A 115,343-nucleotide genomic window follows, 5' to 3' on the forward strand; every position below is an offset into this window, starting at 1 on the left:
CTACGGATTCGCACCCGCCCTGCACGACCTGTAGCCCGGACAAGGTGCGTAGCACCGCCTCCGGGGAAAACCCTGCCATACCCGCCCCATTATCTTCATTCAAAGCAACATAAAACCCCGTCATGGTAATCCCTTCATCATAATCTACTTTTTCCTTGCCCCTGCGCTGGCGTTAATCGCGAAAACCACTCTTACGAAAAAAAATGTGAATACAGTCACATATAAAGATATAACAATTATATAACATTTAGTTCACTAACTAATTTGTCTACGTGACGTGGTACGCCCGACAAGACAGATTGCAGTCTTTGCTGGAGCAATATAACAATGACAGAAAGTAGCATTACCGAACGGGGCGCGCCGGATCAGGCCGATACCCGTCGTCGTATTTGGGCAATAGTTGGCGCTTCCTCGGGGAATCTGGTTGAGTGGTTTGATTTTTACGTTTATTCATTCTGCTCGCTCTATTTCGCCCATATCTTTTTTCCATCTGGCAATACCACCACCCAACTGCTGCAGACGGCAGGCGTATTTGCCGCCGGATTCCTGATGCGTCCCATCGGCGGATGGCTGTTTGGTCGAATCGCCGACCGCCGCGGACGTAAAGCCTCTATGCTTATCTCGGTGTGCATGATGTGCTTTGGCTCACTGGTGATTGCCTGTCTGCCGGGTTATGCGGTCATCGGCACCTGGGCCCCGGCGCTGCTGCTGCTGGCGCGTCTGTTCCAGGGGCTGTCTGTTGGCGGAGAATACGGCACCAGTGCGACCTATATGAGTGAAGTCGCGGTGGAAGGTAAGAAAGGCTTCTATGCCTCCTTCCAGTACGTTACGCTGATTGGCGGTCAACTGCTGGCGGTATTAGTGGTTGTCGCGCTCCAGCAGGTGCTCAGCGATGAAGATCTCCATGCCTGGGGATGGCGTATTCCTTTTGCTCTTGGGGCGGTACTGGCTATCGTCGCGCTGTGGCTGCGTCGCCAGCTGGACGAAACCTCAAAGCAGGAGACCCGGGCGCTGAAAGAGGCTGGATCATTTAAAGGGTTGTGGCGCAATCGCCGGGCCTTCGTGATGGTGTTGGGCTTTACCGCCGCCGGATCGCTGACCTTCTACACCTTTACTACCTATATGCAAAAGTATCTGGTCAACACGGCGGGCATGACGGCTAGCACCGCCAGCGTGATCATGACCGCGGCGCTATTCGTTTATATGCTGGTTCAGCCGCTGTTCGGCGCCTTTTCGGATAAAGTTGGCCGTCGCACCTCCATGCTATGCTTTGGCGTGCTGGCGACGTTATTTACCGTGCCTATTCTCAGTGCTCTGCAGAAGGTGAGCTCACCGTATGCCGCCTTCGGACTGGTGATCTGCGCCTTGCTGATCGTCAGTTTCTATACCTCTATCAGCGGCATCCTGAAAGCAGAGATGTTCCCGGCTCAGGTCCGCGCGCTTGGGGTAGGGCTTTCCTATGCCGTCGCGAACGCGCTGTTCGGCGGCTCTGCGGAGTATGTCGCGCTGTCACTTAAGTCGGCGGGGATAGAGCACGCGTTCTACTGGTATGTGACGGTGATGGCGGCCATCGCCTTCCTGGTTTCCCTGATGCTGCATCGCAAGGGAAAAGGCCTGCGCCTGTAACGCTTACTGGTGCACCAGTTGCCACACAGCATAGCCGGTGGTCGCGCCGGCGACATCCCAGGCGAAATCTTTCCAGCTCCAGCCGCTCCCTGCCGGGCGGCTGTCCCAAAGCTCTTTTGACGCGCCAAGACTGATGGAAAACATCAGGCCAATGGCGGCGCTGCGGTCCCGGCTGTAACCCTGATGTTGCGCATACTCATTGCCGGCGGCAGACAGCATCGCCGAGGCCAGAAAATGCTGGGCTTTGTCCTGACCGGACCATGCATCATTTGCCATGTGGCTGCAGCCCGTTAACAGCAGCGATGTCATCACTATTATCGAACGCATAGCGCTTCCAGAAAAAAGCCCCGTCGACGCGGGGCTGATAGTCAGAGAATACGGCTGATCAACCGGTCAATGCGGATCCGTCGCAGGCGGCGGATCAGTTTTCGCACTTTCACCGGATAGTCGGCGATACTTTGCAGATCCCGATAATGTTTCACTACCGTGGTGTGGGTGCGGATGAGCTTCAGCTCTTTTTCCCGCATGGCCCCCAGCTGCCGCTTTGGATCGTGGATCAGAATGGCGTTTTCCAGATCGAGCCGCCAGGCGCGTGGGTTAAGGTTGTTGCCAGTGAGCAGCATCCACTCATCGTCAACCCACATGCCTTTCAGATGGTAGCTGTTATCGTCATCCTTCCACAGGCGAACGATCAGCTGATCGGTATTGACATAATATTGCAGTCGGCTGAGGAAACGCCGCAGGTTGATCTCATACAGATAGGGAAGCGCACCGATAATTTTAAACGGTTGATCTTCCGGAATGTAGAAATCGTTAGCGGTTTTATCGCCGACAATAATCTCCACCTGTTTACCGTCCCGCAGCAGCTGGATGATATTTCTCACCAGTACGGCAGGGAGGTTGAAGTAGGGGGTACAGATCGTCAGCTTGTGCTCGGCACAAGGCATCAGGTGAAAAATAGTTTTGTTCAGCAGGCTGGATTTCCCCAGTCCTACCAGCGGGGTGACGGAGAGTTCTTCGTCACCAGCGGTGCCGACAAAATGGTAGCTGCGGTCGCGGAGCTCCTGACGGTACTGGCGAATGTCGTTTTTGATTTCCGGGCTTTTTGGCCGATCCGGTCTGTCGAGACGATTAACGCCGCGCCCCTGAACCAGATTATTGTCGACCCAGTCGAACATGACGTCCGCCATTTTGCCGTTACGGATGCACTGATAGCGGTCATAACGGTACTTGTCGTGCTGATGCAGATAAACATCGTTCAGGCTGGCGCCGCTGTAGAGGACGCTGTCATCGATAATAAAGCCTTTGAAATGGAGAACGCCGAGCGCCTCCCGGGTATTAATCGGCACGCCGTAAACGGGGATATCCACACCTGGGTTTTCATCGGCCATCCGGCAATACCAGTCGGCATTGGTGTTGGAGGCGGCGGCGCCGATACGACCACGTTGAGCACGGTGCCAGTCTACCAGAACGCGGACATCCAGTTCCGGACGCTGGCGTTTGGCGTCGTAGAGAGCCTGCAAAATTCCTTTTCCGCCATCATCTTGCTCCAGGTAGAGCGCAATAATGCATATACGCTGAGTGGCGTGGGCAATCCGGGTCAGTAACGCTTCCCTGAAATCCGCAGGGGCGTAAAAGAACTCTACATCATCAACTGACTGAGAAAGCTTAGGGAGTTGGGCAAGGTGTTGTTGATGTTTATTACGCTTAAATTTTGACAACATCACAGTGCGTTTCTTCTCTGTTTATTGAAGGGTCTTCTGTACCATGCAGACGACGTAAGCGGGCAATAATACCATTAGTACCCGCTAATGTGGTCAACAATTGCGGTCAGCGTGGCGCGATTATCCCTGATTCAGGGGCAGCGATAGACTGACAATCCCATCTTCCAGCTGAATATCAACGGTGAATCCCAGCTTTCTGGCCAGGCCGATCATGCCTCTGTTATTCGGCATCGTAATGCCATTAAGGCGTTGCAGGCCATGGCTTTGCGTATAGGCGATCAGCTTTTCCAGCAGCCTTCGCCCCAGGCCTAACCCTTTTAAATCTGAACGGACCAGAACGGCAAACTCGGCGTCAATATTGTCGGGATCGGAGATCGCCCGCGTCACGCCGAGAATTTCGCTTTTCTCTGCGGTGGTCCTGACGGCAACAAACGCCATTTCACGATCGTAGTCGATCTGCGTCATATTGGCTAAATCGTCGTGGGTAAATTCGTTGATCTCACTAAAATAGCGATAATAGAGATCTTCTTTGGTGACCTGAGCGATAAACGCGAGCAGCTGCGGCTCATCTTCCGGAAGGATCGGCCGAAACAGGCAGCGATCGCCATTTTTCATTACCACCCACTCCTCCTGCTGGTGCGGATAGGGACGAATCGCAAGGCGGCTTTCACTGTCGCCGTCAAAGGGGGCCAGGCCTAGCGTGACGTCCAGCGCCGTAAACTCGTTGCCGGAGGCGAGCAGGGGATGAATGTCCAGGCGCTGGATCTCCGGGCAGTCGACGATCAGATTCGATACCTGAACCAGCAGCTGGCTCAGGCCCGCGATATCCAGCGGGCGCAATGCGCTGCGACCGCGGATCTTTTTATTTTTGATCGCCTGGATCACCAGATAACGCGCCAGGTTCATATTCAACGGCGGCAGCGCCACCGCGGCCTGATCCTCGGCCCGCCACTCCACGCCGCCTTCGCCCAGCATAATCAACGGGCCGAAGACGGGATCGTGTTCAACCACCACTCTCAGCTCCTGGGCGCCGGCGCGATTAGCCATACTCTGCACCAGCAGACCATGGATGCGCGCCTGGGGCCAGGCCAGTCTGACGCGATCGATCATCGCATCTGCCGCCTGCTGCACCTCGGCGGCGGTACGCAGATAGAGCATGACCCCCTGTACTTCCGATTTGTGCGGGATATCCGGAGAACGCAGCTTCAGCGCGACCGGATAGCCTATCTGCTCAGCGATATGCACTGCTTCTGCGCTGTCAGCGGCAATCCATGTCGGCAGAGTATGGATGCCATAGGTCCGGAGCACCGGGCTGACCTCATGGGTATCCAGCGTGGTGGCGCCGTCATCTATCGCTTGCTGCAGCAGAGCATGCGCTTCGCTGGTATTGGTGGTTAACGAATCCGGTAGCACCGGCGTCTCGCGCAGTTGTTTCTGGTTGCGACGGTATTCCACCATATGCATAAAAGCGGTGATCGTGCCCTCTGGCGTACGGTAGGTTGGGAGGCCGGCATCGCTGAATAAACGTCGCGCTTCCTGCGAGGAAAATTCGCCGCACCAGTTGGTCAGCACGGTGACATATTTACCGCGCGGATGATGCTTCAGGGCATCAATCAGGGCCAGCGCACTCTCCGTGCCCGGCGCGGCCGCGCTGGGCGAGTGGATCACCAGCAGCGCGTCATAGTCCTGACTGTTGAGCAAAATATTCACGGCCTGCTGATAATGTTCGCTGCTGGCATCATCGCGCAGATCTAATGGGTTGGCGATCTCGACGCCAACCGGCAACGCCTGGCGCAGGGCGTCGCGGGTCTCCTCGCTGAGGACCGCCAGTTTGCCATTCCGCAGCCAGAGTTCATCCAGCGCCAGCGCCGCCGGAGCCGCGCCATTGCTGACGATCATCAGCTTTTCACCGCGTAGCGGGCGCATATGGCTGAGCGTTTCCACGGCGGAGAACAGCTCATGGGTGTCCTGCACCCGCAGCAGGCCAGCACGCTGTATGGCTGCATCCCATGCCGGATCCATCCCGGAGTTGACGTGCAACAGCTTTTGCGCCGCGGGGCTACGGCCGCTTTTAATCACCAGGATAGGCTTGTTTCGCGAAGCGCTGCGCGCAGCGGAGACAAATCGGCGCGCATCGCTTAGATGCTCGAGGTAAAGCAAAATGGCGCTGGTCTTGCTGTCGCGGGCCAGAAAGTCCAGCAGGTCATCGACATCAATGTCCAGGCTATCGCCCAGCGCGATGAAGTAGGAAAAGCCCATCTCGCGCTGCTGCGCCCAGTCAAGGATGGTATTAGAGACGGCGGCCGACTGCGAGATAAAGGCCAGTTTACCGCGGTGGATCGCGACCGGCGAGAAGCTGGCGTTCAGGCCTTGCCACGGCGCCAGCAGTCCCAGGCTGTTTGGGCCGAGCAGGCGCATCTGATAGCGCGCGGCGCATTCGAGCAGCGCCGGATACTGTTCCGGCTGCGAAGAGAGAATGATGCAGGTTTTACACCCTTTCTGCCCTAAGGCTTCGAGCAATTCGATATTACGCCGGGCGTTAGTACAGAGCACCGCCAGATCCGGCGTAAACGGCAGGCTCTCAATCGTGGGCCATGCCAGCACCCCGAGCACCGCCTTCCAGGCGGGGGTCACCGGCAGTACCGGGCCATTGAAACCGCCGGCTAACAGGTTGCGCATCATGAGATAGCCAGCGCGCTGCGGCTTCATTGATGCGCCAATAACGGCGATGGACTTTGGTCGCAGCAGTGCTTCCAGGCCTCGTTGGCTCATACCGGTCTCCTTTCATCCCAGTGACCGAATGATTTTAAACGTTTTCCACCTGGTCCGCTGTGATACTCCCCTTATGCTGGGTTTTTCCCGCCAGATAGCGGGTCCGGAAGCGGGTGAAGTGCTCGCCAAGCGCAGCGGCGGCCGGGGCATCTCCCGCCAGATCCAGCAGGGCGATGGCCACTTCCGCGGTACAGTATTGTCCGTCGGCGTGCGCCTCGCGCAGATGATAGGCAGAGATGCGTGACAGATCGACGGAGATTATTGGCAGCGCGTCAAGATAAGGGCTCTTGCGGAACATTTTGCGCGCTTCGGTCCAGGTGCCGTCGAGCATAATAAACAGTGGCGGCTTGCCGGACGGCGGCGCGCTCAGGATCTGGCGCTCCGGCCCGGCATAGGAGGCAGGGAAAACCACCATCGGTTGATAATCAGGATGCGCGACCAGATCGAGCAGCGCCTGCGGCGGCTCGGTTCTCGACCATTGAAAAGCCTCGGTATCAGGCAGAATATCGGCGATGAGCCGGCCGGTGTTGCTGGGCTTCATCGGTTCTGTATCAAACATCACCAGGCAGAAGCGGCTGGTGGCCTGCGCTGGCACTAATGTTGCGCACAGGCACTGCTTGAGCGGCAGCAGGCAGCGCTGACAGCGGCGGATGCGGTTGCCGCGAGCAAGGAAAGGCCGGGTAGCACGCGCGAGGCGTTCAGCGCGCAGGCGAAGGACTGCGTTTTCAATCATGGGAGTCGCTAGAGAAAAACGCTATTGTCGCAGAGGTGAAAACGGGGCACAAGCGGTGCCCCGGAAGGATTACTGTTGGCCGGCTTCGTTCAGCCAGCTATCAAATGGCGCTTTTGGCACCGCGCCATTGAGCATGTCGATCACTTCGCCATTTTTGAACATCATAATGGTCGGGATGCTGCGGATACGAAACCGGGCGCTAAGCTCACGTTCCGCTTCGGTGTTGACTTTCACAAAACGCATCTTCCCGCTACGCTCTTCCGCGACATCTTCAAAGATCGGCGCGAAGCTACGGCAGGGGCCGCACCATGGCGCCCAGAAATCGACAACGACCGGCAGATCGTCCTTTAAGAGTTTATCCAGCGTTGCCCCGGTCGCGTTGATGACGTCGCCGTCAAAAAGATCGTGACCGCAGCGTCCGCACTTTGCGCCATCCGCGCTACGATCGTCCGGGAGGCGGTTCAGAGCCTGACAACTGGCACAAACGGTATTCATAACTAACCTCTGGTTATGGGTTGCAACGTGGCACGTGGCCGATATGTTTCTGTGATGTTACATATTATCGATTAAGTGTTATTTAAGGACAATGCGTTTTGTTCGATGAGTGCAATAGAGGCCGGCTTTTAAACGAAATCATGGCGAAGCGATGACACATCGGGTAATCTGCGCGCTTCGCGCAGCGCAGGTGGAGAAAATTGATGAGCGACGAACTGAAAAATAAAAGCGGCAAGGTCAAAGTGATGTATGTCCGCAGTGATGATGATTCTGACAAACGCACCCATAACCCACGTACCGGGAAAGGGGGAGGTCGTCCAGGAAAATCTCGTGTTGACGGCCGCAGCCGCCCTGCGCGTGACGAACGAAACAGCCGCGGCGACGATCGCAAACGTGACGACCGTAAGCGTGACGATCGCAAGCGCGATGATTTTCATCGTGACGATGCGTCTCCGTGGCGTACCGTTTCCCGTGCTCCTGGCGATGAGACGCCGGTAAAAGAAGATCACGGCGGGATCAGCGGGAAGAGCTTTATCGATCCGGAAGTGCTGCGTCGTCAGCGTGCGGAAGAGACCCGCGTGTATGGCGAAAACGCCTGCCAGGCGCTGTTCCAGAGCCGTCCGGAAGCTATCGTTCGCGCCTGGTTTATTCAGAGCGTCACGCCCCGCTTTAAAGAGGCGCTGCGCTGGATGGCGGCCAACCGTAAAGCCTATCATGTGGTGGACGAAGCCGAGCTGGCGAAAGCTTCCGGCACCGAGCACCACGGCGGGGTCTGCTTCCTGATCAAAAAACGCCACGGCACCTCTGTTGCCCAGTGGGTCGCGAAGGCGGCAGAAGAAGATTGCGTTCTGGCGCTGGAAGACGTGGGTAACCCGCACAACCTCGGGGCGATCATGCGCAGCTGCGCGCACTTCGGCGTGAAGGGCGTGGTGGTTCAGGATGCTGGCGTGCTGGAGTCCGGGGCGGCGATCCGTACGGCGGAGGGCGGGGCGGAGCATGTTGAACCGATCACCGGCGACAGCTTTATCGATACCCTGGATCAGTTCCGCAAAGCGGGCTACGCGATTGTCTCAACGTCCAGCCATAATGGTACGCCGCTGTTTAAAGCCGAGCTGCCGAAGAAAATGGTGCTGGTGTTAGGCCAGGAGCGTGATGGTCTGTCCGATGCGGCGATTTCCAGCTCCGATCTCAGCGTTGCCATCAACGGTACCGGCAATGTCGAAAGCCTGAACGTCTCTGTGGCGACCGGCGTCCTGCTGGCAGAATGGTGGCGTCAGAACAAGGCGTAATTCGCCTGTCTGAATGCGAAAAAGCCAGCTGATGCTGGCTTTTTTTATGGCTGTCGATCACTCGCTTTCGGCGGGGAGGACCGGCATCCAGTCGATCGGCGCTTCGCCGCGGTCAGCCAGCCACTGGTTGGTCTGTACGAAATGGTTGCTGCCAAAGAAGCCGCGATGCGCAGAGAGCGGCGATGGGTGCGGCGCCTTCAGCACGCAGTGGCGCTGACGATCGATAATCGCGCCTTTCTTCTGCGCATGAGAACCCCACAGCAGGAATACCACCCCCTCGCAATGCTCATTGATTAACGCGATAACCTTATCGGTAAAGGTCTCCCAGCCGAGGCTGGCGTGCGAGTGCGCCTGCCCGGCGCGGACGGTCAGGACCGTATTAAGCAGAAGTACGCCCTGACGCGCCCAGCTTTCGAGATAACCGTGAGTGGGGCGAGTAAAGCCGGGGATCGTGGCCTCCAGCTCTTTGTACATGTTCAAGAGCGAGGGCGGGATCGCGACGCCCGGGCGAACCGAGAATGCCAGACCGTGGGCCTGACCCGGGCCGTGATAGGGATCCTGGCCGAGAATGACGACTTTGACGTCGCCCAGCTCGGTAAAGCGAAACGCATTGAAGACGTCTTTTTGCGGTGGGTAGATGGTGATCCCGGACTGGCGCTCTTCGGCGACGGTCTTCAGTGTATTGAGAAAATAGGGTTGTTGCTTTTCATCCGCCAGCACGTCATGCCAGGTTAAAGGGGTGGTCATCTTGCTCTCCTGCAAAGGGTCATCGCTATAGCTTAACGGCTTCTTTCTACAGAACAAAATCGGCACGGCTTGATGTGGGCTTTTATGCAAAAAAAATTGAAAATTTACAAAATTATTTATGGGACCCCATGGCCTAACTTGATGTAAAACAATAAAATCCCCCTATACCCACTTTGTGTGAGTGGTTTTTATTGATTTATATCAAGGAATGCCGAGGGTGCGGCTGATATATATACACTCATACAACAATGGTTTTACCAATTGGCCGTGAAGAGGCCAAAATCGAATAAACACTGCCTGGGAGGCATCAAATGATTACTGGTATCCAAATTACTAAAGCGGCAAACGACGACCTGCTCAACTCTTTCTGGCTGCTGGACAGCGAAAAAGGCGAAGCGCGCTGCCTGTGTGCCAAAGGTGGTTTTGCGGAAGACGACGTGGTGGCGGTGAGCAAACTGGGTGAAATCGAATACCGTGAAATTCCGGTAGACGTGAAACCAGAAGTTCGCGTGGAAGGCGGTCAGCACCTGAACGTGAACGTGCTGCGTCGCGAAACTCTGCTGGACGCGGTTGAGCACCCGGAAAAATACCCGCAGCTGACCATTCGTGTTTCCGGCTATGCGGTACGCTTCAACTCCCTGACTCCGGAACAGCAGCGCGACGTTATCGCCCGTACCTTTACCGAAAGCCTGTAAGGCTGAAGCCAGATGTGAAAACGCCGGGATGTCCCGGCGTTTTTTTTACTCTTCAGTGGACGTTGATGGCGTCCCGGCCGCGCTTGGCTTACGGCGCTTACCGATATTTTTGGTGTCGCGGTGGCGTTTCTTCACCCGCGGTTTCTCTTTTTCTTTCTCTTTTTTCTCGGCGCGCTTCGCCAATACTTTCTTCGACGGTTTACCGGTTAACTTCTCGCTCGGCGCGCGGGTTTTCGGTCGCAATTCATCAATCACGCGGGCTTTCAGCGGTTCTTCAACGTAGCGGCCGATCTTGCCCAGCAGCAGGTGGTCATGCGCTTCAACCAGCGAAATGGCGATGCCTTTTTTACCGGCGCGGCCGGTACGACCGATACGGTGCAAATAGATATCGGCGGTGCGCGGCATGTCGAAGTTAAACACGTGGCTGACATCCGGGATATCAATACCGCGTGCGGCGACGTCGGTGGCGATCAGCACGTTCACGCGACCATCGGTCAGGCGTTTAATCGCTTCGTTGCGCTTAATCTGCACCATCTCGCCCTCCAGCCAGCAGGTGTTAATCCCTGCTTCGTGCAGCTTAGCGGCGAGTTCGTGAACGCGCTCGCGCTTACGCACGAAGACGATGGAGCGGGTTGCTTCCGGCTGCTTCAGCAAATGAATCAGCAGCGCGGTTTTATGCTCGATATCGTCGGCGCGATAGTACCACTGATGAATTTTTTTACGTTCGCGGGTCGATGGGGTAGCGGAGACTTCAACCGGCTCTTCCAGCAGGCGTTCGGCAAAATCTTTGATCGCATCGCCTTCCAGCGTGGCGGAGAACAGCATGGTCTGCTTGCGCCAGCGGGTTTCACCGGCGATGGTTTCGATATCCTGAGCAAAGCCCATGTCCAGCATGCGGTCGGCTTCATCGAGGATCAGGGTCTCGACGGCGCGGCAGTCAAAGTTCTCTTCTTTAATATACTGCAGCAGGCGACCGGTGGTAGCGACCACGATATCCTGGTTTTCGCTGAACACTTCCGCGTGGTTCATGTACGCTACGCCGCCGGTAATGGTGGCGATATCCAGATGGGTATGCTTCGCCAGCTCGCGGGCGTGGTCAGCCACCTGCATCGCCAGCTCACGGGTCGGCGTCAGGATAAGAATGCGCGGCGGCCCGGATTTCTTACGCGGGAAATCGAGCAGGTGCTGCAACGCTGGCAGCAGATACGCCGCCGTTTTACCGGTGCCGGTCGGCGCTGAACCGAGAATGTCACGGCCATCGAGCGCAGGCGGAATAGCGGCGGCCTGAATGGCTGTCGGGCGAGTGAAACCTTTATCCTGGAGGGCTTCCAGCAGGTTTTCGTCGAGTTCAAGTTCGGAAAAAGTCGTTACAGTCATGTTCTACCTCTGAGTGGGCCGCCGATTATAGACGTTACTGACGTAATGTTCATCTGTTTGTAAGGCTATCTGTTCTCCGGTATTGTGCATAGCCTTACGTTCAGGAGTTTTGTCGGCAAGGTTATTGAGGATGTCTCAGTCGAAGTTTGCGCTGCCGCGCAATGGTTTTACCTTCAAACAGTTCTTTGTCGCCCACGATCGTTGCGCGATGAAGGTGGGCACTGATGGCATTTTGCTTGGCGCCTGGGCGCCGATTGCCGGGGTGAAGCATGTGCTGGATATTGGCGCGGGCAGCGGCCTGCTGGCGCTAATGCTCGCCCAGCGTACCGGTCACGATGTGCAAGTCGATGCGGTCGAACTGGACGAGGAGGCAGCCGCTCAGGCGCGGGAAAATGCCCTCGCGTCACCGTGGTCTTCGCGCATAGAAGTCTGCCAGGCCGATATCCATCAGTGGCAGCCGTCGCAAACCCGACGCTATGAACTGATAATCAGTAACCCGCCTTTTTTTGCCGAAGGCGTGCCATGCGCTACCTCGCAGCGGGAGCAGGCGCGGTATACCACGACGCTCGATCACGCCTCCCTGCTGACCTGTGCCGCAGAGCATATCACCGAAGAAGGTTTTTTTTGCGTGGTGCTGCCGGTGGATATCGGTAATGCGTTTATCGAGCGGGCAACGGCGATGGGGTGGCATTTGCGACTGCGCACTGACGTGGCGGAGACCGAACTGCGGCCGCCGCACCGGGTGCTGCTGGCGTTCTCCCCGACGGCAGGAGAGTGTTTCTGCGACAGACTGGCGATCCGCGGGCCAGAGCAGCAGTACTCTGAAGGGTTTACTGCTCTGACCGGGGATTTTTATCTCTTTATGTGAGCCAGGGGCGACAGTATCGACGGGCCGCTGTTCGGCAGCGGCTGCGGATAGTCGAGGGTATAGTGCAGCCCGCGGCTCTCCTTACGTAACATCGCGCAGCGTACGATAAGCTCCGCCACCTGCACCAGATTGCGCAGCTCCAGCAGATTATTCGAGACGCGGAAGCGGGCGTAATACTCATCCAGCTCCTGCTGGAGCATGGTAATGCGCCGCAGGGCGCGCTCCAGTCTGCGCGTCGTGCGCACAATGCCGACATAATCCCACATCAGCAGGCGCAGCTCGTGCCAGTTATGCTGGATAACCACCAGTTCATCCGGGATCTCCACCTGGCTTTCATCCCACGCCGGCAGGGTGGTGACCTTCTGAGCCAGCGGCAGGCGCCGGGCGATATCCTCCGCGGCGGACCAGCCGTAGACCAGACACTCCAGCAGCGAGTTCGAGGCCATGCGGTTGGCGCCGTGCAGCCCGGTATAGCTGACTTCGCCGATGGCGTATAAGCCATCGACGTCAGTACGGCCATTATCATCCACCATCACGCCGCCGCAGGTGTAATGCGCGGCGGGGACGACCGGCACCGGATCTTTGGTTAAATCAATTCCCAGACCGAGCAGCTTTTCGTAAATCATTGGGAAGTGCTGGCGAACAAACGCTTCGGGTTTATGGCTGATATCAAGGAACATACAGTCAACGCCCAGGCGCTTCATTTCATGGTCGATGGCGCGGGCGACGATATCGCGCGGGGCCAGCTCGCCGCGCTCGTCAAAGTCCGGCATAAAGCGGGTGCCGTCCGGGCGTTTAAGGTGGGCGCCTTCGCCGCGCAGCGCTTCAGTAAGCAGGAAATTGCGTGCCTGTGGATGATACAGCGCGGTGGGGTGGAACTGGTTGAATTCGAGATTCGCTACCCGGCAGCCCGCCCGCCAGGCCATCGCAATGCCGTCTCCGGAAGAGACGTCAGGGTTAGTGGTATATTGATAAACCTTGGCGGCCCCGCCGGTCGCAAGCACCACCGCCTTCGCGCTGCAGGTTTCTACCCGCTCTTTATTGCGGTTCCAGATCCAGGCCCCGACCACCCGGCGCGTGCCCGGCAGGCCAATCTTGTCCGAGACGATCAAATCAACGGCATTGCTGCGCTCAATGATGCGGATATTCGGATGAGCAAGGGCTTTATCGACCAGCGTTGTCTCTACCGCTTTGCCGGTAGCGTCGGCGGCGTGAAGAATGCGTCGATGGCTGTGCCCCCCTTCGCGAGTGAGATGGTAACTCTCTTCGCCATTGGCCTGGACCTGGGTGTCAAACAGCACGCCCTGATCGATAAGCCATTGTACGCACGGTCTGGCGTTGCTGGCGACGAAGGTGACCGCATGGCGATCGCAGAGTCCCGCGCCGGCGATCAGCGTATCTTCAACATGGGATTCGATACTGTCCGTCTCATCGAAGACGGCGGCAATCCCGCCCTGCGCATAGAACGTCGAACCTTCGCTGATCGGCCCTTTACTCAGCACCGTCACCGAACTGTGCTCCGCCAGGCGCAGCGCGAGGGAGAGACCGGCAGCGCCGCTGCCGATAATCAACACATCACAAGAGAAGTCAGGAGTGGTATTCATCGTCTTTGTTTAATTTACTAAACACATTTAGCTCACAATAGCACCAGCGCGTGAGGAATCGTACATATTTTTTTGCCTGGTGTTGTGACGGCTAAACAGAAGGGGCCGGGAAAAGGGGCGTTGTGCGGTAAAAAAGAGAAGTGGAGCAGGTTGTTAGCATTGGATTTTATAGTGAAATAAACACTGTGTTACGATACCCTTCAGTCGGGCCTGCGCTTTTTCTTATTGACTAACCTGTTGTTTAGCAACCTGGGCATATAATGATTGATAACGATCTGCCGCCGTTGCCAGACAAAAAACAAAAGCGTAACGGAACTTTATTGTTTTCATGCACTCCAACAGTCAGCTTGCTCATAATGCAGATTTTGGGTGGTGTTTTGAAGACGCATGGGAATTGGGTTTGGGGAGACATTACCTCGGATGAGCGAGCAGTTAACGGATCAGGTCCTTGTTGAACGGGTCCAGAAAGGAGATCAGAAAGCGTTTAATTTGCTGGTGGTGCGCTATCAGCATAAGGTCGCGAGTCTGGTTTCCCGCTATGTACCGCCGGGCGATATCGCTGACGTTGTTCAGGAATCGTTCGTTAAGGCATGGCGTGCGCTGGACTCTTTCCGGGGAGATAGCGCTTTTTACACCTGGTTATACCGTATCGCCGTCAACACGGCGAAGAATTATCTGGTTGCTCAGGGACGCCGTCCGCCGTCCAGCGATGTTGACGCCAACGAGGCGGAAAACTTCGAAAGCGGCGGGGCGTTGAAAGAAATTTCGAACCCTGAGAACTTAATGTTGTCAGAAGAACTGAGACAAATAGTTTTTCGTACCATTGAATCGCTCCCGGAAGATTTACGCATGGCAATTACGTTACGGGAGCTGGATGGCCTGAGCTATGAAGAGATAGCCGCTATCATGGATTGTCCGGTTGGGACGGTGCGTTCGCGTATCTTCCGGGCGCGAGAAGCTATTGATAATAAAGTTCAACCGCTTATCAGGCGTTGACGATAGCGGAATACTGGAAAAGGGTATCAGGCATGCAGAAAGAACAACTTTCGGCTTTAATGGATGGTGAAACGCTGGATAAAGAACTGCTCAACGAGCTGAGCCGTTCCTCTGAGATGCAAAAAACCTGGGAGAGCTATCACCTCATTCGCGATACGCTGCGTGGCGATACCGCAGAGGTGCTGCAATTCGATATCTCCGCCCGGGTGATGGCCGCCATTGAAAATGAGCCCGTTCGTCAGACGGCGCCGCTTATTCCTGAATCTCAGCCCGCACCCCACCAGTGGCGGCAGATGCCGTTCTGGAACAAAGTGCGTCCATGGGCCAGCTCACTCACCCAAATGGGCGTTGCCGCCTGCGTATCGCTTGCGGTTATCGTCGGCGTCCAGCACTATAATGGGCAATCTGATGCGACTCAGCAGCCAGAGGCGCCAGTGTTCAATACCCTGCCGATGATGGGTAAAGCGAGCCCGGTAAGCCTTGGCGTGCCGGCTGACGCATCAGCGGGTAGCGGCCAGCAGGCGCAAGTCCAGGAACAGCGCCGCCGGATTAACGCCATGTTGCAGGACTATGAACTGCAGCGCCGCCTGCACGCTGAGCAGCTGCAGTTTGGCCAGGCCCAGACTCAGCAGGCAGCAGTCCAGGTGCCGGGTTATCAAACTTTAGGAACGCAATCGCAGTAATGAAGCAACTTTGGTGTGCCATGTCGCTCATGGCAGGCAGCCTGTTGTTCTCTGTCAACGCCTCGGCTGATACATCGTCCGGGGCGTTGTTGCAGCAGATGAACCTGGCCAGCCAGTCCCTCAATTATGAGCTGTCTTTCGTCAGCATCAATAAACAAGGCGTTGAGTCGCTGCGCTATCGTCATGCGCGACTGAACAATCAACCGCTGGCGCAACTGCTGCAGCTGGACGGTCCGCGCCGGGAAGTGGTCCTGCGCGGCACGGAAATCAGCTATTTTGAACCCGGTCTCGATCCTTTCACCCTCAACGGCGACTACATCGTCGATTCGCTGCCATCGTTGGTTTATAGCGATTTCAAACGCCTCTCCGCTGCGTATGATTTTATCTCCGTTGGCCGTACCCGTATCGCTGACCGCCTCTGCGACGTGATCCGCGTCGTAGCTCGCGACGGTACGCGCTATAGCTTTATCGCCTGGCTGGACGCCGAGACCAAACTGCCGCTGCGCGTCGATTTGCTCGACCGCGACGGTGAAACGCTGGAGCAGTTCCGGGTTGTCTCCTTCAACGTTAGCGATAACGTCAGCGCCAGCATGGAGACGCTGGCAAAAGCGAATCTACCGCCGCAGCTGTCCGTCCCTGAAGGGGGCGACAAAGCCAACTTCAACTGGGCGCCAACATGGCTTCCCCAGGGGATGGCTGAAGTTTCCAGCAGTCAGCGCCGTCTGCCCACTTTTGACGGTCCAGTCGAATCACGTCTCTATTCCGACGGCTTGTTCAGCTTCTCGATCAATATCAACCGCGCCACGGCGGCCAGCAGCGACCAGCTGTTGCGCACCGGTCGACGTACCGTCAGCACGACGGTACGCGATAACGCGGAGATCACCGTGGTGGGCGAACTGCCGCCGCAGACGGCGAAGCGTATCTCTGACAGTATTAAATTCAAGGCAGTACAATGATTAAAGAGTGGGCCACCGTGGTTTCCTGGCATAACGGCGTGGCGCAGGTGCACTGCGACGTTAAAGCCTCCTGCAGCAGCTGCGCTTCCCGTGCCGGCTGCGGTAGCCGGGTGTTAAACAAGCTGGGGCCGCAGACCAGCCATACCATTAGCGTGCCCTGCGAGCAGCCATTGGCCGCGGGGCAAAAAGTGGAGCTGGGGATCGCTGAAAGTAGCCTGCTGGGCTCAGCGCTGCTCGTCTATATGGCGCCGTTGGTGGGGCTGTTTGTGATGGCGTCCATTTTCCAGGTGCTGTTTGCCAGCGATATCGCGTCACTTTGCGGCGCGCTGTTGGGCGGCGTCGGCGGCTTCCTGGTGGCGCGCGGTCTGTCGCCGCAGCTGGCTGCTCGCCAGTCATGGCAGCCGGTGATTTTAAGCGTCGGTTTGCCGCCGGATCTGCTGCGTGTTGATACGCCCTCCTCTGAAATGGGGCAGTGATTTCACTGCCCCTCATCTTTATTTACTCTTCCTGTAACAACGCCACAATTTCTGCCGTTATGCTGGATCTAACAGCATTTCCTGGTTTCACGGATGTAGTGTAGAATGCGGCGTTTTCGGATTAAAAAACGTCAGGCACAGTACAGCGGCCTCATGATACTCGTAAGGCATAATTAACTCTAAATATGAAGAATATACGTAACTTTTCGATCATCGCTCACATCGACCACGGTAAGTCGACGCTGTCTGACCGTATCATCCAGATTTGCGGTGGCCTTTCTGATCGCGAAATGGCGGCCCAGGTTCTGGACTCCATGGACCTTGAACGTGAGCGCGGGATTACCATCAAGGCGCAGAGCGTCACCCTGGACTATAAAGCCAGCGATGGTGAAACTTATCAGCTCAACTTTATCGACACCCCGGGCCACGTTGACTTCTCCTATGAAGTATCGCGCTCCCTGGCGGCGTGCGAAGGCGCGCTGCTGGTGGTTGACGCCGGGCAGGGCGTAGAAGCCCAGACCCTGGCGAACTGCTATACCGCCATGGAAATGGACCTCGAAGTCGTTCCGGTGCTCAACAAGATCGACCTGCCTGCGGCCGATCCGGAGCGCGTAGCGGACGAGATTGAAGATATTGTCGGTATTGATGCTCACGACGCGGTTCGCTGCTCGGCGAAAACCGGCGTTGGCGTGCCGGACGTGCTGGAACGTCTGGTGCGCGATATTCCGCCGCCGGAAGGCGATCCGGACGCGCCGCTGCAGGCGCTGATCATCGACTCCTGGTTCGATAACTACTTAGGCGTCGTGTCGCTGGTGCGTATTAAAAACGGCACCATGCGCAAGGGCGATAAAATTAAGGTGATGAGCACCGGCCAGGTCTATAACGCCGACCGTCTGGGCATCTTCACCCCGAAACAGGTCGACCGTACCGAGCTGAAATGCGGCGAGGTAGGCTGGCTGGTCTGCGCGATCAAAGACATCCTCGGCGCGCCGGTGGGCGATACCCTGACCGCGGCGCGTAATCCAGCGGATAAAGCGCTGCCGGGCTTCAAAAAAGTGAAGCCGCAGGTCTATGCCGGTCTGTTCCCGGTGAGCTCTGATGACTATGAAAACTTCCGTGATGCGCTGGGTAAACTGAGTCTGAACGATGCTTCATTGTTCTATGAGCCGGAAAGCTCAACGGCGCTGGGCTTCGGCTTCCGCTGCGGCTTCCTCGGCCTGTTGCACATGGAAATCATTCAGGAGCGTCTGGAGCGTGAGTACGATCTTGACCTGATTACCACGGCGCCGACGGTAGTCTATGAAGTGGAAACGACCTCCAAAGAAGTTATCTACGTCGATAGCCCGTCCAAGCTGCCGCCGCTGAATAATATTCAGGAGCTGCGTGAGCCTATCGCCGAGTGTCACATGCTGTTGCCGCAGGAGTTCCTCGGCAACGTGATCACCCTGTGTATCGAGAAGCGTGGTGTGCAGACCAACATGGTTTACCACGGTAAACAGGTGGCGCTGACCTACGAAATCCCGATGGCGGAAGTGGTTCTCGACTTCTTCGACCGTCTGAAGTCTACCTCCCGTGGCTATGCGTCGCTGGATTATAACTTCAAACGCTTCCAGGCCTCGAACATGGTGCGCGTTGACGTGCTGATCAACGGCGAGCGTGTCGATGCGCTGGCGCTGATCACCCACAACGACAACGCCCCTTATCGTGGTCGCGAACTGGTCGAGAAGATGAAAGAGCTGATCCCGCGTCAGCAGTTCGATATCGCCATTCAGGCGGCTATCGGCAACCACATCATCGCGCGCTCTACTGTGAAACAGCTGCGTAAAAACGTCCTGGCGAAATGCTACGGCGGCGACGTCAGCCGTAAGAAAAAGCTGCTGCAGAAGCAGAAAGAAGGTAAGAAGCGTATGAAGCAGGTCGGTAACGTTGAACTGCCGCAGGAAGCGTTCCTCGCCATTCTGCACGTTGGTAAAGACGGCAAATAATTAAGGAGTTGGCATGGCGAACATGTTTGCCCTGATTTTGGTCATTGCGACCCTTGTGACAGGGCTGTTGTGGTGTCTGGATAAGTTCATCTTCGCACCAAAACGTCGTGAGCGTCAGGCCGCTGCTCAGGCAGCGACCGGCGAGCAACTGGACAAGAAAACGCTGAAGAAAGTGGGCCCGAAACCGGGCTGGCTGGAAACTGGCGCCTCGGTCTTCCCGGTGCTGGCGATTGTGCTGATTGTGCGTTCGTTTATCTATGAACCTTTCCAGATCCCGTCAGGTTCGATGATGCCGACCCTGCTGATTGGCGATTTCATCCTGGTGGAGAAATTCGCTTACGGCATTAAAGATCCGATCTACCAGAAAACGCTGATCGAAACGGGTCATCCAAAGCGCGGCGACATCGTGGTGTTTAAATATCCGGAAGATCCGCGTCTCGACTACATTAAGCGCGCGGTGGGATTACCGGGCGATAAAGTCACCTACGATCCGGTTGCCAAGCAGGTCACTATTCAGCCGGGCTGCAGCTCCGGACAGGCCTGCGGCAACGCGCTGCCGGTGACCTATTCCAATGTTGAGCCGAGCGATTTCGTTCAGACCTTCTCCCGCAGCAACGGCGGCGAAGCGTCCAGCGGTTTCTGGCAGTTGCCGAAGGGCGAAACCAAAGCGGACGGCATTCGTCTGACCGAGCGTCAGGAGACGCTGGGCGACGTCACGCACCGTATTCTGATGGTGCCGATTGCCCAGGATCAGGTTGGGATGTACTACCATCAGTCCGGCCTGCCGCTGGCCACCTGGATTGTACCGCCCGGTCAGTATTTTATGATGGGTGACAACCGGGATAACAGCGCCGACAGCCGCTACTGGGGCTTTGTGCCGGAAGCGAACCTGGTCGGAAAAGCGACCGCTATCTGGATGAGTTTTGAAAAACAGGAAGGTGAATGGCCGACCGGCGTGCGGTTATCGCGCATTGGTGGAATTCATTAATTTCCCCTGTTGAATTCACGTCGCTGCGATAACCGCAGCGACGTGAATTATTTAATATTTAAATCCATTCAAACTAACGACATCACGTGTCGTTGCGTATAGAATATCCCCCCGAAGTTTTTGGTTGTCGCTCTGCCGGGTGACACTGCACACGAAAGCGTATTGGACTGTTTCAACTTGCTGTATGAAGCGTATGCTCAGGTCGGTTTCGTGTGCTGCATCTTTGACGCATTCATTTATTGGTAACGCATGAACCCCATCGTAATTAATCGGCTTCAACGAAAGCTGGGCTACACTTTTCATCATCAGGAGCTGTTGCAACAGGCATTAACTCACCGCAGTGCCAGCAGCAAACATAATGAGCGCCTGGAGTTTTTAGGTGACTCCATTTTAAGTTTTGTGATCGCGAATGCGCTCTATCATCGTTTTCCTCGCGTAGACGAAGGCGATATGAGCCGCATGCGCGCGACGCTGGTGCGTGGCAACACGCTGGCGGAGATCGCTCGCGAGTTTGAACTGGGTGAGTGTCTGCGCCTCGGGCCGGGCGAACTGAAAAGCGGCGGTTTCCGTCGCGAATCCATTCTCGCGGACACCGTTGAAGCGTTAATTGGCGGGGTTTTCCTCGACAGCGATATTCAGAACGTTGAACGCTTAATCCTCTCCTGGTACCAGACCCGTCTGGACGAAATCAGTCCGGGCGATAAGCAAAAGGATCCGAAGACGCGTCTGCAGGAGTATCTGCAGGGACGTCATCTGCCGCTGCCGTCCTACCTGGTGGTCCAGGTGCGTGGCGAAGCGCACGATCAGGAATTTACTATCCACTGCCAGGTCAGTGGCCTGAGTGAACCGGTGGTTGGCACAGGTTCCAGCCGTCGCAAGGCGGAGCAGGCTGCCGCCGAACAGGCGCTGAAAAAACTGGAGCTGGAATGAGCGAAGAAAAAAGTTATTGCGGATTTGTCGCCATCGTTGGTCGTCCAAACGTTGGCAAATCCACGCTGTTGAATAAGCTGCTTGGGCAGAAGATTTCGATCACTTCCCGAAAAGCGCAAACGACGCGTCACCGCATCGTCGGTATCCATACCGAAGGGCCGTATCAGGCGATTTACGTCGATACCCCGGGCCTGCATATGGAAGAGAAGCGTGCCATTAACCGCTTAATGAACAAAGCGGCCAGCAGCTCAATTGGCGATGTTGAACTGGTCATTTTCGTGGTGGAAGGCACTCGCTGGACGCAAGACGACGAGATGGTGCTCAACAAGCTGCGTGACGCGAAAGCGCCAGTGATCCTCGCGGTCAATAAGGTGGATAACGTGCAGGACAAAGCGGAGCTATTGCCGCACCTGCAGTTCCTCGCCAGCCAGATGAACTTCCTCGACATTGTGCCGATCTCTGCGGAAACCGGCACCAACGTCGATACTATCGCGGCGATCGTGCGTAAGCATCTGCCGGAAGCGATCCATCACTTCCCGGAAGATTATATTACCGATCGTTCCCAGCGCTTTATGGCCTCCGAGATCATCCGTGAAAAACTGATGCGTTTTCTCGGTGCTGAGCTGCCGTACTCCGTCACTGTGGAAATCGAACGTTTCGTAACCAATGAGCGCGGCGGCTATGATATCAACGGCCTGATCCTCGTCGAGCGCGAAGGGCAGAAGAAGATGGTGATTGGCAATAAAGGCGCCAAAATTAAAACCATCGGTATCGAAGCGCGTAAGGACATGCAGGACATGTTTGAAGCGCCGGTACACCTCGAGCTGTGGGTCAAAGTGAAATCCGGCTGGGCCGATGACGAGCGCGCCCTGCGCAGTCTCGGTTACGTTGACGACCTCTGAGTTAACGCAACGTGGATGGATGGCAGCGCGCCTTTGTCCTGCATAGCCGACCGTGGAGCGAAACCAGCCTGATGCTGGACGTCTTCACGGAAGAATCGGGTCGTGTGCGCCTGGTGGCCAAAGGCGCACGCTCCAAACGCTCTAATCTCAAAGGCGCTTTACAGCCCTTTACCCCCTTACTGGTTCGCTTCGGCGGCCGCGGCGAAGTCAAAACCCTGCGCAGCGCGGAAGCCGTCTCGCTGGCGCTGCCGCTCAGTGGTATCACGCTCTACAGCGGTCTCTATGTGAACGAGCTTATCTCCCGCGTGCTGGAGCACGAAACACGCTTCTCCGAACTCTTTTTTGACTATCTGCACTGCATTCAGGCGCTTGCCGGAACCAGCGGCTCGCCGGAGCCCGCGTTGCGGCGTTTTGAGCTGGCGCTGCTCGGGCACCTTGGCTATGGCGTGGATTTTCTTCACTGCGCGGGCAGCGGTGAGCCGGTGGATGACACCATGACCTATCGCTATCGCGAAGAAAAGGGCTTTATTGCCAGCCTGGTGATTGATAACAACACGTTTACCGGGCACCATTTGAAAGCGTTGGCGAGTCGCGAATTTCCAGATGTTGATACGCTGCGCGCCGCGAAGCGCTTTACCCGTATCGCCCTGAAGCCCTATCTTGGCGGCAAACCGCTTAAGAGTCGGGAATTGTTTCGCCAGTTTATGCCCTCGCGAAAGGCGCGGGCGGATAATACGAATAATGATTAACGAGGATTGTCATGGCTGAATTACTGTTAGGGGTCAATATTGACCATATCGCGACCTTGCGTAACGCGCGCGGCACCGCCTATCCGGATCCGGTTCAGGCAGCGTTCATTGCCGAGCAGGCCGGCGCCGACGGCATCACCGTGCATCTGCGCGAAGACCGTCGCCATATTACCGATCGCGATGTGCGTATCCTGCGCGAGACGCTGCACACCCGGATGAATCTTGAAATGGCGGTCACCGAAGAGATGCTGACGATCGCCTGCGAAACCAAACCACACTTCTGCTGCTTGGTGCCGGAGAAACGTCAGGAAGTCACTACCGAAGGCGGACTGGACGTGGCCGGGCAGCGCGACAAGATGCGCGATGCCTGCCAACGCCTGGCGGATGCCGGTATCCTGGTGTCCCTGTTTATCGATGCGGATAACGAGCAGATCAAAGCGGCGGCAGACGTTGGCGCGCCCTATATCGAAATTCACACCGGCTGCTATGCCGATGCCAAAACCGACGCCGGGCAGGCGAAGGAGCTGGAACGTATTGCCAAAGCGGCCACCTATGCCGCCAGCCTTGGCCTGAAGGTGAATGCCGGCCACGGTCTGACCTATCACAACGTGAAAGCGATTGCTGCGCTGCCGGAAATGCATGAGCTGAATATCGGCCATGCGATTATCGGTCGCGCAGTGATGAGTGGCCTGAAAGAGGCGGTCGCGGAAATGAAGCGTCTGATGCTGGAAGCGCGCGGCTAATGGCCATTCTCGGGCTGGGTACCGACATCGTCGAGATCGCCCGCATCGAAGCGGTGATCGCCCGCAGCGGCGATCGCCTTGCCCGCCGGGTGCTGAGCGACCATGAATGGAGCATCTGGGAGCAGCATCAGCAGCCGGTGCGTTTCCTGGCGAAACGCTTTGCGGTCAAGGAAGCGGCGGCGAAAGCGCTGGGAACCGGGATCCGTAACGGACTGGCGTTTAATCAGTTCGAGGTATACAACGACGAGCTGGGCAAGCCGAAGCTGCGGCTATGGGGCGAAGCAAAGCTTTTGGCGGAACGAATGGGGGTAAGGGCTATTCATGTCACCCTCGCCGATGAACGCCACTACGCCTGCGCCACGGTGATTGTCGAAAGCTAGCCAGGATGGCGGTTAAATTTTATCCGCGTGGTGCATCAGCACGAATTTGTCCCACAGCTGTTCTTCACTCTCGACGTGTGCCGGATCTTTCAGGATCGTATTCGGGATCGGGCACACTTTCTGGCAGGTTGGCGTGTCGTAATGACCCACGCACTCGGTGCAGCGGTCGCTGTTAATTTCATAAATGCTATCACCCATCGAAATGGCCTCATTCGGGCACTCCGGTTCGCACATATCGCAGTTGATGCATTTTTTGGTAATTAACAGCGCCATCAGGAAAGTCTCAGAAACAACACAAACAGGGCGGGCATTATACGCCCATTTTCTGCTCAGACCAGCTTTTTCACCAGCGCTTCGCTATGGCGAATGCGCTCCGGCGCCCGCTCCAGATCCTGCTGCACCAGCCCCATAAACAGCAGGTCGGTGAGCATCATTTGCGCGCTGGTGGAGGAGATGGCCGCGCTGCGCGTCGCCTGCTCTTCGGCAATGGTATACAGGCAGTGGGTTGCCTGCTGCTGCAGGGCGTTAGGGCTAAAGCCGGTGATCGCCAGGATCTTGCAGCCCACGCGCAGCGCTTCACCTGCCGCCATATTGATCTCCCGGCGCTCACCGGAGTAAGAGATCGCCAGCAGCAGATCGTCGCTGGACATGGCCTGCACTGTCGCCAGCAGGGCGTGCATATCCTGCTCAGAAACCGCGTTGATGCCGATCTTCATCAGCTTCCAGCTAAAGTTACGCGCCACCAGACCGGACGCGCCGATGCCGGTGACGATCACCCGGCGGGCGTTGCGCAGCAGCGTGACGGCTTCCCGCAGCGTCTCTTCAGTATTGACGTCCAGCGAGGCATGCATGGCGGCGACATTGTCTTTAATGAGTTTCTCGCCGACCAGACGCAGCGGGTCGTCACCGCGAATGTGGTTATGTACCGGAACCGAGTGCGGATCCGGGCTGCTGGCCAGCGCTTCACTCAGCGCCAGCTTCAGCGCCGGAAAGCCTTTGAACCCCAGTTTCTGGGCAAATTTAACCACGCTGGACTGACTCACGCCGGCTTCCGCCGCCAGCTGCTGCGAGCTGAGGTGCCGGGTCTCATCGGGCTGGCTCAGAATATAATCGGCCAACTTTTTGTCGCTCGCCGCCAGGGTGGGATAGCGCTGACGAATACGCGTTAAACAGTTCATTGGAGCTCCGCTGGAGCCGTCCGGCTCGTGACTGACAGAATTTTTATTCGATTATAAGGGGTATACCACGAATTAAAAATTCTTGAGCCACAATTTTTCCTTCGCCTGCTAATTTAATTGTTCCTTAACGGCAGGGGATGTTTTCCCTCTTCGCGGCGTAAGGCTGTTAAGCTTAACCTAACGAGAAGCGAGTCCTGACATAAGGAGGCAGTTTGCAGCACAATGAACGGAAAGTGGTGTTTTTCGATCTGGACGGAACCTTGCATCAGCAGGATATGTTCGGCAGTTTCCTGCGCTACCTGCTGCGTAATCTGCCGCTAAACCTGCTGCTGGTGGTGGCGATGGGGCCGGCGATCCTTGCCGGGCTGGCGGTGTGTGGGCGGGCGGCGCGCTGGCCAATGAGCCTCCTGCTGTGGGCGTCAACCTTTGGCCGTCGCGAGGCGGTACTGAAGCGGCTGGAAGCGGAATTTGTCGGCTGGTTTCGCCATCATGTGACGGCGTTTCCGGTGGTTCATGCGCGGCTCACGGCCTACCTGACCAGTACCGATGCCGACGTCTGGTTAATCACCGGCTCGCCGCAGTCGCTGGTGGAGCAGGTCTATCGCGATACTCTCTGGCTGCCGCGGGTGAATCTGATAGCCAGCCGCACCGCGCGCCGCTGGGGCGGCTGGGTATTGACCCTGCGCTGCCTGGGGCATGAAAAAGTGGTGCAGCTGGAGAAAAAGATTGGCGCGCCGCTGCGGCTGTACAGCGGCTATAGCGACAGCGAGCAGGACAACCCGTTGCTCGGCTTTTGCCAGCATCGCTGGCGGGTAACGCCTCAGGGAGAGCTCCAGCAGCTGGAGTAATAGTGTGTAATTGATAGCGCCCATGTATAATGCGCCCCGCTTTTTCTGCTGGAGTGGCCGCTGTGTCTGACCTCGAACTCAATGATGAATACTGGATGCGTCATGCCCTGACGCTGGCAAAGCGCGCCTGGGAAGAGGGCGAGGTGCCGGTGGGCGCGGTGCTGGTGTATAACAACCAGGTCATCGGCGAGGGCTGGAACCGGCCGATCGGCCGTCACGACCCCACCGCTCACGCGGAAATTATGGCTTTACGCCAGGGCGGGCTGGTGCTGCAAAACTATCGCCTGATCGACGCCACGCTGTACGTGACCCTGGAGCCTTGCGTCATGTGTGCTGGCGCCATGGTGCACAGCCGTATCGCCCGCCTGGTCTTTGGCGCCAGGGATGCCAAGACCGGCGCCGCTGGCTCGCTAATAGATGTCCTGCACCATCCGGGAATGAATCATCGGGTTGAAATAAGCGAAGGCGTGCTGGCGGAGTCCTGCTCTACCATGCTGAGCGACTTCTTTCGCTGGCGGCGGGAAGAGAAAAAAGCGCTGAAGAAAGCCCGGGAGCAGACCGGAGAAGGTTAATACAGGTGGCCGGGGAGTTTTAACCGGGCATTATCCATCTGCTTATCGGCGCGAAACTTGAAAAAGGGCAGGGTGGTCTCCTGCGGCTGTTCGAGTTCATTCGGGAGCACGGCCGGGTAATCCTCCGCCAGGGCCAGCGTTTGCTGTTGCTGGCGCTCCTTCTCTGACAAATAGCCGACAAGGCTTATCTGATATTTGCGGATGTTTTCCACATAGGCGTAGGCCTCATGGCCGCGCGCGTAGCCGTATTTAAGTTTGCTGTAATAGGGCTTCTGGCTCAACAGGGGTAAACGCAGCTTAACGTCTGCCCAGCTGTTGGGATTGCCTTTTTGTTTGCGGGTGAGCGCCATGGCGTCCAGCATATGGGCATAGCCCATATTGTAAGCAGCCAGCGCAAACCAGATGCGTTCGTCTTTCGGAATCGAATCCGGCACTTTATCCATCATATCCTGCAGATAGCGCATGCCGCCGTCGATACTCTGCGCCGCATCGGTCCGGTCAGTCAGTCCCAGACTTTGCGCGGTGTTGCGCGTCAGCATCATCATGCCGCGCACGCCGGTGGGGGAAGTGGCCTGCGGATCCCAGTGGGATTCCTGCCAGGCGATCGCGGCCAGCAGGCGCCAGTCAATCTCGCGGGCGTACTTTTCAAATAGTGGCTGCACGTCCGGGAGAATATTTTCCACTGCACGGAGGAAGGTGCGGGTGTCGACATAATCGAAGTCGTTGCCGTGGCCGAGGTATTTCTCCTCCAGGCGCGCCAGCGTCCCGTCTTCATTAATGTTATTGAAGAAATCAAGCATTGCGGCCGACAGCGAATTATCTTCGCCCCGGGCGCTAAACCAGGTGACCGGCTGTTCGTCGGTGATATCCAGGGCCACCGCCAGCTCCGGATGGACGCGCTGAAACAGGCTGACGGCCACCGAATCGGCGACGGTGTAATCGAGTTTGCCGTCAATCACCGCCTGCATCAGCGCCGTGGTACCGCGCTTCTCGTCCACGCGCCAGGTAAGATCCGGATATTTCTCCGCTTTTAAGGCCTGCAGGTCGTTGATCGCCACGTGGCCCGGAGCGATAGTGAGTTGCTCGGCGGTTAGCGACGCGAGAGTGCGCGGCCGGATATTACCGACACGATAGACCAGCTGTTGGGAAACAGAATAGTAGGTGGGGCCAGCCTGGTAGTTTTTCACCCGCTCCTGGTTATAAACCAGACCGGCAGCCAGCATATCGGCCTGACCGTCGTCGAGGTCGTCAAACAGCTGGCTGATATTCTGCCGGACGGTTATCTTAAGCGTCACGCCCAGATAGTCAGCAAACTGCTTCGCCAGTTCATAATCCAGACCGAACGTTTTATCGTTCATGGTGGCGAAGGTCATCGGCGAGTTGATGGTGCTGATGCGCAGCTCGCCGCGAGCGATAATACCCGCCACCCGGTTCTCGGGTTTACTGGACCAGGGGATTGACGGCCACAGGGCCGCCGCCAGCAAAAGGGTGACAATGCCGATCAGCAGATAATTAATCTTTAATTTTTTCAGAGCGTTAATCTTCTGCAGCTTCAGGTTCCTCAGCAGGCGATGTCCGGAAAAAACGCAAGGTTGTCGTCGAATGTGCGGCATTCTGCTTAAGAATGCGCCAGTTGGCAACTTATTCGCGATGGTCGTCACATTTATTGATAAACAGCATCAATGATTTTATTTCTACGCAAACGGTTTCGTCGGGGCGCAGGATTCACTATAATGACGCCCGTTTCCCCCCCTGGCTCACCCTGAAAGCTTCGAAGACGAGAGACTTATGATGGAAATTTTGCGTGGTTCACCTGCACTGTCGGCATTCCGTATCAATAAACTGCTGGCACGATTTCAGGCGGCCAACCTTCCGGTAAGCGCCATATATGCCGAGTATATTCATTTTGCCGATCTGAACGCCCCGCTGAGCGCTGACGATCGCGAGCGCCTGGCGCGACTGCTTCAGTATGGCCCGAGCTTAAGCAGCCATACCCCGACCGGTAAATTACTGCTCGTGACCCCTCGCCCTGGCACCATCTCTCCTTGGTCTTCTAAAGCTACCGATATCGCTCACAACTGCGGTCTGACTCAGGTCGTGCGCCTGGAGCGCGGCGTGGCGTATTACGTTGAAGCCTCAACCCTGACCGAAGCGCAGTGGACTGCCGTGGCGGCGGAACTGCACGACCGCATGATGGAGAGCGTCTTCGACGCCCTGGAAGCTGGCGAGACGCTGTTTGCCCATCATCAGCCGACGCCGGTCACCAGCGTTGACCTGCTGGGCGAAGGCCGTCAGGCGCTGATTGACGCCAACCTCCGTCTGGGGCTGGCGCTGGCAGATGACGAAATTGACTACCTGCAGGATGCGTTTACCCGTCTGGGCCGCAACCCGAACGATATTGAGCTGTATATGTTCGCCCAGGCGAACTCTGAGCATTGCCGCCACAAGATTTTCAACGCCGACTGGATCATCGACGGCGAACAGCAGCCGAAGTCGCTGTTCAAAATGATCAAAAACACCTTCGAAAAAACGCCGGACTACGTCCTGTCGGCCTATAAAGACAATGCCGCGGTGATGGAAGGGTCTGAAGTGGGGCGCTATTTTGCCGACCACCAGACCGGGCGCTACGACTTCCATCAGGAGCCGGCGCACATTCTGATGAAAGTGGAAACCCATAACCACCCGACGGCCATCTCTCCATGGCCGGGCGCGGCAACCGGCTCCGGCGGCGAAATCCGTGATGAAGGCGCCACCGGCCGCGGCGCGAAGCCGAAAGCGGGCCTGGTGGGCTTCTCGGTTTCCAACCTGCGTATTCCGGGCTTCGAGCAGCCGTGGGAAGAAGATTTCGGTAAACCGGACCGCATTGTCACGGCCCTGGACATCATGACCGAAGGCCCGCTGGGCGGCGCGGCGTTTAACAACGAGTTTGGTCGTCCGGCGCTGAACGGCTACTTCCGCACCTATGAAGAGAGAGTCACCAGCCACAATGGCGAAGAGCTGCGCGGCTACCACAAACCGATCATGCTGGCCGGCGGTATCGGCAACATCCGCGGCGAGCATGTGCAGAAGGGCGAGATTACAGTCGGGGCGAAGCTGATCGTGCTGGGCGGCCCGGCGATGAACATCGGCCTCGGCGGCGGCGCGGCCTCTTCTATGGCCTCCGGCCAGTCCGATGCCGACCTCGATTTCGCCTCCGTACAGCGTGACAACCCGGAAATGGAACGCCGCTGTCAGGAAGTGATCGACCGCTGCTGGCAGCTGGGCGACGCCAATCCGATCCTCTTTATCCACGACGTTGGCGCGGGCGGTCTCTCCAACGCCATGCCGGAGCTGGTGAGCGACGGCGGCCGCGGCGGTAAATTCCAGCTGCGCGATATTCTCAGCGATGAGCCAGGGATGAGCCCGCTGGAGATCTGGTGTAACGAATCGCAGGAGCGTTATGTTCTGGCGGTCGCCCCGGAGCACCTGCCGCTGTTCGACGAACTGTGTCGCCGCGAACGCGCGCCTTATGCCGTTATCGGCGAAGCTACCGCGGAGCAGCACCTGAGCCTGAGCGACAGCCACTTTAACGATCAGCCGATCGACCTGCCGCTGGACGTTCTGCTCGGCAAAACGCCGAAAATGACCCGCGATGTGCAGACCCTGAAAGCCCAGGGCAGCGCGCTGGATCGCCAACCGATTACCCTTGCTGATGCGGTAAACCGTGTTCTGCACCTGCCGACGGTGGCCGAGAAAACCTTCCTCGTGACCATCGGCGACCGCACCGTGACCGGTATGGTCGCCCGCGACCAGATGGTCGGCCCGTGGCAGATCCCGGTGGCCAACTGCGCGGTGACCACCGCCAGCCTCGACAGCTACTACGGCGAAGCGATGGCGATGGGCGAGCGCGCCCCGGTTGCCCTGCTGGACTTCGCGGCCTCTGGCCGTCTGGCCGTCGGCGAAGCGCTGACCAACATCGCCGCCACGCAGATTGGCGAGCTGAATCGCGTGAAGCTGTCGGCTAACTGGATGGCCGCCGCAGGTCACCCGGGCGAAGACGCTGGCCTGTATGAGGCGGTGAAAGCGGTAGGCGAAGAGCTGTGTCCGGCGCTGGGCCTGACCATTCCGGTCGGTAAAGACTCGATGTCGATGAAAACCCGCTGGCAGGAAGGCAGCGAGCAGCGCGAGATGACCTCCCCGCTGTCGCTGGTGATCTCCGCTTTCGCCCGTGTCGAAGATGTTCGTCATACCGTCACGCCGCAGCTTTCTACAGAAGATAACGCTCTGCTGCTGATCGACCTCGGTAAAGGGCACAACGCGCTGGGCGCGACGGCGCTGGCGCAGGTCTATCGCCAGCTCGGCGACAAGCCGGCTGACGTGCGCGATGTCGCTCAGCTGAAAGGCTTCTGGGACGCGATGCAGGCCCTGGTGGCGCAGCGTAAACTGCTGGCCTACCACGACCGCTCCGACGGCGGCCTGCTGGTGACTCTGGCGGAAATGGCCTTTACCGGCCACTGTGGCCTGGAAGCAGATATCGCCGCGCTGGGCGATGATCGTCTGGCCGCGCTGTTCAATGAAGAGCTGGGGGCGGTGATCCAGGTGCGCGCTGCAGACCGTGAGGCGGTGGAAGCCATTCTGGCGGTTAACGGCCTGGCAGACTGCGTGCATTACCTTGGTAAAGCGGTCGAGGGCGATCGCTTCGTGCTGACCGCCAACGGTCAGACGGTGTTTAGCGAGAGCCGCACTACGCTGCGCATGTGGTGGGCGGAAACCACCTGGCAGATGCAGCGTCTGCGCGACAACCCGGCCTGCGCCGATCAGGAGCACGAGGCGAAAGCCAATGACGCCGATCCGGGCCTCAATGTGAAGCTTTCGTTTGAGATTAATGACGACATTGCGGCGCCGTACATTGCCACCGGCGCGCGTCCGAAAGTGGCCGTCCTGCGCGAGCAGGGGGTGAACTCCCACGTTGAAATGGCGGCAGCCTTCCATCGCGCCGGCTTTGACGCCATCGACGTGCATATGAGCGACCTGCTGGCGGGCCGCACCGGTCTGGGGGATTTCCATGCCCTGGTGGCCTGCGGCGGCTTCTCCTATGGTGACGTGCTGGGCGCGGGTGAAGGCTGGGCGAAGTCGATTCTGTTCAACGAGCGCGTGCGCGATGAGTTCGCGACGTTCTTCCATCGTCCGCAGACGCTGGCGCTCGGCGTGTGCAACGGCTGTCAGATGATGTCCAACCTGCGCGAGCTGATCCCGGGCAGCGACCTGTGGCCGCGCTTTGTGCGTAACCAGTCTGACCGCTTCGAAGCGCGCTTTAGCCTGGTGGAAGTGACGCAAAGCCCATCCCTGCTGCTGGAAGGCATGGTTGGCTCACGGATGCCGATTGCGGTCTCCCACGGCGAAGGTCAGGTGGAAGTGCGCGACAGCGCGCATCTGGCCCAGCTGGAGAGCAAAGGTCTGGTGGCGCTGCGCTTCGTGGATAACTTTGGCAAAGTGACCGAAACCTATCCGGCGAACCCGAACGGTTCCCCGAACGGTATCACCGCGGTGACCAGCGAAAGCGGGCGCGCGACCATCATGATGCCGCACCCGGAACGCGTCTTCCGCACCGTAAGCAACTCCTGGCACCCGGAGAACTGGGGCGAGGACAGCCCGTGGATGCGTATCTTCCGTAACGCGCGTAAACAGCTGGGTTAACCTTCCGGCAGCGCCTCATGTGAATGTATCAGCCCCCTGCTCAGGCAGGGGGCTTTTTTTATCTGTGATGGCCGGCACGCCAGGGTGTCGGGAATTGCCGACAACCCCTATGTTATGGTGTCGTCAATAGGAGACACTTAACATATTGATTTTATTGAGCAGTGGTGCGGCGCCTGTTTAGTGTCGTCAATTAGCGACAATATGAATAAAAAATGTACGGTTCCGGTATGGCAATGATCGTGAGCTAATATCATATATATCAGCGTGTTAATAAAATGTTTTGAAAGGTGGCATAGTTCATGCATAATATTAACCAGTGGCTCATTCACCTTCTTATGTCAGCCCCTTCGGGACGCGCTACATAAACTTCGAATGACGCACAAACAGGTGCCTGCCGTCCAACTCCTGATAACAGCCTGGCTTTATCAGACATCGGGCGAAACGTCGAGTAAGGCACCGCCTCATTCCTGAACAAAGCCAGGCCTTGCGCCTGGCTTTGTTGTTTCTGCGGCGCAGTAACCAGCGGTAGCGCTTTTCTCCGGCGCGCTCCTCAGTTAGCATCGACCAGAGCTAATGATTGAGACAACATCCTTGAAGCGACTCTCTCTTTTTCCCCGTTCGCTGCGTCAACTGGTGACGCTCTCCTTTGTGCTGATCCTGCTGCCGCTGTTGGTGCTGGCGTGGCAGGCCTGGCAGAGCCTGAATGCCCTTAGCGCCCAGGCGGCGCATATTAACCGCACTACGCTGGTCGATGCCCGACGCAGCGAGGCGATGATCAATGCTGCGCTGGAGATGGAGCGCAGCTATCGCCAGTACTGCGTGCTGGACGATCCGACGCTGGCGCGGGTGTATCAGAATCAGCGACAGCGCTACAGCCAGATGCTGGATGCCCATGCCGGCGTGCTACCGGACGAGAAACTCTGGCAGGCGCTGCGTCAGGACGTCAGCGATCTGGCGCAGTTGCAGTGTAAAAATAGCGGCCCCGATGCCCAGGCGGCCGCCAGACTGGAAGTTTTCGCCAGCAATAACAGCGATATGGTGCAGGCGACCCGGGCAGTCGTCTATTCCCGCGGCCAGCAGCTGCAGCAGGAGATTGCCGAACGCGGCCAGTTTTTCGGCTGGCAGGCGCTGGTGCTGTTTCTGCTGAGCCTGGCGCTGGTGCTGCTCTTCACCCGTATGATTATCGGTCCGGTGAAAGGCATAGAAAGAATGATCAATCAGCTGGGGGCAGGGAAGTCGCTGGACGACGCCGCATTGTTTACCGGCCCGCGCGAGCTGCGCTCGGTGGGCAAGCGCATCATCTGGCTCAGCGAGCGCCTGGCGTGGCTGGAGTCGCAGCGGCATCAATTTCTTCGTCATCTGTCGCATGAGCTGAAAACCCCGCTGGCCAGTATGCGTGAAGGTACCGAGCTGTTGGCCGACCGGGTCGCCGGGCCACTGACCCCTGAGCAGCAGGAGATCGTCGAGATCCTCGACAGCAGTAGTCGTAACCTGCAAAAGCTGATTGAACAGTTGCTGGATTACAACCGAAAACAGGCCGACGGCCCGGTGGCTCGCGAAGCGGTGGACCTGGTGGACCTGGTGGAAAGTGTCGTGGCGGCGCACAGCCTGCCCGCGCGGGCTAAACTGATGCATACTGAACTGACGCTGCAGGCGCGGCGTTGCCTGGCAGAGCCTGCGTTATTGATAAGCGTAATGGATAATCTCTACTCCAATGCGGTGCACTATGGCGCTGAATCCGGTAACATCCGTATCCACAGCTACCGGCACGGAGAGCAGGTGCGTATTGATGTCGCCAACAGCGGCGAACCGATCCCGGCCGCGGAAAAGAATATGATTTTCGAGCCTTTTTACCAGGGGAGTCACCAGCGTAAAGGGGCCGTTAAGGGCAGTGGGCTGGGGTTGAGTATCGCCCGCGACTGCGTCCGGCAGATGCAAGGGGAGCTCAGCTTAGTTGACGCGCCCGCCGGGCAGGTCTGTTTTCGCATTACGCTTCCCTCAGCGCCGGAATAATCCAACTTATGAATCGATATCGGGGAACTATGTCCCAATTCCTGGCCTGGCGCCGTTCCCTTCGCGGATGGCTGCTTTCAGGCATTGCTTGTCTGACGCTGGCGGGGTGTTCCGCCGGCTTTTCACCGCATACTGCGGAAGGTACCGCCGCCTCCGGGCAGGCGCAGCATCAGGTGGCCGATTTTGTCGCGGTCGACTGCGCGGACATCTGGGCGCACAGCAGCGATGCCAGCGACAAAAATCCCCTCTACTGGCTGCGGGGTATTGACTGTGCCGATCGCCTCGCTCCGGCGCAGGCGAGGGCGGAGGCGAAACGCCATACCGACGACAGCTGGCAGGACGCGTTCCGTCGCGGCATCCTCCTTGCTGATGCCAAAATTACTCCCGACGAGCGTCGCGACCTGGTGGCGCGTCTCGATACCTTCAGCCCGCAAATCGCCGTTCAGGTTCGCCCGCTGTATCAGCTCTGGCGCGATGGTCAGACCCGTCAGCTGCAGCTGGTGGAAGAGCGTGCCCGTTACGCGAAGCTTCAGCAGTCCAGCGATAGCGAACTGGAGATGCTGCGTCAGCAGGAACAGGCGCTGCGCGAACAGCTGGAGCTGACCACCCGTAAGCTGGAGAACCTGACGGATATCGAACGCCAGCTCTCCAGCCGTAAGCCGGGTGGCAATTTTGGCAGCGAAAAGGTGCCGGAGGTGATCCATGACGATCCGTAAACCGGCGCGTTTGCTGCTGGTAGATGACGATCCGGGGCTGCTGAAGCTGCTGGGCATGCGCCTGGTCAGCGAAGGCTATAGCGTGGTCACCGCCGAGAGCGGGCCGGAAGCGCTGCGCGTGCTGGGGCGTGAGAAAGTGGATCTGGTGATTAGCGATCTGCGGATGGATGAAATGGATGGCCTGCAGTTGTTCAGCGAGATCCAGAAGGGGCTGCCCGGCATGCCGGTGATTATTCTCACCGCCCATGGTTCGATTCCCGACGCCGTGGCCGCGACCCAGCAGGGGGTGTTCAGCTTCCTGACCAAGCCGGTCGATAAAGATGCCTTGTATAAAGCCATTGATGAGGCGCTGGAGCAGCGCTCGCCGGCCACCGACGAAGCCTGGCGCCAGGCGATTGTGACCCGCAGCCCGCTGATGCTGCGTCTGCTTGAGCAGGCCGGGATGGTGGCGCAATCGGATGTCAGCGTGCTGATTAACGGCCAGAGTGGGACCGGGAAGGAGATCGTCGCCCAGGCGATCCATAACGCCAGCCCGCGTCATGATAAACCGTTCGTGGCGATCAACTGCGGCGCGCTGCCGGAACAGCTGCTCGAATCCGAACTGTTTGGCCATGCGCGGGGCGCCTTTACCGGCGCGGTCAGTAACCGTGAAGGATTATTCCAGGCCGCTGAGGGCGGTACGCTGTTTCTCGACGAGATCGGTGATATGCCGGTTGCGCTGCAGGTGAAGCTGCTGCGCGTCCTGCAGGAGCGTAAGGTGCGTCCGCTGGGCAGCAACCGCGATATCGAGATCAACGTGCGGATCATCTCCGCCACCCATCGCGACCTGCCGAAGGCGATGGCCCGCGGCGAGTTCCGCGAAGATCTGTTTTACCGACTCAACGTGGTGAATCTGAAGATCCCACCGCTTTCCGAACGGGCTGAGGATATCCCGCTGCTGGCTAATCATTTGCTGCGCCAGTCCGCCGATCGCCATAAGCCGTTTGTCCGGGCGTTTTCCAGCGATGCGATGAAGCGGCTGATGGCCGCCAAGTGGCCGGGTAACGTGCGCCAGCTGGTGAACGTGATTGAGCAGTGTGTGGCCCTGACCTCGTCGCCGGTGATTGGCGACGCGCTGGTGGAGCAGGCGCTGGAAGGAGAGAATACCGCGCTGCCGACCTTCGTGGAGGCGCGCAATCAGTTTGAGCTGAACTACCTGCGCAAGCTGCTGCAAATTACTAAAGGCAATGTCACCCACGCCGCGCGGATGGCAGGGCGCAACCGCACCGAATTCTATAAACTGCTGTCGCGCCATGAGCTCGACGCCAACGACTTTAAAGAGTAGCTCCGCAACATAGCGCAAGTTATGATACGGTAAGCAACCGGTTACGCGACTAAGACAGGAACACCATGAAAAAGATTGATGCGATTATTAAACCTTTCAAACTGGATGACGTGCGTGAAGCGCTGGCCGAAGTCGGCATCACCGGGATGACGGTGACGGAAGTGAAGGGCTTTGGCCGCCAGAAAGGTCATACCGAGCTGTACCGCGGTGCGGAGTACATGGTGGATTTTCTGCCAAAAGTAAAAATTGAAATCGTGGTGACCGACGATATCGTCGATACCTGTGTGGATACCATCATCCGTACGGCGCAGACCGGCAAGATTGGCGACGGCAAGATCTTTGTCTTCGACGTCGCGCGGGTCATTCGTATCCGTACTGGTGAAGAAGACGACGCGGCGATTTAATCCTCGCCGCTCGCTGCAGTATTGCCGGGTGAGGCTGCGCTTACCCGGCCTACAAATCCCCGCGTCGTCGGGGCTTACAGGACCTTATGCGGGCCGAAACATTCGTAATGAATGTTGTCTTTATTAACCCCTAATTCTACCAGCTGCTTCGCTGCAAACTGCATAAACGCTACCGGGCCGCAGAGATAGAACTGCATCTGCGGGGCGCGAATATTGTCCGCCACTGCCGCTAAATCCATCAAACCTTCGCTATCAAAACGTCCAGTCTGACGGTCGGCTTCGCTCGGGTTGCGATACCACACGTGAGAGGTAAACGCCGGCAGCGCCGCGCCAAGCGCACTCACTTCATCGGCAAAGGCGTGAACGTCGCCATTTTCCGCCGCATGGAACCAGTTCACCTGACCCTGATGACCGCTCTTCGCCAGCGCATCCAGCATCGCCAGCATCGGCGTTTGCCCGACGCCCCCGGAGAGCAGGGTGACCGGCGTCTGTGGTTCAACGTTAAGGAAGAAGTCACCCGCCGGGGCGGCTAAATAGACCACATCGCCTTCGCTGGCATGGTTATGCAGCCAGCTGGAAACCTGACCGCCGTCCTCACGTTTTACCGCGATGCGGTAGCCTTTGCCGTCTGCTTTGCGGGTTAAAGAGTATTGACGAATTTCCTGATAGTCGAAGCCTTCCGGTTTCAGCCAGATGGCCAGGTACTGGCCAGGCTGGTAATCGGCGACCGGCTGGCCATCAACCGGTTCGAGCTCAAAGCTGGTGATAAGCTGGCTGCGCGGGGTTTTCTTCACGATGCGGAACGCGCGGGTCCCTTCCCAGCCGCCGGTTTTACTGGCGTTTTGCTGATAAATTTCTGCTTCGCGGCCGATAAAGACGTTCGCCAGCACGCCGTAAGCTTTTCCCCAGGCATCAAGCACGTCCTGACCCGGGCTGAACATTTCATCGAGGGTCGCCAGCAGATGGCTGCCAACGATGTTGTACTGCTCCGGTTTGATCTGGAAGCTGGTGTGTTTCTGGGCGATTTTTTCCACCGCCGGCAGCAGGGCGGGCAGGTTATCGATATTGCTGGCGTAGGCGGCAATGGCGTTGAATAACGCTTCGCGCTGATCGCCGTTGCGCTGGTTGCTCATGTTGAAGATCTCTTTGAGCTCCGGATTATGCGCGAACATACGATCGTAGAAATGGGCGGTGAGCTTTGGGCCGGTCTCTACCAGCAGGGGGATGGTGGCTTTGACCGTGGCGATGGTTTGAGCGTCGAGCATAGCGTGCTTCCTTGTGTGTTATCTTATTGATGCATTTTAAATGCATCTTATAGAAATAACCCTGCTATGTAAATGGTTCTTTAACACTTAACCCCGATGCCGTTACAACATGAAGAATTTGCATCACAAACCTGAAAAGAAATCCGTTGATAATGAGAGAGACGTTATTGCTCAAAGCCTTGTGTCATGCGGAGCCAATCGTTTGCGTAAAATCCTTTGTCAAGACCTGTTATCACAGAATGATTAGGTTATACTGTGGGCCGTTGTCCAATCGGACCGCCTTTTTAGGCCGAAATTTTATTGTTAGCTGAGTCAGGAGATGCGGATGTTAAAGCGTGAAATGAACATTGCCGATTATGATGCCGAACTGTGGCAGGCTATGGAGCAGGAAAAAGTACGTCAGGAAGAGCACATCGAACTGATCGCCTCCGAAAACTACACCAGTCCGCGCGTCATGCAGGCGCAGGGCTCTCAGCTGACCAACAAATATGCTGAAGGGTATCCGGGCAAGCGTTACTACGGCGGCTGTGAATATGTCGACGTGGTTGAGCAACTGGCTATCGACCGCGCGAAAGAACTGTTCGGCGCTGACTATGCTAACGTCCAGCCGCACTCCGGCTCTCAGGCTAACTTTGCGGTCTACACCGCGCTGCTGCAGCCGGGCGATACCGTGCTCGGTATGAACCTGGCGCAGGGCGGCCACCTGACTCACGGCTCTCCGGTTAACTTCTCCGGCAAACTGTACAACATCATCCCTTACGGTATTGATGAGTCCGGTAAAATTGACTATGACGACATGGCGAAGCAGGCTCAGGAACACAAACCGAAGATGATCATCGGTGGTTTCTCCGCTTACTCCGGTATCGTTGACTGGGCGAAAATGCGTGAAATCGCTGACAGCATCGGCGCTTACCTGTTCGTCGATATGGCGCACGTGGCAGGCCTGATTGCCGCGGGTGTGTATCCGAACCCGGTTCCGCATGCTCACGTTGTGACCACCACCACCCACAAAACCCTGGCGGGTCCGCGCGGCGGCCTGATTCTGGCGAAAGGCGGTAGCGAAGAGCTGTACAAAAAACTGAACTCTGCCGTGTTCCCAAGCGCGCAGGGCGGCCCGCTGATGCACGTTATCGCGGCGAAAGCGGTGGCGCTGAAAGAAGCGATGGAGCCAGAGTTTAAAGTTTACCAGCAGCAGGTTGCGAAAAACGCCAAAGCGATGGTGGAAGTGTTCCTTAACCGCGGCTACAAAGTGGTTTCTGGCGGTACTGAGAACCACCTGTTCCTGCTGGATCTGGTGGATAAAAACCTGACCGGTAAAGAAGCTGACGCCGCCCTGGGCCGCGCCAACATCACCGTGAACAAAAACAGTGTGCCGAACGATCCGAAGAGCCCGTTCGTGACTTCCGGTATCCGTATCGGTTCTCCGGCTGTGACTCGCCGCGGCTTCAAAGAAGCGGAAGTTAAAGAGCTGGCTGGCTGGATGTGTGACGTGCTGGACAATATCAATGACGAAGCGGTCATTGAACGTGTGAAAGGCAAAGTGCTGGATATCTGCGCCCGTTTCCCGGTTTATGCGTAAGCGTTAACGTTGCAATAAAAAAGGCCGCGATTGCGGCCTTTTTTGTGTCTGCCGATTAGCGGCGGTCGAGCGAAATCGCTCCGGGGCCGGTAATCGCCAGCAGCAGAAAAGCGCCGGCGATGCTGACGTTTTTCCAGAAATTAATCATGTTCGGCAATACCGCATCGCCGGTCATATCCCAGTAATGATGGCCAATCACCGCCGTACCCAGCGTATAAAAAATAAAGATGACCGCCAGCGGGCGGGTGAAAAAGCCCAACACAATTAAGATCGCGGCAGGGACCTCCATTATCACAGCGATAATCGCCGCCAGCGTCGGCATCGGCGCGCCGGAGGCGGCCATGTACTGCACCGTACCGCCAAAGCCTAACAGTTTCGGATAACCAAAAAGGATAAACAGGACCACCACGGCGATGCGGGCGATGAGCAGCAGCAAGGAGAGGGAAGCGCCAAAATCAAAATAGCGGAGTGTGTTCATAATCAGCTCGTTATGAGAGAAGTGTGATTTAAACGTAATACACAAATTTGCCCGCCGCCATGGAGAGAAAATAATAATGTTGCGCTTCGTTTCATCAGGATTTGGCTGCGGGGTTGCTCGCACTTTGATGCCCGGTTATCGGATTTTATTTAATACAACCGGCGATGGGATGGTGCTCGCTCTGTGATGTGTGTCACGATTTAAAGACAAATGTACTCAACTTCCATATAGAGAGTGAGACACCGGTTTACTCAAGATGGGGTTTGTCGCCAGACTGTCGCCACCATTCGGGAGGAAATCATGGTCTTGCACTCCACGCGCTGGCTGGCGCTCAGTTATTTCACCTACTTTTTTAGCTACGGTATTTTTCTGCCCTTCTGGAGCGTCTGGCTGGCCGGAAACGGGCTGACTCCGGAAACCATCGGCCTGTTGCTTGGCGCCGGCCTGGTGGCCCGTTTTCTTGGGAGCCTGCTGATTGCCCCGCGGGTCAGCGATCCCTCCCGGCTCATTGCCGCGTTGCGCGTGCTGGCCCTGTTAACGTTGCTTTTCGCGCTGGCCTTCTGGGTCGGCAGTCACGTGGCATGGCTGCTGGCGGTCATCATCGGCTTCAACCTGTTCTTTTCGCCGCTGGTGCCGCTGACGGATGCCCTGGCCAATACCTGGCAAAAGCAGATCACCATGGACTATGGCCGGGTACGGCTATGGGGCTCCATTGCCTTTGTCATCGGTTCGGCGCTGACCGGCAAGCTGGTCAGTCTGTTTGACTACCGGGCGATCCTGCTGATGTTAAGCCTGGGTGTCGCCTCGATGCTGCTGGGTATGCTGCTTAAGCCGTCGGTGATGCCCCACGGGGAGTCGCGCCAGCAGCAGGGAGCAGGACTGACGGCCTGGCTGACGCTGGTACGCCAGAGCTGGCGCTTTCTCGCCTGCGTCTGTTTGCTACAGGGGGCGCACGCCGCCTACTACGGCTTTAGCGCCATCTACTGGCAGCAGGCCGGCTATTCTGCCTCGGCGGTCGGTTATCTGTGGTCGTTAGGCGTGGTGGCGGAAGTGGTGATCTTCGCGTTGAGTAAAAAGGTGTTCCGCCGCTTCAGCGCACGCGACCTGCTGCTGCTCTCCGCCGTCTGCGGGCTGATTCGCTGGGGACTGATGGGCTGGACCACGGCGCTGCCGGGACTCCTCCTTGCGCAGATCCTTCACTGTGGCACCTTCACGGTGTGTCACTTGGCGGCGATGCGCTATATCGCCGCCCGTCAGGGCAGCGAAGTGATCCGCCTGCAGGCCGTCTACTCCGCGGTGGCGATGGGCGGGAGTATTGCCATCATGACCGTCTTCGCCGGTTTCCTCTATCAGCACCTGCACCAGGGCGTGTTCTGGGTAATGGCCCTGCTGACGATCCCGGCGCTGATTATCCGGCCAAAAGCGGTGGCGGCCTAGTCCTCAAGCATCGCGCAGATATGCTGCTGTTGGCGTTCAGTGAAGCAGTTCTCCGCGTGGATCAGCGGCGGCGAAAACAGCGGTAGCGCCGTCGCATAAGGGGTGACGATAAGCGTCACCCCTTTGGGCGCACCTTCCTTCTGAAAGCGCTCTACGGTCTGGTATTTGATATTCAGCGGCAGCAGCGTGAGTTCGCGCAGCTGCTGTTCCAGAGCCTCTTCTATAGCCGGGTTGTCATCGGTTAGCAACAGCACCTGTTTTTCGTGCAGGTCGCTTTTCTGCATCAGCCAGGCGCCAAAGATCACCGCGATTAAGCCAGTCTCTTCCTCATTAAAACGGATGTGCCAGGCTTCCTCGAATTCGCTCAATGCCGCCTGGGTGGTACGCAGTAAGCGAGGATAGAGCCGGCTCACTTCCTCCGTGAGCGTGCTGTCGATGCCGATGGCAAACACGCTGCGGATCAACGCCTGCGATAAATGAATATAGAGTTGATCGCTGAGCCCCTGCTCATCACTGAAAGCCCTGCCGGCGAGGACCTGGAAGCGATGGATCAGGCCGGAGATAGCCAGTCGCAGGCGGCGATCGTGCGGGTGACCGTCGCGGACCGGGTCGGGGGTTTTGAGCAACATAAACAGTAACGAGAGGAAGAAGGGCTCTCCAACATGCGGCGGAGCGCCGACCCGGCGCTGCCAGTGGCGGACAATCTCCTGCGCCAGGGTAAACTCGGCGGCGGTCTGGGCCCAACGCTGCTGTTCATCATTGAAGTCCGGAGAGTATCCCCGGTGATGCTCAAGCAGACAGTACTGCAGATATAAGCGCAGAAACTGCACGTCGCGGCAGTCAAACTGGCGATTGAGCGCCCGCGCGCAGCGGTTCACCAGCGCCTGCAGATTGGTATCATCGTATAAGGTACGGGCAATGCCTTCCTGTTTAAGCTGCGTTTTCAGGGCAGGGGTAAAATGATGATTGACGAACTGCGGGCAGAGGCGTAGCCCCCGCCGCAGCGCATGCAGCAGACATAAACGTTGGTCGAGCGCGGCGCCTTCAATCCGATAGCTGCCGTCCACCTCTGACCGGAGGGTCAAACGGTGGTAACGCTGAATTTCGCGTCCGGTCTCCTCAATATCCTGCCGGGCCGTGGTCTCATCAACGAGGTTGATCCTGCCAAGCCGTTCAGTCGTCACCGACTGTCCGGGCAGATAAAACATCAGGAGCACCTGGCTACGGCGCTGTGGACTGGAAAGCGCAGATGGTGGTTCAATGACGGTCATCATCTGGTAAGTTCCAGTTAGGGTTTTCGCTAAGAATAGACAATGGCAGAGGCGGGGGCAGGGCGAAACGCCCGCTTTAGCTCAGGATTGCTGGTGAAGTTCACAGAATTTTTCACGTGAGGAACAGATGAACAGAGTGAAACAATGCACCAGCGCGGCGTTTTTCATGGTTTTATCATTTTCAGCCGCCGCGCATCCGCATAGCTTCATTAGTTTGCAGAGCGAGCCGGTGGTTAAAGACGGTCTGCTGAGCGGGTTTAAAATGCGCTGGACCATGGATGAAATTACCTCATCGGATCTGCTCTATGACGCCGGTAACGCCAAACCGGGCAGCGAAGTATGGAAAAAGCTGGCGGCGGAGGTGATGGCCAACGTACTCGGCCAGCACTATTTCAGCGAGCTGTGGCACAACGGCCAGCGGGTGAAATTTGAAAATCGTCCCGACGGCTATGGCCTCGAGCGTGACGGACTGCAGGCGGTACTGACCTTTACGCTGCCGCTGGCGACGCCGCAACCCGTTGCCGGGCAGACGTTTACCTTTTCCACCTTCGACCCGACCTACTACGTCGACATGTTTTATGACAAGGATAGCGATTTTTCCCTGCCCGCCGCGCTGCGGGCCGCCTGTAAGGCAACGGTGATGACGCCAAAACCGAACGACAAAATGCTCTCGTACGCTCAGTCGCTGGATAAAGCGGATGCGCCGCCGGAGGATATGGCGCTGGGCAGCTATTTTGCCCAGAAGGTGACCCTGACATGTCAGTAATTTTCACCCCCCGCGCGCGATCCTCGCGCTGGAAAGCGCTGTGGCCGCTGGCGCTGTTGCTGGCTGTGAGCATCATCGGCGGCATTTGGCTATGGCGGGCGTGGCCGCAGGTGCTGATGCAGAGCGCGGTCTGGCAGCGCTCGTTGAATCTGGAACTCAGCCGCCTGCTGCAGGCGGTGGCGGAGAACCCGGCAGCGGCGGGCCTGTCGCTGCTCGGGTTCAGTTTCGTTTATGGTGTAGTGCATGCCTTAGGGCCCGGCCATGGCAAAATTGTCATTACTACCTGGCTCGCCACCCATCCCTCGAAGCTGAAATCAAGCATTAACCTGACGCTGGCCGCCTCTTTATTACAGGGGCTGGTGGCCATCGCGCTGGTGGTCGTGGTGCTGGCGCTGCTGCAGCTGCCGGCGCGCCAGCTGCATCTCAGCAGTTTCTGGCTGGAGAAGGGCAGCTATCTGCTGGTGGGCGCATTAGGCTTGCTGCTGTGCTGGCGGGCGTTAAAAAAGCTGCGTCTGCTGCTGAGCCGGCCAACGTTTACCGCTTTTACCCCACATCATGTTCATCACGAGCATTGCGGCTGCGGGCATCAGCATCTCCCGGCGCCGGATCAGCTTCAGAGCGGCGACGACTGGCGGGCACGCGCCGCGATCGTCCTGTCGATGGGCATGCGCCCCTGCTCGGGAGCGATCATGGTGCTGCTGTTCAGCAAGGTGATCGGGGTGTTCAGTTGGGGAATGGCGGCGGCGCTGGCGATGGCGGCGGGAACCTCGTTGACCATCACGGCGCTGGCGCTGCTGGTGCACAGTTTTCGCCAGCTGGCGGTGAAGTTGGGTCAGCATCAGGCGCCGCCGCTGTGGCGTCAGGTGGGCTGGCTGACGCTGGCGCTGGCCGGCGGTGTGATTTTGCTGGCGGCGGCAGGAGTGATGTGGTTCACCGCGGTCCCGGCCGGCGGTGGGATCCGCCCGTTTTAGTCAGACGCCGGGCGCAAATCCGAAAGTGGGCGCCTGTGCTTGCCGCTGGCGAAGCGATGCTCTAGTTTTCCGCTTTTCGGCGGATGACAAGGAGTCGCTATGGCCGCAAATATCGTTTCTTCCGCACCGAGCGGGCGGTTTTATTATGGCTGCGCCGGTGCCGCCGGGCTGCTGGCGGGCCTGGCGATCGTTTACTGGTTTCCGGCGCTGGCCAGCTGGTGGCCGTCAGATCTGGTGCGCGTCTACCACGCCATGTCGTATGTCATGGGATTCGGGGTGTCGCGTATCGGGGATATCCCGCTGGTGGCCTACGCCACCTTAACGCTGTCGGGTTTCGTCATGGCTTTTTGCCACCCCGGGCACAGTAAACTGCCCATTGTTGCCTGGGCTGTGCATAATCAGCCTTCGCCACGGGAGATGGTCGATTGGATCCTGCGCAGCTGGGTATTGCAGTTCGGTTTCCTGGTGATCATTTTCTGGCGTTTTGCTTTCATGGGGAAGCTGACCAGCTATCGGCTGATGCAGTTCGTGGGCATCTTTAACGACGTCTGCTATCTGGCCACGCTGGTGCTGGCTGGGATACTGCTGCGCGATAGCTGGCGAGACTTTCAAGGCGTTTCCGCACCGGCAAGCAATATTCGCATTCCGCTGATCTTTGCCCTGAGCTTTTATCTGCCGTTTCAGCTGGTATGGATTTTACTCAGTGCGCAGCAGTTCGAGTTGCCGCTGTGGGGATGGCTGCTGCTGGTTCCGGCGATGGTCGGCGTGCTGTTAGCCCGCCTGGCGACAGTAGGAATAGCGTTGTGTTTCCGGCGCTGGCTGGGACCGCAGGGCTGCCTGCGCTGGCGCGGGCCGCTGGCCTTGTTTAGCGGCCTGACGGTACTGTGCATCGGCGGCAATGCGGTGATTCGCCAGATCCTCAACATGATAAAATGACATAAAAAAAGGAAGCCGCGGCTTCCTTTTTGACATCTGTAAGAGATTAACGCTTCAGCGCATCGCTCAGCTGCTCACGCATATTCGCCAGCATCGCTTTCACCACGCGCGGGTTACCGGCAACGATGTTGCCCGTCAGCAGGTAGTTATGGCCACCGGTGAAGTCGCAGACAATCGCGCCAGCTTCACGGGCGATCAGCTCGCCTGCGGCGAAATCCCAAGGCTTCAGGGCGATCTCAAAGTAACCGTCAACGCGGCCGGCGGCTACATAGGCCAGATCCAGCGCGGCAGAGCCGGTGCGACGGAAGTCGGCACATTCGGTAAACATGTTGCCGAGAATATTCATGTAAGTGGTGGCGTGCTGCTTCGCTTTGAACGGGAAGCCGGTCGCGATGATGGTGCCGTCGAGGTCGCGAGCGTTGCTGCCGCGCAGACGGTAGCCGTTCAGCTGCGCGCCCTGGCCGCGGGTCGCGGTAAACAGTTCGTTACGCATCGGATCGTAAACCACCGCGACTTCAGTACGACCTTTGATGCGTACGGCGATGGAAACAGAGAAGTGGGGCAGACGTTTAACGAAGTTGGTGGTGCCATCCAGTGGATCGATAACCCATTGAACATCCTGCTCTTCACCAGCGTGTTCACCGCTTTCTTCGGTGATAATGGTGTGCTGCGGGTAAGATTTGCGAATGGTTTCGATAATAATCGCTTCAGCGGCTTTATCGACGTTGGTCACAAAATCATTGCTGCCTTTCTGGCTGGTTTCTACGGTGTCTGGCGTTTCGTAGTGCTTGGCAATTAAATTACCCGCCTTGCGCGCGGCGCGCACGGCGATGTTCAGCATCGGATGCATCGGTCTCTCTCACTGGATGTTAAAGAACGGGAAAAAACGGCGCATATAATAACAGCGAAATCTGCTTATGTCTCCGTTTTATGGTAGCATGCCCGAATAATCTTTAGCCGAAGAACCATAATGCTGCAAAATATTCGAATCGTACTGGTAGAAACCTCCCACACCGGCAATATGGGCTCTGTAGCCCGCGCGATGAAAACCATGGGCTTAACTAACCTGTGGCTGGTCAACCCACTGGTCAAACCCGATTCACAGGCGATAGCCCTCGCCGCGGGCGCCAGCGATGTGATCGGCAACGCGCAGATCGTCGATACCCTTGATGAAGCCCTGGCGGGCTGCAGCCTGGTGGTGGGTACCAGCGCGCGCTCCCGCACACTGCCGTGGCCAATGCTCGATCCGCGCGAATGCGGCCTGAAAAGCGTCGCCGAGGGGCAGCATGCGCCGGTGGCGCTGGTCTTTGGCCGCGAACGCGTTGGCCTGACCAACGAAGAGCTGCAGAAGTGCCACTACCACGTGGCGATCGCCGCGAACCCGGAGTACAGCTCGTTGAACCTGGCGATGGCGGTGCAGGTTATCGCTTATGAAGTGCGGATGGCCTGGCTGGCGACGCAGGAGCAGGCGCAGCCTGCGGTTGACCATGAAGAGGCGCCGTACCCGCTGGTGGACGATCTGGAGCGTTTCTACGGCCATCTTGAGCAGACGCTGCTGGCGACGGGCTTCATCCGCCCGAATCATCCGGGGCAGGTGATGAACAAGCTGCGTCGTCTGTTCACCCGCGCGCGTCCGGAAAGTCAGGAGCTGAACATTCTGCGCGGCATGCTGGCGTCTATTGAGCAGCAGAATAAAGGTAAGTAAGCGCGTTAACGCCGGATGGCGCTTCGCTTATCCGGCCTACGAATCTACATCTCTGTTGTAGCCCGGGCGAGGCCTTTGGCCGACCCCGGGAGCGGCTCGAAATTAATAACGGCACGGAAAGCCAAATACCTGACTAAAACAGTCAAGTAAATAGTTGACCAAATTACTCGGGAATGTCAGACTTGGCCCTGCTATGCAATACCCATATTAATAAAAAGCCCGGCCAGGGGCGAGTTTGAGGTTAAGTAAGACATGAGACTGACATCTAAAGGGCGTTATGCCGTGACCGCGATGCTTGACGTTGCGCTCAACTCTGAAACGGGCCCGGTGCCGTTGGCAGATATTTCAGAGCGTCAGGGAATTTCGCTTTCCTATCTGGAACAGCTGTTCTCTCGCCTGCGTAAAAATGGCCTGGTTTCCAGCGTTCGTGGTCCAGGCGGTGGTTATCTGTTAGGTAAAGATGCCAGCAGCATCGCCGTCGGCGAAGTGATCAGCGCGGTAGACGAATCCGTTGACGCGACCCGTTGCCAGGGCAAAGGCGGCTGTCAGGGCGGCGATAAGTGCCTGACTCACGCGCTGTGGCGCGATTTGAGCGAACGCCTGACCGGCTTCCTGAACAATATAACCCTGGGTGAACTGGTGAATAACCAGGAGATCCTTGATGTGTCCGGCCGTCAGCATCAGCACGAAACCCAGCGCAATGCGCGCACCCAGGACGCGATCAACGTTAAGCTGCGCGCCTGAGTGACCCGTCCCGTTTCGGACTGCGGCTGACAGGGCGAGGCAGCACGAAACGGTCGGGACAACGATTATAAAGAGCTTTCAGAATCAGGCCGGGATGCGCCAGCATTCCGTGTACTCGGTCGTACATCAAGCCGGTTGCCTGATTCCTTGCATTGAGTGATGTACGGAGTTTAAGAGCAATGAAATTACCGATTTATCTCGATTACTCCGCAACCACGCCGGTGGACCCGCGTGTTGCCGAGAAAATGATGCAGTTCCTGACCATGGACGGGACCTTTGGTAACCCGGCCTCCCGTTCCCACCGTTTTGGCTGGCAGGCTGAAGAGGCGGTTGATATCGCCCGCAATCAGATTGCCGAGCTGGTCGGTGCCGACCCGCGCGAAATCGTCTTTACCTCTGGTGCGACTGAATCCGACAACCTGGCGATCAAGGGTGCAGCCAACTTTTATCAGAAAAAAGGCAAGCACATCATCACCAGCAAAACCGAGCATAAAGCGGTTCTGGATACCTGCCGTCAGCTGGAGCGTGAAGGCTTCGAGGTGACCTACCTGGCGCCGCAGCGCAACGGGATTATCGATCTCAAAGAGCTGGAAGCGGCGATGCGTGACGACACCATCCTGGTTTCCATCATGCATGTGAATAACGAAATCGGCGTGGTGCATGATATCGCTACCATCGGCGAGATGTGTCGCGCCCGCGGTATCATTTACCACGTAGACGCCACCCAGAGCGTGGGCAAGCTGCCTATCGATCTGAGCCAGCTGAAGGTGGACCTGATGTCCTTCTCCGGCCATAAAATCTATGGTCCGAAAGGCATTGGCGCGCTGTACGTTCGCCGTAAACCGCGTATCCGTATCGAAGCGCAGATGCACGGTGGTGGCCACGAGCGCGGTATGCGTTCTGGTACTTTGCCTGTTCACCAGATCGTCGGCATGGGTGAAGCTTACCGTATCGCCAAAGAAGAGATGGAAAGCGAAATGGCGCGTCTGCGCGCGCTGCGCAACCGTCTGTGGAACGGCGTGAAGGATATGGAAGAAGTTTATCTCAACGGCGACCTCGAGCAGGGCGCGCCGAACATTCTTAACGTCAGCTTCAACTACGTTGAAGGTGAGTCGCTGATTATGGCGCTGAAAGACCTGGCGGTTTCCTCCGGTTCAGCCTGTACTTCCGCGAGCCTTGAGCCATCCTACGTGCTGCGCGCGTTAGGCATGACTGATGAACTGGCGCACAGCTCTATTCGTTTCTCTTTAGGTCGTTTCACTACCGAAGAAGAGATTGACTACACCATCAAACTGGTTCGTAACTCCATCGGCCGTCTGCGCGATCTTTCTCCGCTGTGGGAAATGTTTAAGCAGGGCGTGGATTTGAACAGTATTGAATGGTCACATCACTAATTCGGCACCGATAAGGAGAATTCAACATGGCATACAGCGAAAAAGTTATCGATCATTACGAGAATCCGCGCAACGTCGGCTCTTTTGACAACAGCGACGAGAACGTCGGCAGCGGTATGGTCGGCGCGCCGGCCTGCGGCGACGTGATGAAGTTGCAGATTAAAGTCAACAATGAAGGTATCATTGAAGACGCGCGCTTCAAAACCTACGGCTGCGGTTCCGCCATCGCTTCCAGCTCCCTGGTCACCGAGTGGGTGAAGGGCAAATCCCTGGACGAAGCGCAGGCGATCAAGAACACCGATATCGCCGATGAACTGGAACTGCCGCCGGTGAAAATTCACTGCTCTATTCTGGCGGAAGACGCGATTAAAGCCGCGATTGCGGATTACAAAAGCAAACGTGAAGCAAAATAATTAGTTGAGGTTTTGTTATGTCGATTACTCTTAGCGACAGTGCTGCAGCGCGAGTCAATGCCTTTCTGGCGAACCGCGGTAAAGGGTTTGGCCTGCGCCTGGGCGTGAGAACCTCCGGCTGCTCGGGTATGGCCTATGTACTGGAGTTTGTTGACGAGCCGGCGGCAGAAGACACCGTGTTTGAAGACAAAGGCGTGAAGGTCGTGATCGACGGCAAAAGTCTGCAATTCCTCGACGGCACTCAGCTGGACTTCGTCAAAGAAGGTCTCAACGAAGGGTTCAAGTTCACCAACCCTAACGTCAAAGACGAGTGCGGCTGCGGCGAAAGCTTTAACGTATAATCGGTCATCCCCAACCCCACCGCGGTTACGCCGCGCGTGGGGTTTTCATTTAGATGCATGACCCTGAGGTTACTATGGACTATTTCACCCTCTTCGGGTTACCAGCCAGCTATACCCTCTCGCTTGAACAACTGGCTGTCCGGTATCAGGATCTGCAGCGCCAGTACCATCCGGATAAATTTGCCAGCGCGCCTGCTGCGGAACAGCTTGCGGCGGTTCAGCATTCCGCGACCATAAACCAGGCCTGGCAGACGCTGCGCCATCCGTTGACCCGGGCGGAATACCTCCTCTCGCTTCATGGCTTCGATCTGGCCAGCGAGCAGCATACCGTTCGCGATACCGCATTCCTGATGGAACAGCTGGAGCTACGCGAAGAGCTCGACGAGATCGGTAAGGCGAAAGACGATGCGCGGCTGGAAGCCTTTATCAAACGAGTGAAAGCGCTGTTTGATACCCGCCATCAACTGATGGTTGACCAATTGCATAATGAGAGCTGGGAGGCGGCGGCGGATACGGTACGTAAGCTCCGTTTTCTTGATAAACTGCGCAGCAGTGCTGAAGAACTCGAAGAAAAACTGCTCGATTTTTAATTTTCGGAAGCAATTATGGCCTTATTACAAATTAGTGAGCCCGGTCTGAGCGCCGCGCCGCACCAGCGTCGTCTGGCGGCCGGTATCGACCTGGGCACCACCAATTCTCTGGTGGCTACCGTGCGTAGCGGCCAGGCCGAAACCTTGCCCGACCATCAAGGCCGCTATCTGCTGCCGTCGGTGGTGAACTACCACGCTTCGGGGCTGACCGTCGGCTATGATGCCCGGCTTAACGCCGCCCAGGATCCTGCCAATACCATCAGCTCGGTGAAGCGAATGATGGGGCGCTCCCTCGCCGATATTCAAAACCGCTACCCGCATCTGCCGTATCAGCTGCAGGCCAGTGAAAACGGCCTGCCGATGATCCAGACCGCCGGCGGCCTGCTGAACCCGATTCGCGTCTCCGCCGACATCCTGAAAGCGCTGGCTGCCCGGGCAACCGAAGCGCTGGCTGGCGAACTCGACGGCGTGGTGATCACCGTTCCCGCTTATTTCGACGACGCTCAGCGTCAGGGGACCAAAGACGCGGCGCGTCTGGCGGGGCTGCACGTGCTGCGCCTGCTCAATGAGCCGACCGCGGCGGCTATCGCCTACGGCCTCGATTCCGGTCAGGAAGGGGTAATTGCGGTCTACGATCTCGGCGGCGGCACCTTTGATATTTCCATTCTGCGCTTAAGCCGCGGGGTGTTTGAAGTGCTGGCGACCGGCGGTGACTCGGCGCTCGGCGGCGATGATTTCGACCATCTGCTGGCCGACTATCTGCGCGAGCAGGCGGGCTTCAGCGACCGCAGCGATAACCGCCAGCAGCGTGAGCTGCTGGATGCCGCCATCGCGGCGAAAATCGCCCTCAGCGATGCCGAGGCAGCGCACGTCGAGGTCGGCGGCTGGCAGGGCGATATCACCCGCAGCCAGTTTAACGATCTGATTGCCCCGCTGGTAAAACGCACTTTACTGGCCTGCCGTCGCGCGCTGAAAGACGCCGGCGTTGAGGCGCAAGAGGTGCTGGAAGTGGTGATGGTCGGCGGTTCCACTCGCGTGCCGCTGGTGCGCGAACGCGTTGGCGAATTCTTTGGCCGCACCCCGCTGACCTCCATCGACCCGGACAAAGTCGTCGCCATCGGCGCGGCGATTCAGGCGGATATTCTGGTCGGCAACAAGCCGGACAGCGAACTGCTGCTGCTCGACGTTATCCCGCTGTCGTTAGGGCTGGAGACCATGGGCGGCCTGGTGGAGAAAGTGATCCCGCGTAATACCACCATTCCGGTGGCCCGCGCGCAGGAGTTTACCACCTTCAAAGATGGTCAGACGGCGATGTCCATTCATGTGATGCAGGGCGAGCGTGAGCTGGTGCAGGATTGCCGCTCGCTGGCGCGTTTTGCGCTGCGCGGGATCCCGGCTCTGCCAGCGGGCGGGGCGCATATTCGCGTCACCTTCCAGGTCGATGCCGACGGTCTGCTGAGCGTCACGGCGATGGAAAAATCGACCGGCGTGGAAGCCTCTATCCAGGTGAAACCGTCTTACGGTCTGACCGATGGCGAAATCGCCACCATGATTAAAGATTCGATGAGCTACGCCGAACAGGATGTCCAGGCGCGCATGCTGGCTGAACAGAAAGTGGAAGCCGCCCGCGTCCTGGAGAGCCTGACAAGCGCGCTGGCCGCCGACGCCGCGCTGTTAAGCGCCGCGGAGCGTCAGGTTATCGATGCTGCTGCGGAGCAGGTACGCGCCGCGGCGGCAGGCGACGACGCCGACGCCATTAAAGAAGCGATTAAAAATATCGACACACAAACCCAGGAATTCGCCGCCCGCCGTATGGATCAGTCGGTCCGTATCGCGCTGAAAGGCCAATCCGTGGACGAGGTTTAAAATGCCAAAAATTGTATTTCTGCCCCACCAGGACCTGTGTCCGGATGGCATCGTTGTGGAAGCTGAGACTGGTGAAACTATTCTGGATGCGGCGCTGCGTAGCGGCATCGAGATTGAACACGCCTGCGAAAAATCCTGTGCCTGCACCACCTGCCACTGCATCGTGCGTGAAGGCTTTGACTCGCTGGCGGAAAGTACCGAAGATGAAGACGATATGCTGGATAAAGCCTGGGGACTGGAACCGGACAGCCGCCTGAGCTGCCAGGCGCGCGTCACCGACGAAGATCTGGTCGTTGAGATCCCGCGTTACACCATCAACCACGCACGCGAGCATTAATATGGCACTGAAATGGACCGACAGCCGTGAAATCGGCGAAGCGCTGTACGACGCTTATCCGGATCTCGATCCGAAAACCGTTCGCTTTACCGACATGCATCAGTGGATTTGCGATCTGGAAGAGTTCGATGACGACCCAAACGCATCCAATGAAAAAATTCTCGAGGCGATTCTGTTAGTCTGGTTAGACGAAGCCGAATAATTTTCGCGTTATGATTTATGCGACGGTATTAAGTCGGATGAATCATCGAGCGAGAGAACATTACGGGCTGCCATACGGTGGCCCGTTTGCTAAGAAGGATAATGATAATGACCGAAGCCATGAAGATTACGCTTTCTACTCAGCCAGCCGATGCGCGCTGGGGAGAAAAGGCGTCTTACAGCATTAATAACGACGGCATCGCCCTGCATCTCAACGGCAAAGACGACCTGGGCCTGATTCAACGCGCGGCGCGTAAAATTGACGGTATGGGCATCAAACATGTCGCGTTAAGCGGCGAAGGCTGGGACACCGACCGCGCGTGGGCGTTCTGGGCGGGTTATAAAGGTCCGAAAGGCACCCGTAAAGTTGAATGGCCGACCCTGGACGATGCGCAGCGTAGCGAGCTGGACAACCGTCTGACCATTATTGACTGGGTGCGCGACACCATCAACGCGCCGGCGGAAGAGCTGGGCCCGGAGCAGCTGGCACAGCGCGCCGTGGACCTGCTGTGCAGCGTGGCGGGCGAGCAGATGAGCTATCGCATCACCAAAGGCGAAGATCTGCGTGAGCAGGGCTATCTCGGTCTGCACACCGTAGGCCGCGGCTCCGAGCGTCCGCCGGTCCTGCTGGCGCTGGATTATAACCCGACCGGCGATAAAGAAGCCCCGGTATACGCCTGCCTGGTGGGAAAAGGCATCACTTTTGATTCCGGCGGCTACAGCATCAAACAGAGCGCCTTTATGGATTCAATGAAATCCGATATGGGCGGCGCGGCGACCATCACCGGCGCGCTGGCTTTTGCCATTACCCGCGGGCTGAACAAGCGCGTGAAGCTCTACCTGTGCTGCGCCGACAACCTGATCAGCGGTAACGCCTTTAAACTCGGCGATATTATTCATTATCGTAACGGCAAAACCGTTGAAGTGATGAACACTGACGCCGAAGGCCGCCTGGTGCTGGCGGATGGCCTGATTGACGCTTCGGCGCAGAAGCCGGCGCTGATCATCGATGCCGCCACCCTGACCGGCGCGGCGAAAACCGCGTTGGGTAATGACTACCACGCGCTGTTCAGCTTTGACGATGCGCTGGCGAATCGCCTGCTGGCGAGCGCCCAGGCGGAAAACGAAGCCTTCTGGCGTCTGCCGCTGGCCGAGTTCCACCGCAACCAGCTGCCGTCGAACTTCGCTGAACTGAACAACACCGGCAGTGCCGCCTATCCGGCTGGCGCCAGTACCGCGGCGGGTTTCCTGTCCCACTTCGTGGAAAACTACCATCAGGGCTGGCTGCATATCGACTGTTCGGCAACCTACCGTAAATCTGCCGTTGAGCAGTGGTCGGCGGGCGCGACGGGTCTTGGCGTGCGTACCATTGCTAACCTGCTGACGGCTGAGTAACGGCCTTGCCGGGGGCGCTACGCTTACCCGGCCAGGAAAACCGTATGCCCGCGTGGACGAATGGCCGCCGGGCAATTCATTGTGAAGTAGCCAAACTATGTCTGATACGAAAAATGAATTAGAAACCCTGCTGGAAAAAGCGGCGACCGAGCCTGCCCACCGTCCGGCATTTTTCAGCGCGCTGCTGGAGGCGACCGTCTGGGTACCCGGCAGTGCAGCCGATGGTGAGCAGATTGTCGAAGACAGCGCGCTGGATCTGCAGCACTGGGAAAAAGATGACGGCAGCTCGGTGATCCCGTTCTTTACCTCGCTGGAGGCGCTACAGCAGGCGGTGGAAGACGAACAGGCTTTCGTGATGATGCCGGCCCGTACGCTGATGGCGATGACGCTGGGCGAATCGCTGTTCCTCAACCCGAAGCTGCCGAGCGGCAAAGAGTTCACCCCGCGTGAAATCAGCCATCTGCTCGGGGAAGAGGGCAGCCCGCTCAGCACCCAGACGGTGCTGGAAGGGGGCGAAGCGCTGTTATTGTCTGAAGTCGCTGACCCGCCGGCGCAGATGGTCGATTCGCTGACCACGCTGTTCAAAACGCTGAAAACCGTCAAGCGGGCGTTCCTGTGCTCGATCAAAGAGCACGCCGACGCGCCCGCTAATCTGCTGATAGGTATTGAAGCGGAAGGGGATATCGAGTCCATTATTCAGACCACCGGCAGCGTGGCGACCGATACCCTGCCCGGCGATGAGCCGATCGATATTTGTCAGGTGGTGGAAGGCGAGAAGGGCATCAGCCACTTTATGATTGCCCATATCACACCGTTCTATGAAAAGCGCTGGGGCAGCTTCCTGCGCGATTTCAAACAAAACCGCATTATCTGACCGCGGGGGCGGCTGCCCCCGCTGTTTCTTTATGCTTCCAGTGTGAGGCCGAAAATCGGCTTTGCCAGGGTTAATGCAGCGCAGCAAAGATCCGCGGATAGGCTGACGCCATGTTATAGATAAGAAATCCCGTCACACACAGCGTGACAATGCCGTTGAAGAGCGCCATATCCCCACGCCATGCCCGACATCTCTCCTCGCCCAGCAAAGAACGTAGCGCTGCCACCAGCCCGCCGACCAGCATAAACGCCAGTAACACCCCTGCCATTTGCGCGATAACAATGTACCAGCCCAGCGGCGTATTCACGCCCCGGGCGCTCATCAGCGCGATCTGCGCCGGCAAAATCGTCTGAAACCCCAGAGTGAGTATCACGAGGAGGCGCAGGTCCGCCAGCTGAGCGTCGAACGTGCGGGCCAGACGTCGGGCGTCACGCAGGAGCAGCACCCCTGACGCCACCGCCGCGGCAACGCTGACGTGCTGGAGAATAAAAATATATAACGCCAGGGTCCCGGATCCGACCCGGGATAAAAAGAACAGATTGCAAAAGACGATAATCAGCAGGCCAAATTTTATGCCCCAGGCGCGGAGAACCTCGCCGGGCCAGCGCCGGCTTGACGCAGGGTTATGCATCATCCACGCGGCAAGGGTCGACTTACCGTAACCGGGCGCGAGCAGCACCATCAGAAAACCCAGCAGCGCCTGGTGACCATAGGTTATTAACGGGACCTCTTCCAGAGTGACCCCGAGAAAGTGGGTATACACGGAGACCGGCGCAGGCACCACGCTTAACCATGTTCGGTTCCATTGCGGCCAAAAATAAAGGATCGCGCCGCCTACCAGCAGGCCAGCTATGCCTCCCAGCCAGGGACGGCGCGGTGAATCAGCAGAATGTGGGTTAGAGACTAATGCCATTTTCACTCCTTGTGGTGACATCAGATTGGGACGGACTGGATGCGCTATCAGTCCTGAGGAATTCCGTACCGGTGCTCTGCCTCCTCATCAGGCAAAGCGAATACGGCAGGTACAAACCCTGCGGCAGCACAGAGTAACCGGTTTAGCGAGAAGCAGAAGGAGGGGAGAGGGAAAATCAGAAATTATTTAGTGACCGCGGGACGGGAGGCCCGCGGTCACGCCGTGTTTACGGAGCGGCAGAGGCCGGTTCAATCGGCAGATCGCTCCGCGCGCCCCATTCGCTCCAGGAGCCGTCGTACAGGCAGACGCCGTTCACGCCAAGCGTGGTGAGCGCCAGCACGACCACCGCCGCCGTCACCCCCGATCCGCAGCTGGCGATGATTGGCCGTTCAAAATCGACACCCTGACGTAAAAAGATGTCGTTCAGCTCGTCGACGGTTTTCAGTTCGCCGTTAATCACCAGCTCCGTCCATGGCACGTTAAGCGCGCCGGGGATATGCCCGCGACGCAGGCCCGGGCGCGGTTCGTCGGCCTGGCCGTTAAACCGGGCCGCCGGACGCGCATCGACAATCTGCGCCGACCCTTCATGGCTGACCAGCAGGACGTCGGTCAGGCGCTTAATTTGTTGGGGATCGAAACGCACGTCGAATTCCCCTTCGGCCACCTCGGGCACGCCTTGCTCCAGCGGCAGTTCGTCACGTCGCCAGCCCTCCAGCCCACCGGCCAGAATGGACACCTTCTCCACGCCAAAGGTGCGCAGCATCCACCAGGCGCGAGGCGCGGAAAACAGATTGCCTTCGTCATAAACCACCAGGTGCTTATCGCTGCAGACGCCCAGCTCGCGCATGGCGACGGCAAACGCCTCGGCGCGCGGCATCATATGCGGCAGCGGGCTGGTGTGATCGGACAGCGCCTCGATATCGAAAAACAGCGCGTTCGGCACGTGGCCGGCGCGGTATTCCGCGGCCATATCGCGCAGGGCCTCCTGCCCGGCGGGCGCCATACGGGCGTCGATAATCTGGATCTCCGGGTCATCAATATGTTCTGCCAGCCAGTCGGCGGCGACAAAAAACGAGGTGGACATGGGTGCCTCCGTTTTACAATTCATGACTGAATTGTCGGCGTTTTATCTCACGCTGACAAGTTAAGGACGTCAGAGTGGGGACGACGTCACGGCACTTTTCTGATTAATCGGCAGAAACCCGCGTCATCACTGTTGAGAAGTGCCGCCTTAACGCATAATAAAAAGTGATAATTTGCATCAGGCCCACCGGCCGAGGGGTTAGAAGGATGAAACCATTTCGTTTAGCGGCGCTGTCACTGGCGCTCCTTACCGCATTTTCATTAACCGGGTGTGATGACAGCGGTACGCCGCAGGCCACGGCCCCGGCGCCAGCTGCGGATAGCAACCCAGGCGCGACGGCAAAACCGGACCGCGTCCAGCTGGCGGCGCTGGCGGAAAAAAGCCAGGGCAAAGCGCTGACGCTGCTCGACGCCTCGGAGGTGCAACTGGATGGCGCCGCGACCCTGGTGCTGACGTTTTCCGTGCCGCTGCAGCCGGACCAGGATTTCTCCCGCAGCGTGCATCTGGTCGACAAGAAAAGCGGTAAGGTCGACGGTGCCTGGGAACTGGCGCCGAATCTGAAAGAGCTGCGTCTGCGTCACCTTGAGCCAAAGCGCGAGCTGATTGTCTCGGTCGACCCGACGCTGACCGCCCTGAACAAGGCCACGCTCGACAAACCGTTTGAGAAGACCCTGACCACCCGCGATATCGCACCGAGCGTTGGGTTTGCCAGCCGCGGCTCGCTGCTGCCGGGCAACGTGGTCGCCGGGCTGCCGGTGATGGCGCTGAACGTCGACAATGTCGATGTCAATTTCTTCCGTATTAAGCCGGAATCACTCTCCGCGTTTGTCAGCCAGTGGGAATACCGTAACTCGTTAAGCAACTGGGAGTCTGACGAGCTGCTGAAGATGGCGGATCTGGTCTATACCGGCCGCTTCGATCTCAACCCGGCACGCAATACCCGCGAAAAGCTGCTGCTGCCGCTGAACGATATCAAGCCGCTCCAGCAGCCGGGCGTCTACGTGGCGGTGATGAACCCGGCGGGCCATTATAGCTACAGCAACGCGGCGACGCTGTTTACCCTCAGCGATATCGGCGTCTCGGCGCATCGCTACCACAATCGGCTGGACGTCTTTACCCAGAGCCTGGAAAACGGCGCCGCCCAGTCTGGTATCGACGTCCAGCTGCTCAACGCCAAAGGGCAGACCCTGGCGGAGGCGAAAAGCGACAGCCAGGGCCACGTTACTCTGCAAACCGATAAAGAAGCCGCGCTGCTGCTGGCGCGTAAAGAGGGGCAGACGACGCTGCTCGATCTCAAGTTGCCGGCGCTGGATCTGGCGGAATTCTCTATCGCAGGGGCGCCCGGTTTTAGCAAACAGTTCTTTATGTTTGGCCCGCGCGATCTCTATCGGCCGGGCGAAACGGTGATCCTCAATGCGCTGTTGCGCGATAGCGACGGCAAGCCGCTGGCGGAGCAGCCGGTGAAGCTGGAGGTGGTGCAGCCGGACGGCCAGGTGATCCGTTCGGTGATGAGCAAACCGGTGAATGGTCTGTACCAGTTCACTTATCCGCTTGACAGCGGCGCGGCTACCGGCATGTGGCACATTCGCGCCAGCACCGGCGATAACCAGCCGCGCGAGTGGGACTTCCACGTCGAAGACTTTATGCCGGAACGCATGGCCCTGAGCCTGACGCCGCAGGCCGCGCCAGTCGCGCCGGATGCCGAGGTCACCTTTGCCGTCAGCGGCGCTTATCTCTACGGCGCGCCGGCCAGCGGCAACCAGCTGCAGGGCAAGCTGTTCCTGCGCCCGCTGCGCGACGCCGTCGCTGCGCTGCCGGGCTTCCAGTTCGGCGATATTGCGGAAGAAAACCTCTCCCGTAGTCTGGATGAAGTCCAGCTGACGCTGGACGAAAAAGGCCATGGCGAAGTGACCACCTCAAGCCAGTGGCAGGATAGCCATTCGCCGCTGCAGGTGGTGTTGCAGGCGAGCCTGCTGGAATCCGGGGGGCGCCCGGTGACCCGCACCGTACAGCAGCCGATCTGGCCCGCCGGGGCGCTGCCGGGGATCCGCCCGCAATTTACGCTGAAGGACGTTTACGATTACCGCACCGATACCACCGTGAAGCAGCCGGTGGTCGATGAGAACAGTAACGCCGCGTTTGATATCGTCTATGCCGACGCCAAAGGCGAGAAAAAAGCGGTCTCGGGCCTGCAGGTGCGGCTGATCCGCGAGCGCCGCGACTACTACTGGAACTGGTCCGACAGCGAAGGCTGGCAGTCGCAGTTCGATCAAAAAGATCTGCAGGAGGGCGAGGAGTCGCTGGATCTGCAGGCCGGACAAACCGGAAAAGTGAGCTTCCCGGTAGAGTGGGGCTCCTATCGCCTGGAGGTGAAAGGGCCGGACGACGTGGTCAGCAGCGTGCGCTTCTGGGCCGGCTATAGCTGGCAGGATAACAGCGAAGGTACCGGCGCGGCGCGTCCTGACCGGGTCACCATGAAGCTGGATAAACCGAGTTATAAACCGGGCGACACCATCAAGCTGCATATTGCCGCCCCGGCGGCGGGTAAAGGCTACGCGATGGTGGAATCCAGCGAAGGGCCGCTGTGGTGGCAGGAAATTGACGTCCCGGCGGAGGGGATGGATTTGTCTATTCCGGTGGATAAAGCCTGGAACCGCCACGATCTCTACCTCAGCACGCTGGTGGTTCGCCCCGGCGATAAATCCCGCTCGGCGACGCCGAAACGCGCGGTCGGCCTGCTGCATCTGCCGCTGGGCGATGAAAACCGCCGCCTGACGCTGGCGCTGGAGGCTCCGGACAAAATGCGCCCCAACCAGCCGCTGACGGTGAAAGTGAAAGCCAGCGTCAAAGAGGGCGAGGCGCCGAAACAGGTCAACGTCCTGCTCTCGGCGGTGGATAGCGGGGTACTGAATATCACCGATTACGCTACCCCGGATCCGTGGAACGCCTTCTTTGGCCAGAAGCGTTACGGCGCAGATATCTATGACATCTACGGCCAGGTGATCGAAGGGCAGGGACGTGTGGCCAGCCTGCGCTTCGGCGGCGATGGCGACGAGTTAAAACGCGGCGGCAAACCGCCGGTCAACCACGTGACGATCGTCGCCCAGCAGGCGCAGCCGGTGGTATTGAACGATCAGGGCGAAGGCACGGTGACGTTACCCATTGGCGATTTTAACGGCGAGCTGCGGGTGATGGCCCAGGCGTGGACGGCGGATGACTTCGGCAGCAGTGAAGATAAAGTGGTGGTGGCCGCCCCGGTCATCGCCGAACTGAACACCCCGCGCTTCCTCGCCAGCGGCGACACCACACGGCTGGCGCTGGATCTCAGCAATCTGACCGATAAACCGCAAACCCTGCAGGTTCACCTTACCGCCAGCGGGCTGGTAACGTTGAGCGAGAGTCAACTGCCGCCGGTGCAACTGGCGCCGGGGGCGCGCAGCACGCTGTTTATACCGGTGAGCGCGCTGGCGGGATTCGGCGATGGTCAGGTCAATGCTACTATCAGCGGCCTGAGTCTGCCGGGAGAAACCTTCGCCCCGCTGCAGAAACAGTGGAGAATCGGCGTCCGTCCGGCGTTCCCGGCCCAGACTGTCAACAGCGGCGCGGTGCTACAGCCCGGCGAAAGCTGGCAGGCGCCGGCGGCGCAGAGCCAGGGGTTCGCCCCGCAAACGCTGCAGGGCCAACTGCTGCTCAGCGGGAAACCGCCGTTGAACCTCGCGCGCTATATCCGTGAGCTGAAAGCCTATCCTTACGGCTGCCTTGAGCAGACCGCCAGCGGCCTGTTCCCGTCGCTGTACACCAGCGCGGCGCAGCTAAAAGCGCTGGGCATCAGCGGCGATAGCGATGAAAAACGCCGCGCGGCAATCGATGTTGGTATCTCACGCCTGCTGCAGATGCAACTGGAAAATGGCGGCTTTGCGTTGTGGGATAAAGAGGGGCCGGAAGAGTACTGGCTGACCGCCTACGCCATGGACTTCCTCGTCCGCGCGGGCGAGCAGGGCTATAGCGTACCGGTCAACGCCATTAATAAAGGTAACGAACGCCTGCTGCGCTATCTGCAGGAGCCGGGGCTGATGACCGTGCGCTACAGCGATGACGCCCAGGCCAGCCGCTTTGCCGCCCAGGCATACGCCGCGCTGGTGCTGGCGCGTCAGCAAAAAGCCCCGCTCGGCGCATTGCGTGAAATCTGGAGCCGTCACGACCAGGCGCGATCCGGCTTGCCGCTGCTGCAGCTCGGCATTGCGCTGAAAACCATGGGCGATGCGCCGCGCGGCGATGAGGCCATGAAGCTGGCGGTTGCGACCCCGCGCCAGGATGAGAATCGTTGGCTGGGCGATTACGGTAGCCCGCTTCGCGATGACGCCCTGAAGCTGGCGCTGCTGGAAGAGAACAAGTTGCTGCCGGAGGTGCAAAACACGCTGTTGAGCACGCTGTCGGAAGAGGCCTACGGCCAGCGCTGGCTGTCGACCCAGGAAACCAACGCCCTGTTCCTTGCCGGACGTACGCTTGCCGACCTGCCGGGCAACTGGCAGGCGCAAACCTCGCTGCAGGCTGAGCCGCTGGCCGGCGACAAAGCGCAAACCCGTAACCTCGACGGCGATCGGCTGGCGACGCTGCAGGTGAGTAATACCGGCAGTCAGCCGCTGTGGCTGCGTCTCGACAGCAGCGGCTATCCGCATAGCGCGCCACAGCCAGGCGGTAATGTCCTGGGGATTGAACGCACTATTTTCGATACCCAGGGTCAGCAGAAATCGCTGACCTCGCTGCGCAGCGGCGAACTGGTACTGGTGAAGCTGGAGGTGACCGCCAAACGCAATGTGCCTGACGCGCTGGTGGTTGATCTGTTGCCTGCCGGTCTGGAGCTGGAAAACCAGAACCTGGCCAACAGCAGCGCCAGCCTGCAGGAGAATGGCGACGCGGTGCAAAATCTCCTTAACCAGATGCAGCAGGCGGATATTCAGCATATCGAGTTCCGTGACGACCGTTTCGTCGCCGCTGTCGCTGTCAATGAAGGCCAGCCGGTGACGCTGGTCTATCTGGCGCGGGCGGTAACGCCAGGCACTTATCAGGTCCCGCAGCCCCAGGTGGAATCGATGTATGTGCCGCAGTGGCGGGCGACCGGGGCGGCCAGCGGTCCGCTCACCGTGACGCCGTAAATGCGCGTATTGCCTCGGGTAAAACGCCGCTGGCGCTGGCTGGCGGCGTTTATTTTTCTGCTGTGGCTGGCGGTGCTGGCCGCCGATCGCCTGTGGCCGCTGCCGCTGCAGGACGTCACGCCTGCCCGCGTGGTCGTGGCGGAAGACGGCACGCCGCTCTGGCGCTTTGCCGATACGCAGGGCGTCTGGCGTTATCCGGTGACTCTCGCCGACGTGTCGCCGCGCTATCTGCAGGCGCTCATCCAGTATGAAGACCGCTGGTTCTGGAAACATCCTGGGGTCAATCCCTTCGCGGTGCTGCGCGCCGCCTGGCAGGATTTAACCTCCGGGCGGGTCATTTCCGGCGGCAGCACGCTCACCATGCAGGTCGCGCGTCTGCTCGACCCTCATCCGCGCACCTTCGGCGGCAAGCTACGCCAGCTATGGCGGGCGCTGCAGCTGGAGTGGCATCTGTCAAAAAACGACATTCTTACCCTCTATCTGAACCGCGCGCCGTTTGGCGGCACCTTACAGGGGATCGGCGCGGCCAGCTGGGCTTATCTTGGCAAACCGCCCGCTCAGCTCAGCTACGGCGAGGCGGCGCTGCTGGCGGTGCTGCCCCAGGCGCCCAGTCGTTTGCGCCCGGACCGCTGGCCGCAGCGGGCCCAGGCGGCGCGCGATAAAGTCCTCACGCGCATGGTCAGCCAGGGCGTCTGGCCGCAACGGCCGGTACAGGAAGCGATGGAAGAACCTGTATGGCTATTCCCGCGGCAGATGCCGCAGCTGGCGCCGCTTTTTTCACGCCGGGCGCTGGCGACCAGTCGCGACGAAAAGGTGACGACAACGCTCGATGCCGGGCTCCAGCGGCAGCTTGAGGATCTGGCGCTGAACTGGAAATCGCGCCTGCCGCCGCGCAGCTCACTGGCGATTGTTGTAGTCGATCACACGGATATGAAAGTCCGCGGCTGGGTGGGATCGGCGGATATCACCGACGACAGCCGCTTCGGCCATATTGATATGGTCTCGGCGGTGCGTTCGCCGGGATCGGTGCTGAAACCCTTTGTCTACGCGATGGCGATGGATGACGGGCTGATCCATCCGGCGTCGTTATTACAGGATGTTCCACGACGCTTTAGCGATTATCGTCCCGGCAATTTTGACAGCGGATTTCATGGCCCGGTGAGCGTCAGCGAGGCTCTGGTGCGCTCCCTGAATCTGCCGGCGGTGCAGGTGCTTGAAGCCTACGGGCCCAAACGTTTCGCGGCGAATTTACGCAACGCCGGGCTGCCCCTGACGCTGCCCGCTGGCGCAGAGCCGAACCTGTCGCTGATCCTCGGTGGGGCCGGGGCACGGCTGGAAGATATCGTCGCGGCGTACAGCGCCTTTGCCCGACACGGCAAGGCGGCGCGGCTGCGCATGAAACCTGACGCGCCGCTGGTGGAACGGGCGCTGATGTCACCCGGCGCGGCGTGGATTGTCCGGCGCATTTTAGCCGGCGAAGCGCAACCGGTTCCCGATGCCTCACTGCCGCAAGTGGTGCCGCTGGCGTGGAAAACCGGTACCAGCTATGGCTATCGCGATGCGTGGGCGGTCGGCCTCAATGCGCGATATCTGATAGGTATCTGGACCGGACGGCCAGACGGTACGCCGGTGGTGGGCCAGTTTGGCTTCGCCAGCGCCGTGCCGCTGTTAAACCAGGTCAATAATCTGTTGCTGGCGCGCCAGGCGATGAGCCGCGGCGGACTGCCGGTCGACCCGCGCCCGCAAACGGTGAGCCGCGGGACTATTTGCTGGCCAGGCGGGCAGGATCTACCGGCCGGCGACAGCAACTGCCGCCGGCGCTTAGCCAGCTGGCTGCTGGATGCCAGCCAGCCACCGACGCTGCTGCTGCCCGGGCAGGAGGGCGTGCGCGGGATCCGCTTCCCGGTGTGGCGCAACGCAGCAGGGGAAAGGGTGGCCGCGGATTGTCCGGGTGCGACTGAAGTCGTTATTGATGTCTGGCCGCTGCCGCTGGAACCGTGGCTGCCGGCCAGCGAGCGCCGTCGCGCGCGTCTGGGGCCGGTATCGAAAGTGTGCCCACCGTTGCAAACTCAGAATGCCGCGCCGCTGGTGTTGTCAGGTATTCGCGAAGGGGCGGTGATAAAACGTCTGCCGGGCGAGGCGCGGGTGATGTTACCCGTGCAAACCAGCGGTGGAGAAGGGCGGCGCTGGTGGTTTATCAACGGCCAGCCGTTAGATGCCACCGGTGCGACAACCACGCTAACGCTGGATAAGCCTGGCGAGTGGCAGCTGGTGGTCATGGATGAGGCTGGGCAAACGGCGGCCGCCAGTTTCACCCTGCAATAACCAGGGTAAATTTGTTGTTGGCGGTTTGTGTTTCCAATACTCATCTTATTTTAACAAAATGTTACCTTCATCCGTAGGCATCGCCGACGTTGCTCATTATAATGCGCGCCAGGCCATACGATCGTATGCGCAACAACAGAACATTTAATTAGAGGTAATCATGGCTATTGAACGTACTTTTTCCATCATCAAACCAAACGCGGTGGCAAAAAACGTTATTGGCAGCATCTTTTCTCGCTTTGAAGCTGCAGGGTTCAAAATCGTCGGCACCAAAATGCTGCATCTGACCGTTGAGCAGGCTCGCGGTTTCTATGCTGAGCACGAAGGTCGTCCGTTCTTCGATGGTCTGGTTGAATTCATGACCTCCGGCCCGATCGTGGTTTCCGTACTGGAAGGCGAAAATGCGGTTCAGCGTCACCGTGACCTGCTGGGCGCCACCAACCCGGCGAACGCCCTGGCCGGTACCCTGCGCGCTGACTACGCTGATAGCTTCACTGAGAACGGCACCCATGGTTCCGATTCTGTAGAATCCGCTGCTCGCGAAATCGCGTTCTTCTTTGCTGAAGGCGAGGTTTGCCCGCGCACTCGCTAATCTCCTGCGTCTTTCACGCCACCGCTTTGTTGGCTTCATTCGCGCACCCCGGTCACATAGTTATCTATGCTCCCGGGGATTTGCGAACTCGCCGCCTCGCTGTGACCTGAAATACTTTGGAGATACAAACCTCGTCTTTTCGACCGTCGCGGCGTTGGCTGCGCGCGTTCACCCCGGTCACATAGTTATCTATGCTCCCGGGGATTAATGAGAGGCTCCTGCCTCTCACCGGAGGCCAGCCTACGGCTGGTCAAATTCGTTCCCGACGAATTTGTCACTTGCTTGCCGCCTTGCGACAATCGAAAAGCCTTAGAGGATTGAGCAGTCAGTTACAGATTTTTTATCATTGCTTTGTGCAAACGTGGCAATGATGCGCCAGAATTTGTAGAATATAGCGCCCCTGGACGAGCAGTCGCTCTCCGGGGCGTTTCTTTTTCAACCCACCTGGGGCCATAACGTGTAATAACGAGGCCGGAAAACATTATGTCTGAACAAATTGTCACGCCTGATACCGCCGCTCTGACGGTGCCGAATAAAGATGCCAAAATCAACCTGCTGGATTTAAACCGTCAGCAGATGCGCGAGTTTTTCAAAAACATGGGCGAGAAGCCTTTCCGCGCCGATCAGGTGATGAAATGGATGTATCACTACTGCTGCGATGACTTTGATGAAATGACCGACATCAACAAAGTCCTGCGCGGCAAACTGAAGGAAGTCGCCGAGATCCGTGCGCCGGAAGTCGTTGAAGAGCAGCGCTCCAGCGACGGCACCATTAAGTGGGCGATTGCCGTTGGCGATCAGCGCGTTGAAACGGTATACATCCCGGAAGAAGACCGTGCCACGCTGTGCGTCTCTTCACAGGTTGGCTGTGCGCTGGAATGTAAATTCTGCTCCACCGCTCAGCAAGGCTTCAACCGTAACCTGCGCGTTTCCGAAATTATTGGCCAGGTCTGGCGCGCGGCGAAAATCGTCGGCGCGGTGAAGACTACCGGCGTGCGTCCAATTACCAACGTGGTAATGATGGGCATGGGCGAGCCGCTGCTGAACCTCAACAACGTCGTTCCGGCGATGGAAATCATGCTGGATGACTTCGGTTTTGGTCTCTCCAAACGCCGCGTGACCTTGTCTACCTCCGGCGTGGTGCCGGCGCTGGATAAACTCGGCGACATGATCGACGTTGCGCTGGCGATTTCTCTGCACGCGCCGAACGACACCATCCGCGACGAAATTGTACCGATTAACAAAAAGTACAATATTGAGACCTTCCTGAACTCGGTGCGCGGCTATATTTCGAAGTCCAACGCCAACCAGGGTCGTGTGACTATCGAGTACGTCATGCTGGATCACGTCAACGACGGTACCGAGCACGCCCATGAACTGGCGGCGCTGCTGAAAGACACCCCGTGCAAGATCAACCTGATCCCATGGAACCCCTTCCCGGGGGCGCCTTACGGCCGTAGCTCCAACAGCCGCATCGACCGTTTCTCCAAGGTCCTGATGGAGTATGGATTTACGACCATCGTGCGTAAAACCCGCGGTGACGATATTGATGCCGCCTGCGGCCAGTTGGCGGGCGATGTTATTGACCGTACCAAGCGCACGCTGCGTAAGCGGATGCAGGGTGAAGCGATTGACGTAAAAGCGGTCTGACAAATGATGACCCGTGCAGCACAGGCGGCGCGGGTCATATTTATGACCAATAACCAGGCGAAATACGCTGATTCAGTTAATAATTACGGTGCGTTTTTGTCGACTTTGAGGCAGTATGTAGCGGCACAACAACCGCTTAGCATTCAATTTTGATTCGTCTCTGTGATCGCGCGCCTGACAGTCCTATACTGTGAGGCTGACGTACCACAGATGTCTCGCGGCGCCGGCGTTTTCCCGCGCTGAACTTTAAATTTCACGTACCAGTAGTTGTAGCGAATGAATACTGAAGCCACTCAAGATCATCAAGAAGCAAACACCACGGGCGCGCGTTTGCGTCACGCCCGCGAACAACTCGGACTTAGCCAGCAAGCGGTGGCCGAACGCTTATGCCTGAAGGTGTCCACGGTTCGTGATATTGAAGACGATAAGGCACCTGCCGACCTCGCCTCCACCTTCCTGCGCGGTTACATCCGCTCCTACGCTCGCCTCGTACATATCCCTGAAGAAGAACTGCTGCCGATGATGGCCAAGCAAGCGCCTATCCGTGCGGCAAAGGTCGCGCCAATGCAGAGCTTCTCTTTAGGCAAGCGTCGCAAAAAGCGCGATGGCTGGCTGATGAGCTTTACCTGGCTGGTGCTGTTTGTGGTTATCGGCCTGAGCGGTGCCTGGTGGTGGCAAGACCATAAGGCGCAGCAGGAAGAGATCTCGACCATGGCCGATCAGTCTTCCGCTGAGCTGAACGGCGGTGACGCCAACAGCCAGAACGTGCCGCTGGATACCAGCGCGCCGGTAGACTCAGGCACCGATAGCGCCGCGAACAGCGCGCCAACCGATACCGCCAGCACACCGACCACCAGCGCCCCGGCTCAGACGCCAGCGGACAATAACGCGGTCGTGGCACCTTCTCAGGCTAATGTCGATACCGCCGGAACGGCCCCGACGACCCCGGCAACGCCGGCCTCGCCGTTACCGACCGATCAGGCGAACGTCACGACCCCTGCGGCGTCGGCACAGGATCTGGTGATGAACTTTTCCGCCGACTGCTGGCTGGAAGTGAGCGATGCCACCGGTAAAAAACTGTTCAGCGGCCTGCAGCGTAAAGGCGGCAACCTGAACCTGAGCGGTCAGGCGCCGTATAAACTGAAAATTGGCGCCCCGGCAGCGGTACAGATCCAGTTCCTCGGCAAGCCAGTCGATTTGAGTCGTTTTATCAGAACTAACCAGGTTGCGCGTCTGACCCTCAATGCCGAACAATCACCGGCGCAGTAACAGACGGGTAACGCGGGAGATTTTTCATGCATAACCAGGCTCCGATTCAACGTAGAAAATCTAAACGTATTTACGTTGGTAATGTGCCAATTGGCGATGGGGCCCCCATCGCCGTCCAGTCAATGACCAATACGCGTACCACCGATGTGGCCGCGACGGTAAGCCAAATCAAAGCGTTAGAGCGCGTCGGCGCGGACATCGTCCGCGTCTCTGTTCCGACGATGGATGCCGCCGAAGCGTTCAAACTGATCAAACAGCAGGTCAACGTCCCGCTGGTCGCCGATATCCATTTTGACTACCGTATCGCGCTGAAAGTCGCCGAATACGGTGTTGACTGCCTGCGTATCAACCCGGGCAACATCGGCAACGAAGAGCGCATTCGCACGGTTGTGGACTGCGCACGCGATAAAAACATTCCTATCCGCATCGGCGTCAACGCCGGCTCGCTGGAAAAAGATCTGCAGGAAAAATATGGCGAGCCGACGCCGCAGGCGCTGCTCGAATCTGCTATGCGCCACGTCGATCATCTCGATCGCCTCAACTTCGATCAGTTTAAAGTCAGCGTTAAAGCCTCCGACGTCTTCCTGGCGGTAGAGTCTTATCGCCTGCTGGCGAAACAGATCGATCAGCCGCTGCATCTCGGGATCACCGAAGCGGGTGGGGCACGCAGCGGCGCGGTGAAGTCCGCGATCGGCCTGGGCCTGCTGTTATCCGAGGGGATCGGCGATACGCTGCGCGTCTCGCTGGCGGCGGATCCGGTGGAAGAGATCAAGGTCGGCTTCGATATCCTCAAGTCCCTGCGCATTCGTGCTCGCGGCATTAACTTCATTGCCTGTCCAACCTGCTCGCGTCAGGAGTTTGACGTTATCGGTACGGTCAACGCCCTGGAGCAGCGTCTGGAAGATATCATCACCCCGATGGATGTTTCGATCATCGGCTGCGTGGTGAATGGTCCGGGCGAAGCGCTGGTCTCCACCCTCGGCGTGACCGGCGGCAACAAGAAAAGCGGTCTGTATGAAGACGGCGTGCGTAAAGATCGACTGGACAACGACGACATGATCGACCAGCTGGAAGCGCGTATTCGTGCCAAAGCCTCGATGCTCGATGAAGCCCGTCGTATTGACGTTCAACAGCTTGAAGCAAAATAACGTGTTGGGAAGCGATACGCTTCCCGTGTATGATTGAACCTGCGGGCGCAAGGCGCCGGGGTTCATTTTTGTATATATAAAGAGAATAAACGTGGCAAAGAACATTCAAGCCATCCGTGGCATGAACGATTATCTGCCGGGCGAAACCGCTCTCTGGCAGCGCATTGAAGGCTCACTGAAGCAGGTGCTCGGTAGCTACGGTTACAGCGAAATCCGTTTGCCGATTGTAGAGCAGACCCCGTTATTCAAACGCGCGATCGGCGAAGTGACCGACGTGGTTGAAAAAGAGATGTACACCTTTGAGGACCGCAACGGCGACAGCCTGACGCTGCGTCCGGAAGGGACGGCGGGCTGCGTACGTGCCGGCATCGAACATGGTCTGCTGTACAATCAAGAACAGCGTCTGTGGTACGTCGGGCCAATGTTCCGCCACGAGCGTCCGCAGAAAGGTCGCTACCGCCAGTTCCATCAGATTGGCGCCGAAGTGTTTGGCCTGCAGGGCCCGGACATTGATGCCGAGCTGATTATGCTGACCGCGCGCTGGTGGCGTGAGCTGGGCATCTCCGATCACGTCAGCCTTGAGCTGAACTCCATCGGTTCGCTGGAAGCGCGTGCCAACTACCGCGACGCGCTGGTCGCTTACCTGGAGCAGTTTACCGATAAACTGGATGAAGACAGCAAACGCCGGATGTACACCAACCCGCTGCGGGTGCTGGACTCCAAGAACCCGGACGTGCAGGCGCTGCTGAACGACGCGCCGGCGCTCGGCGACTACCTCGACGAAGAGTCGAAAGCCCACTTTGCCGGCCTGTGCGCGCTGCTTGACGATGCCGGGATCCGCTACACCGTCAACCAGCGTCTGGTACGCGGCCTCGACTACTATAACCGTACCGTGTTCGAGTGGGTAACCACCAGCCTCGGTTCCCAGGGCACCGTCTGCGCCGGCGGTCGTTACGACGGCCTGGTTGAGCAGCTGGGCGGTCGTGCCACCCCGGGCGTGGGCTTTGCTATGGGGCTGGAACGTCTTGTTTTACTGGTCCAGGCAGTGAATCCGGAATTTAAAGCCGATCCTGTTGTCGATATATACCTGGTAGCCTCCGGGACCGATACTCAGTCTGCTGCAATGCGTCTGGCTGAGCAGGTTCGCGATGCGCTGCCCGGCGTCAAGCTGATGACCAACCACGGCGGCGGCAACTTTAAGAAGCAGTTTGCCCGCGCCGATAAGTGGGGCGCCCGTATCGCCCTGGTGGTCGGTGAGTCAGAGATCGCTGACGGAAACGTGGTAGTGAAGGATTTACGCTCAGGTGAGCAAACTACCGTAACGCAGGAGAGCGTTGCCGCGCATTTGCGCACACTTCTGGGTTAATCTCCCGGGAATTATTAGTCAGGAGAAGGACTGCGTGGAAACTTTTAACAACGAGAACGATCAGGTCGATGCGCTGAAGCGCTTCTTTGCCGAAAACGGCAAAGCGCTGGCGGTCGGGGTGATTTTAGGGATTGGCGCGCTGGTTGGCTGGCGCTACTGGACCTCCCATCAGCAGGATACGGCCAGAGACGCGTCTCTGGCTTACGAACAGGCGACTTCCGCGCTGAAATCGAATACGCCAGAAGTACTGTCAGGGGCGGAGAAATTCGCGGCTGACAATAAAAATACCTACGGCGCCTTCGCCTCTCTCGAGCTGGCACAGCATTTTGTTGAACAGAACGATCTGCCTAACGCTGAAAAGCAGCTGCAGCAGGGGCTGGCGGCCGCGTCTGATGCTAACCTGAAATCGGTTATCAGCATGCGTCTTGCCCGCGTTCAGCTGCAGATGAAACAGGCTGATGCGGCGCTGAAAACCCTCGACAGCATCAAAGGTGAGGGCTGGACCGCCATTGTGGCCGATTTGCGCGGCGAAATTCTGTTGAGCAAAGGCGATAAGCAAGGGGCCCGTGCGGCGTGGGAAGCTGGCGTGAAAAGCGATGCTTCTCCTGCGCTCAGCGAAATGATGCGTATGAAAATGAATAATTTTTCCATCTGAGAGGGACTCGATGCAATTGCGTAAATTACTTTTGCCAGGGCTGCTTTCCGTTACCTTGCTGAGCGGGTGTTCGCTGTTTAATAGCGAAGAAGATGTGGTGAAAATGTCACCGCTGCCGACGGTAGAAAACCAGTTTACGCCGTCCACGTCCTGGAGCACCTCGGTTGGCGATGGTATCGGCGAATTTTACTCTAACCTTCATCCGGCCTTCGCCGACGGCGTAGTGTATGCTGCTGACCGTAAAGGCACCGTCAAAGCGCTGAACGCGGACGACGGCAAAGAGGTGTGGTCTGTGAACCTGGCGGAGAAAGATGGCTGGTTCTCGCGCGTGCCAGCGCTGCTTTCCGGCGGTGTGACCGTCTCTGGCGGCCATGTTTATATTGGCAGTGAGAAAGCGCAGCTGTATGCGCTGAATACCAGCGATGGTACCGTTGCCTGGCAAACCCGCGTTGCTGGCGAGGCGCTGTCGCGTCCGGTGGTGAGCGATGGCATGGTGCTGGTGCATACCAGTAACGGCCAGCTGCAGGCGTTGAATGAGACCGATGGTGCCGTGAAGTGGACCGTTAACCTCGATATGCCGGCACTCTCCCTGCGCGGCGAGTCTGCGCCTGCGACCGCTTATGGCGCGGCGATCGTCGGAGGCGACAACGGCCGCGTCAGTGCAGTATTGATGCAGCAGGGGCAGATGATTTGGCAGCAGCGTATTTCTACGGCCACCGGCCCGACGGAAATTGACCGCCTGAACGACGTCGACACGACGCCGATCATCGTTAACGGTGTGGTTTATGCGCTGGCTTATAACGGTAACCTGACCGCGCTGGACCTGCGTAGCGGCCAGATTATGTGGAAACGCGAGCTGGGTTCGGTGAATGATTTCATCGTCGATGGTAACCGTATCTACCTGGTTGACCAGAACGATCGCCTGCTGGCACTGACCACCGATGGTGGTGTGACCCTGTGGACGCAAAGCGATCTGCTGCACCGTTTGCTGACCGCGCCGGTGTTGTATAATGGCAATCTGGTCGTCGGTGATAGCGAAGGCTACATGCACTGGGTGAATCCGGAAGATGGCCATTTTGTGGCACAGCAGAAAGTCGATAGTTCCGGCTTCCTGACCGATCCGGTGGTTGCAGATGGTCGACTGCTGATCCAGGCGAAAGACGGTACGCTGTACGCGATTACGCGTTAATTACCGCTGTCGTGAATGATTAAGAAACGGCCCCTGGCAGACAGGGGCCGTTTTGACTTTTTTAAAAACGTCGTTAAGACGATGTTGCTTAGTGATTGTATGAGGCATTTAACATGATACCTGTGGTCGCGCTTGTCGGGCGCCCTAACGTTGGAAAATCCACGCTCTTTAACCGCCTGACGCGCACTCGTGATGCGCTGGTTGCGGATTTCCCGGGGCTGACTCGTGACCGTAAGTACGGTCGGGCCGAAGTCGAAGGCCGCGAATTCATCTGTATCGATACCGGTGGTATTGATGGTACGGAAGAGGGCGTGGAAACCCGGATGGCGGAGCAGTCGCTGTTGGCTATCGAAGAGGCCGATGTGGTGCTGTTTATGGTCGATGCGCGCGCAGGCCTGATGCCGGCGGACATCGCCATCGCTAAACATCTGCGCTCTCGTGAAAAGCCCACCTTCCTGGTGGCCAATAAAACCGACGGCATCGATGTCGACCAGGCGATGGCGGACTTCTGGTCCTTAGGCCTGGGTGATATCTATCCTATCGCTGCTTCGCACGGCCGCGGCGTGACCAGCCTGCTGGAGCAGGCCCTGCTGCCATGGGTGGATGAGATCAGCCCGCAGGAAGAGGTGGATGAAGACGCCGAATACTGGGCAAAATTCGAAGCCGAGCAGAATGGTGAAGCGGAAGAAGAGCCGGAGGACGACTTCAATCCGCAGGATCTGCCGATCAAGCTGGCGATTGTTGGACGCCCTAACGTCGGTAAATCAACCCTCACCAACCGCATCCTCGGTGAAGATCGCGTGGTAGTTTACGATATGCCGGGCACCACCCGCGACAGTATTTACATCCCGATGCAGCGTGACGAGCGTGAATATGTGCTCATCGATACCGCCGGGGTACGTAAGCGCGGGAAAATCACCGACGTCGTGGAAAAGTTCTCGGTGATCAAAACGCTGCAGGCGATTGAAGACGCCAACGTCGTGCTGCTGGTGATCGATGCTCGCGAAGGGATCTCCGATCAGGACCTCTCGCTGCTGGGCTTTATCCTCAACAGCGGTCGTTCGCTGGTGATCGTTGTCAACAAGTGGGATGGCCTGAGTCAGGAAGTGAAGGAGCAGGTGAAGGAGACCCTCGACTATCGTCTGGGCTTTATCGACTTTGCCCGGGTGCACTTCATCTCCGCCCTGCACGGTAGCGGCGTCGGCAACCTGTTTGAATCGGTACGCGAAGCCTATGACAGCGCCACCCGCCGCGTAAGCACCGCGATGCTGACCCGGATCATGAACATGGCGGCGGAAGATCATCAGCCACCGCTGGTGCGTGGCCGTCGCGTGAAGCTGAAATATGCCCACGCCGGGGGCTACAACCCGCCTATCGTGGTGATCCACGGTAACCAGGTGAAGGATCTGCCGGATTCCTACAAGCGCTACCTGATGAACTACTTCCGTAAATCCCTGGACGTGATGGGCACGCCAATCCGGATCCAGTTCAAGGAAGGGGAAAACCCGTTCGCCAACAAGCGCAACACCCTGACGCCGAACCAGATGCGTAAACGTAAGCGCCTGATCAAGCACATCAAGAAAAGCAAATAATCATCAAACCCGCTTCGGCGGGTTTTTTGTGGCCGCCATGCCGGTAAATGTCAAAACCTTCCGCCATAATCCCGCGATACTTCGCGGGGAACAGAGCGGCTCAAAGGTGGACTTACTATGCAGATTGGTTTTATCGGCCTCGGCGCGGTGGTGGAAACCGCCTATTTACCGGCGCTGCGTCGCCTGGGATACCGTATTGACAGCTGCCATGGCTATGACCTGGACTGCAGCAGAGCGCTGCCGGGGATCCAGCGCTGTAATTCGCTGTCGGCACTGCTGGCCGAACCTCTGGATACGCTCTTCATTACCACCTCATCACTTCAGCATCTGCCCGTGCTGGAGAGGGCGTTAGCCAGCGGCATTTCCCGCATCGTGGTGGAAAAGCCGATCGTGGCCAACCTTGAGCAGGCCGCCCGGCTGCGGGCGCTGCTGGCGCCGCATGAGCAGGCCGCGCGGGTGCTGGCTCTTGACCACTGGATGGCGCGAGGCGTTGCGCTGAACGCTCCTGGCCCACGGTGGCGGGCGGAAGGGGAGGCCAGCCGCCTGCCGCCGCCGCACCTGTCAGCGCAGGATATCGTCTGGCTCGAAGGCTATTTACAGGAGCCAAGCGGCTTTAACGCTGCCGGAGAGCCGGTCGCGCTCAATTTTGCCACCGGGGAGCTGGATACCCGGCAGCTGCGTCACCCTGATGGGGTGATCCTCGATATCGGCACCCATGTCCTGGCGATGCTCCGCGAAACCCTGCACGCCAGCGGAAGCGATACGGCGCTGAGCCTTTCCCTTCGGGTGGCGAAAGACCGCCTCGGCCATGACATTGCCCCTGGGGATACGGTCACCGCAGAGGGGGAGGCGCATCTGCAGGGAACCCTGGGCACTATCCCGCTTAATATCTGGCTAAACAAATACGCGGGCCCCGCGGGCGGGCAAAAGGGAATGCGGATAGGGCTGCGGGACGGGCGAATCCTCATCCTCGACCGCTCCCCTGAGGGCGAAGTGGTGACGCTGCACGACGGCGAGCGGATCCAGCGCTGGACCCGCCCCGGGACGATCTATTCGCACTGCCTCGATGAGCAGATCCTCGGCGCGGATAATCTGTTTATCCGGGCGCCCGACAGCGTGGCCGGGTTGACGCGACGTCGGCTTGAGGAAGTGGAATGGCTGCTCAGGTTGCAGCAGCAATTACGCGGCCCTCATTGAAGCCGGAACATGATAAAATAGGTGCAGATAAACATTGAAAGGAATGGTTATGGAACTTGATTGCCCTCTGTGCCACGCGCCGTTAGATGTCAAAGGCAGCAGCGCGCATTGCGCCCAGTGCGAAAGGGTATTTGCCCTCGAGGCCCGCTGCCCGGAATGCCACCAGCCGCTGGAGGTGCTCAAGGCGTGCGGCGCGGTGGATTACTTTTGCCAGCATGGGCATGGCCTGATCTCGAAAAAACTGGTGGAATTTATTCCGCTGGTTTAGCGGGTGAAGGCTTTCTGGCCCGCGTTTTTTTCACCGGCGCGATCTGCTTCACTTCGCTTTCGACCCAGCCGTCTTTCAGGCGGGTGGTGAGCAGATCGCCGGTTTTGACCTGTTTTGTCTGCTTTAGCACCGTACCGTCATTCACCGAGGTGACGCTGTAGCCGCGCGCCAGAGTGGCTAAGGGACTCACCGCCTCCAGATGGGTCACCGCGTTGCCAAACCGTTCACGCCGCTCGCTGAGGCGGCCACGCATATTTTCCGCCAGCCGGTATTCCAGCTGCTGGATCCGCGATTGCGCCCGGTGGATCCGTGGCTGCGGGTTGTAGTGATCCAGACGTTGAACGGTGCGCTTTTGCCGCTGTTCGGCGCGCTTAAGCTGCGATTCCACGGCGATGCGCATCCGCTGGCGCAGGCGTTCCAGGGCGGTCTGCTGGCGGGCCAAGCGCAGCTGCGGATGCTGTTGCTGCAGGCGATGGAACAGCTGGGTAAAACGGCGCTGGCGACTGGCGAGGAAATAGTCCATCGCCATCTCCAGACGCTGCTGTCCGGACTGCAGCTGGCGCAGCAGCTCCTGCTGATTGCGGCTGACGATCTCCGCGGCGGCTGAGGGAGTCGGTGCTCGCAGGTCGGCAACAAAATCGGCGATCGTGACGTCGGTTTCATGGCCGACGGCGCTAACGATAGGGATCTGGCTGGCGAAAATAGCCCGTGCCACCCGTTCATCGTTAAAACTCCACAGATCCTCCAGCGAACCGCCGCCGCGTCCGACAATCAGTACGTCACACTCCTGGCGCGCGTTGGCCAGCGCGATGGCGCGCACAATCTGCCCGGGGGCGTCGTCACCCTGGACCGCGGTTGGGTAGATGATCACCGGCAGCCCGGGATCGCGGCGCCTGAGAACATGGAGAATATCGTGCAGCGCCGCACCGGTTTTCGAGGTGATGACGCCGACGCAGTGGGCGGGTGAGGGGAGCGCCTGCTTATGTTTTTGCTCGAACAGTCCTTCCGCCGTTAACTGCGCTTTGAGCTGCTCATACTTCTGCTGTAATAACCCTTCGCCGGCGGGCTGCATGCTTTCGACGATAATCTGGTAGTCGCCGCGCGGCTCATACAGGGTGATGTTGGCGCGAACCAGCACCTGCTGCCCGTGCTGTGGGCGAAACGTCACCCGGCGGTTGCTGTTGCGGAACATCGCGCAGCGCACCTGGGCGTTATCGTCTTTTAAGGTGAAGTACCAGTGGCCGGAAGAAGGCTGGCTGAAGTTAGAGATCTCGCCGCTGATCCAAACCTGGCCCATTTCGCGCTCAAGCAGCAGACGCACCGTCTGATTGAGGCGGCTTACGGTAAAAATTGCGGGGGATTGAGAGGGTAACATGTGAGCAAGATCAAACTTTAAATCAGCAGGTTATTCAGTCGATAGTAACGCGCTCAGAGGGGATGGCAAGTATTATTTGCAAAAAAGGGTAGATGCAATCGGTTACGCTCTGTATAATGCCACGGCAATATTTATCCACCCTGGTCGAGATATTGCCCATGCTACGTATCGCTAAAGAAGCCCTGACGTTTGACGACGTCCTCCTCGTTCCCGCTCATTCTACCGTTCTGCCGAATACTGCCGATCTCAGCACTCAGCTGACGAAAACCATTCGTCTGAATATTCCTATGCTCTCCGCAGCCATGGATACCGTAACGGAAGCGCGTCTGGCTATTGCCCTGGCACAGGAAGGCGGCATCGGCTTTATTCACAAAAACATGTCCATCGAGCGCCAGGCGGAAGAAGTTCGTCGCGTGAAGAAACATGAGTCCGGCGTGGTCACCGACCCGCAGACCGTTCTGCCAACCACCACCCTGCGTGAAGTGAAAGAGCTGACCGAGCGTAACGGCTTCGCCGGCTACCCGGTGGTTACCGAAGAGAACGAGCTGGTCGGTATCATCACTGGCCGCGACGTGCGTTTCGTCACCGATTTGAACCAGCCGGTCAGCGTCTATATGACCCCGAAAGAGCGTCTGGTTACCGTACGTGAAGGCGAAAGCCGCGAGGTGGTCTTCGCTAAGATGCACGAAAAACGCGTTGAGAAGGCGCTGGTCGTGGATGAGAGCTTCCACCTGCGCGGCATGATCACTGTTAAAGATTTCCAGAAAGCAGAACGTAAACCGAATGCCTGTAAAGATGAGCAGGGCCGTCTGCGCGTAGGCGCGGCGGTCGGCGCCGGTGCCGGCAACGAAGAGCGCGTTGACGCGCTGGTAGCCGCGGGCGTTGACGTTCTGCTGATCGACTCCTCGCACGGTCATTCTGAAGGCGTCCTGCAGCGCATTCGTGAAACCCGCGCGAAATACCCGGACCTGCAAATCATCGGCGGCAACGTGGCCACCGGTGCAGGCGCGCGCGCGCTGGCGGAAGCCGGTTGCAGCGCGGTGAAAGTGGGTATCGGCCCGGGCTCCATCTGTACGACCCGTATCGTCACCGGTGTGGGCGTGCCGCAGATCACCGCCGTTTCCGACGCGGTGGAAGCACTGGAAGGGACCGGTATTCCGGTTATCGCTGACGGCGGTATCCGTTTCTCCGGCGATATCGCCAAAGCCATCGCTGCCGGCGCGGCCGCGGTGATGGTCGGCTCTATGCTGGCGGGTACCGAAGAATCCCCGGGTGAAATCGAACTCTACCAGGGCCGTTCTTACAAATCCTACCGCGGCATGGGCTCTCTTGGCGCGATGTCTAAAGGCTCCTCTGACCGCTACTTCCAGAGCGATAACGCTGCTGACAAACTGGTGCCGGAAGGTATCGAAGGCCGCGTGGCCTATAAAGGTCGCCTGAAAGAGATTATTCACCAGCAGATGGGCGGTTTGCGTTCCTGTATGGGTCTGACCGGCTGTGGTACCATTGACCTGCTGCGTACCAAAGCTGAATTCGTACGCATCAGCGGTGCGGGCATTCAGGAAAGCCACGTTCACGACGTGACCATCACCAAAGAGTCCCCGAACTACCGTCTGGGCTCCTGATTTCTTCGCCCGACCTAGCGTCGGGCGATTTATTTACTCTGTTTCACTTGCCTCGGAATTAGCGTCAATGACGGAAAACATTCATAAACATCGCATTCTCATCCTCGACTTCGGCTCTCAGTATACTCAGCTGGTGGCGCGTCGCGTGCGTGAGCTGGGCGTCTACTGTGAGCTGTGGGCGTGGGATGTCACAGAAGCACAGATCCGCGAATTCAATCCAAGCGGCATCATTCTTTCCGGCGGCCCGGAAAGTACTACCGAAGAGAACAGCCCGCGCGCGCCGCAGTATGTGTTTGAAGCCGGCGTGCCGGTATTTGGCGTCTGCTACGGCATGCAGACCATGGCGATGCAGCTGGGCGGCCATGTGGAAGGTTCTAACGAGCGTGAGTTTGGCTACGCGCAGGTTGAAGTGGTTAACGACAGCGCGCTGGTGCGCGGTATCGAAGACTCCCTGACCGCGGACGGCAAACCGTTGCTGGACGTGTGGATGAGCCACGGCGACAAAGTTACCGCCATCCCGTCTGACTTCGTCACCGTCGCCAGCACCGACAACTGCCCGTTTGCCATTATGGCCAACGAAGAAAAACGCTTCTACGGCGTGCAGTTCCACCCGGAAGTCACCCACACCCGTCAGGGGATGCGTATGCTGGAGCGCTTCGTGCGCGACATCTGCCAGTGCGAAGCCCTGTGGACTCCGGCGAAAATCATCGACGACGCCGTCGAGCGTATCCGCCAGCAGGTTGGCGATGACAAAGTGATCCTCGGCCTCTCCGGCGGCGTGGACTCCTCCGTGACCGCGATGCTGCTGCACCGCGCCATCGGCAAAAACCTGACCTGCGTATTCGTGGATAACGGCCTCCTGCGTCTGAATGAAGCGCAGCAGGTGATGGACATGTTTGGCGACCACTTTGGCCTGAACATTGTTCACGTCGAAGGCGAGCAGCGCTTCCTCGACGCGCTGAAAGGCGAGAACGATCCGGAAGCGAAACGTAAAATCATCGGCCGCGTCTTCGTGGAAGTGTTCGACGAAGAAGCGCTGAAGCTGGACGACGTCAAATGGCTGGCGCAGGGTACCATCTACCCTGACGTTATCGAATCTGCCGCTTCCGCTACCGGTAAAGCGCACGTCATCAAATCTCACCACAACGTGGGCGGCCTGCCGAAAGAGATGAAGATGGGGCTGGTTGAGCCGCTGCGTGAGCTGTTCAAAGACGAAGTGCGTAAGATCGGTCTGGAACTGGGCCTGCCGTACGATATGCTCTACCGTCACCCGTTCCCGGGCCCGGGCCTCGGCGTGCGCGTGCTGGGCGAAGTGAAGAAAGAGTACTGCGACCTGCTGCGTCGTGCGGACGCTATCTTCATCGAAGAGCTGCACAAAGCTGACCTGTACAACAAAGTGAGTCAGGCGTTTACCGTGTTCCTGCCGGTTCGTTCCGTCGGCGTGATGGGCGATGGGCGTAAATACGACTGGGTCGTTTCCCTGCGTGCGGTGGAAACCATCGACTTTATGACCGCGCACTGGGCGCACCTGCCGTATGATTTCCTCGGCCGCGTCTCTAACCGCATTATCAATGAAGTGAACGGTATCTCCCGCGTGGTGTATGACATCAGCGGTAAGCCGCCAGCAACGATTGAGTGGGAATGATCCCCGTCGTTAGCTGAATGAAACGAAACCCTCTGTTTTTACAGAGGGTTTTTTACTTTAGACATCCCTTCAATCCCGTCGTCCCAGAAGGTTATCTGGCAGGGTGAGGTTTCCCTGTGAATTCCCCGTTTGCGGTTCCGGCAGATGTTCAGCTGGCCCATTTTTTGCCGCCGTCGGATGAAGGGCGGGAAATTTGCCCGGCTGTGCCTTGCCCGCCCCGCGCACCATCGCCAGCGCCAGTCCGGCAACGATCAACGTTAACCCGGTGGACACCCACATTCCGCCGATAATGCCCAGCCGGTGGTTCAGCCATGCGTAGGCAAAGGGTGAGGCAGCCGCCATCAGTTGCCCGGGGATTAGCAGGATACCGGTGCGGCAGGCATAGCTTTCTGCGCTAAACAGCGCCAGCGGTAGCGTTGCTTTGACAATCGTCACCAGCCCGTTAATCGCGCCATAGCCCAGCACAAACCCGGCTGCGCATCCGGCATAAGCCGTGCTGCTCAATCCAAGGAGAAAACAGAGCGGCATGGCGAGCGCGGTAAAACGCGTCAGCGTGAGTGGGGTGACCCGGGGACCGGCCAGCACTTCCCCCAGCCGGGCGCCGGTCTGGCCGAATCCCCACAGCATACCGACGGCAACCGGCAGACCAAAGTGGCTGATAAACTCCGGCAGATGGGTGGAGGTGCCGTTAGAGATGAAGGTGATCAGCGCAATAAAGATCGCGTAACGCGCCCCGTTACGCCGGTCGCCCTCTGCTGTCGCTTGCGAGGCTGGTGATTTCGCCGGTGAACTGAGCCGCTGGCGAGGCAGTTGATAACTCAGCCATGCGCTCAGCAGGCCAAACAGCGCATAGATCCGCAAGGCATTCTGCCAGGGCATGATGGTTAATAACGCCTCGCCCAGCGGCCAGAAGAGGGCAGAGGCCAGACCGCCAGCGAGAGTGATATGAGAGATAGTTTTCCGCGCCTGCTGACCGTACAGATTCACCACTGTGGCGAACAGCGCATCATATAGCGAAAGCCGCATGCCGATGCCGGTCAGCAGCCAGGCGCCGTACCAGCCGGCCAGCGAAGGGCGCCAGGCCATCATGGCGCAGCTGGCGGCTATCAGTAAGGTTCCGCTGGTGACCACCAGCCTTCCGCCAAAGCGAGCCAGCAGCCTGGCAACGAACGGAGAAACAGCGGCCATCATCAGCATGGCGAGCGTCAGGCCGAGATAGATCTGCGGCAAGGACCATCCTTTGTCGGCGGCGATAGCCCCGGCAAAGGTGCCGGGCATATAAAAAGAGATCCCCCAGTTGATCAGTTGCTGACCGCCCGCGGTGAAGGCGAGCCGTCGGGGAATAGCGCGTGTTTCCATGGTTTTCATTCCGTTAAGGCAGTTGTCCTGAGCATACCCGGCAGGCTATTGTTCTGGCAGAGCGGCCACCTTATGCGCGGTATAAGAGAAACTTTGTATGACAACACTGAACCTGGGAAACCTGGCGACCTTCCGGCTGGTCGTACAGCGCGGCAGCTTTTCTGCCGCCGCCGACGCGCTGGGGATCTCCCAACCTGCCGTTAGCCTGCAGGTGCGTCAGCTGGAGCAGTTTTTACAGACCCGTTTGCTGGAGCGTACCGGCCGCGGGATCAAGGCGACGGCGGCGGGAATGGCACTGCTGGCCCACAGCGAGCAGATCGATCGGGCGGTGAATAGCGCAATGCAGTCGGTCAGCGCATTCAGTCAGGAAGTTAATGGGGCGGTAACGCTGGGGACCGGCGCGACGGCCTGCATTCATCTTCTCCCGCCGCTGCTGCAGCATCTTCGTCAGCAGCATCCGCTGTTGACGGTGGGGGTGACCACCGGCAACACGCTGGATATCGTCCGGGCGGTGGAGGAAAATCGCCTCGATCTCGGGCTGGTTACCTTGCCCGTACAGGGACGCAGTCTGGCGGTGACCTCAGTGGTTGACGAGGAGTTCGTGGTTATCCATGCCAGTCACGAGACGGGGACGCTGGCGGATTATACTCCTGCTGAACTGCTGGATCTGCCGCTCATTGCCTTCGAAGCCGGCAGCGGCACCCGGGATCTGATTGACCGCTGGTTCCGCTCGGCGGGAGTGGCGGTCACGCCGGTGATGCAGTTGGGCAGCATCGAGGCGATTAAACGGATGGTGCGGGCAGGGCTGGGCTACAGCATCGTGCCCCGCATGGCGGTGGAGCAGGAGAAGGATCGCGACGGATTAAGCGTGCACTCGCTGGCGCCGCGGCTATATCGACAGCTGGCGGTAGTCATGCGTCAGGACAAAATTGTGACAAAAGGTATCGCAGAAATGCTGCGCCTGCTGCATGCCGTGCACTGATAAATCGCCGACGGCAAAATTACCGCATCAAAGACAATACATCAGCAGCGAGCGACTCTGTCTGCGGAGTGTGGCGCTTCCAGTATTATAATCAAAGGATTACTCGCGAGCGGAGGGCTCGACGGTGAGTGAAGACTCCTGCGACGCTTTTTTATCTTGGTGATGGTACCAGGCGCCGATGGAGGAGTAGACAAAGCGTCCAAAGAAGAAGAGAAAGCTGATAAGCAGTACGATACGGGTCATGCGACGGTTAAATCGATGTCGTTTACGCATACTGGGTGCCTGACTCACAAAAGGTTCCTTGAAGTATACCCGAAGATGGGCGATGGGGGTATTAAGGCACAGGAACGAGGTGGGGTCAATTGATGCAGATGTAAAAGTGCCGCAGTGAAAACATTAATTAATGTTATATAAGATAATCATCGTATTTACATGCTCACTTTATTAGCAATAAAAAGGTAAAAAAATAAGTTTTATTAATGTTAGCGTCAGTATTTGTTGATTTATATCAACAGTCCCATTCTCTTGACCACTAAAATCAGCGAACATTACCGTATCGTTATTACTTATGCGGTCAGCATGGGGTGGTTGGATGCCTGCCTGAATATGCCTCGCAGGAGCAGAGGCTCTCTGTAGAGCACCTATGAATTTATTAAAATATTATCAACAATATCGCGACAAGTGGTGGGCTTTACCGCTTGTTCTGCCCTCGCTGTTATTACCCTTCGCCAGATGGGCGAATACCTACACCATGCTCAATGGCCACATGGTATTCCTTTATTATCTTCCTCTGGCATTAGTACTCAGCCTGATGATGTTTTTCGGTTGGGCGGCGATCCCGGGTATTATTATTGGCCTGCTGCTCACGCTGGCCCGAGGAATGACGCCCGAGCAGGCTATCGGCGTGTTGTTTCATTTTCTCATCCCCTGCGTGCTGTGCTGGGGCGGATATCGCATCTTTGTACCCCGGCGCCAGCAGGTCTCGCACGGTAACGTCAAACTGATGCCGCACCGTCTGTTCTGGCAGATGCTGCTTCCCTCGGTCATTTTTCTTATTCTGTCACAGATCGCTGAGTATCTGGGACTGCATCCACGTACGACGGAGATGACGGGGATTACGCCCTTTAGTTTACGGTCGTTAGTCACCTTTCAGGCGCTGATGGTGGGGTGTCTGACGGGCGTGCCGCTGTGTTATTTTCTGCTACGGATAATTCGGAACCCTTTTCATGTTCGCGGATTTATTTCTCAGGTTCGCTTACAAATTGATCCAAAAATAAAAACAATTGAAATCATTTGCTGGGCGGCGATATTAATCCTGCTGCTGGGGCTATTATTGATGCCGCTTAATGATACCAGCACCATATTTAGTACGAATTATACGTTATCATTACTTATGCCGGTCATGCTCTGGGGAGCCATGCGTTTTGGTTATCGTTTTATCTCGCTGATCTGGACGCCGGTACTGATTGCCGTGATCCATTTTCATTACCGTTACTTACCGGTTTATCCAAGCTATAACACCCAACTGGCGATCACCTCGTCAAGCTATCTGGTCTTCTCGTTTATTGTCGCCTACACGGCGATGCTGGCGACACAGCAGCGGCTGATCTACGCTCGCGTCCGGCAGATGGCTTTCCTCGACCCGGTCGTACATATGCCTAATCTGCGGGCGCTGAGTCGGGCGCTCAATGGCTCGAGCTGGTCGACGCTCTGTTTTTTGCGCATTCCTGAGCTGGAACTGCTGGGCCGCCACTACGGCGTATTGTTACGCATTCAGTATAAGCAAATGCTGGCGAACCACCTGAGCGCGTTGCTGCAGCCTAACGAAGCGGTGTATCACCTTGCCGGCCATGACTTGGTTTTTCGCCTCAACAGTGAAGGGCATCAGGCGCGTATTCATTTGATCGACCGCTCCCTGCGGCAGTTCCGTTTCTACTGGGACGGGGTTCCCCTCCAGCCGCGGATCGGCATGAGCTATTGCAACGTTCGCTCACCAGTCAAGCATCTGTATTTGCTGCTTGGCGAACTAAACACGATTGCCGACATGTCGCTGGCCAGCGGCCATCCGGAGAATATGCAGCGCCGCGGCGCCGGCCATGTTCAGCAGGATCTGAAAGATAAAGTGGTGATGATGAATCGCATCCTCAAGGCGCTGGAGCAAGACCACTTTGTCCTGATGGCGCAGCCTATCCAGGGCATCCGCGGCGATAACTACCATGAAGTGTTGCTGAGGATGGAAGGGGAGTCGGGTGAACTGACGGGGCCAAACGCGTTCCTGCCGGTGGCGCACGAGTTTGGCCTCTCCTCTCGTGTGGATCAGTGGGTCATTGAGCACACGCTAGCCTTTATGGATACCCACCGGCGGGCACTGCCCGGTCTGCGGCTGGCGATCAATCTCTCTCCGGTCACGTTGAGCCGCAGCCAGTTTCCTCAGGAAGTCGAAGCGCTGCTGCAGACGTACAACATTGAGCCATGGCAGATTATTTTCGAATTGACCGAGAACTATGCGCTCAGTAACCCTGAGCTGGTCTGTCAGACTTTAGAGCATCTGCGGGCGCTGGGCTGCCGGGTGGCGATCGATGATTTTGGTACCGGCTACGCCAGCTACGCCCGGTTAAAAACGATGAACGTCGACATTCTTAAAATCGACGGCAGCTTTATTCGCAATCTGCTTGCCAGCAGTCTCGATTACCAGGTGGTGGATTCTATTTGTCGTCTGGCGCGTATGAAGAACATGCAGGTGGTGGCTGAATATGTCGAGTCGCCGGAGATACGCCAGACGGTCATCGCGCTGGGGATCGATTATTTGCAGGGCTACGATATCGGCGTACCGGTACCACTGGCGCAGCTGGCGGAAGGGATGACTGCCTGAAGCAGAAAAAAGCCGGGCGCGATGGCCCGGCATGGAGAATATTCAGGAGCGCCGATCAGGCGTCTGGCTCTTCTTCTGCAATCTTCAGCAGCCATTCCGGCACACCTTCCCAGTACTGCTGCTCTTTTTCCAGATCCAACAGCACCAGCGCATTCTGGCTAAACCAGTTGTGCGGGAAGGTCAGCGTCCAGTGGTGAGCTTCCGTCTGCAGCCGCAGGGTCGGCGGCGTGGTGGTGGCCTGACGCTGGTTATTCAGCAGCACGCCCAGGCGCAGCAGCTGGATCAGCGGCAGAAACTGCTTCTTCCTGAACAGCGTAAAGCGCGGCAGGTCGTCGAGTTTTATCGCTTTGCGATGATAGCGCACCAGGGTGGCCATCAGCATCTGCTGCTCCTGGTTGAAGCCCGGCAGGTCGCTGTTCTGCAGAATGTAGGCCGAGTGGCGATGCATACCGCTATGGTTGATATTCAGCCCTACCTCATGGAGCATCACCGCCCACTTCAACAGCGCCGCAAGGTGCGGATTGGCCAGCTTGGGGTTCTGTTCCTGCCACTGTTCCAGCATATGGGTGGTGGTTTCCAGCACCCGGCGTGCCTGTTCGCGATCGATATTGTACTGATTCGCCAGACTCTGCGCTGTGCGGCTACGAATATCCTGGTGGCGGAAGCGGCCTTCCATTTCGTACAGCACGCCTTCACGCAGGGCGCCATCGGACAGACGAAGTTCTTTAATGGCTAGCGCGTCAAACACGCCGCACAGAATCGCCAGCCCCGGCGCAAAGACCGCTTTACGATCTTCAGAGAGGCCTGGCAGACTGAGCGCGTCGAAGTTTTTATGCTTCAGCAGCTCACTGACCAGCATTTCGAGGCGTTCCGGCGTAATAAACCCGTCCTTCTCACCCATGGCCACCAGCACTTCCTGCGCAGCTTTAATGGTGCCGGAGGCGCCCAGCGCCACGGTCCAGCCCTGAATACGGAACTGCCAGGCCAGGGTTTCCAGTTTTTGTACCGCCGCAAGACGAGCACGCTGGAAATTTTCTTTATTGATTGTCCCGCCAGGGAAGTAGGCTTGCGAGAAGCTCACGCAGCCCATGCGACGGCTTTCCACCAGGCGGGGCTCAAAATCTTCACCGATGACCAGCTCGGTCGAACCGCCGCCGATATCAATCACCAGCTTACGACCGCGCTCCGGCTGCGTATGCTCAACGCCCATAAAAATCAGGCGCGCTTCTTCATTGCCGGAGATGATCTCGATCGGGTAGGGGATCACTTTTTCCGCGCGTTTCAGAAACTCCGCCGCGTTGGTCGCCTGACGCAGCGTATGCGTCCCGACGATGCAGACGCTGGAAGGGGAGAACCCTTGCAGACGTTCAGCAAACAGCGACAGGCAGTTCAGCCCGCGGGTCATCGCTTCTTCGCTCAACACCGAGTTTTCATCAAGGCCATCGGCCAGATGCACGCGCTGTTTCAGGCGTCCAATGATCTGCATGGCGCCATCGACGACACGGGCGATCACCATATGAAAACTGTTCGAACCAAGGTCGACCGCAGCGAATTCCTGCGGCCGAGGGGTTATTTCGTTTATTGGCATAGGTTAGTCGGGTTGTTCGAGTGATTTGAGATAATCGTAAATCGCCATCTGTGCACGCACTTTACGGCGATTGCCGCGCGGCACATAGCGATTACTCAGTTCTTTATCAAGATAGCGCGCTTTTACCGTATCGTTGAACAAGATATCAAAAATATCCAGCACTCGCTGTTTCAGACGCGGGTCGAGCAGCGGGGCGGCAACTTCAATACGGTAATCGATGTTACGCGTCATCCAGTCGGCAGAGGAGAGCCAGACCTGTTTATCGCCACCGTTTTCAAAACAGTAGACCCGGTCGTGCTCGAGGAAACGGTCAACGATGCTAATGACGCGGATATTCTCGCTGATGCCTTCCAGTCCAGGGATCAGCGAGCACATGCCGCGGATCAACAGATTGACCGGCACGCCGGAGCTTGAGGCGGCGTACAGTCTGTCCACCAGCCCTTTATCCACCAGGTTGTTCAGCTTCAGCGTAATCCCGGAGGGTTGCCCGTTCTGCGCATTGGCGATCTCGCGATCGATCATCTCATACAGCAGACGGCGCGAGTTCTGCGGCGACACCAGCAGGTAATCGAAGCTGACCGGGCGGTAGGGGTTTTCAATAAAGTTAAACACGCGGCGGACTTCATTGGTAATGCGCGCATCGGCGGTTAACAGCGAATAGTCGGTGTAGATCCGCGCGGTCTTCTCGTTAAAGTTACCGGTACCGATATGGGCGTAGCGCACCACCTCATCGCCTTCTTTACGCGAGATAAGGAACAGCTTGGCGTGGATCTTCAGACCCGGCGCGGAGAAGATCACGTGGACCCCCGCTTCCGTCAGGCGTTTCGCCCAGTGAATGTTAGCCTCTTCATCGAAGCGTGCCTGCAGCTCCACTACCACGGTGACTTTTTTACCGTTGTGGGCGGCGTGGATCATCGCGTCAATGATGCGCGAATCTTTGGCTACACGGTAGATGTTGATTTTGATCGCCAGTACGCTGGGGTCGAACGAGGCCTGACGCAGCAGCTCCAGCACATGCTCAAAAGTGTGATAGGGATAGTAGAGCAGGACGTCGCGTTCGCGGATGGCGTCGAAGCCGTTGCGGAATTTATCAAACCACAGATGACGCAGGCGCGGCATAGGCTTATTGACCAGATTAGCCTTACCCACATTCGGGAAGCCGATAAAGTCTTTAAAGTTGTGGTAGCGGCCGCCCGGCAGCATCGAGTCGTAATTGGAGATGGAGAGCTTATCGCGCAGCATTTCGACCATCGCGTCCGGCATATCGCGCTGGTAGACGAAGCGAACCGGCTCGGCGGTTAAGCGCTGCTTGAGGCTGGAAGACATCAGCTCCATCAGGCTTGACTCCATCTCATGCACCAGATCGTACTCGGCGTCACGGGTCATTTTCATCGAGTAGGCGTTCAGCGCATCGTAATCAAAGAAGCCTTTAAATATATCATCCAGGCAGTAGCGTAGGATGTTATCCAAGAGGATCATTGGTTTACGGCGGCGAGGCGCTTCCGGCGGCAGGTTTACGAAGCGCGGCACTTTGTCTGACGGAATTTCCAGCAGGGCATAGTTGATGTTTTCCCCGCGGATAATCTCCACCGCCAGATAGGTGTAATCATCTTTCAGGAACTGCACGAGGTCCGTTTCACGGTTAATCAGGATCGGCGAGATATGCTGACGCAAATACTGTTTGAAGTAGTTGCGCAGCCAGGCCTGCTGATTGACGGACAGCTGGCGCTCGTTGATGAGGAAGATCTGGTTGCGCGCCATCTCCAGCAGCAGTTCGTTATACAGACTATCGAATTCCTGATCGGCCTTCAGAACGCGGGCCTGGATTTTGCCTAACAGGTGGCGAGAATGGGCGGTACTGCCTTGTTCTTCACTGATAATAATCCGGCGCTTAAGCTCAGCGAAGCGCACTTTGTAAAACTCATCAAGGTTGTTGGAGTAGATCCCTAAGAAGCGCATGCGCTCAATCAGCGGGTTACTTTTGTCCGCCGCTTCCTGCAGCACGCGTTCGTTAAAAGACAACCAGCTGAGTTCTTTTTCGATGTATAGCTTTTCCTGGCCCATTACCGCTCACACTCCGTTTTACTCACAGGACGTAGACTATTATGACGAATTTTTCTGCATAGCGATTTACTGTGTCACAACAATATGACAGTAAGAAGAAATATTTCTGTGAGATGATTGATTAATAAACAATTTTAATTAAAAAAAAGCCCCGCGACAGGAAAAGGCGGGGCTGTTGTTCATTCTTCAGCGGCATAGCCCTGGGGCGGAAGTTGTCGTTCATCCAGCCAGGCGTGGTTGCCTGCCATGCGCAGACGCCCATCGACGAACCAGCTGATGACCAGCGGATAAATGGCATGTTCCTGGGCCTGAACCCGCGCCGTCACCTCATCTTCGCTGTCGCCAGCGAAGACCGGCACCTTGGCTTGCAGGATAACCGGACCGCCGTCCAGCTCATCAGTGACGAAGTGCACCGAGGTCCCATGTTCCTCATCACCGTTTTCCAGCACCTGACGATGAGTATGCAGGCCAGGATACTTCGGCAGTAACGAAGGATGGATGTTCAGCAGACGTCCCTGATAATGGCTGACGAACGCCGGGCTCAGGATACGCATATAGCCCGCCAGCACTACCAAATCCGGGGCGTAGGCGTCGATTTCATGCATCAGCTGACGATCGAATGCTTCCCGGTCGGCAAACTGACTTTGCGCCAGCGCGTGGGCCGGGATGCCGGCCGCGCGCGCGCGTTCAAGGCCAAACGCATCAGCCTTGTTACTGAATACCGCCCGCAGGGTGCCGTTTATCTGTTTCCGGCCGCAGGCGTCGATGATCGCCTGCAAATTGCTGCCGCTACCGGAAATCAGCACCACGATGTTTTTCATGCAATGACCACACGCTGTTCGGAATCGGAAGCTTTGATATACCCGATTTTCCACGCGTTTTCACCTTTCTCGTTCAGCAGGGCAATGGCCTTGTCTGCTTCTGCAGCCGGTAGGGCGATAACCATCCCCACGCCGCAGTTAAAGGTACGGTACATTTCATGCTGGCTGACGTTACCGGCGGTTTGCAGCCAGTTGAAGACGGACGGCCACTGCCAGGAGGACTCATCAATGATCGCCTGGGTGTTATCCGGCAGCACGCGCGGAATATTTTCCCAGAAACCGCCGCCGGTCAGGTGGGCGATAGCGTGGACGTCAACGCTGGCGATCAGATCGAGCACCGATTTCACATAGATGCGGGTTGGCGCCAGCAGATGGTCGGCCAGCGGTTTGCCGTCAAGGTCGGTGGTCTGCGGGTCAACGCCGCTAACCTCAATGATCTTACGCACCAGTGAATAGCCGTTAGAGTGCGGGCCGCTGGACGCCAGCGCCACCAGCACGTCGCCGTCGGCCACTTTGCTGCCGTCGATGATTTCTGATTTTTCCACCACCCCGACGCAGAAACCCGCTACGTCGTAATCTTCACCGTGATACATCCCCGGCATTTCTGCGGTTTCACCGCCCACCAGCGCGCAACCGGACTGCAGGCAGCCTTCGGCGATGCCGTTAATGACGCTGGCCGCGGTATCGACGTCCAGTTTACCGGTCGCGTAATAATCCAGGAAAAACAGCGGCTCAGCACCCTGAACCACCAGGTCGTTCACGCACATGGCGACCAGGTCGATGCCGATGGTGTCGTGACGCTTCAGATCCATTGCCAGACGCAGCTTGGTACCGACGCCGTCGGTGCCGGAGACCAGTACCGGCTCGCGGTATTTCTGCGGCAGTGCGCACAGCGCGCCGAATCCGCCCAGTCCCCCCATCACTTCCGGGCGACGGGTTTTCTTCACCACGCCCTTAATACGGTCGACGAGAGCGTTGCCTGCATCAATATCCACGCCGGCATCTTTATAGCTGAGAGAGGTTTTGTCGGTCACTGCGAAGTCTCCACGCGTTTGCGGTAAGCAAGAAAAATCGGCGCAATTCTAACAGGGAAAGCAAACGTTTGCGAGCCTGCTTTACAGTCGGCGTGAAACAGCGGATAGATGGTCAAATTTGATACTGCTCACGAAAATGAAACCGGGTACAGTCTTGTGCTTGCCTCAGCCTTAAGGAATCCTCATCATAAGACTGAAACCGGTTTCTGTGTTGGTTTGCCACGCATTTTGCCAGTGATTGACGCTGGTCAGGAGAGGGATGAATGAAAATTGCGGCATTTGATATCGGTGGCACCGCATTAAAGATGGGCGTGATGACCCGCGATGGCAGGCTACTGGAAAGCGCGAAGCAGTCGATCAATGACAGCGATGGCGATCATATCTTACAGGCAATGCTGTCATGGCTGGCGGCCCACCCGTCGTGTGAAGGGGTAGCCATCAGCGCGCCAGGCTATGTTGATCCGCACAGCGGCTTTATCACCATGGGCGGCGCTATTCGTCGATTTGATAACTTCGCCATGAAAGCATGGCTTGAAGCCCGGACCGGACTGCCGGTCTCAGTTGAAAATGATGCCAACTGTGTGCTGCTGGCCGAGCGCTGGCAGGGCAAAGCGGCGGAAATGGCCAATTTTCTGGTACTCACCATTGGCACCGGCATTGGTGGCGCGATTTATTGCCACCACCAGCTGGTTCACGGGGCGCGTTTTCGTGCCGGTGAATTCGGCTACATGCTCACCGATCGTCCCGGCGGACGCGATCCTCGTCGCTATTCGATGAATGAGAACTGCACCCTCAGAGTGCTGCGCCATCGCTATGCGGAACATATCGCTGCGCCGCTGGAGAGCGTGACAGGCGAAATGATTTTTGACCGCTATGACGCCGGCGACCCGGTTTGCCAGCGTCTGGTCGCCGAGTTCTTCAATGGCCTGGGCCATGGCCTTTATAACCTCGTTAATATCTTCGATCCGCAGACCATTTTTATCGGCGGCGGCATTGTGGAACGTCGCGGATTTCTGGCGCTGCTGCGCCAGCATCTGGCCTGGTTTGGCATTGCCGACTATCTCGATACCGTCAGTCACGGCAACGATGCCGGCCTGATTGGCGCGGTTTACCATTTCAATCAGCACTATCGTTCGCCTGGCGACGATCGACATTAGGGAGAGACTATGTCCGGATTTAAAGCAGGTTTTCTGTGGGGCGGCGCGGTCGCCGCGCATCAGTTAGAGGGCGGCTGGCAGGAGGGCGGCAAGGGGATCAGCGTGGCGGATGTGATGACCGCCGGCGCCCACGGCGTGCCGCGTGAAATTACCGACGGCGTGGTGGCGGGGAAAAACTACCCGAACCATGAGGCGATCGATTTTTATCATCGTTATCCGGAGGACCTGGCGCTGTTTGCCGAGATGGGCTTCAAATGTTTTCGCACCTCGATTGCCTGGACGCGTATTTTCCCGCAGGGCGATGAGCTGGAGCCCAACGAGGCTGGCCTGCAGTTTTACGATGATCTGTTCGACGAATGCCTGAAGCACGGCATTGAGCCCGTGATTACGCTGTCGCATTTTGAAATGCCTTATCACCTGGTCACCGAGTATGGCGGCTGGCGCAACCGGAAGCTGATCGACTTTTTCGTGCGCTTTGCCAGGGTCGTCTTCACCCGCTATCAACATAAAGTGAAGTACTGGATGACCTTTAACGAGATCAACAACCAGGCCAACTTCCATGAGGACTTTGCCCCCTTCACCAACTCCGGTTTGAAATATTTGCCGGATGAAGACCGGGAACCGGTGATGTACCAGGCCGCGCACTATGAGCTGGTGGCCAGCGCCCTGGCGGTGAAAGCGGCGCGCGAGATCAACCCTGCACTGCAGATTGGCTGCATGATCGCTATGTGCCCCATCTATCCGCTGACCTGCGCCCCGGACGATATGATGATGGCGATGAACGCCATGCACCGCCGTTACTGGTTTACCGACGTCCACGTGCGCGGCCGCTATCCGCAGCATCTGCTCAACTATTTTGCCCGCCGCGGCTTTACCCTGGATATCACCGAAGCCGATCGTCAGGCGTTAACTGAGGGCTGTGTCGACTACATTGGCTTTAGCTACTATATGTCGTTCGCCACCAAAGCCACCGAAGATAATCCCTTGCTCGACTATGATGAAACTACCAGCCTGGTCTCCAACCCGTACGTCAAAAAGTCGGACTGGGGCTGGCAGATTGACCCGGTTGGCCTGCGCTATTCGCTGAACTGGTTCTGGGATCACTACCAGTTGCCGCTGTTTATTGTCGAAAATGGTTTTGGCGCGATCGATGTCCGTGAAGCGGACGGCAGCGTCAATGACCAGTATCGTATCGATTATCTCTCCGCCCATATCGCGGAGATGAAAAAGGCGGTGGTCGAGGATGGCGTTGATCTGATGGGCTACACCCCGTGGGGCTGTATCGATCTGGTTTCCGCCGGCACAGGGGAAATGAAAAAACGCTACGGCTTCATTTATGTCGATAAAGATAATGAAGGCAATGGCTCGCTGGCTCGCAGCCGGAAAAAGTCCTTTGCCTGGTATCAACAGGTGATTGCCAGCAACGGGGAGAACCTGTCGTAGTCGGGTGGCGCTAACGCTTAACCGACCTACAATACACGTAGGCCCGCGTAAGCGTATGGACTGCACCCCGCACCCAAGCCGGAGCCTTGCCTCCGGTTTTTTTGTCTCTAAATCACTTTGCTTGATATACGTCAAGCAAGATGGGTATGGCACAATCCGCAAAAAGCGGTATAATCCCGCGATTTTTTTTGTGGCCGCCCCTCAGAGGAGAAAGAGAATGAAGATTGTGGAAGTCAAACACCCACTCGTCAAACACAAGCTGGGCCTGATGCGCGAGCACGACATCAGCACCAAACGCTTCCGTGAACTCGCCTCAGAAGTGGGCAGCTTACTGACTTATGAAGCCACCGCCGATCTGGCGACCGAGAAAGTGACCATCGAAGGCTGGAATGGCCCGGTGGAAGTTGAGCAGATCAAGGGCAAGAAAATTACCGTTGTGCCTATCCTCCGCGCAGGCCTTGGCATGATGGAAGGGGTACTGGAGCACGTCCCCAGCGCGCGTATCAGCGTGGTGGGTATCTATCGTAATGAAGAGACTCTCGAGCCGGTACCTTACTTCCAGAAGCTGGTGTCCAACATTGATGAGCGTATGGCGCTGGTGGTTGACCCGATGCTGGCCACCGGTGGGTCGATGATCGCCACTATCGATCTGCTGAAAAACGCCGGCTGCACCAGCATCAAGGTGCTGGTACTGGTGGCGGCGCCGGAAGGGATTGCCGCGCTGGAGAAAGCGCACCCGGACGTTGAGCTGTACACCGCCTCTGTCGATAAGGGACTGAATGAACACGGGTATATCATTCCCGGTCTCGGCGATGCCGGCGACAAGATCTTTGGTACGAAATAATCGAATAACGATAAATAAGCCGACTTTGAAAGTCGGCTTTTTTTTGAATAAAACACACATAACTAACCATCTCAGAGGAAAACACTATGACGCGCCGTGCTATCGGGGTGAGTGAAAGACCGCCGCTTTTACAGACTATCCCGCTTAGTTTGCAGCACCTGTTTGCTATGTTTGGCGCAACGGTGCTGGTGCCAATCCTGTTCCACATCAACCCGGCCACCGTCCTGCTGTTCAACGGTATTGGTACGCTGTTGTACCTCTTTATCTGTAAAGGCAAAATCCCGGCGTATCTGGGATCGAGTTTCGCCTTTATTTCTCCAGTACTGCTGCTGTTGCCGCTGGGCTACGAAGTGGCGTTGGGTGGTTTTATTATGTGCGGCGTGCTGTTCTGCCTCGTCTCCTTTATTGTCAAAAAAGCCGGTACCGGCTGGCTGGATGTGATGTTCCCGCCGGCGGCGATGGGCGCCATCGTGGCGGTTATCGGCCTCGAACTGGCGGGTGTGGCGGCTAATATGGCCGGGCTGCTGCCAGCCGACGGTCAAGCCCCCGACAGCAAAACCATTATTATTTCGATGGTAACGCTGGCGGTGACGGTATTTGGTTCTGTGCTGTTCCGCGGCTTCCTGGCGATTATTCCAATCCTGATTGGCGTGCTGGTGGGCTATGCGTTGTCGTTTGTGATGGGGGTGGTCGATACCACCCCGATCGCCGAGGCGCACTGGTTCGCGCTGCCGACCTTCTACACGCCGCGCTTTGAGTGGTTTGCTATCTTCACCATTCTGCCCGCCGCGCTGGTGGTGATTGCTGAGCACGTCGGGCACCTGGTGGTGACCGCCAATATCGTTAAGCGCGATCTGATCCGCGACCCGGGTCTGCATCGTTCGATGTTTGCCAACGGCCTGTCGACGATCATCTCCGGCTTCTTTGGTTCGACGCCCAACACCACCTACGGTGAAAATATCGGCGTGATGGCGATTACCCGGGTTTACAGTACCTGGGTTATTGGCGGCGCGGCGATCATTGCGATTCTGCTCTCCTGCGTCGGCAAACTGGCGGCGGCTATCCAGATCATTCCGGTACCGGTGATGGGGGGCGTTTCGCTGCTGCTGTACGGGGTGATCGGCGCCTCGGGGATCCGCGTACTGATTGAATCGAAGGTGGATTACAGTAAAGCGCAGAATCTGATCCTCACCTCCGTGATCCTGATCATCGGCGTCAGCGGCGCTAAAGTACACATTGGCGCCGCCGAGCTGAAAGGGATGGCGCTGGCGACCATCGTGGGCATCGCGCTGAGCCTGATTTTCAAGCTTATCAGCGTCCTGCGTCCGGAAGAGGTGGTCCTCGACGCGGCGGATAGCGAAGAGGTTAAATAACGATCTCCTGACCGGGCGGCGATCCCGCCCGGTTCTCTCCTGACCTAAATCTGTGGTAAACTCTCCGCGTTTTTCTGTAAGCCTATGTTGAGGTCCATCTGAACGCACCGGCACAGCTCTCTTTGCCACTGTATCTTCCTGACGACGAAACCTTCGCAAGTTTCTGGCCGGGTGATAATCCTTCCCTACTTGCTGCCCTCCAGAACGTACTGCGCCAGGAACACAGCGGGTACATTTATATCTGGTCACGTGAAGGGGCAGGTCGCAGCCACCTGTTACACGCCGCCTGCGCCGAGCTTTCCCAGCGCGGGGATGCGGTGGGCTACGTGCCGCTGGATAAACGGACGTGGTTTGTGCCCGAGGTACTGGAGGGGATGGAACAGCTGGCGCTGGTCTGCATTGATAATATTGAATGCGTCGCCGGGGATGAGCCCTGGGAAATGGCCATCTTTAATCTCTACAACCGGATCCTGGAATCAGGCAAAACCCGACTGCTGATCACCGGCGATCGGCCGCCGCGGCAGCTGAATCTTGGTCTGCCGGACCTCGCCTCACGGCTGGACTGGGGGCAGATCTATAAGCTGCAGCCGCTGTCGGATGAAGACAAACTGCAGGCGCTGCAGCTACGCGCCAGACTGCGCGGCTTCGAGATGCCGGAAGACGTGTGCCGCTTCCTGCTGAAGCGGCTGGATCGCGAGATGCGCTCGCTGTTTATGACCCTCGATCAGCTGGATCACGCCTCGATTACCGCCCAGCGCAAGCTGACGATCCCCTTCGTGAAAGAGATCCTTAAGCTCTAGTCCGCCAGTGGGGCCAGCTCCTGCTCCGTCAGTCCGGTCAGATGAGCGACCAGATCGCGCGCCAGGCCACTGTGTAGCATGGCGGCGGCGATACGCTGTGCCTCTTCTTTCCGGCCTTCCTGTCGCCCCTGCGCCAGTCCCCGCTCCAGTCCCTGTTGCTCGAGATATTCCGCAATCGTCATCAACGTCTCCTTATGCTGCGGCGTACGTAACGCCAGTTCGCGTATGAACTTGATCGGCTCGCGCGTATTGCCTGCCTGCACCAGATAGTGCATCAGGGCTTGTACCTGCGATTGTGTCGCCAGTCCAGTCAATAATAATTCGCTCAGCTTGTCGAGGAGCTGCGCCAGATCGCGTTGTCGAATATGTTTTTGCAGTAACTCCAGCGTTGCCATGCGCTGGTGGGTGGCAATGTCGTCATCCGGAATGACGGTAATGTCCGCCAGCGGAAACGCTTCGTGATAAAGACGGTTGGCCAGTTCCGGGGCGGCGAATTCATCGAGCCAGCGTAGAGAGTATGGGTAGGGGCTGGCCAGACCGTGGTAGAAGAGGACAGGGATCACCAGCGGTAGTTGATCGTGACCGGCATCGAGATGACGCTGCATGGCGGCGATGGCATAGCGCATCAGACGAAAGGCCATATGCCGGTCGGGCGTGCTCTGGTGTTCGATAAGCGCATAAATATAACCGTCTCCCGCCGTGGTTTTCAGGGAATACAAAATGTCGGCATAAAAGGGGCGCAGATCGTCTTCGACAAAATGCCCCGACTCGAGATGCAGCGTACGCAGATCGCATACTTTAAGCAGCGTTTCGGGCAGATACAGTTGCAGGAAATCGCGGGCGGTATCGGGATGGGAGAGGTAGGTTTTAAACACCGCGTCATGGGGCGTGGAGGTCGGTTTTTTCATGTTCATCCGTCCAGTGGATTGAGCGATAGATGAACAGTAGCATCGTCCGGCGGGCGGGAGGGATTGGCGTGGAAGATCTGGAATCGGCCACGTAAAAAAAAGCGCCGCGAAAGCGCGGCGCAGGTGGGTTAGCTTACGATCTCAAGGACCTGCTCCGGCGGGCGGCCAATACGCGCCTGGCCGCGGCTGACGACGATAGGGCGTTCAATGAGCTTAGGATTGTCGACCATCGCCTGAATCAGCGCCGCGTCGCTAAGCGCCTGGTCGGCAAGATTGAGCGATTTGTACAGATCCTCCTTCTGGCGCATGAGCTCGCGGGGGCTCTCCATACCCAGCAGCTGCAGCAGCTCACGCAGCGTATCGGCATCCGGCGGTGTGTCGAGATAAAGCACCACCTGTGGATCGATGCCGCGGCTCTGCAGCAGGCTCAGCGTTTCGCGGCTCTTCGAGCAGCGTGGGTTATGGTAAATTGTTACCGCGTCGGTCATGGGGTCTCCTTACATTTTTTGATAGGGGCGGAAGCGGGCCTGCAGATCGCGTAGCTGGTCGATACGGGCATCGTAACGCGCCTGCTGCAGGCTACCAAGTTTCACCTGCGAGCTGGCGCTGCTGAGCAGGGAAATCGCCTGTTCCAGCTGACCGACGAGCGCCATGCTTTCTGCCCGCGCCGCCAGCTCCTGGTCGCGATTGCCCAGCGCACCTTCCGCCTGGGCCAGCAGATCCCAGCCGTTGCCATCCTCTTTATTGGTAAAGGTATACCGGTTCAAAATGGTCGCCGCTTCCCCGGGCTGTCCGCCCTGCAGCAAGGCGTTGGCCAGGTTCAGCTGCAGTACCGGATTGGTGCGCAGCTCGCGGGCGTTTTTAAGGCGATTGATGGCGTCGCTGGTTTTCTTCTGCCCGAGGTCGATATCCGTGGCCAGGTCGAGATACCAGGCATTTTGCGGGTCGGCGCTGAGCAGCGGCTGCAGCGTTTTGCGTGCCTGGTCAAAGTTGTTGCTTTCCATCGCCAGCAGAGCGCGACCATACTGGGCGGCATGCTGTTGGCGAATATTGCCCTTATCCCAGGCGTTCAGCAGATCGGTGCCCAGCTTGTTGTCGCCGTTGGTGTACATCCCGAGGGTACGCGCCTTCGCCAGATAGAAGTCCGCTGAGGACTGTACCACCACCGGGCGCATCTGGTTGGCGCGGTTACGGGCATCGGCCAGTCGGCTTTCCGGCAGGGGGTGGGTGAGCAGCATTTCCGGCGGTCGCGTCGAGTAGCGCGACTCGTCAAGCAGTTTACCCATAAACATCGGCATAGCCTGTGGGTCGAATCCCGAGCGTTGCAGAACCTGAATGCCAATCCGGTCGGCCTCTTCTTCGTTCTGGCGGGTGAAGCTGATCATGCCCTGTTGGGTACCGGCCAGCGTCCCGGTCAGCGCCGCCATCCCGGCCTGCGGGCTGGCCATCGCCAGCAGAATCGAACCCAGGGCACCGACCCAGGTCAGCGGCGCATTGCGCTTCTGATCTTCCATCGCGCGGGCGAGATGCCGCTGCGTGACGTGGGAAATTTCGTGCGCCATGACAGATGCCAGTTCGCTCTCATTATCAGAGTAGCGGAACAGGGCGGAGTGGAGGACCACGTTGCCGCCAAAGAAGGCGAAGGCGTTGATTTGGTCGTTATTAATCAAATAGAAATGGAACGGGGTGCGCACTGAGTTGGCATGTGCCACCAGACGCATGCCCAGCCCGTTGATATATTGTACCAGCAGCGGATCGTTAATCAGCGGCGCACTGCCGCGCAGCTGGCGCACATAGTAATCCCCCATCTGCATTTCCTGACCAATCGACAGCGTGCTTCCTGCAGAGGTCCCCATGTCCGGCAGCGTATCTGCGGAGTCAGCAAAAGCAGGGCCTATCGAACCCAGCGTCAGCGAGGCGATGACGGTCGCCACCAGCGTTTTCTTCAACTGCCTGAACATAACCTCTGTCCTGTAATGTGGGTGTGCCAGTTTGACCGATTGTGCGACGCAATGTTCCCTGGCCGCATCCCAGCGAGTTTAGCTGGCGTTGGCCGCCTTGAAAATATGATCTTCACGGCGGAGAACGGTTTGTCTGCGGCGCATCAAAAAGCGAAGTCTTTTTTGTGACATTTCGATACAATTCCCCGGATTGTCGCCGCTTGGCCCTTCAGGGAAGGTTTTATGCTTGAGATGTTAATGCAGTGGTACCGCCGTCGATTCAGCGACCCTGAGGCGATAGCGCTGCTGGTTATTTTGCTTGCCGGTTTCGGCATCATGTTCTTTTTCAGCGGTCTGTTAGCGCCGTTACTGGTGGCTATCGTACTGGCCTATCTGCTGGAGTGGCCGACGGTTCGTCTGGAACGGATTGGCCTGTCGCGCACCTGGGCGACCTCGCTGGTGCTGATCCTCTTTGTGGGCATCCTGCTATTGCTGGCCTTTGTGGTGCTGCCGGTGGCCTGGCAGCAGGGGATCTACCTCATCCGCGATATGCCGGGCATGCTAAATAAGCTCTCTGATTTCGCCGCCACGCTGCCGCGGCGCTATCCGGCGTTAATGGATGCCGGCATTATCGATGCGATGGCGGAAAATATGCGCAATCGGATGTTGACGGTGGGCGACTCGGTTGTGAAGTACTCTCTGGCCTCGCTGGTGGGGCTGCTTACCCTGGCGGTCTATTTGGTGCTGGTGCCGCTGATGGTCTTCTTCCTGTTGAAGGATAAAGAGCAGATGCTCAACGCGGTGCGCCGCGTACTGCCGCGTAATCGTGGCCTTGCCGGACAGGTATGGAAGGAGATGAATCAGCAGATCACCAACTACATTCGCGGCAAGGTGCTGGAGATGATTGTCGTCAGCGTCGCCACCTGGATCGGCTTTATTCTCTTTGGCCTCAACTACTCGCTGCTGCTGGCGGTGCTGGTGGGCTTCTCGGTGCTGATCCCCTATATCGGCGCGTTTGTGGTGACCATTCCGGTGGTGGGGGTGGCGCTGTTTCAGTTTGGCGCTGGCACCGAGTTCTGGAGCCTGTTCGCGGTCTATCTGATTATTCAGGGGCTGGACGGCAACCTGCTGGTCCCGGTGCTGTTCTCGGAAGCGGTCAATTTACACCCGCTGGTGATTATCCTGTCGGTGGTGATCTTTGGCGGGTTGTGGGGGTTCTGGGGCGTCTTCTTCGCCATTCCGCTGGCCACGCTGATTAAAGCGGTAGTGCATGCCTGGCCGGATGGCCTGGTGGTTGACGACGACTGACGTGTTCGGGATAAAAAAGACGCCGGGTGAGGATCTCCTCCCCCGGCGTCTTGCTCTGCATCAGGCGTTTTCTTTCAGCCAGTTCAGCACCACGTCGTGGTGATTGCTGGTCTTGAAGTCATCAAAGACGTGTTCGATTTTGCCATCGGCATCGACGAGGAAACTAATACGGTGAATACCGTCGTAGGTTTTCCCCATGAAGGATTTTTCGCCCCAGACGCCAAACTGCTCGCAAACCTGATGGTTTTCATCAGACAGCAGCGTGAAGTTCAGCAGCTCTTTCTCGGCGAAACGGGAGAGCTTTTCCGGTTTATCGGTGCTGATGCCCAGCACTTCTACACCGGCTTTCTTCAGGTCGTCCATATTATCGCGCAAGCCGCACGCCTGGACGGTGCAGCCCGGGGTCATGGCTTTCGGGTAAAAATAAACCAGGACACGTTGTCCCTGGAAGTCGGTTAAATTTACTTCCTCGCCGTCCTGGTCCGGTAAGCTAAATTTCGGTGCGATATCACCGGCTTTCAGTGGGGTCATGGGTTAAACTCCATCCTGTTCATCATGCTGTGAATAATTAACGATGTTAATACTGCCTTGTGCGTTCAGTTCTGTACATAGGGCTTTGAACGCTTGTTCGATATTTGCTGCATTTTGCGTCGCAGGACTGTGGGCAGTTATCTGGATAAAAAGCTGCGCGGAATCGCCGTCTCCCGGCTGAGTGCGGGACACCAGTTCCGCAATATTCATATTCCAGGTATCGCACAGGGCAGTGAAGCGCTCGATGATATGCGGTGAGTCCGGCACCTCAACCTGGACCCAAACGGTGTTTGGCATGGCCTGCGGCGGGCGCGCAGTGGTGCGTTTCATCACGATCAACAATTCCAGCTCCGCACCTTTCAGCGGCAGGGTTGATTCGATCAGGTTAATCGCATTCCACGACCCGGAAAGCAGCATGATAAACGTAAACTCATCACCGAGCATGGCCAGCCGGCTGTCTTCGATATTACAACCGCAGCTGCTGACGTGGCGAGTGATCGTATTCACGATACCGGGACGGTCAGCCCCCAGGGCGGTAATAACCAGATAGTGTTGTAATGAGGCTGTCAAACCTGTTCTTCCTTTAAAAAGGTGAGGTAACATTAGGAAAGCATAAAAAAAACCGCCATACAACATCCCTGATGGCGTCGGGTCTCTTGCTTTTATTGCAGCTCCAAACGTAACATTGAGAATCTTGTCGCACTTCTGCTCTGAGGATGGCCCATGTTCACGGGAAGTATTGTAGCGCTTGTCACGCCGATGGATGAAAACGGTAATGTCTGCCGGACAAGCCTGAAAAAACTGATTGATTACCATGTCGCCAACGGAACCTCGGCGATCGTTTCGGTAGGGACTACCGGTGAATCCGCAACGCTGAGCCATGAAGAGCATGGCGACGTCGTGATGATGACGCTGGAACTGGCCGACGGGCGTATTCCAGTTATCGCTGGCACGGGAGCCAATGCAACCGCAGAGGCGATTAGCCTGACCAAACGTTTTAACGATAGCGGTGTTGTCGGCTGCCTGACGGTCACTCCTTATTATAACCGCCCGACCCAGGAAGGCCTGTTCCAGCACTTTAAAGCTATCGCTGAACATACTGACCTGCCGCAAATTCTGTATAATGTGCCGTCCCGTACCGGTTGCGATATGCTGCCGGAAACCGTTGGCCGTCTGGCGGAAATTAAAAATATTGTCGGTATTAAGGAAGCTACAGGGAACTTAAGTCGCGTTCACCAGATCAAAGAGCTGGTTTCAGACGACTTTATTCTGCTGAGCGGTGACGATGCGACCGGTATGGACTTCATGCAGCTCGGCGGCGTGGGCGTGATTTCCGTCACTGCCAACGTGGCGGCGCGCGAAATGGCCGACATGTGCCGTCTGGCGCTGGCGGGTCAATTTGCCGAAGCGCGTGCGATTAATCAGCGTCTGATGCCACTGCATACAAAATTATTTGTCGAACCCAATCCTATCCCGGTGAAATGGGGATGCAAGGCGTTGGGTCTTGTGGCGACCGATACGCTGCGCTTGCCGATGACGCCCATCACCGACCATGGTCGTGAAGCCGTCACCGCTGCGCTGAAGCATGCCGGTTTGCTGTAAAGTTTAGGGAGATTTGATGGCTTACTCAGTACAGAAGTCGCGCCTGGCGAAGGTTGCGGGTGTTTCGCTGGTTCTACTCCTCGCGGCCTGTAGTTCCGACTCGCGCTATAAGCGTCAGGTGAGCGGTGATGAGGCCTATTTACAGGCGTCACCGTTGAGCGAACTTCACGCGCCGGCGGGGATGATCCTGCCGATTCAGGTGGGCGATTACAACATTCCGGTGGCCAACAGCACCGGCGCGGTGGGCAAAGCGCTGGACATTCGCCCGCCAGCGCAGCCGCTGGCGTTGGTCAGCGGTGCGCGGACCCAGTTTAATGGCGATACCGCGACGCTGATGGTTGAGAACGGCCGCAGCGGCTCGCTGTGGGCGCAGGTCACCAGTATCCTTCAGTCGAAGAACTACGTTATCGCGAAACGCGATGATGCGAGCCAGACGCTGAACACCGACTGGGTTGAGTGGAACCGCCTTGATGAAGATCAGCAGTATCGCGGTCGTTATCAAATCTCCGTCAAACCGCAGGGCTATCAGCAAGCGGTGGTCGTTAAGCTGGTGAATCTGGAGCAGGCGGGTAAACCGGTTGCCGATCCGGCGTCACTGCAGCGCTACAGCACCGCCATGCTGAACGTCATTTCTGAAGGCCTTGATGCGAGCGCCACCAGCGCCCAGAACGCGGCCCAGCGTAGTGCTGGCGCCACCTTCGACGTGCAGAGCGCTGCCGATGACACCGGCCTGCCGATGCTTGTCGTTCGCGCGCCGTTTAACATGGTGTGGCAACGTCTGCCGGGCGCCCTCGAAAAAGTGGGAATGAAAGTGACCGACAGCACGCGCTCTCAGGGCAGCATGGCGCTGACCTACAAGCCGCTGTCTGACAGCAGCTGGCAGGAGCTGGGCGCACGTGACCCGCAGCTGGCCTCCGGTGACTACAAACTGCAGGTCGGTGACCTCGATAACCGCAGTAGCCTGCAGTTCATCGACCCGAAAGGTCACACCCTGACGCAGTCGCAAAATGACGCCCTGGTAGCCGTATTCCAGGCCGCATTTAACAAGTAATCAAAAGGGCTGGAGCAATCCGGCCCTTTTAATATATAGTGACGCAAACGTGTGCGTATACACATCATCCTTCAAATTGCCTCTTTGTTGGCCGCCTTCGTTCACCCCAGTCACTTACTTTTGTAAGCTCCTGGGGATTCGCTCAGTTGCCGCCTCGATGCACTTTGAATGATTTTGTGTATAGGTGGAAACGTATTTTTAGGCTCAATATCACTGGAGTAGTGAAAGATGAAAAAGCAAGCTGAGTTGTATCGTGGTAAGGCGAAGACAGTATACAGCACCGATAATCCGGACCTGCTGGTACTGGAATTCCGTAACGATACGTCAGCAGGTGATGGCGCGCGCATCGAGCAGTTCGATCGTAAAGGCATGGTGAATAACAAGTTCAACCATTTCATTATGAGCAAACTGGCAGAAGCGGGCATCCCTACCCAGATGGAAGCGCTGCTTTCCGATACCGAATGTCTGGTGAAAAAACTGGATATGGTGCCGGTAGAGTGCGTGGTGCGTAACCGTGCGGCAGGCTCGCTGGTAAAACGTTTAGGCATTGAAGAAGGTATCGAGCTGAACCCGCCGCTGTTCGACCTGTTCCTGAAAAACGATGCTATGCACGATCCGATGGTCAACGACTCCTACTGCGAAACCTTCGGCTGGGTGAGCAAAGAGAATCTGGCGCGGATGCGCGAGCTGACCTACAAAGCCAACGACGTGCTGAAAAAGCTGTTCGATGACGCCGGTCTGATTCTGGTGGACTTTAAGCTGGAGTTTGGTCTGTTCAAAGACGAAGTGGTGCTGGGCGACGAGTTTTCGCCGGACGGCAGCCGCCTGTGGGATAAAAATACCCTCGATAAAATGGACAAAGACCGCTTCCGCCAGAGCCTGGGCGGCCTGATCGAAGCCTACGAAGAAGTGGCTCACCGCCTGGGCGTTAAGCTCGACTAACCCGCTCGCCGCCAGAAGATGGCCTCATCTTCTGGCGTCTCTTGCTGTTTCCTGTGGTAATCCTGCGCTGAACCGCCTACGATCTCTGCTATTGATACATAACAGGGAATGAGGTGCTTATGCGCTGGCAAGGGCGTCGCGAAAGCGACAATGTTGAAGATCGACGTGGTCAATCAGGCTCGCCGTTTGGCGGCGGCGGGGGCGGCGGCTTCCGTCTGCCGAGCGGGAAGGGCGGTATTGTACTGCTGATTATTGTGCTGGTGGCGGGCTACTACGGCGTGGATTTGACCGGCATGCTGACCGGGGAGCCGATGCCGCAGCAGCAGACCTCCACGCAGCGCTCCATCAGTCCGAAAGACGATGAAGCGGCGAAGTTTACTTCCGTCATTCTGGCCACCACCGAAGATACCTGGGGACCGATCTTTGAAAAGATGGGCCGCCAGTACCCCCAGCCAAAACTGGTGCTCTACCGCGGCGCGACACGTACCGGCTGCGGCACCGGTCAGTCGGTGATGGGGCCGTTCTACTGTCCTGCCGACAGCACGGTCTATATCGACCTGTCCTTCTACGATGAGATGAAAAATAAACTGGGCGCCGACGGCGACTTTGCTCAGGGGTACGTCATTGCTCATGAGGTGGGCCACCACGTGCAAAAACTGCTGGGCATTGAGCCGAAAGTTCGCCAGCAACAGCAGCATGCCACCGAGGCCGAAGCCAACCGTCTGTCGGTGAAGATGGAGCTGCAGGCGGACTGCTTCGCCGGCGTCTGGGGCCATAATATGCAGCAGCAGGATATTCTGGAAACCGGCGATCTGCAGGAGGCGCTGAACGCTGCCGAAGCCATCGGCGACGACCGTCTGCAGCAGCAGAGCCAGGGGCGCGTGGTACCGGACAGCTTTACCCACGGCACGTCAAAACAGCGCTACACCTGGTTCAAACGCGGTTTCGACAGCGGCGATCCGGCGCAGTGCAACACCTTCGGCAGCGCGCTGTAATCGCCACCGATGATGGACGCGCTGCTTGACCTCACCGCGCAGATGGCGCGGGAGGGGATCCGTCGCCTGCTGGTGCTCAGCGGCGATGAGGCCTGGACGCTGCAGCAGGCGCAGGCGCTACGGGAGCGGCTCGGCGGCGATGGTCTGTGGGTAGGCTCCGATCCGGTTTCTGCGCCCTGCGTGGCGCCTGGCGCCCTCAAGACGCTGCTGGGTCGGGAAGTGATGCACGCCTTTTTCGATGCCCGGCGCGGGTGTGACGTGGCGGCCCTGGCGGCCCTGAGCGGTACGCTGCGGGCGGGAAGCTGGCTGGTGCTGCTGACGCCCCCCTTCGCCGACTGGCCGACCCGGGCGGATGAGGACTCCCTGCGCTGGAGCGATACTCCCGACCCTATCGTTACCCCCAACTTTGTTCACCGCTGCTGCCGGCAGTTTATCGCCGATCCGGAGGTGCTGCTCTGGCAGCAGTCGGACCGGCCGCGGTCCCCGCTGGCCGCCCCCCGCCCTGACTGGCATCCCGCCGATGGCCACCCCCAGGCCGAGCAGGCGCTAATCCTTGAGCAACTGTTGCGGCTGCCGCCCGGTATCGCGGCGGTGACCGCAGAGCGCGGGCGAGGGAAATCCGCTCTCGCGGGCATGCTGCTGCGCCAGCTTGGGGGCGAGGCCATCGTCACCGCCCCAACGCGTAGCGCCGTCGAGGTGCTGGCGAGCTTTGCCGGCGAGGCGTTCCGCTTTATGGCGCCCGATGCGCTGTTGGCGTCGCAAGAAACGGCGGCCTGGCTGATTGTCGATGAGGCCGCGTCGATCCCGGCTCCGCTTCTCCGGCAGCTGGTGAGCCGTTTTCCCCGCACGCTACTCACCACGACGGTGCAGGGTTATGAAGGCACCGGTCGCGGATTCCTGCTGAAATTTTGCGCCAGCCTGCCCCGTCTGCAGTCATTCAGCCTGAGCGCCCCGATCCGCTGGGCGGCGGGCTGTCCGCTGGAGTCAGCCATCCGTCAGTTGCTGATCTTTAACGATGAGGCATTTCGCGACGCGCCGACGGGGGAGGTGGTGCTGGAAGCGGTTAATCAGTCCTGCTGGCAATCGCAGCCAGCGCTACCGGAGGCGATGTACCAGCTATTGTCCGGGGCGCACTACCGGACTTCCCCGCTCGATCTGCGGCGCATGATGGATGCCCCCGGCCAGGCTTTTCGCTGCGCTCGCGCCAGCGGCGCGGTGGCGGGCGCGCTGTGGCTGGTGGCCGAGGGGGGACTTTCTCCCGAACTTAGCCGGGCGGTGTGGGCAGGGTTTCGCCGGCCGCGCGGGAATCTGGTCGCCCAGTCGCTGGCGGCGCATGGCGGCAGTCCCCTGGCGGCGACGCTGTCCGGGCTGCGGGTCAGTCGGATCGCTGTCCATCCTGCCCGTCAGCGCGATGGTCTCGGGCAGAAGATGATCGCCAGTATCGCCGCCGATGCCGCAGGCTATGACTATCTGTCCGTCAGCTTCGGCTATACCCCTGAGCTGTGGCGCTTCTGGCAACGCTGCGGGTTTATCCTCGTGCGGCTGGGAACCCATCGCGAGGCCAGCAGCGGCTGCTATACCGCGATGGCTCTGTTCCCGCTGACTGCGGCGGGGCACCAGCTCGCGCAGCGGGAGGCGCAGCGGCTGCTGCGGGATGAATATTGGCTTCGCCCGTGGCGGGACGAATCCGCGCCGCTGCCGGCCGTCGCAGACGCTATGCTTAGTGATGAGGACTGGCTGGAAGCGGCGAGCTTTGCTTTCGCCCATCGCCCGCTGGCCGCGGCGCTGGGCTGCCTCAACCGCCTGCTGATGCAGGCCGACATGCCGTTGCCGGCTCTGCGCGGACGTCTGCAGGGGGAAGAGGAAGCCGCGCTGTGTGCTGCGCTGCGGCTGACGGGGCGTAAAGCCCTGCTGGCGAGATGGCGTGTTGAGGCCGCTGACGCCTTGCGCTTCCTCGATGCAGCGCGTGCTGAGGCGCTGCGTCAGCAGGTGGCGCATCTGCAATTATTTTAACTAACTCATTCAGTTAAATGGCATGGTCATATCTGGCGAGCGGCGTAAACTGCCGGCATACACTAAGGAGACAGCCATGAAACACGATCATTTTATTGTTCAAAGCCCTGCGACGCCTGCGCAACAGCTGTTGCTGCTGTTTCATGGTGTGGGTGATAACCCGGTCTCTATGGGGCAAATCGGCAGCTGGTTCGCGCCGCAGTTTCCCGATGCGCTAATTGTCAGCATCGGCGGGGTCGAACCTTGCGGTCCCAACGGTCGGCAGTGGTTTTCGGTGCAGGGAGTGACGGAAGAGAATCGTCAGCAGCGCATCGATGCCATTATGCCGACCTTCATTGACATTGTGCGCTACTGGCAGGAGAAAAGCGGCGTCAGTCCACTGGCCACCGCGCTGATCGGTTTCTCTCAGGGGGCGATTATGTCGCTGGAGAGTATCAAAGCGGCGCCAGATCTGGCTTCAAGAGTGATCGCCTTTAATGGCCGCTACGCGACGCTGCCGATGACGGCAACGACGGCCACCACCATTCACCTGATCCACGGGGGGGAAGATCGGGTTATCGACCTGGCGTGGGCGGTGTCGGCTCAGGAGGCATTACAGCAGGCGGGCGGCGACGTGACCTTAGATATTGTTGACGATCTGGGGCATGCCATTGACGATCGCAGCATGCAGTTTGCCATCGAGCGTCTGCGTTATACCGTGCCGAAGCACTATTTTGATGAGGCGCTGAGCGGCAGTACGCCAAAAGGGGACGATATCATCGAAATGCTGTAACCCCGGCGGACGGGGTTACAGGCGGGCAGTACCGCGATAAAGGCAAACTTACGGTTTCTTCGACTGGTCGTGCTTCGGCCAGTCGTCGTCATCGTCCCATTTATCGTTAAAATCGCGGTGCGGCGGCAGATCGGGTTTGTTGTTAAGGAATTTTTTGTGGTCAACGCGGTTCAGATCTTTGATCACGTTGATAATCACCCCCACCAAAAAGACCAGAACCAGAATCCACCAGTGTTTAATAAGCCATTCCATGCGCGCTTCCTCTTTACGTCAATTCGTCAGGCGACCAGCTGTTCCATTACGCGTTGATACATCCGTGCCAGCAGCTGCAGGTCGGCGGCGTTCACACATTCATTAATTTTGTGAATGGTTGCGTTCACGGGGCCCAGCTCAACCACCTGCGCCCCCATGCGGGCGATAAACCGACCGTCAGAGGTGCCGCCGTTGGTCAACAGCTGCGGTTTGATCTCATTATAGTGCTCAATTGCGCTCACCACCGCATCCACCAGTTTACCGCGCCCGGTGAGGAACGGCTGGCCGGAGAGCCACCACTCCACGCTGTAACGCAGCTGGTATTTTTCCAGCAGGGAGACCACGCGGGCTTTGATCATCTCGTCCGTCAGTTCCGTACTGAAGCGGAAGTTGAACTGGACGAACATATCGCCGGGGATCACGTTGTTGCTACCGGTACCGGACTGTACGTTGGCGATCTGCATGCTGGTTGGCGGGAAAAATTCATTGCCTTTATCCCACTCGATATTGACCAGCTCCGCCAGCATCGGCGCCGCGCGATGGACAGGGTTATCGGCAAGGTGCGGATAGGCAACATGGCCCTGCACGCCGTGAATGGTCAGGTTGCAGGTCAGCGAGCCGCGGCGACCATTTTTCACCACATCGCCGACCACTTCGGTACTGGAGGGTTCGCCGACCAGACAGTAATCCAGACGTTCGTTACGCGCCATCAGCGTTTCCACTACTTTGACGGTGCCGTTTTTGGCGCTGGCCTCTTCATCGGAGGTGATCAAAAACGCCAGTCTGCCGCGATGATTCGGGTACTGCGCGACAAAACGTTCCGCCGCCACCACCATCGCTGCCAGCGAGCCTTTCATATCAGCTGCGCCGCGGCCGAACAGCATCCCGTCGCGGATGGTCGGTTCGAACGGGGGGTTGATCCAGCGGTCGGCGTCGCCTGCCGGGACCACGTCGGTGTGGCCGGCGAAGGCCAGCGTCTCGCCGTGGCCGCGCCAGGCCCAGAAATTCTGTGTATCGCCGAAATCCATCGGTTCAACGGTAAAGCCGATCGCACGCAGGCGTTCAATCATTAACGCCTGGCATCCCGCATCATCGGGGCTAAGGGAAGGGCGGCGAATAAGCTGCTGAGCCAGCTCAATGACCGGGCAAGACATAGACTATACCTCGTTAAACTGCTGATAACTTGCTTCACTAAAACCCAGCAGCATAGGACGACCGGGCGCACAGAGCAATGGGCGTTTGATAATCGCCGGCATTTCCAGCATCAATGCGGCGGCGGCGTCGGCATTATCGATGCTGTTGCGCAGCGACTCGTCGAGTTTGCGCCAGGTGGTGCCGCGGGTGTTCAGCAGCGCCTGCCAGCCCAGTTCGGCAATAAAGGTATCCAGTTGCGCGCGGTCAAGGCCATCGGCGCGGTAGTCATGAAACTGATACGCAATCTGATGCGCTTCCAGCCAGCGACGGGCTTTTTTAATGGTATCGCAGTTTTTAATTCCGTACATGGTGAGCATAGATAAACCTTTCACATTCAATTAAGCGGTTAACTCAGATATTTCCGAATATATAAGTCTTACTGAAATAATACGTGATTCAGATGAATAAATATAACTTTTTACCGGGTATCTCATTCAATTGACGGCGTGGTGAAATTTTGCTCATTCGCGGAAGTGATGTGAGGCTATTAACAATATTGCGAAAATGTTGCCTGAGAGTGCTCTGCGTCACATAATTTTTACATACGAAACGGCATAGTGGCGGCAACCAGAGGTTTTATCTCTGTCAGACGTCCACAAGACAATCAGAGCAATAGGGGAGCCCAACTTCCCATCAGCAATGAAGTTATATAGAATCGACCATAATAATAAGAGAGGCTATTATGATTGAACATGAACTGGGGAACTGGAAAGATTTTATTGAAGGCATGCTTCGTAAATAAATTTCCGCAATGTGAACAGGGGAATAACGCGAAGTAAATAAGCGCGTCATCGTTCTGAACACATAAAGAAGGCGACCTTAAGGGTCGCCTTTTCTGTTATTAAGGCTCGCCGCCAACGCCCTACGGCTTATTGCGGACGCTCCTTCAGCGGAAAGCGACGGCGTACCAGCACAAAGAACAGCGGCACGAAAAAGATGGCCAGTACGGTAGCAGAGATCATCCCGCCCATCACCCCGGTACCGACCGCATGCTGGCTGCCGGAGCCGGCACCGGTGCTGGTCGCCATCGGCAGCACGCCGAAGATAAACGCCAGCGAGGTCATCAGGATGGGGCGCAGACGCTGACGGCAGGCCGACAGCGTGGCGCTGAGCAGATCCTGGCCTTTCTCGTTCAGCTCGTTGGCGAACTCAACGATCAGAATGGCGTTTTTCGCCGACAGGCCGATCACCGTCAACAGGCCCACCTGGAAATAAACGTCATTTTCCAGGCCACGCATCCAGGTCGCCAGCAGGGCGCCAATCACCCCGAGCGGGACCACCAGCATCACCGAGAACGGCACCGACCAGCTCTCGTACAGCGCCGCCAGGCACAGGAACACCACCAGCAGCGAAATCGCGTACAGTGCCGGCGCCTGAGCGCCAGAGAGGCGTTCCTGGTAGGACATGGCGGTCCATTCGAGGCCAAAGCCGGTTGGCAACTGCGCGGCCAGCTTCTCCATCATGTCCATCGCGGTGCCGGTACTGATACCCGGCGCCGCCTCACCAACGATCTCCACCGCCGAGTAGCCATTGTAGCGTTCCAGCCGCGGCGAGCCGGTCTCCCAGCGTGAGGTGGCGAAGGCCGAGAACGGCACCATCGTGCCGCTGCTGTTGCGGACATACCAGAGATTGATATCGTCTGGCAGCATCCGGTATTTCGCCGCTGCCTGGACGTAGACTTTCTTCACCCGGCCGCGATCCATAAAGTCGTTGACGTAGCTCGACCCCCACGCGGTTTGCAGCGTATCGTTGATGTCGTCAATGGAGACGCCCAGCGCCTGCGCTTTACGCTGATCGATATCGACCTGCAGCTGCGGACTGTCGTCGAGCCCGTTATGGCGGACCCGGGTCAACAGCGGGTTTTTGCCGGCCAGCTCAAGCAGCGTATCGCGTGCCGCCATCAGCGCATCGTGCCCCTTACCGGCGTGATCCTCAAGCTCCATATCGAAGCCTGCCGAACTGCCGAGGCCGCTGATGGCCGGCGGGCTGCTGGCGATGACCCGCGCTTCGTTGATCTGATTAAACGCTTTGGTGGCGCGTTCAATAATGGCAAAGGAGGAGCCGGTTTCCGGGTCGCGCTGGTCCCAGTCTTTGAGACGCACAAACATGCGGGCCACGTTCTGCCCGTTGCCGCCGGGGCCGGAGCCAACGGTAGCGAACACCGACTCGACGTTCTGCTTCTCGTTATTGAGGAAGTAATCTTCCGCCTTCTGCACCACCTTCAGCGTCTGCTGCTGGGTGCTGCCGCTCGGCAACTGGACCGAGGTGGTGAACATCCCGCGATCTTCCAGCGGCAGGAACGAGGTGGGCAGATGCAGGAACAGGAACACCATCCCGCCGAGCAGGACGACGTAGATCAGCATCCAGCGCAGCGAGCGGTGAAGAATTTTGCCGACAAAGGTTTCGTAGCGGCTGGCGCTGCGGTTGAAGGTGCGGTTGAACCAGCCGAAGAAGCCTTTTCTTTCATGGGATTCACCTGGCTTAACCGGCTTGAGCAGCGTGGCGCAAAGGGCCGGAGTGAGGATCATGGCCACCAGCACCGAGAGGACCATCGCCGCGACGATAGTGATTGAGAACTGGCGATAGATGGCCCCGGTGGTGCCGCCGAAGAAGGCCATTGGCACAAACACCGCCGACAGCACCATGGCGATCCCCACCAGCGCGCCCTGAATTTGTCCCATCGATTTGCGGGTCGCCTCGCGTGGCGACAGGCCCTCCTCGCTCATGATGCGCTCGACGTTCTCCACCACCACGATGGCGTCATCCACCAGCAGGCCGATCGCCAGCACCATCGCGAACATCGTCAGGGTGTTGATGCTGTAGCCACAGGCATACAGCACCGCAAAGGTGCCCATCAGCACCACCGGCACGGCGATGGTCGGGATCAGGGTGGCGCGGAAGTTCTGCAGGAACAGATACATCACGAGGAAGACCAGCAGGATCGCCTCCAGCAGCGTTTTGACCACATCAGTGATGGAGGCCTTTACGAAGGAGGTCGTCTCGTAGGCGACTTTATATTCCAGACCGTGAGGAAAATACTGCGACAGCTCATTGAGGCGATTGATCACGCGCTCCGCCGTGGCCATTTCGTTGGCGCCGGAAGCAAGCTTAATTCCCAGGCCCGAAGCGGCCTGCCGGTTGTAGCGGCTGAGGTAGTCGTACTTCTCCGCCCCCATCTCGACGGTGGCGACATCGCCCAGCGTCACCTCTGAACCATCCTGATTGACGCGCAGGGTGATATTGCGGAACTGCTCCGGGGTTTGTAGCAGAGATTGCGAGTTGATGGTGGCGTTCAGCGCCTGCTTATCGACCGAAGGCGTCCCGCCAAGCTGGCCGACGGCAATCTGGGCGTTCTGCGAACTGATGGCGTCGGTCACATCCTTGGTGGTCAGCTGGTAGCTATTGAGCTTCGCCGGGTCGAGCCAGATGCGCATTGAGTATTGCGAGCCGTAGGCGTCGATATCCCCCACGCCGTTGACGCGGCTGAGCGGGTCCTGAATGTTACTGGCGACGTAGTCGGCAATATCTTGTTTATCCATGCTGCCGTCGGTGGAGACGAAGGCGAGGGTCAGGATATTGGTGTCGCCGGTTTTGCGCACCGTCACCCCCTGGTTTTGCACTGCCTGCGGCAGTTTACGCATCGCCGACTGCAGCTGGTTCTGAACCTGCTGCACGGCTTCGTCCGGGTCGGTACCGGCGGTGAAGCTGAGGGTGATCGTCGCCTGGCCAGTGGCGCTGCTCTGGGAGGACATATACATCAGGTTATCGAGGCCGGTCATATTCTGTTCGATAACCTGGGTGACGGTATTCTCCAGGGTTTGCGCGGAGGCGCCGGGATAGTTGGCGGTGATCCGCACGTTCGGCGGGGCGAGGTCGGGATACTGTTCAACGGGAAGCGACAAAATGGCAAGGGTGCCCGTCAGACATAACAGGATTGCCAGCACCCACGCAAAAATGGGGCGATCGATAAAGAAATTCGCCATCAGAATGAAGACCTCATATGCACATTTTTTTGTTATTGCACAGCCTGTGCCACTTTAGCGCCAGCGCCTCCGGCAATCGTGGAGAAATTAAGGAGATAGTGTAATTTATCATGTTGCTTTTGCCGTATCGTAAAGAAACCTCGAACTTTCCTGCCAGCAGGCAGTGAGCCTGCTTTGCAGCCTCAGAGAGGCGCATTATCTCTTGCCGGTGTGAAACCTCATTTCATTTAAGTCAAAAAAATTGATCCAAAACGGATTCTCTCCAGAAAAAGTTTATCCTGGGCATTTGGACATTGTTCCGGCGCCGTCTTGTCGGGTAATAAATAGTCATGCGCATTGAGGGGTTATTCACCAAAAAGACAAAAGGAAGCCATGAACCACTTTATTTTGAGCGATAGTCGAAAATGTATCGGCTGCCAGGCCTGCGAAGTGGCCTGCGTAATGGCGCATAACGAGGAGCAACACGTGCTGACCCCGCAGCGCTTTTTACCTCGTATCACCGTCATCAAAGCGGCGGGCCAGCGTAACGCTATCACCTGCCGCCACTGTGAAGACGCCCCCTGCGTCCGCAGTTGCCCCAACGACGCCATTGCCCAGTCCGGCGACAGCGTTCAGGTCAGTCAGGAGAAATGCATTGGCTGTAAATCCTGCATGGTGGCCTGCCCGTTCGGGGTGATGCAGGTGGTGGTGACGCCGCAGGCTGCGGGCCTGGTAAAGGCCAGCGCGCAGAAATGCGATCTGTGCCAGGGCCGCGAGGCGGGACCGGCCTGTGTGGAAAACTGTCCCGCGCAGGCACTGACCCTCGCCGACGATGAGACGTTGACCGCGCTGGCGAAGCAGCGGCGACTGCGCTCGGCATGCCAGGAGGTGCAGCCGTGGCAGCGCGGTACGCCGACCTGCAGCCAGCCCAATGTTGGCGCGAAGGTCAGGCAAATGGCGATGACGCCGCCGCGCGGGGAGCCGGATAAGCTGGCGGCGGAGGCGCGTAAGAGCCACTTTGAGGAGATCTATCAGCCGTTCACCCCGGCGCAGGCGCAGCAGCAGGCCGCCCGCTGCCTCACGTGTGGGGAACACAGTATTTGCGAATGGACCTGCCCGCTGCATAACCATATCCCGCAGTGGGTCGAGCTGGTTAAGGCGGGGGATATCGCCGCCGCGGTCGCGCTTTCCCATCAGACCAACTGCCTGCCGGAGATCACCGGTCGCGTCTGCCCCCAGGACCGGCTGTGTGAAGGTGCCTGCACCCTGCGCGATGAAAGCGGCGCAGTCACCATCGGCAACATTGAGCGCTATATTTCCGACCAGGCGCTGGCCAGCGGCTGGCGTCCGGACCTCTCGCAGGTTAAGCCGAGCGGTAAGCGGGTGGCGATTATCGGCGCCGGGCCGGCCGGGCTGGCCTGCGCCGATGTGCTGGTGCGTCACGGCGTCCAGCCGGTGGTTTTTGACCGTCATCC

Annotated in this window: 102 protein-coding genes and 1 pseudogene (1 of these 103 running past the window's edge); 70 read left to right on the plus strand and 33 right to left on the minus strand. The window is 58.0% G+C overall.

Going from position 1 to position 115,343, the window contains the following annotated elements; translation table 11 throughout:
• Nucleotides 1-327: 327 nt before the first annotated feature.
• Nucleotides 328-1,626: an MFS transporter gene (locus AS136_RS18460; protein WP_012540846.1), complete on the plus strand. Its 1,299-nt coding sequence runs from the start codon at nt 328-330 to the stop codon at nt 1,624-1,626.
• Nucleotides 1,627-1,629: 3 nt separating this feature from the next.
• Here AS136_RS18460 and AS136_RS18465 read toward each other — a convergent pair whose 3' ends face one another.
• The 5 genes from AS136_RS18465 to trxC form a co-directional block, all read right to left on the minus strand.
• Nucleotides 1,630-1,953: a YfiM family lipoprotein gene (locus tag AS136_RS18465; protein ID WP_063266899.1), complete on the minus strand. Its 324-nt coding sequence runs from the start codon at nt 1,951-1,953 to the stop codon at nt 1,630-1,632.
• Between the two features lie 41 nt (nt 1,954-1,994).
• Nucleotides 1,995-3,350 (minus strand): CDP-diacylglycerol--serine O-phosphatidyltransferase, encoded by a 1,356-nt coding sequence (pssA, locus tag AS136_RS18470; protein ID WP_008803754.1) that lies wholly within the window; start codon nt 3,348-3,350, stop codon nt 1,995-1,997.
• Nucleotides 3,351-3,470: 120 nt separating this feature from the next.
• Complete coding sequence (locus tag AS136_RS18475) at nt 3,471-6,122, minus strand: bifunctional acetate--CoA ligase family protein/GNAT family N-acetyltransferase (RefSeq protein ID WP_063266900.1); 2,652 nt, start codon at nt 6,120-6,122, stop codon at nt 3,471-3,473.
• A 34-nt stretch (nt 6,123-6,156) separates the two neighbouring features.
• Complete coding sequence (gene tapT / locus AS136_RS18480) at nt 6,157-6,855, minus strand: tRNA-uridine aminocarboxypropyltransferase (RefSeq protein ID WP_012540848.1); 699 nt, start codon at nt 6,853-6,855, stop codon at nt 6,157-6,159.
• Nucleotides 6,856-6,924: 69 nt separating this feature from the next.
• On the minus strand, nt 6,925-7,350 hold the full coding sequence (gene trxC / locus AS136_RS18485) for a thioredoxin TrxC (protein WP_002914091.1): 426 nt from the start codon (nt 7,348-7,350) through the stop codon (nt 6,925-6,927).
• 203 nt (nt 7,351-7,553) lie between these two features.
• On the opposite strand from trxC, the gene AS136_RS18490 reads away from it, so the two are divergent.
• Entirely contained in the window at nt 7,554-8,639 is a 1,086-nt protein-coding gene (locus AS136_RS18490) for a tRNA/rRNA methyltransferase (RefSeq protein WP_016161649.1), read from the plus strand.
• A gap of 57 nt (nt 8,640-8,696) precedes the next feature.
• Here AS136_RS18490 and ung read toward each other — a convergent pair whose 3' ends face one another.
• Entirely contained in the window at nt 8,697-9,386 is a 690-nt protein-coding gene (ung, locus tag AS136_RS18495) for a uracil-DNA glycosylase (RefSeq protein ID WP_023290673.1), read from the minus strand.
• A 311-nt stretch (nt 9,387-9,697) separates the two neighbouring features.
• On the opposite strand from ung, the gene grcA reads away from it, so the two are divergent.
• Nucleotides 9,698-10,081, plus strand: a complete 384-nt coding sequence (grcA, locus tag AS136_RS18500; RefSeq protein WP_002914084.1) for an autonomous glycyl radical cofactor GrcA — start codon at nt 9,698-9,700, stop codon at nt 10,079-10,081.
• A gap of 45 nt (nt 10,082-10,126) precedes the next feature.
• On the opposite strand, the gene srmB is transcribed toward grcA, so the two are convergent.
• Entirely contained in the window at nt 10,127-11,458 is a 1,332-nt protein-coding gene (gene srmB / locus AS136_RS18505; protein ID WP_012540851.1) for an ATP-dependent RNA helicase SrmB, read from the minus strand.
• Nucleotides 11,459-11,588: 130 nt separating this feature from the next.
• On the opposite strand from srmB, the gene trmN reads away from it, so the two are divergent.
• A complete protein-coding gene (trmN, locus tag AS136_RS18510) occupies nt 11,589-12,326 on the plus strand; it encodes a tRNA(1)(Val) (adenine(37)-N(6))-methyltransferase TrmN (RefSeq protein ID WP_012967430.1) in 738 nt (245 codons plus the stop codon).
• Here the strand turns inward: trmN and nadB are convergent.
• Nucleotides 12,311-13,930, minus strand: coding sequence for an L-aspartate oxidase (gene nadB, locus AS136_RS18515; RefSeq protein ID WP_008803761.1), 1,620 nt, complete (start codon nt 13,928-13,930; stop codon nt 12,311-12,313). The genes trmN and nadB overlap by 16 nt on opposite strands.
• Before the next feature lie 328 nt (nt 13,931-14,258).
• Between nadB and rseD the strand changes: the two genes are divergently transcribed.
• The 12 genes from rseD (at nt 14,259) to acpS (ending at nt 23,718) form a co-directional block, all read left to right on the plus strand.
• The gene (rseD, locus tag AS136_RS29385; protein ID WP_121980491.1) at nt 14,259-14,354 is read left to right on the plus strand and encodes a rpoE leader peptide RseD; all 96 of its coding nucleotides are present in this window, start codon (nt 14,259-14,261) and stop codon (nt 14,352-14,354) included.
• On the plus strand, nt 14,351-14,926 hold the full coding sequence (gene rpoE, locus AS136_RS18520; RefSeq protein ID WP_002914074.1) for an RNA polymerase sigma factor RpoE: 576 nt from the start codon (nt 14,351-14,353) through the stop codon (nt 14,924-14,926). The genes rseD and rpoE overlap by 4 nt, the downstream gene beginning before the upstream one ends.
• A 32-nt stretch (nt 14,927-14,958) precedes the next feature.
• On the plus strand, nt 14,959-15,609 hold the full coding sequence (rseA, locus tag AS136_RS18525; protein WP_008803762.1) for an anti-sigma-E factor RseA: 651 nt from the start codon (nt 14,959-14,961) through the stop codon (nt 15,607-15,609).
• The gene (rseB, locus tag AS136_RS18530; RefSeq protein ID WP_063266901.1) at nt 15,609-16,565 is read left to right on the plus strand and encodes a sigma-E factor regulatory protein RseB; all 957 of its coding nucleotides are present in this window, start codon (nt 15,609-15,611) and stop codon (nt 16,563-16,565) included. The genes rseA and rseB overlap by 1 nt, the downstream gene beginning before the upstream one ends.
• Nucleotides 16,562-17,041: a SoxR-reducing system protein RseC gene (rseC, locus tag AS136_RS18535; RefSeq protein WP_008803764.1), complete on the plus strand. Its 480-nt coding sequence runs from the start codon at nt 16,562-16,564 to the stop codon at nt 17,039-17,041. The genes rseB and rseC overlap by 4 nt, the downstream gene beginning before the upstream one ends.
• Before the next feature lie 185 nt (nt 17,042-17,226).
• Nucleotides 17,227-19,026, plus strand: a complete 1,800-nt coding sequence (gene lepA / locus AS136_RS18540; RefSeq protein WP_008803765.1) for a translation elongation factor 4 — start codon at nt 17,227-17,229, stop codon at nt 19,024-19,026.
• A gap of 13 nt (nt 19,027-19,039) precedes the next feature.
• Nucleotides 19,040-20,014: a signal peptidase I gene (gene lepB / locus AS136_RS18545; protein WP_008803766.1), complete on the plus strand. Its 975-nt coding sequence runs from the start codon at nt 19,040-19,042 to the stop codon at nt 20,012-20,014.
• Between the two features lie 249 nt (nt 20,015-20,263).
• Complete coding sequence (gene rnc, locus AS136_RS18550) at nt 20,264-20,944, plus strand: ribonuclease III (protein WP_002914065.1); 681 nt, start codon at nt 20,264-20,266, stop codon at nt 20,942-20,944.
• A complete protein-coding gene (gene era / locus AS136_RS18555; RefSeq protein WP_008803768.1) occupies nt 20,941-21,846 on the plus strand; it encodes a GTPase Era in 906 nt (301 codons plus the stop codon). The genes rnc and era overlap by 4 nt, the downstream gene beginning before the upstream one ends.
• 11 nt (nt 21,847-21,857) lie before the next feature.
• Nucleotides 21,858-22,595 (plus strand): DNA repair protein RecO, encoded by a 738-nt coding sequence (gene recO / locus AS136_RS18560; protein ID WP_016161647.1) that lies wholly within the window; start codon nt 21,858-21,860, stop codon nt 22,593-22,595.
• A gap of 11 nt (nt 22,596-22,606) precedes the next feature.
• Nucleotides 22,607-23,338: a pyridoxine 5'-phosphate synthase gene (gene pdxJ / locus AS136_RS18565; RefSeq protein ID WP_008803770.1), complete on the plus strand. Its 732-nt coding sequence runs from the start codon at nt 22,607-22,609 to the stop codon at nt 23,336-23,338.
• Entirely contained in the window at nt 23,338-23,718 is a 381-nt protein-coding gene (acpS, locus tag AS136_RS18570) for a holo-ACP synthase (protein ID WP_008803771.1), read from the plus strand. Before pdxJ ends, acpS begins: the two co-directional genes overlap by 1 nt.
• 12 nt (nt 23,719-23,730) lie before the next feature.
• Here acpS and AS136_RS18575 read toward each other — a convergent pair whose 3' ends face one another.
• Both AS136_RS18575 and AS136_RS18580 read right to left on the minus strand, forming a co-directional pair.
• Nucleotides 23,731-23,991, minus strand: a complete 261-nt coding sequence (locus tag AS136_RS18575) for a YfhL family 4Fe-4S dicluster ferredoxin (RefSeq protein ID WP_004144350.1) — start codon at nt 23,989-23,991, stop codon at nt 23,731-23,733.
• A 56-nt stretch (nt 23,992-24,047) separates the two neighbouring features.
• A complete protein-coding gene (locus AS136_RS18580) occupies nt 24,048-24,896 on the minus strand; it encodes a MurR/RpiR family transcriptional regulator (RefSeq protein ID WP_004144349.1) in 849 nt (282 codons plus the stop codon).
• Nucleotides 24,897-25,108: 212 nt separating this feature from the next.
• Between AS136_RS18580 and yfhb the strand changes: the two genes are divergently transcribed.
• Together yfhb and tadA are read left to right on the plus strand one after the other, a co-directional pair.
• Nucleotides 25,109-25,744 (plus strand): phosphatidylglycerophosphatase C, encoded by a 636-nt coding sequence (yfhb, locus tag AS136_RS18585; RefSeq protein WP_008803773.1) that lies wholly within the window; start codon nt 25,109-25,111, stop codon nt 25,742-25,744.
• 62 nt (nt 25,745-25,806) lie between these two features.
• On the plus strand, nt 25,807-26,316 hold the full coding sequence (gene tadA, locus AS136_RS18590; protein ID WP_032700879.1) for a tRNA adenosine(34) deaminase TadA: 510 nt from the start codon (nt 25,807-25,809) through the stop codon (nt 26,314-26,316).
• Here tadA and mltF read toward each other — a convergent pair.
• Nucleotides 26,313-27,929 (minus strand): membrane-bound lytic murein transglycosylase MltF, encoded by a 1,617-nt coding sequence (mltF, locus tag AS136_RS18595; RefSeq protein ID WP_008803775.1) that lies wholly within the window; start codon nt 27,927-27,929, stop codon nt 26,313-26,315. The genes tadA and mltF overlap by 4 nt on opposite strands.
• 175 nt (nt 27,930-28,104) lie before the next feature.
• Here mltF and purL point away from each other — a divergent pair, with 175 nt between their 5' ends.
• The 5 genes from purL (at nt 28,105) to glnB (ending at nt 36,449) form a co-directional block, all read left to right on the plus strand.
• Nucleotides 28,105-31,992, plus strand: coding sequence for a phosphoribosylformylglycinamidine synthase (gene purL / locus AS136_RS18600; protein ID WP_022064868.1), 3,888 nt, complete (start codon nt 28,105-28,107; stop codon nt 31,990-31,992).
• 591 nt (nt 31,993-32,583) lie between these two features.
• On the plus strand, nt 32,584-34,005 hold the full coding sequence (locus AS136_RS18605; RefSeq protein WP_022064869.1) for a sensor histidine kinase: 1,422 nt from the start codon (nt 32,584-32,586) through the stop codon (nt 34,003-34,005).
• A 29-nt stretch (nt 34,006-34,034) separates the two neighbouring features.
• Entirely contained in the window at nt 34,035-34,721 is a 687-nt protein-coding gene (qseG, locus tag AS136_RS18610) for a two-component system QseEF-associated lipoprotein QseG (RefSeq protein WP_022064870.1), read from the plus strand.
• Nucleotides 34,708-36,045 carry a two-component system response regulator GlrR gene (glrR, locus tag AS136_RS18615; RefSeq protein WP_008803779.1) on the plus strand — a complete coding sequence of 446 codons (1,338 nt, stop codon included), beginning with the start codon at nt 34,708-34,710 and terminating at the stop codon, nt 36,043-36,045. Before qseG ends, glrR begins: the two co-directional genes overlap by 14 nt.
• A 65-nt stretch (nt 36,046-36,110) precedes the next feature.
• Complete coding sequence (glnB, locus tag AS136_RS18620; protein ID WP_002914032.1) at nt 36,111-36,449, plus strand: nitrogen regulatory protein P-II; 339 nt, start codon at nt 36,111-36,113, stop codon at nt 36,447-36,449.
• Between the two features lie 74 nt (nt 36,450-36,523).
• Here the strand turns inward: glnB and hmpA are convergent, their stop codons facing one another.
• Nucleotides 36,524-37,714: an NO-inducible flavohemoprotein gene (gene hmpA, locus AS136_RS18625; protein ID WP_023323107.1), complete on the minus strand. Its 1,191-nt coding sequence runs from the start codon at nt 37,712-37,714 to the stop codon at nt 36,524-36,526.
• 325 nt (nt 37,715-38,039) lie between these two features.
• On the opposite strand from hmpA, the gene glyA reads away from it, so the two are divergent.
• On the plus strand, nt 38,040-39,293 hold the full coding sequence (glyA, locus tag AS136_RS18630; RefSeq protein ID WP_008803781.1) for a serine hydroxymethyltransferase: 1,254 nt from the start codon (nt 38,040-38,042) through the stop codon (nt 39,291-39,293).
• A 55-nt stretch (nt 39,294-39,348) separates the two neighbouring features.
• Here glyA and AS136_RS18635 read toward each other — a convergent pair whose 3' ends face one another.
• A complete protein-coding gene (locus tag AS136_RS18635; protein WP_023323106.1) occupies nt 39,349-39,771 on the minus strand; it encodes a DoxX family protein in 423 nt (140 codons plus the stop codon).
• 300 nt (nt 39,772-40,071) lie between these two features.
• On the opposite strand from AS136_RS18635, the gene AS136_RS18640 reads away from it, so the two are divergent.
• Nucleotides 40,072-41,208: a 3-phenylpropionate MFS transporter gene (locus AS136_RS18640; RefSeq protein ID WP_008803783.1), complete on the plus strand. Its 1,137-nt coding sequence runs from the start codon at nt 40,072-40,074 to the stop codon at nt 41,206-41,208.
• Here AS136_RS18640 and csiE read toward each other — a convergent pair.
• Nucleotides 41,205-42,482 (minus strand): stationary phase inducible protein CsiE, encoded by a 1,278-nt coding sequence (gene csiE / locus AS136_RS18645; protein ID WP_012967436.1) that lies wholly within the window; start codon nt 42,480-42,482, stop codon nt 41,205-41,207. The two genes, AS136_RS18640 and csiE, sit on opposite strands and share 4 nt — an antisense overlap.
• 124 nt (nt 42,483-42,606) lie before the next feature.
• Here csiE and AS136_RS18650 point away from each other — a divergent pair, with 124 nt between their 5' ends.
• The 3 genes from AS136_RS18650 (at nt 42,607) to AS136_RS18660 (ending at nt 45,152) form a co-directional block, all read left to right on the plus strand.
• Complete coding sequence (locus AS136_RS18650) at nt 42,607-43,245, plus strand: DUF1007 family protein (protein WP_012967437.1); 639 nt, start codon at nt 42,607-42,609, stop codon at nt 43,243-43,245.
• On the plus strand, nt 43,236-44,216 hold the full coding sequence (locus tag AS136_RS18655) for a nickel/cobalt transporter (RefSeq protein WP_012540864.1): 981 nt from the start codon (nt 43,236-43,238) through the stop codon (nt 44,214-44,216). The genes AS136_RS18650 and AS136_RS18655 overlap by 10 nt, the downstream gene beginning before the upstream one ends.
• Before the next feature lie 99 nt (nt 44,217-44,315).
• Nucleotides 44,316-45,152, plus strand: coding sequence for a hypothetical protein (locus tag AS136_RS18660; RefSeq protein WP_022064874.1), 837 nt, complete (start codon nt 44,316-44,318; stop codon nt 45,150-45,152).
• A gap of 46 nt (nt 45,153-45,198) precedes the next feature.
• On the opposite strand, the gene suhB is transcribed toward AS136_RS18660, so the two are convergent.
• A complete protein-coding gene (suhB, locus tag AS136_RS18665) occupies nt 45,199-46,002 on the minus strand; it encodes an inositol-1-monophosphatase (RefSeq protein WP_008803788.1) in 804 nt (267 codons plus the stop codon).
• Between the two features lie 120 nt (nt 46,003-46,122).
• Between suhB and trmJ the strand changes: the two genes are divergently transcribed.
• The 11 genes from trmJ (at nt 46,123) to sseB (ending at nt 55,012) form a co-directional block, all read left to right on the plus strand.
• The gene (gene trmJ, locus AS136_RS18670) at nt 46,123-46,857 is read left to right on the plus strand and encodes a tRNA (cytosine(32)/uridine(32)-2'-O)-methyltransferase TrmJ (protein WP_008803789.1); all 735 of its coding nucleotides are present in this window, start codon (nt 46,123-46,125) and stop codon (nt 46,855-46,857) included.
• Nucleotides 46,858-47,109: 252 nt separating this feature from the next.
• A complete protein-coding gene (iscR, locus tag AS136_RS18675; protein ID WP_008803790.1) occupies nt 47,110-47,601 on the plus strand; it encodes a Fe-S cluster assembly transcriptional regulator IscR in 492 nt (163 codons plus the stop codon).
• Between the two features lie 179 nt (nt 47,602-47,780).
• A complete protein-coding gene (gene iscS / locus AS136_RS18680) occupies nt 47,781-48,995 on the plus strand; it encodes a cysteine desulfurase (protein WP_063266902.1) in 1,215 nt (404 codons plus the stop codon).
• 26 nt (nt 48,996-49,021) lie between these two features.
• Entirely contained in the window at nt 49,022-49,408 is a 387-nt protein-coding gene (gene iscU / locus AS136_RS18685) for a Fe-S cluster assembly scaffold IscU (protein WP_002913991.1), read from the plus strand.
• Between the two features lie 17 nt (nt 49,409-49,425).
• A complete protein-coding gene (gene iscA / locus AS136_RS18690; protein WP_002913979.1) occupies nt 49,426-49,749 on the plus strand; it encodes an iron-sulfur cluster assembly protein IscA in 324 nt (107 codons plus the stop codon).
• Between the two features lie 74 nt (nt 49,750-49,823).
• Nucleotides 49,824-50,339 carry a co-chaperone HscB gene (gene hscB / locus AS136_RS18695; protein ID WP_008803792.1) on the plus strand — a complete coding sequence of 172 codons (516 nt, stop codon included), beginning with the start codon at nt 49,824-49,826 and terminating at the stop codon, nt 50,337-50,339.
• A gap of 15 nt (nt 50,340-50,354) precedes the next feature.
• On the plus strand, nt 50,355-52,205 hold the full coding sequence (gene hscA / locus AS136_RS18700; RefSeq protein ID WP_023298073.1) for a Fe-S protein assembly chaperone HscA: 1,851 nt from the start codon (nt 50,355-50,357) through the stop codon (nt 52,203-52,205).
• Nucleotide 52,206: 1 nt separating this feature from the next.
• The gene (gene fdx, locus AS136_RS18705) at nt 52,207-52,542 is read left to right on the plus strand and encodes an ISC system 2Fe-2S type ferredoxin (RefSeq protein WP_004201872.1); all 336 of its coding nucleotides are present in this window, start codon (nt 52,207-52,209) and stop codon (nt 52,540-52,542) included.
• Between the two features lies 1 nt (nt 52,543).
• Complete coding sequence (gene iscX / locus AS136_RS18710) at nt 52,544-52,744, plus strand: Fe-S cluster assembly protein IscX (protein ID WP_002913954.1); 201 nt, start codon at nt 52,544-52,546, stop codon at nt 52,742-52,744.
• 107 nt (nt 52,745-52,851) lie between these two features.
• Complete coding sequence (pepB, locus tag AS136_RS18715) at nt 52,852-54,138, plus strand: aminopeptidase PepB (RefSeq protein ID WP_012967441.1); 1,287 nt, start codon at nt 52,852-52,854, stop codon at nt 54,136-54,138.
• Between the two features lie 97 nt (nt 54,139-54,235).
• A complete protein-coding gene (gene sseB, locus AS136_RS18720) occupies nt 54,236-55,012 on the plus strand; it encodes an enhanced serine sensitivity protein SseB (protein WP_008803795.1) in 777 nt (258 codons plus the stop codon).
• 70 nt (nt 55,013-55,082) lie between these two features.
• Here sseB and AS136_RS18725 read toward each other — a convergent pair whose 3' ends face one another.
• Both AS136_RS18725 and sseA read right to left on the minus strand, forming a co-directional pair.
• The gene (locus AS136_RS18725; RefSeq protein ID WP_023323103.1) at nt 55,083-55,925 is read right to left on the minus strand and encodes a hypothetical protein; all 843 of its coding nucleotides are present in this window, start codon (nt 55,923-55,925) and stop codon (nt 55,083-55,085) included.
• A gap of 226 nt (nt 55,926-56,151) precedes the next feature.
• Complete coding sequence (sseA, locus tag AS136_RS18730) at nt 56,152-57,009, minus strand: 3-mercaptopyruvate sulfurtransferase (RefSeq protein ID WP_012967442.1); 858 nt, start codon at nt 57,007-57,009, stop codon at nt 56,152-56,154.
• Nucleotides 57,010-57,215: 206 nt separating this feature from the next.
• On the opposite strand from sseA, the gene AS136_RS18735 reads away from it, so the two are divergent.
• The 12 genes from AS136_RS18735 (at nt 57,216) to AS136_RS18790 (ending at nt 75,416) form a co-directional block, all read left to right on the plus strand.
• Entirely contained in the window at nt 57,216-62,165 is a 4,950-nt protein-coding gene (locus AS136_RS18735) for an alpha-2-macroglobulin family protein (protein WP_023323102.1), read from the plus strand.
• A complete protein-coding gene (pbpC, locus tag AS136_RS18740) occupies nt 62,166-64,490 on the plus strand; it encodes a peptidoglycan glycosyltransferase PbpC (protein ID WP_023323101.1) in 2,325 nt (774 codons plus the stop codon). It abuts the gene before it with no gap.
• A gap of 160 nt (nt 64,491-64,650) precedes the next feature.
• Nucleotides 64,651-65,082 carry a nucleoside-diphosphate kinase gene (gene ndk, locus AS136_RS18745; RefSeq protein WP_004144312.1) on the plus strand — a complete coding sequence of 144 codons (432 nt, stop codon included), beginning with the start codon at nt 64,651-64,653 and terminating at the stop codon, nt 65,080-65,082.
• A gap of 483 nt (nt 65,083-65,565) precedes the next feature.
• A complete protein-coding gene (gene rlmN, locus AS136_RS18750) occupies nt 65,566-66,732 on the plus strand; it encodes a dual-specificity RNA methyltransferase RlmN (protein WP_015370322.1) in 1,167 nt (388 codons plus the stop codon).
• A 276-nt stretch (nt 66,733-67,008) separates the two neighbouring features.
• Complete coding sequence (gene rodZ / locus AS136_RS18755) at nt 67,009-68,001, plus strand: cytoskeleton protein RodZ (RefSeq protein WP_008803804.1); 993 nt, start codon at nt 67,009-67,011, stop codon at nt 67,999-68,001.
• Between the two features lie 26 nt (nt 68,002-68,027).
• Nucleotides 68,028-69,149 (plus strand): flavodoxin-dependent (E)-4-hydroxy-3-methylbut-2-enyl-diphosphate synthase, encoded by a 1,122-nt coding sequence (gene ispG, locus AS136_RS18760; protein ID WP_008803805.1) that lies wholly within the window; start codon nt 68,028-68,030, stop codon nt 69,147-69,149.
• A 91-nt stretch (nt 69,150-69,240) separates the two neighbouring features.
• Nucleotides 69,241-70,515, plus strand: coding sequence for a histidine--tRNA ligase (gene hisS / locus AS136_RS18765; RefSeq protein WP_012540880.1), 1,275 nt, complete (start codon nt 69,241-69,243; stop codon nt 70,513-70,515).
• Between the two features lie 34 nt (nt 70,516-70,549).
• Nucleotides 70,550-71,170 carry a YfgM family protein gene (locus tag AS136_RS18770; RefSeq protein ID WP_023323100.1) on the plus strand — a complete coding sequence of 207 codons (621 nt, stop codon included), beginning with the start codon at nt 70,550-70,552 and terminating at the stop codon, nt 71,168-71,170.
• A gap of 10 nt (nt 71,171-71,180) precedes the next feature.
• The gene (bamB, locus tag AS136_RS18775) at nt 71,181-72,359 is read left to right on the plus strand and encodes an outer membrane protein assembly factor BamB (RefSeq protein ID WP_008803807.1); all 1,179 of its coding nucleotides are present in this window, start codon (nt 71,181-71,183) and stop codon (nt 72,357-72,359) included.
• A 113-nt stretch (nt 72,360-72,472) separates the two neighbouring features.
• On the plus strand, nt 72,473-73,951 hold the full coding sequence (der, locus tag AS136_RS18780; protein ID WP_008803808.1) for a ribosome biogenesis GTPase Der: 1,479 nt from the start codon (nt 72,473-72,475) through the stop codon (nt 73,949-73,951).
• Between the two features lie 117 nt (nt 73,952-74,068).
• The gene (locus tag AS136_RS18785; protein ID WP_023323099.1) at nt 74,069-75,148 is read left to right on the plus strand and encodes a Gfo/Idh/MocA family oxidoreductase; all 1,080 of its coding nucleotides are present in this window, start codon (nt 74,069-74,071) and stop codon (nt 75,146-75,148) included.
• 49 nt (nt 75,149-75,197) lie between these two features.
• Nucleotides 75,198-75,416, plus strand: coding sequence for a zinc ribbon domain-containing protein (locus AS136_RS18790; protein WP_023323098.1), 219 nt, complete (start codon nt 75,198-75,200; stop codon nt 75,414-75,416).
• Here the strand turns inward: AS136_RS18790 and xseA are convergent.
• A complete protein-coding gene (gene xseA, locus AS136_RS18795; protein WP_023323097.1) occupies nt 75,400-76,791 on the minus strand; it encodes an exodeoxyribonuclease VII large subunit in 1,392 nt (463 codons plus the stop codon). The genes AS136_RS18790 and xseA overlap by 17 nt on opposite strands.
• Nucleotides 76,792-76,949: 158 nt before the next feature.
• On the opposite strand from xseA, the gene guaB reads away from it, so the two are divergent.
• Together guaB and guaA are read left to right on the plus strand one after the other, a co-directional pair.
• Nucleotides 76,950-78,416 carry an IMP dehydrogenase gene (gene guaB, locus AS136_RS18800; protein WP_004151980.1) on the plus strand — a complete coding sequence of 489 codons (1,467 nt, stop codon included), beginning with the start codon at nt 76,950-76,952 and terminating at the stop codon, nt 78,414-78,416.
• A gap of 67 nt (nt 78,417-78,483) precedes the next feature.
• Nucleotides 78,484-80,061: a glutamine-hydrolyzing GMP synthase gene (guaA, locus tag AS136_RS18805; protein WP_008803811.1), complete on the plus strand. Its 1,578-nt coding sequence runs from the start codon at nt 78,484-78,486 to the stop codon at nt 80,059-80,061.
• A 69-nt stretch (nt 80,062-80,130) separates the two neighbouring features.
• On the opposite strand, the gene AS136_RS18810 is transcribed toward guaA, so the two are convergent.
• On the minus strand, nt 80,131-81,420 hold the full coding sequence (locus AS136_RS18810) for an MFS transporter (protein ID WP_023323096.1): 1,290 nt from the start codon (nt 81,418-81,420) through the stop codon (nt 80,131-80,133).
• 72 nt (nt 81,421-81,492) lie between these two features.
• Here AS136_RS18810 and AS136_RS18815 point away from each other — a divergent pair.
• Nucleotides 81,493-82,402, plus strand: a pseudogene (locus tag AS136_RS18815) (LysR family transcriptional regulator).
• Between the two features lie 99 nt (nt 82,403-82,501).
• Here AS136_RS18815 and AS136_RS26010 read toward each other — a convergent pair.
• Nucleotides 82,502-82,675: a YfgG family protein gene (locus tag AS136_RS26010; protein ID WP_012967451.1), complete on the minus strand. Its 174-nt coding sequence runs from the start codon at nt 82,673-82,675 to the stop codon at nt 82,502-82,504.
• A gap of 370 nt (nt 82,676-83,045) precedes the next feature.
• Between AS136_RS26010 and AS136_RS18820 the strand changes: the two genes are divergently transcribed.
• On the plus strand, nt 83,046-85,274 hold the full coding sequence (locus AS136_RS18820) for a sensor domain-containing phosphodiesterase (RefSeq protein WP_023323094.1): 2,229 nt from the start codon (nt 83,046-83,048) through the stop codon (nt 85,272-85,274).
• Nucleotides 85,275-85,329: 55 nt separating this feature from the next.
• Here the strand turns inward: AS136_RS18820 and ppx are convergent, their stop codons facing one another.
• The 4 genes from ppx to purM form a co-directional block, all read right to left on the minus strand.
• On the minus strand, nt 85,330-86,862 hold the full coding sequence (gene ppx, locus AS136_RS18825) for an exopolyphosphatase (protein ID WP_008803823.1): 1,533 nt from the start codon (nt 86,860-86,862) through the stop codon (nt 85,330-85,332).
• Nucleotides 86,863-86,865: 3 nt separating this feature from the next.
• On the minus strand, nt 86,866-88,926 hold the full coding sequence (gene ppk1, locus AS136_RS18830) for a polyphosphate kinase 1 (protein WP_002913838.1): 2,061 nt from the start codon (nt 88,924-88,926) through the stop codon (nt 86,866-86,868).
• Between the two features lie 179 nt (nt 88,927-89,105).
• Nucleotides 89,106-89,747 carry a phosphoribosylglycinamide formyltransferase gene (gene purN / locus AS136_RS18835; protein ID WP_012540904.1) on the minus strand — a complete coding sequence of 214 codons (642 nt, stop codon included), beginning with the start codon at nt 89,745-89,747 and terminating at the stop codon, nt 89,106-89,108.
• A complete protein-coding gene (gene purM, locus AS136_RS18840) occupies nt 89,744-90,781 on the minus strand; it encodes a phosphoribosylformylglycinamidine cyclo-ligase (RefSeq protein ID WP_008803825.1) in 1,038 nt (345 codons plus the stop codon). Before purM ends, purN begins: the two co-directional genes overlap by 4 nt.
• 263 nt (nt 90,782-91,044) lie before the next feature.
• Here purM and bglK point away from each other — a divergent pair, with 263 nt between their 5' ends.
• From bglK to AS136_RS18865, 5 genes are all read left to right on the plus strand, one after another.
• Nucleotides 91,045-91,938, plus strand: a complete 894-nt coding sequence (bglK, locus tag AS136_RS18845) for a beta-glucoside kinase BglK (protein ID WP_023323093.1) — start codon at nt 91,045-91,047, stop codon at nt 91,936-91,938.
• Between the two features lie 9 nt (nt 91,939-91,947).
• Nucleotides 91,948-93,381, plus strand: a complete 1,434-nt coding sequence (locus AS136_RS18850; protein ID WP_023340606.1) for a 6-phospho-beta-glucosidase — start codon at nt 91,948-91,950, stop codon at nt 93,379-93,381.
• 217 nt (nt 93,382-93,598) lie between these two features.
• The gene (upp, locus tag AS136_RS18855; RefSeq protein ID WP_004201927.1) at nt 93,599-94,225 is read left to right on the plus strand and encodes a uracil phosphoribosyltransferase; all 627 of its coding nucleotides are present in this window, start codon (nt 93,599-93,601) and stop codon (nt 94,223-94,225) included.
• Nucleotides 94,226-94,311: 86 nt separating this feature from the next.
• On the plus strand, nt 94,312-95,598 hold the full coding sequence (uraA, locus tag AS136_RS18860) for a uracil permease (RefSeq protein WP_012540908.1): 1,287 nt from the start codon (nt 94,312-94,314) through the stop codon (nt 95,596-95,598).
• A gap of 98 nt (nt 95,599-95,696) precedes the next feature.
• Complete coding sequence (locus AS136_RS18865) at nt 95,697-96,398, plus strand: DnaA inactivator Hda (RefSeq protein WP_020947395.1); 702 nt, start codon at nt 95,697-95,699, stop codon at nt 96,396-96,398.
• Here the strand turns inward: AS136_RS18865 and AS136_RS18870 are convergent.
• The 3 genes from AS136_RS18870 to bepA form a co-directional block, all read right to left on the minus strand.
• Nucleotides 96,395-97,306: an Rpn family recombination-promoting nuclease/putative transposase gene (locus AS136_RS18870; protein WP_012540909.1), complete on the minus strand. Its 912-nt coding sequence runs from the start codon at nt 97,304-97,306 to the stop codon at nt 96,395-96,397. The genes AS136_RS18865 and AS136_RS18870 overlap by 4 nt on opposite strands.
• Before the next feature lie 128 nt (nt 97,307-97,434).
• On the minus strand, nt 97,435-97,794 hold the full coding sequence (gene arsC, locus AS136_RS18875; protein WP_008803830.1) for an arsenate reductase (glutaredoxin): 360 nt from the start codon (nt 97,792-97,794) through the stop codon (nt 97,435-97,437).
• Between the two features lie 9 nt (nt 97,795-97,803).
• Nucleotides 97,804-99,267 carry a beta-barrel assembly-enhancing protease gene (bepA, locus tag AS136_RS18880; RefSeq protein WP_008803831.1) on the minus strand — a complete coding sequence of 488 codons (1,464 nt, stop codon included), beginning with the start codon at nt 99,265-99,267 and terminating at the stop codon, nt 97,804-97,806.
• Between the two features lie 51 nt (nt 99,268-99,318).
• Between bepA and AS136_RS28785 the strand changes: the two genes are divergently transcribed.
• On the plus strand, nt 99,319-99,435 hold the full coding sequence (locus AS136_RS28785) for a hypothetical protein (RefSeq protein WP_012540910.1): 117 nt from the start codon (nt 99,319-99,321) through the stop codon (nt 99,433-99,435).
• Nucleotides 99,436-99,489: 54 nt separating this feature from the next.
• Complete coding sequence (locus tag AS136_RS18885) at nt 99,490-100,554, plus strand: AI-2E family transporter (protein ID WP_008803832.1); 1,065 nt, start codon at nt 99,490-99,492, stop codon at nt 100,552-100,554.
• Nucleotides 100,555-100,614: 60 nt separating this feature from the next.
• Here the strand turns inward: AS136_RS18885 and bcp are convergent, their stop codons facing one another.
• Nucleotides 100,615-101,085, minus strand: coding sequence for a thioredoxin-dependent thiol peroxidase (bcp, locus tag AS136_RS18890; RefSeq protein WP_008803833.1), 471 nt, complete (start codon nt 101,083-101,085; stop codon nt 100,615-100,617).
• Between the two features lie 3 nt (nt 101,086-101,088).
• Nucleotides 101,089-101,655 carry a glycine cleavage system transcriptional repressor gene (locus tag AS136_RS18895; protein ID WP_002913804.1) on the minus strand — a complete coding sequence of 189 codons (567 nt, stop codon included), beginning with the start codon at nt 101,653-101,655 and terminating at the stop codon, nt 101,089-101,091.
• 153 nt (nt 101,656-101,808) lie between these two features.
• Between AS136_RS18895 and dapA the strand changes: the two genes are divergently transcribed.
• From dapA to ypfH, 6 genes are all read left to right on the plus strand, one after another.
• Nucleotides 101,809-102,687, plus strand: coding sequence for a 4-hydroxy-tetrahydrodipicolinate synthase (dapA, locus tag AS136_RS18900; RefSeq protein WP_002913803.1), 879 nt, complete (start codon nt 101,809-101,811; stop codon nt 102,685-102,687).
• A gap of 16 nt (nt 102,688-102,703) precedes the next feature.
• Complete coding sequence (gene bamC, locus AS136_RS18905; protein WP_008803834.1) at nt 102,704-103,738, plus strand: outer membrane protein assembly factor BamC; 1,035 nt, start codon at nt 102,704-102,706, stop codon at nt 103,736-103,738.
• Between the two features lie 228 nt (nt 103,739-103,966).
• Nucleotides 103,967-104,680, plus strand: a complete 714-nt coding sequence (gene purC, locus AS136_RS18910; RefSeq protein WP_023323091.1) for a phosphoribosylaminoimidazolesuccinocarboxamide synthase — start codon at nt 103,967-103,969, stop codon at nt 104,678-104,680.
• Nucleotides 104,681-104,799: 119 nt separating this feature from the next.
• Nucleotides 104,800-105,675: a KPN_02809 family neutral zinc metallopeptidase gene (ypfJ, locus tag AS136_RS18915; RefSeq protein ID WP_004201945.1), complete on the plus strand. Its 876-nt coding sequence runs from the start codon at nt 104,800-104,802 to the stop codon at nt 105,673-105,675.
• 9 nt (nt 105,676-105,684) lie between these two features.
• Nucleotides 105,685-107,688, plus strand: a complete 2,004-nt coding sequence (locus tag AS136_RS18920; protein WP_063266903.1) for a tRNA(Met) cytidine acetyltransferase TmcA — start codon at nt 105,685-105,687, stop codon at nt 107,686-107,688.
• Nucleotides 107,689-107,764: 76 nt separating this feature from the next.
• Nucleotides 107,765-108,460 (plus strand): esterase, encoded by a 696-nt coding sequence (gene ypfH, locus AS136_RS18925; protein WP_008803836.1) that lies wholly within the window; start codon nt 107,765-107,767, stop codon nt 108,458-108,460.
• Between the two features lie 48 nt (nt 108,461-108,508).
• Here ypfH and AS136_RS18930 read toward each other — a convergent pair whose 3' ends face one another.
• The 3 genes from AS136_RS18930 to AS136_RS18940 are packed head-to-tail and all read right to left on the minus strand — an operon-like array spanning nt 108,509 to nt 110,223.
• The gene (locus AS136_RS18930; RefSeq protein WP_002913768.1) at nt 108,509-108,712 is read right to left on the minus strand and encodes a YpfN family protein; all 204 of its coding nucleotides are present in this window, start codon (nt 108,710-108,712) and stop codon (nt 108,509-108,511) included.
• Nucleotides 108,713-108,738: 26 nt separating this feature from the next.
• A complete protein-coding gene (gene dapE, locus AS136_RS18935; protein ID WP_012540914.1) occupies nt 108,739-109,866 on the minus strand; it encodes a succinyl-diaminopimelate desuccinylase in 1,128 nt (375 codons plus the stop codon).
• Between the two features lie 3 nt (nt 109,867-109,869).
• Nucleotides 109,870-110,223, minus strand: a complete 354-nt coding sequence (locus AS136_RS18940; RefSeq protein WP_008803838.1) for an ArsC family reductase — start codon at nt 110,221-110,223, stop codon at nt 109,870-109,872.
• Between the two features lie 365 nt (nt 110,224-110,588).
• On the opposite strand from AS136_RS18940, the gene ypfM reads away from it, so the two are divergent.
• The gene (gene ypfM / locus AS136_RS28265; RefSeq protein ID WP_100181659.1) at nt 110,589-110,648 is read left to right on the plus strand and encodes a protein YpfM; all 60 of its coding nucleotides are present in this window, start codon (nt 110,589-110,591) and stop codon (nt 110,646-110,648) included.
• 127 nt (nt 110,649-110,775) lie between these two features.
• Here ypfM and acrD read toward each other — a convergent pair whose 3' ends face one another.
• Nucleotides 110,776-113,889: a multidrug efflux RND transporter permease AcrD gene (gene acrD / locus AS136_RS18945; RefSeq protein ID WP_023340604.1), complete on the minus strand. Its 3,114-nt coding sequence runs from the start codon at nt 113,887-113,889 to the stop codon at nt 110,776-110,778.
• Between the two features lie 372 nt (nt 113,890-114,261).
• Here acrD and aegA point away from each other — a divergent pair, with 372 nt between their 5' ends.
• Nucleotides 114,262-115,343, plus strand: the 5' portion of a protein-coding gene (aegA, locus tag AS136_RS18950) for a formate-dependent uric acid utilization protein AegA (protein WP_048293512.1). It continues 901 nt past the right edge of the window; 1,082 of the gene's 1,983 nt are visible here — the first part of the coding sequence; the start codon lies at nt 114,262-114,264; the stop codon falls past the right edge of the window.

This window comes from Klebsiella sp. D5A, assembly GCF_001620885.1.
GTDB lineage: Bacteria > Pseudomonadota > Gammaproteobacteria > Enterobacterales > Enterobacteriaceae > Klebsiella > Klebsiella variicola.

Excerpts from the sequence above, each read along its gene's own strand:
- AS136_RS18920 (WP_063266903.1), top strand. The coding sequence starts at position 105,685 with ATGATGGACGCGCTGCTTGACCTCACCGCGCAGATGGCGCGGGAGGGG.
- iscS (WP_063266902.1), top strand. The coding sequence starts at position 47,781 with ATGAAATTACCGATTTATCTCGATTACTCCGCAACCACGCCGGTGGAC.
- rseC (WP_008803764.1), top strand. The coding sequence starts at position 16,562 with ATGATTAAAGAGTGGGCCACCGTGGTTTCCTGGCATAACGGCGTGGCG.
- lepA (WP_008803765.1), top strand. The coding sequence starts at position 17,227 with ATGAAGAATATACGTAACTTTTCGATCATCGCTCACATCGACCACGGT.
- AS136_RS28785 (WP_012540910.1), top strand. The coding sequence starts at position 99,319 with ATGTTCCCTGGCCGCATCCCAGCGAGTTTAGCTGGCGTTGGCCGCCTT.
- guaA (WP_008803811.1), top strand. The coding sequence starts at position 78,484 with ATGACGGAAAACATTCATAAACATCGCATTCTCATCCTCGACTTCGGC.
- AS136_RS18490 (WP_016161649.1), top strand. The coding sequence starts at position 7,554 with ATGAGCGACGAACTGAAAAATAAAAGCGGCAAGGTCAAAGTGATGTAT.
- bamC (WP_008803834.1), top strand. The coding sequence starts at position 102,704 with ATGGCTTACTCAGTACAGAAGTCGCGCCTGGCGAAGGTTGCGGGTGTT.
- rlmN (WP_015370322.1), top strand. The coding sequence starts at position 65,566 with ATGTCTGAACAAATTGTCACGCCTGATACCGCCGCTCTGACGGTGCCG.
- AS136_RS18635 (WP_023323106.1), bottom strand. The coding sequence starts at position 39,771 with ATGAACACACTCCGCTATTTTGATTTTGGCGCTTCCCTCTCCTTGCTG.
- pssA (WP_008803754.1), bottom strand. The coding sequence starts at position 3,350 with ATGTTGTCAAAATTTAAGCGTAATAAACATCAACAACACCTTGCCCAA.
- era (WP_008803768.1), top strand. The coding sequence starts at position 20,941 with ATGAGCGAAGAAAAAAGTTATTGCGGATTTGTCGCCATCGTTGGTCGT.
- suhB (WP_008803788.1), bottom strand. The coding sequence starts at position 46,002 with ATGCATCCGATGCTGAACATCGCCGTGCGCGCCGCGCGCAAGGCGGGT.
- AS136_RS18850 (WP_023340606.1), top strand. The coding sequence starts at position 91,948 with ATGTCCGGATTTAAAGCAGGTTTTCTGTGGGGCGGCGCGGTCGCCGCG.
- upp (WP_004201927.1), top strand. The coding sequence starts at position 93,599 with ATGAAGATTGTGGAAGTCAAACACCCACTCGTCAAACACAAGCTGGGC.
- iscX (WP_002913954.1), top strand. The coding sequence starts at position 52,544 with ATGGCACTGAAATGGACCGACAGCCGTGAAATCGGCGAAGCGCTGTAC.
- der (WP_008803808.1), top strand. The coding sequence starts at position 72,473 with ATGATACCTGTGGTCGCGCTTGTCGGGCGCCCTAACGTTGGAAAATCC.
- AS136_RS18660 (WP_022064874.1), top strand. The coding sequence starts at position 44,316 with ATGGCCGCAAATATCGTTTCTTCCGCACCGAGCGGGCGGTTTTATTAT.
- ppk1 (WP_002913838.1), bottom strand. The coding sequence starts at position 88,926 with ATGGGCCAGGAAAAGCTATACATCGAAAAAGAACTCAGCTGGTTGTCT.
- AS136_RS18820 (WP_023323094.1), top strand. The coding sequence starts at position 83,046 with ATGAATTTATTAAAATATTATCAACAATATCGCGACAAGTGGTGGGCT.
- AS136_RS18870 (WP_012540909.1), bottom strand. The coding sequence starts at position 97,306 with ATGAAAAAACCGACCTCCACGCCCCATGACGCGGTGTTTAAAACCTAC.
- ndk (WP_004144312.1), top strand. The coding sequence starts at position 64,651 with ATGGCTATTGAACGTACTTTTTCCATCATCAAACCAAACGCGGTGGCA.
- bcp (WP_008803833.1), bottom strand. The coding sequence starts at position 101,085 with ATGACCCCACTGAAAGCCGGTGATATCGCACCGAAATTTAGCTTACCG.
- AS136_RS18575 (WP_004144350.1), bottom strand. The coding sequence starts at position 23,991 with ATGGCGCTGTTAATTACCAAAAAATGCATCAACTGCGATATGTGCGAA.
- purL (WP_022064868.1), top strand. The coding sequence starts at position 28,105 with ATGATGGAAATTTTGCGTGGTTCACCTGCACTGTCGGCATTCCGTATC.
- AS136_RS18655 (WP_012540864.1), top strand. The coding sequence starts at position 43,236 with ATGTCAGTAATTTTCACCCCCCGCGCGCGATCCTCGCGCTGGAAAGCG.
- rseA (WP_008803762.1), top strand. The coding sequence starts at position 14,959 with ATGCAGAAAGAACAACTTTCGGCTTTAATGGATGGTGAAACGCTGGAT.
- nadB (WP_008803761.1), bottom strand. The coding sequence starts at position 13,930 with ATGAATACCACTCCTGACTTCTCTTGTGATGTGTTGATTATCGGCAGC.
- pepB (WP_012967441.1), top strand. The coding sequence starts at position 52,852 with ATGACCGAAGCCATGAAGATTACGCTTTCTACTCAGCCAGCCGATGCG.
- dapE (WP_012540914.1), bottom strand. The coding sequence starts at position 109,866 with ATGTCTTGCCCGGTCATTGAGCTGGCTCAGCAGCTTATTCGCCGCCCT.
- trmN (WP_012967430.1), top strand. The coding sequence starts at position 11,589 with ATGTCTCAGTCGAAGTTTGCGCTGCCGCGCAATGGTTTTACCTTCAAA.
- rodZ (WP_008803804.1), top strand. The coding sequence starts at position 67,009 with ATGAATACTGAAGCCACTCAAGATCATCAAGAAGCAAACACCACGGGC.
- AS136_RS18940 (WP_008803838.1), bottom strand. The coding sequence starts at position 110,223 with ATGCTCACCATGTACGGAATTAAAAACTGCGATACCATTAAAAAAGCC.
- AS136_RS18640 (WP_008803783.1), top strand. The coding sequence starts at position 40,072 with ATGGTCTTGCACTCCACGCGCTGGCTGGCGCTCAGTTATTTCACCTAC.
- ypfH (WP_008803836.1), top strand. The coding sequence starts at position 107,765 with ATGAAACACGATCATTTTATTGTTCAAAGCCCTGCGACGCCTGCGCAA.
- pbpC (WP_023323101.1), top strand. The coding sequence starts at position 62,166 with ATGCGCGTATTGCCTCGGGTAAAACGCCGCTGGCGCTGGCTGGCGGCG.
- glyA (WP_008803781.1), top strand. The coding sequence starts at position 38,040 with ATGTTAAAGCGTGAAATGAACATTGCCGATTATGATGCCGAACTGTGG.
- mltF (WP_008803775.1), bottom strand. The coding sequence starts at position 27,929 with ATGCCGCACATTCGACGACAACCTTGCGTTTTTTCCGGACATCGCCTG.
- ypfJ (WP_004201945.1), top strand. The coding sequence starts at position 104,800 with ATGCGCTGGCAAGGGCGTCGCGAAAGCGACAATGTTGAAGATCGACGT.
- AS136_RS18735 (WP_023323102.1), top strand. The coding sequence starts at position 57,216 with ATGAAACCATTTCGTTTAGCGGCGCTGTCACTGGCGCTCCTTACCGCA.
- purN (WP_012540904.1), bottom strand. The coding sequence starts at position 89,747 with ATGAAAAACATCGTGGTGCTGATTTCCGGTAGCGGCAGCAATTTGCAG.
- bamB (WP_008803807.1), top strand. The coding sequence starts at position 71,181 with ATGCAATTGCGTAAATTACTTTTGCCAGGGCTGCTTTCCGTTACCTTG.
- bglK (WP_023323093.1), top strand. The coding sequence starts at position 91,045 with ATGAAAATTGCGGCATTTGATATCGGTGGCACCGCATTAAAGATGGGC.
- AS136_RS18785 (WP_023323099.1), top strand. The coding sequence starts at position 74,069 with ATGCAGATTGGTTTTATCGGCCTCGGCGCGGTGGTGGAAACCGCCTAT.
- dapA (WP_002913803.1), top strand. The coding sequence starts at position 101,809 with ATGTTCACGGGAAGTATTGTAGCGCTTGTCACGCCGATGGATGAAAAC.
- AS136_RS18465 (WP_063266899.1), bottom strand. The coding sequence starts at position 1,953 with ATGCGTTCGATAATAGTGATGACATCGCTGCTGTTAACGGGCTGCAGC.
- iscA (WP_002913979.1), top strand. The coding sequence starts at position 49,426 with ATGTCGATTACTCTTAGCGACAGTGCTGCAGCGCGAGTCAATGCCTTT.
- trmJ (WP_008803789.1), top strand. The coding sequence starts at position 46,123 with ATGCTGCAAAATATTCGAATCGTACTGGTAGAAACCTCCCACACCGGC.
- glnB (WP_002914032.1), top strand. The coding sequence starts at position 36,111 with ATGAAAAAGATTGATGCGATTATTAAACCTTTCAAACTGGATGACGTG.
- guaB (WP_004151980.1), top strand. The coding sequence starts at position 76,950 with ATGCTACGTATCGCTAAAGAAGCCCTGACGTTTGACGACGTCCTCCTC.
- grcA (WP_002914084.1), top strand. The coding sequence starts at position 9,698 with ATGATTACTGGTATCCAAATTACTAAAGCGGCAAACGACGACCTGCTC.
- AS136_RS18475 (WP_063266900.1), bottom strand. The coding sequence starts at position 6,122 with ATGAGCCAACGAGGCCTGGAAGCACTGCTGCGACCAAAGTCCATCGCC.
- rseD (WP_121980491.1), top strand. The coding sequence starts at position 14,259 with ATGCACTCCAACAGTCAGCTTGCTCATAATGCAGATTTTGGGTGGTGT.
- acrD (WP_023340604.1), bottom strand. The coding sequence starts at position 113,889 with ATGGCGAATTTCTTTATCGATCGCCCCATTTTTGCGTGGGTGCTGGCA.
- rnc (WP_002914065.1), top strand. The coding sequence starts at position 20,264 with ATGAACCCCATCGTAATTAATCGGCTTCAACGAAAGCTGGGCTACACT.
- ispG (WP_008803805.1), top strand. The coding sequence starts at position 68,028 with ATGCATAACCAGGCTCCGATTCAACGTAGAAAATCTAAACGTATTTAC.
- AS136_RS18580 (WP_004144349.1), bottom strand. The coding sequence starts at position 24,896 with ATGAACTGTTTAACGCGTATTCGTCAGCGCTATCCCACCCTGGCGGCG.
- AS136_RS18725 (WP_023323103.1), bottom strand. The coding sequence starts at position 55,925 with ATGGCATTAGTCTCTAACCCACATTCTGCTGATTCACCGCGCCGTCCC.
- hscA (WP_023298073.1), top strand. The coding sequence starts at position 50,355 with ATGGCCTTATTACAAATTAGTGAGCCCGGTCTGAGCGCCGCGCCGCAC.
- ung (WP_023290673.1), bottom strand. The coding sequence starts at position 9,386 with ATGACCACCCCTTTAACCTGGCATGACGTGCTGGCGGATGAAAAGCAA.
- uraA (WP_012540908.1), top strand. The coding sequence starts at position 94,312 with ATGACGCGCCGTGCTATCGGGGTGAGTGAAAGACCGCCGCTTTTACAG.
- glrR (WP_008803779.1), top strand. The coding sequence starts at position 34,708 with ATGACGATCCGTAAACCGGCGCGTTTGCTGCTGGTAGATGACGATCCG.
- AS136_RS18460 (WP_012540846.1), top strand. The coding sequence starts at position 328 with ATGACAGAAAGTAGCATTACCGAACGGGGCGCGCCGGATCAGGCCGAT.
- AS136_RS18930 (WP_002913768.1), bottom strand. The coding sequence starts at position 108,712 with ATGGAATGGCTTATTAAACACTGGTGGATTCTGGTTCTGGTCTTTTTG.
- bepA (WP_008803831.1), bottom strand. The coding sequence starts at position 99,267 with ATGTTCAGGCAGTTGAAGAAAACGCTGGTGGCGACCGTCATCGCCTCG.
- rpoE (WP_002914074.1), top strand. The coding sequence starts at position 14,351 with ATGAGCGAGCAGTTAACGGATCAGGTCCTTGTTGAACGGGTCCAGAAA.
- AS136_RS26010 (WP_012967451.1), bottom strand. The coding sequence starts at position 82,675 with ATGCGTAAACGACATCGATTTAACCGTCGCATGACCCGTATCGTACTG.
- rseB (WP_063266901.1), top strand. The coding sequence starts at position 15,609 with ATGAAGCAACTTTGGTGTGCCATGTCGCTCATGGCAGGCAGCCTGTTG.
- AS136_RS18650 (WP_012967437.1), top strand. The coding sequence starts at position 42,607 with ATGAACAGAGTGAAACAATGCACCAGCGCGGCGTTTTTCATGGTTTTA.
- trxC (WP_002914091.1), bottom strand. The coding sequence starts at position 7,350 with ATGAATACCGTTTGTGCCAGTTGTCAGGCTCTGAACCGCCTCCCGGAC.
- AS136_RS18790 (WP_023323098.1), top strand. The coding sequence starts at position 75,198 with ATGGAACTTGATTGCCCTCTGTGCCACGCGCCGTTAGATGTCAAAGGC.
- tapT (WP_012540848.1), bottom strand. The coding sequence starts at position 6,855 with ATGATTGAAAACGCAGTCCTTCGCCTGCGCGCTGAACGCCTCGCGCGT.
- ppx (WP_008803823.1), bottom strand. The coding sequence starts at position 86,862 with ATGCCAATAAACGAAATAACCCCTCGGCCGCAGGAATTCGCTGCGGTC.
- AS136_RS18885 (WP_008803832.1), top strand. The coding sequence starts at position 99,490 with ATGCTTGAGATGTTAATGCAGTGGTACCGCCGTCGATTCAGCGACCCT.
- purC (WP_023323091.1), top strand. The coding sequence starts at position 103,967 with ATGAAAAAGCAAGCTGAGTTGTATCGTGGTAAGGCGAAGACAGTATAC.
- sseB (WP_008803795.1), top strand. The coding sequence starts at position 54,236 with ATGTCTGATACGAAAAATGAATTAGAAACCCTGCTGGAAAAAGCGGCG.
- fdx (WP_004201872.1), top strand. The coding sequence starts at position 52,207 with ATGCCAAAAATTGTATTTCTGCCCCACCAGGACCTGTGTCCGGATGGC.
- pdxJ (WP_008803770.1), top strand. The coding sequence starts at position 22,607 with ATGGCTGAATTACTGTTAGGGGTCAATATTGACCATATCGCGACCTTG.
- sseA (WP_012967442.1), bottom strand. The coding sequence starts at position 57,009 with ATGTCCACCTCGTTTTTTGTCGCCGCCGACTGGCTGGCAGAACATATT.
- csiE (WP_012967436.1), bottom strand. The coding sequence starts at position 42,482 with ATGATGACCGTCATTGAACCACCATCTGCGCTTTCCAGTCCACAGCGC.
- AS136_RS18810 (WP_023323096.1), bottom strand. The coding sequence starts at position 81,420 with ATGGAAACACGCGCTATTCCCCGACGGCTCGCCTTCACCGCGGGCGGT.
- hmpA (WP_023323107.1), bottom strand. The coding sequence starts at position 37,714 with ATGCTCGACGCTCAAACCATCGCCACGGTCAAAGCCACCATCCCCCTG.
- lepB (WP_008803766.1), top strand. The coding sequence starts at position 19,040 with ATGGCGAACATGTTTGCCCTGATTTTGGTCATTGCGACCCTTGTGACA.
- qseG (WP_022064870.1), top strand. The coding sequence starts at position 34,035 with ATGTCCCAATTCCTGGCCTGGCGCCGTTCCCTTCGCGGATGGCTGCTT.
- arsC (WP_008803830.1), bottom strand. The coding sequence starts at position 97,794 with ATGACCGACGCGGTAACAATTTACCATAACCCACGCTGCTCGAAGAGC.
- xseA (WP_023323097.1), bottom strand. The coding sequence starts at position 76,791 with ATGTTACCCTCTCAATCCCCCGCAATTTTTACCGTAAGCCGCCTCAAT.
- iscU (WP_002913991.1), top strand. The coding sequence starts at position 49,022 with ATGGCATACAGCGAAAAAGTTATCGATCATTACGAGAATCCGCGCAAC.
- iscR (WP_008803790.1), top strand. The coding sequence starts at position 47,110 with ATGAGACTGACATCTAAAGGGCGTTATGCCGTGACCGCGATGCTTGAC.
- srmB (WP_012540851.1), bottom strand. The coding sequence starts at position 11,458 with ATGACTGTAACGACTTTTTCCGAACTTGAACTCGACGAAAACCTGCTG.
- acpS (WP_008803771.1), top strand. The coding sequence starts at position 23,338 with ATGGCCATTCTCGGGCTGGGTACCGACATCGTCGAGATCGCCCGCATC.
- hscB (WP_008803792.1), top strand. The coding sequence starts at position 49,824 with ATGGACTATTTCACCCTCTTCGGGTTACCAGCCAGCTATACCCTCTCG.